Source organism: Thermogymnomonas acidicola (genome assembly GCF_014646795.1).
GTDB classification, from domain to species: Archaea; Thermoplasmatota; Thermoplasmata; order Thermoplasmatales; family Thermoplasmataceae; genus Thermogymnomonas; species Thermogymnomonas acidicola.
Window position 1 is genome coordinate 352,648 of the sequence record NZ_BMNY01000001.1, and the last position, 115,343, is coordinate 467,990.

The following is a 115,343-nucleotide window of genomic DNA, read 5'->3' on the forward strand; positions in this document are numbered from 1 at the left end:
AATCTCTGGGGAACGAACCCGGAGGTCATGATCGATTACGAGGATTACCGGGGGCGTGACACCTACCCTGACATAGGTGGGTGCTACTACGCGGCGAGGCTCGCTGTGGCCGAGTACCTCGACGCTGTGAGGAGGCAGGCAGCGCCCATCCTGTGGAGGGAGATCTATCCCAGCTTCAACCTGCCCGTGGGGGTGTGGTACGTCAGGGAGAACCTGAGGGAGATGTTCAGATCCAAGCCGGAGAGGTTCTCCTCACTGGCAGAGGCGCTCCGGCACGCAAGCATCGGGATGAGGGTACCGCTTGAGAAGTGGGTCTCCAGGTCACATGTGGTCAAGGCCCTGCGTTCGGTGACGCTTGACCACTTCATGGGTGACATGCATGATGGTGATCGAGGCTGAGGCCAGGAGGGCACTCTCACGCTCCGGGATGCCCGAGAACGACTATGCGCTGAACCCGTACCTTGGCTGCCAGCACGCCTGCGCCTACTGCTACGCCATGGATATGACGCGCTTCCCGGATGGTGCGGCATGGGGGGACTTCGTGATAGTCAGGAAGAACATCGTGAGCCTACTGGAGGCGGAGATAAAGGGGAAGAGGAGAGGGATAGTGGCCCTGGGCACCATAACAGATCCTTACCAGGCTGTGGAGGCCAAGTTCAGGCTTTCCAGGGGGTGCGAGGAGGTACTGCTCAGGAACGGGTTCTACACAACCATACAGACCAAGTCACCTCTCGTGCTCAGAGACCTGGACCTCCTGAAGGCACACAGGGACATGGTCGATGTTGGCCTGACCATAACGACCCTGGATATGGAGGCGGCCCTCAGGGTGGAGAGGAAGACCCCGTCCCCTGAGGCCAGGGCCCGGGCGCTCAGGGAACTGGCCAGGAACGGGATACGGACATGGATATTCTACGGGCCAATAATAAGGGGATACAACGACAGCAGGGAGGAGGCGGAGAGGATCATAGGGCTGGCAGCAGAGACCAACTCCGAGATCTTCTTCGATAGATACAACAGGCACAGGCTCTCGGACATGGAGATGAGCAGGGTCTTCGGTGGATTGAGCGTGGAGCCCGGCGGTAAGTGGTACAGTGAGATTTCATCATGGATAGTGGAGAGGTGCAGGCGCGAGGGGGTGAGGGTGAGGGTGCAGTGGAAGGAGAGCAGGCACACCCTCAGGTCGACGAGCCTCGACGACTTCTCCGGGCAGTGAACGCCCCCGGTGCAGGGTGGGCCCTTTTCCCCTCAGGGCCAGTCCATGGCACACTTTCCTGTTCTTGGGACAGAAATGCTGGTGGCAAGCCACATGGTATCCTGTATCGCCTCCACAGGCCTCGCATGTGCTCAAGGCCTGAAACTGGGAAGCGTACAAATGGAGGGCAGGAAAGAATATTTATCTAAACTCTCAATGAAGATAGTGGCCAGTACCTGACCATACCTGGCCACGGTGATCACTGCATGACAGTTGTGACTAGCCCCACTCTCCTCTTCATACCGGAGTCTGAACTCATAGTGGACTATGTGCTCTCATTCGCGGCCCTCGCCTTTGTCCTCGTATCGTGGTACCTGATCTACAGGAGGGCAGGGATAACCCTGGGCATGGCGCTTTCATACTTCAGGTCAGACTGGAGGGGTTTCCTCTCCAGGGTCTTCGTTTACGGCTTCTTCCACAGGAAAAACGTGAAGAACCGTTACGCCGGCACCATGCACGTACTGATATCCTACGGTATCCTGATACTGTTCATAGCGACCGCCCTCATCTTCCTGTCCCACGACATTGTGAAGCCGGTCGCGCACCACGGCATACTGAACGGTGGCTTTTACCTGAACTTTGAGTTCTGGGCCAACCTCGGGGGCGTCATGCTGCTGGCCGGCACCCTCATGGGCCTGGTAAGGAGGGGCAGGGGTAAGGTGATGCTCGAGACAACGGAGCAAGACTACATAATCCTCCTGGCACTCCTGGCCCTTGACCTGGAGGGCTTCTTCCTGGGGGCCCTGAAGATATACGCCTTCAGGGAGGGCTTCGATGTGTTCAGGTTCGTTGAGTACCCGCTCAGCTACGTCTATTCCGGCCTTCCATACACCACTGCAATCGTCCTCTACAGGTCTCTCTGGATGGCCCATGTGCTAACAGCCTTCGCACTGGCTGTGTACCTGCCCTTCTCGAAGCTGTCGCACATGGTCATGTCACTAATACTCATAGGCGCGAAGAGGCCCAGGGTGAGGGGCGCCATGACCACGCCTTTCCTTCTCACTGAACTCATGGCCTCCGGAAACTTCGACATATCCATAGGCGTGAAGAAGATAAGCGAGCTCCCGAAACTCAAGAAGGCGGAGGCCCTTGCATGCACCAACTGCGGGCGGTGCGAGAGGGCCTGCCCGGCCGTGATGTCAGGTACCGACCTCACTCCCAGGCTCGTTGTCCAGAATATAAAGGCGAACTACACCTCAGACGGTGAAATGACACAAGTTGTGCTCTCCGAGAACGCCACCTGGTCCTGCACGACGTGCCAGGCCTGTGTGGAGGAGTGCCCTGTGCTCATAGACCCACACTCCTTCATCATGGAGACCAGGAGGAACCTTGTCATGGAGAACAGGACAGGCAAGGACATGCAGGCGTACTTCAACAATCTCACTAACACGCGCAACCCCTTCGGGAACCCGCCCTCGGACAGGGATGCTATGCTGCAGTTCGCACCGAAGTTTGACGGGTCGCAGGAGGTGCTCTACTGGGTAGGCTGCATGGGGGCATTCGATCCCAGGGACAACAAGACAGCAAGGGCGATCATAGAGCTCCTTAAAAAGGCAGGCGTTAGCTTCGGCATCCTCGGGTCGGAAGAGGCATGCACGGGCGAAACTGCAAGGAGGATGGGAGAGGAGGGTAGGTTCCAGGAGTTGGCCCTGCAGAACATCGACACATTCAACCGGTACGGGGTGAAGAAGATAGTGACAGCGTGCCCGCACTGCTACAACACCTTCAGGAACGAGTACCCGGAACTTGGCCTGAAGGCCGAGGTGTACCACCACTCACAGTTCCTCTCCTCACTCATAGAGAGCGGTAGGCTGAAGGTGAAGAACAGCGAGGTAGTCACGACTTACCACGACCCGTGCTACCTCGGGAGGATAAACAGGGAGTTCGAGAAGCCCAGGAACATAGTGCAGAGCACCTCAAGGCTGGTGGAGATGGAGAGGTCGCGGGAGAGGAGTATGTGCTGTGGTGCGGGTGGGGGCAACTACTGGTACAAGGTGCAGTCACAGAGGAAGATAAGCCAGATAAGGCTGGAGCAGGCCATGTCCACTGGTGCTAAGAGGCTCGCTGTTGCCTGTCCCTTCTGCATGCCCATGCTTGAGGACGCGGTCAGGACCTCCAACAGCGAGGGCAGGATAGAGGTGAAGGACATAGCAGAGCTCATTCTTGAGAACCTTGCCGATTAACCCTCCTCAGGGGGTTCCACTCCTTAACCGTAGAGAATATCGTTATTGTCTCCGTCTTCGCAATACCCTTTGTTTCCCTGAGCCTGTCGAGGACGAAGTTGCCTATGTCCTCCATGGACGGTGCCCTGACCTTGAGGAGGAGGTCCCACTCACCTGTGACTATATGCACCTCCTCCACCTCCGGCATCTGGGCAACCCTCTTTGCCAGCTCCCGCTGCGTGACCTTCTCGCTGGGGTCGAACTCTACGAATATGTATGCGGTCACCGGGAGCCCTATGAGCTTGTAGTTCGGTATGAATGTGAACCTCTGGATCACGCCCTCCCTGACCAGGTTCTGCATCCTCTCGTAAACTGTCACCCTTGGGATGCCTATGGCGTTCGATATGTCGGATATCTTTTCCCTGCCCCTCTCCGAGAGGTAGCTGAGTATCTTCCAGTCCTTGTCGTCCAGTTCCATCCCGCATGTATATGCCGATAGTATTTAGACATTACGTCTAAAAAATCCCGCCGTAGCATGGAATAATTGACGATTATTCTCATTCTGGAAACGAATGTTAATATTGGATGCTCCGATCTGACATTATGCAGACCTACGATGTAGTATCTTACACCAACGAGCATCTGTCCGACGAGAGGCTGGCCATAGCGCTTAGGGTACACACCACGGTGAGGCAGATCCTGGGGGACTTCTTCAGGTCCAGAGGCTTCATCGAGGTGCCGCCTGTTATTATCTCTCCCCTCACAGACCCCCTGAACCATCCCGTTTACGATCCCTACATAACGTACTATGACGAAAAATACGCCCTGACGAAGAGCATGATATTCCACAAGCACCTCCTCGTCTCGCACTTTGACAAGATATTCACCTTCTCCCCGAACATAAGGATAGAGACCCCCGACAAGGCAGAGACGGGGAGGCACCTGAGCGAGTTCACCCAGATCGATGTGGAGGCAAGGGGGGCCACAAGGGAGCAGATGATGTCCCTGGTCGAAGACCTCATGGTCGAGCTGGTCAGCAAGGTGAAGGAGAAGCACGCGGACGACCTGAGGAAACTGGGGAGGAAGCTCGAGGTACCCAGAAAGCCATTCAGGCGCTACCAGTACCTGGAGGCAGAGAAGGAGTACGGGAAGGACTTCGAGGCTGTGCTGTCAAGGAAGGAGAAGGACATGTTCTGGATAATAGACATACCACTGCAGGCCAGGGAGTTCTACGACAGGGAGGACCCCTCCAGGCCCGGGATACTGGTTGACATGGACCTTATCTATCCGGAGGGCTTCCAGGAAGCGCTGTCTGGTGGTGAGAGGGAATACCAGCTGGACAGGATACTTGAGAGGATAAAGAAGAAGGGGCAGACCGAGGAGCAGTTCAAGTGGTACATAGAGTTCGCCAGGCGTGGCCTTCCGCCCTCTGCGGGCTTCGGCATAGGCATAGAGAGGCTCGTGCGCTACATATGCGGCTTCAAGAGGATAGACGACGTGCACCCGTTCCCGAAGGTCCCGGGGAAGTTCTCACTGTAGGATGCCCATAAGATTGAGGGCTTCCAAAATAAATATTTTTTATTTCAATAAAATTGTTCCACACAGTTCCGCAGATGCCACGGTATCTTCACGGTGGCGCCAGGAGGTGCTGCGGCACTGCAAGTATTCCGGTTACAGCCGCGAGGACAGAAGCCACGACCAGTGCAAGCCAGAAGAGGACGAGGACGACGGTCCATCCCTTCGAGACGTTCTGCTTTCCCGGGAGGGAGTCGTATATGAGAGTGGTCGGGAATGTCAGGACACCTGCGATGCCGAATGCCAGGTAGAGGCCCAGCATGGCGATCGGGCTCGATGTCATGTGGTCAAGGTATGCGTTGTAGCCGTAGTATATGGCCATGAGGCCTGCGAACAGTGCTATTATGCCAACGTACTGCAGCTTTTGCTTCATGTATATCGCAATGGCCATGCCTATTATTATGAGGCCCAGGAGCGTGTAGGGGTCGTAGAAGAGTATGTTGTAACTGCCCGGCAGTGGCCATGTCATCTCGCCGTAGATACCCATTACGGTTATGAATAGGCCCAGCACGAGCAGCGGGAAGAAGCCTGGGTAGAGGGCGGACTCAACATCCGCGTTCCTGGAGCGCCTGTACTGAAGGTACGTCATGCCCGTCATGTATATGGCGAGCACGCCAACCAGAGCGAGGGTGAACAGCTCCAGGGCAAGGTCATCTATGAACGCCATTTCTTATCACCGAACAGATAAATATGTGCTTATAATATAATGTTTCCACCTAAGCGCTTAGTCCAGATGCGCATGGGACTAATTCCGTGGCGTTCAAAACCTGAGAGAGCGGAATCACTCTGGCTTCCGTGAGCGACCCGCTGGCCCCCCATCTCGCACGGTATTTCCAAAGGGTGCGAATTACTGCAGCCAAGATCTTTCCGGGCCCTGCAGAAAAGGTGAATGGGTTGAAGTGCACAAAAATGGTTTCTTAAAAAACTAAAAGGAGGGGTGGCTCACCTCTTCCTCCTCTCCACACCGAAGTATATTCCTAGGCCGAGTGCGACCAGAGAGGCAGATATGGCTGCCACGCCCACCCAGCCGTCCACAGATGTCAGGTAGCCTGGGTGCTGTGCCTGCTGGTACTGGCTGAGCTCAGACTGCAGCTGGGCGACCTGGCCCTCCAGCGACATGATCTGCTGCTCCTGCTTGGCGGTCAGGTTCTGGTAGTACGCGATCTGTGACTGCATCAGGGACACCTCTGACGCGTACTGCGAGTCCTCCTGCTGATATGCACTGAGCTGTACCTGGGCCTGCTTCAGGGACGCCACGCTCTGGTTGTATTCCGATTCGAGGGATGCCACCGATGCCCTCAGCTGCTCCACTGTTGAGTTTGCCTGCGAGAGAAGTGCTGAAAGCTTCTGGTTTGCCTGCTGGCTTGACTGCAGGGCTGCCTTCAGCATGTCTATGGTCTGGATCGCGCTGGCATACTGGGCCTCCACATTGTTCAGATCTGAGGTGAGCTTCGCCTGTTCGTTGTCTACGTAAAAGAGGTATGAAGAGGATGTGCTCAGGCCGGTGGGCGTTTCCACTGTGAAGGTGAGCGTGTAGAAGCCGTCCATGAGGGCAGAGGTGTTCCAGTCGAATGTTCCTGTGAGTTCATTTGTCCTCATCAGGACCTGGCTACCGGAGGCGCTGGACAGCGTCAGCACTCCGACCGCTCCGCTCCCGCTGGCCCAGGACCCACTATACGAGATGTTCACATCTCCAGTAACAAGGCCTACGTGCGATGGCACCATGCTGGCCTCTGGGTCCATTCCGGGATTCGGTATTGTTATCTGGTACTCCCACACGATGGGTTTCTGGTTGTCCACTATCTGGAAGGTGAAACCGAAGAAGGAGAACGATAGTGTGAGGTCATTGAAGCCCGACGCCACCATTGTGAGGTTAATGGGCTGGCCCGCAGGCGGAAGCTTGGTGAAATCTATTGGTATGACGCCGTTGGAAACGCCGCTGTAGTTCTCGCCCACCTGTGAGTTGTAGAAGAGCGGTGGGTATGTTACGTTCACATACTGGCCGCTCATGTTGCCTATGGAGACGTTCACGTAGTTCACGTACTTCATGCCTGCAAACGTAATGTCACCGACCAATGCTGTGTTGTTGGAGGCGAGGTGCACGGAGGGTATGAAGTCACCGGCCTGGGGTTCGATGTAAACGGTGACAACGTTAGATGTCAGGCCCCTGTATGTTGCAACGAGCTGAACCACCTGTGTGTAAAGCGGGCCGTTGTTCTCTGCGAGCAGCGCATCTATCCAGAAGTTGAAGTTGCCCCTGCCGTCTGTGAGGAAGTGGCCAACAGTCACTCCGGGAGCGTAGGAGGCGAGAGGCACGGTTGGGTCCTCGATCACGAACTCGCTGAGGTTCACAGAGATCTCGCTCACAACTGCGCTCGTCACCGGCTGGCCGTTAAGCATGACCTCACCGGGTCCGAGTCCGTATGTGTTGTAGAATCCTGTCTCGCCCGTTGTGAACATTGGCACCTCTACCGATGAGTTCTCGGCAATGCCCTCAGGGTTCGTTACGGTCAGTTCCAGCTGCCCAGTTGCATTGGGCAGCGCCACACCGAACTGCTGGAAGTACCACGCAGGTACCTGGGCAGGTGAGTGCGCCACTGTGATGTAGAAGTAGCCCATCTCGGTCAGGTTTGCGTTTATCTGTGGCTGTGTGAATGAGGGCGTGTATGTGAACGTCCCGTTCTGCGATGGGGTTATCATCTCGGTCTGACCGCCGCTGTACGCAATGACCCTGTAGTTGCTCCCAGCCACTCCGCCGTTCGCCAGCACTATCTGGAACGTGTATGTCTGACCGGCGGTCAGCATGTGGAAAGGCTCAAGGCCGGAAGGCGTCACCTGCATGAGGCCGAAAGACGGGTTCAGCATGGAGTAGCCCGCCTGCGATGTGCGGCCCAGGAGGTCCTGAGACATCAGCGCTGCGTTGAGCATGCCGAGGCCTCCAAGGAACGTCCAACCGCTGTCAACCGGGTTGAATATCGTGGCGTACCAGCCTGGCAGCGTGGGATCAGCGGGCTGGCTTATCGAGAGGTTGAACAGGTACCAGGAGTATGAGTTCACCGGCCCGTAGCTGAAGTTGTGCCCGATGTCCTGCATGGGCACGAACGGGTTTACTACGCCCATCACGTTCGCCTCGTATGCGTTGTGCACTGCGAACAGTAGGTAGTTTATGTTGCCCATGTATGGGTTCGTGCTGGGCAGCAGCATGGCCTGCTCCTCTATGAGGGCCCACTCAGCAGCAGAGATTGGCGTTGCGAAAGATGTGCCACCGTAGAACAGGTTCCATGTGCCGAACCCATATATTGTCATGTTGAACGATGCCGCACCAGATATTATGGGATCGAGGAGGGCACCGTCCTCATACACGTCTATGCCCGCCTCGTACCAAGGCTGCTGCTCCATCACCGACTGCCCGAAACCGCCTCCGACCTCACCCTTGAATGTCCCTCCGAGGCCTCCGCCGTAGGACCAGTAGGTGTAGGTTGCCAGGGATGTTGCCTGTGCAACGTACATCTGTACTGGCGGGAAGAAGGATGTGTCGTTCACTATGACGTTAGTCACAGGGTACTCCACACCATTATCCGCTGCTGTGGTCTGGCCACCGCCCACCGAGGTGGCTGCAGGTGACTGCGACGGCATGCTGGGCGATGCGGCCATGGAGTTTGACCCTTCGTCGCCTGCGGCGAAGAAGTTGGTCACGCCCACGGCGTTTAGTTCAGAGAGCAGGGTGTCCTCTATCGTCACATACATCGGTGAGCCTTCAAAGACTGCCTCCCACTCAGGTGCACCGTAGGAGTTGCTGTCTATGCTCACATTGGTTGCACCCTGGAGTGCACCGAATACGACGTTGCCAGGGGGTATCATGGAGATGTTGGCATCGTGCGTCAGGTACTGGGCTATGAAGGCGTAGGCCTGGTCGAAGCTCGTGAACTCAGGGTTGGGCACTGCGACCACATCAATGTGGGCAAGGGGTGCCATTGCTGCAATGTACTCCATGTCTAGCTCGGTCTCCAGTGTCCAGCCCCATATCAGGCCATCGATGTAGCCCTGGAGCGGAGAGCTTATCCCAACTCCTATATAGGTAACCCTGTCAGGCACCTGGTTGGGGTTCCCGAACACCTGCTGTGAGAACTGGGCTATATCTGGGAAGTACGGGAAGCCCACTTCGACCACCGCCACGGTAATGCCCTGTCCCATGTCAGGAACGCCGTTCAGAGTGTCCTGGCCGTTCCACAGGTACTCCGCTCCGGTGAGCATGTGCATTGTGCTCGGGTATATGATCTGGTAATTGCCAACATCCGATACGAACAGCACCTGCTGTGCCTCAGCTGCAGGCATCCACGTGTAGTTCGCGTATGTTATGTTCTGTATGTCGTTCAGCGATGGTATGTACTTCACATCCGACCCGGCGGGGGTGATATTGCCCTGGTAGTGCACCGCAGTCATGTTCGGCGATATGCCGTACGGGAGCGCGAGGTCTGGCTGTGCGATCATGCCATTGAGGCCACTTATGCCCGAAACATACTGGGTTATGAAGCTAGGCAGGGAGATGTCAGATGTGGATACATAGAACACAGGCGTGTACGTTGTGCTGCCCTTGACAGCACTCTCGTTGCCAAAGAGGGGGTTCCAGAGCCCCGTAGAGGTGTAACTGTACTTGAACGCCCCTATGTTGGTGTTCAGGGCCCTCTCCATCTGCTCCACTGTGCCCGAAACGGTCATTGTGAGCCTAGATGCGCTCGGGAACACGGTGAGGCCGTAACCCTCGAAGTATTCTGCCAGCTTAGAGTAGAGTTGCTGATTCAGGCCGAACATGTCACCTAGCTGGGCCGCAGTGACATACTGCCTGTATATGGGGCTCGATGGGTTATAGAGGTTGTTAAGGAAGCTCTGGAAGCCGCTCGCCGGCTTGAACGAGATAACGATGCTTACCTGCGCGTTCGGATTCATTGCAGCCTGGTCAGGCACAAGCGAGTACTGGCCAGTTATCTGGCTGGCCTGTGAGAAGCCATCGGTCCCAGGAACAGCAGCGAAGGACTGCCCAGAACTGTTGACTGCATTGCTGTGGACTGTTCCGTGTGAGCCTGCGAAAAGGAGGGAGGCTGCAGACACAACCATCAGCAACGCTATGGCTAGCACTACGATCTTGGTTAACTCCCGAGTCAAGGGATCACCAAAAATATATGGTGTTCTCTGTATTTATATATTATGAAAGTTTATTATATTTTTATATTACGCAAAATAATTTACACCTATGCTGCAATACTGACATCAGAGCATGAATTATGACATGAAGGTACAAAATTTACATGAACTTAGGGAAGGGACTCTCCACTGCAGTGGCCAGATGGACACAGCTTGCTGCACCTGCCACTCGCTTGAGTGAAAAGTGGTAACTATGTTGACCGGAAGGGCCCGGTATTGCTCCACACCACTGTACACTCCATGGACTGCGAAAGATATTTATTGGATACAAAAATCAGGTACTAAATTCTGTGATGATGGGTTCCTATGACTGATCTTCTTGAAGAGTTTGAACAGAAACGCGAGCACTTAAGGAAACTGGTTGAGGAACACATTAGCAAGAGGGACGAGGCTGCCCAGAAGAGCCACGAGTATGCGGAGAAGAGGGATGAGCTCAACGCAAAGGTACGTGAGATGCGTGAGGCAGTGAAGGCAAAGATGAACCAGAAGTCTGAGCTCATCGCACAGGTGCAGAAGCTGCGCGCGGAGAAGGAGGAGCACTACAAGGCGCTCTCGGAGCTCAGGAAGGAGTACAAGAAGATAAGGGAAGAGGCGAACCTGAAGAGCGTGGACATCAGGGAAATAAGGGCCAAGGAGAAGGAGCTCCAGAAACTCGAGACCAAGCAGCAGACAACGCCTCTTACAAAGGAGGACGAGCAGAAGGTCGTCGCGGCCATCAGGAGGCTGACCAACGAGATTAAGAAGATGAAGAAGGACCGCGAGGAGGAACTCGCGAACAACGAGAACGTCAGGGCCCTCCAGGAAAAGATTGAGAACGAGAGGAAGATGGGGGAGGCCCTGAAGAAGCAGATCGATGAGATATCGCAGAAGATCAACGCACTCAGTGAAGAGATAACGAACGACCTGGCGCAGCTGGACGAGACGAGGAAGCAGGCAGATCAGTTCCACGAGATGTTTGTGAAGTACAACCAGGAGTCGGAGAAGGAACACGAGGCCTTCATACAGGCGAAGAACGACCTCAGGGACCTTGAGAAGGTAATATCCACGCTGAAGACCAAGGCAAGGACGACAAAGAAGAAGGAGAAGGAGAGCGACCTCCAGAAGAAGGCCATGACACTCTTCGACAAGTTCAAGAACGGGGAACAGCTTACCACGGAGGACCTCCTTATCCTCCAGAAGGCCGGTTTCCTCTGATCAAATATAAATACCCTTTGTTAATTTATTGACGTATGAGGGCCACACTTGCAGCGGGATATGCCCTTATCGTTGCAGGAGTGGTGCTCTACTTCGTGATGGCCTTCCTTGGCCTGGCCCACTTTGCCCTTTTTGTTGTGTTCCCGGTAGTTTACAGCACACAGGCCATAGCCCTCATACCCTTTGCCCTGATATTCCTGGGCATAGTGCTCCTCATGCTTACCCCCTTCGTATACATGAGGAGGCCTGTGGAGTTCGAGCCGTACGGGTTCGAAGACCAGCTGGGCCAAGAGGCTCAGGAAGAGGGTGAGAGGGAGAGGAAGAGCTCCTTCGGTGGCCTGGTCATGATAGGGCCGGTGCCGATAATATTCAGCAATGACAGGAAGATCACATACGCTATGATAGCACTGGCCATAATACTAATCGCTGTTTTCCTCTTCCTCTACTTCCGATGAGAGCGATACGTTGTAAATCCTTGACCTGCTCTGGAGGTTCAGGTGCGGGGCGAGCACGCTGTCGGATATCTCGCACTCTTCCCCTATCGTCGTGTTCCTCATGATTACGGAGCCGCTCACCGTAGTCCTGTCAAGTACCCTGACATTGTCCATGAGGATCGAGTTCCTCACCTGCACACCTTCCCCGATCACAGTGCCGTCATAGATCGCTGATGCCTCTATCACGCTGTTCCTCCCGATCTTGACGCCCTCGCCTATGTATGCAGGGCCCTTTATCCTGGTGTTGGCGAGGAGGTGGAGGCCAGTCTTGATTATGACCCTGCCGGACACGGACTCGCCGGAGACCTCCGCACCGTACTTGCTGACCATCATCTGGTTCGCCTTGATCATATCGTGTGGCCTCCCCGTGTCCAGCCAGGTGCCGGGGCACTCGTATCCCATGACGCTGTAGCCCTCTTTTATGAGCCTGGGGAACAGCTGCTTGGCGAAGTCATAGGGCTCACCGTCGGGTATCTCATCGAGTATCTTCGGCTCTATCACGTACATGCCGGCGTTTATCGTGTTCGAGAAGGTCTCCTCCCTCGAGGGCTTCTCCAGGAACCTGACGATCCTCCCGTCCTCCGTCTCGACTATGCCGAACTGCGATGGGTCATCCACCTTTGTCAGGGCTATCGTCACGTCCGCCTTCCTCTCCCTGTGGAAGCGCAGGAGTTCTTCGATCCTGAAGTCGGACAGTATGTCCCCGCTGCCCACGATGAAGGTCTGGTCTAGGAACCTCGATACCAGCTTCACGCTTCCAGCCGTTCCGGCTGGCTCTGGCTCCACGGAGAAGAGGACGGATAGGTCGTTCTGCTTGTACTTCAGCACTCCCGTGATCAGGCTCTCGAACTTGTAGCCTGTGGTGATTATGGCATCCCGTATGCCTGCTGAATAGTATGAATCGAGGATGTACCCTATGCATGGCTTCCCTGCAATTGGCACGAGGGGCTTTGGGATCGAGTAGGTGATCGGTCTGAGCCTTGTGCCCTTGCCCCCTGCCATCACTACAGCCTTTATCCCGGGCATACTGAGATATTGGGCTTGCAGCTATATCGTTTTTTCTGAAACCCCCTGAGAAAGCATTATAGTGAGGCATTGCCTCATAAGTGCGTGAACTCTACAAGGGACCTGATACCTTACTGGTACCTCCTCTTCACCATAGGGTTCGGATGGTTCATGCTTGCGCCCCTGGTGCCGGAGGTGTCCAGGGCGTTTTCAGTGGGCACCTCCTCCGTGCTGCTCCTTGTTTCCCTATACGGATACACAATGGTGGTGCTGGGCCTCCTCTCTGGCTTCATTTCCGCCAGGTTCTCTGTAGTCAGGTCACTCTACATATCAGCGGCACTCTCCGTCATCGGCCTCGCCCTCAGGATAGTCGCGTACAACTACACCTTCCTGTTCATTGCCACCCTGATCGCTGCAGTGGCATACCCAATGGCCGTGGCCCCAGTCGGATCTGTGGCTGAATCCCTGACTCCTGGGAGGGCACACACAACTGTCGGGATAAGCGTGGGCATACTCTTCATGGGCATGGCCATAGGCTCGCTGGTATCGCCTTACCTCATTGCCGACGGCATAAGGGAGGCCTTTGGAGTTTCAGCCATACTGGCCCTGGTCGCCCTGGTGGTGCTCCCCATGAGGGCGAGGGACTACCCCCAGGACTACAGGGGCAGGAGCCTCAGGGGCTCGTTCAGGACAGGCATGCTGAAGAACTGGTACGTGGGCTTCCTTGTATCATCAATATCGGTCATGTTCGGCTCCATAGCCTCCTCTTCACTTATCGCAAGAGGTGTGCCGGAGGGCACTGCCCTCTCGGTCGGGGGGCTCCTCTCTGCACTCACATTCCTGGGCTCTGGCACAGGTGCAATAATAGTGCCGCCCGTGTTTGAGAGGCTTGGTAGGGTCAGGGCAGGAATGCTGCTCACGTCCGCCCTGAGCGCGGTATCTGCGTCCACCATATCATACCTCCTTGGCCTGAGACCGCTCCTGGCGCTACTCATAGCATTCTTCTTCCTATACGGGTTCTTCGGCAACTCCTACTGGTCCATGGCCATGACCTCAACAACCTATTACTCGGATGACCCCGCGAGGGCTGGCCTTGCCACATCCATGTACAGTGTGGCCACGAATGTTGGCGTTGCGCTCATACCTGTGTTCTTCGGGCCCCTGGTCATATCGGGCGGGGCCTTCCAGCTGGCCGTTCTGGCAGTGCTCTTCGCCGCAGGCGTTGCTGTCTCACCTTTCCTGAAGCTTGCAGGAAGCGGCGGAGGTGTGCCAGAAAAGGGTCCTGGGGAACCTGTGGGAGATTCCAGGTGATCTCTATATAGACACAAAAAAATGGTGCAGGGGTTACCGCTCCTCCCTGTCGTACACAGGGTACTTGAACTTGACCCCCCTCCTTATTATCTCCCTTGAGGCCTCGTAACCCGCATCGGCGTGCCTTATGACGCCCAGGCCAGGATCTGCGTTCAGCACCCTCTTGACCCTCTCCTCCGCGTCCTGGGTGCCATCAACTACGAGCACGAAACCAGCATGTATCGCATTGCCAATTCCCGTGCCTCCACCGTGGTGCACAGATACCCACGTGGCCCCGGAGACGGCGTTCAGCAGTGCGTTAAGTATGGGCCAGTCTGCTATGGCGTCGCTTCCGTCCTTCATCTTCTCGGTCTCCCTGTAGGGCGATGCCACAGAGCCCGTGTCATGGTGGTCCCTGCCTATGGCCACCGGGCATGAGACCTCCTTCTTCTTAACAAGTTCGTTGATGAGGAGGCCGATCTCCTCCCTCTGGCCGTACCCGGCATAGCAGATCCTGGCAGGAAGCCCCTGGAACTTCACCTTCTCCTTGGCGAGCTTGATCCACTTGACCAGGTGCTCGTCGTAGTAGAAGCGGTCGATTATGGCGTCATCGATCCTGTAGATGTCCTCCGGGTCCCCGGAGAGCGCGACCCACCTGAACGGGCCTGAACCCACTGCGAACAGGTCTCTTATGTATGCCGGGACGTAGCCCGGGATCTCGAACGCCTCCCTTAGACCGCCTTCGCTGGCCCTTGTCCTCAGGTTGTTGCCGTAGTCAAAGACCTTTGAGCCGTGTTCCTTGAACCAGAGTATCGCCTTTACCTCCTTCACTATGGACGCGTACACTGCCTTCTTGTAACCCTCGGGGTCCCCCTTCCTGAACTCCTCCGCTGACGAGACGTCGTAGCCCTCAGGAATGTAGCCTATGTTTATGTCGTGTGCCGCAGTCTGGTCCGTGACCACATCCGGCACTATCCCCCTGTCCTTCAGCTCTGTGTAAACCGTGGCGGCGTTGCCCAGGAGGCCTATTGAGAGTGGCTTCCCCTCCTCTATAGCCTCGTCCTTCATCCTCAGGGCCTCGTCGAGGCTCCCAGCCTGTGTGTCCAGGTACCTGCCCCTGATGCGCCTCTCTATCTTCCTCTCGTCCACCTCAACGATTATCCCAACACCCTCGTTCATGGTGATTGCCAGTGGCTGGGCCCCGCCCATCTCTCCCAGGCCTGATGAAAGCACCCACTTGCCCCTGAGCGAATCCTTTCCAAACTCCTTCCTGGCCAGTGCGGAGAGCGTCTCGTATGTCCCCTGTAATATCCCCTGTGTCCCGATGTATATCCATGAGCCTGCGGTCATCTGGCCGAACATCGTCAGGCCCCTTGCCTCCAGGTCCCAGAATATGTCGTCCGTCGCCCACCTCGGAACGATCTGCGCGTTCACGATCAGAACCCTGGGTGCGAACTTCGATGTCTTGAACGCCCCAACGGGTTTGCCGCTCTGTATTAGGAGAGTCTCGTCGCTGTAGAGCTCCTTCAGCATTGCTACGATCTCGTGGAAGTCCCTCCAGCTCCTGGCGGCCTTCCCCTTGCCACCGTAGACGATCAAGTTATCCGGGTCCTTGGCCACCTCAGGGTCAAGGTTGTTCATCAGGAGCCTGAGTGCAGCTTCCTGCCCCCAGCCCCTTGTGTTCAGCTGCGGGCCTCTCGGTGCCCTAATAACCTCGTTCACGTCTATCGATCATGATAGAGTAAAGTATACAATTAACCTTTGTCCGGAACACCGGGGCAGTGGCAGGTGGCCGGTTTCCGTGATATGGCACCTCTATTTCATCACGGCGTCCCCCGGGGCCTTCGCTGGTGCCACATCTCTCCCTGGCCCGTACCTGGACTTCGCCCTGCGTATGTATACCCTCAAGGAGAGTGCACCTATCACCGCAACCGTGGCCACGACGAGGAAGAAGCCGAGGCCCAGGGAGTGCAGGTTGTGCACCATTATGGGAGTGACGATGGCAAGGTCAAGTATGCCGGGCACGACCAGGACCAGGGCACCCGCAGACAGGAAGACAAGGCCGCCGTAGTAGAGAACACTTGAACTGACTCCCCTGGCCACATACTTTATGCCCTCCTCACCGATGCGGAGCCTCCTCATGTAGGCGCCGAACAGCGTGCCGAAGAGGACCTGCATGGTCATGGTACCAAGGCCAAAGAGTGCCCCAGGCACGAAGCCGAGGTAAGGAGATGGCATGGAAGGCGCCAGGGTCGTGTATATAATGAGTGCAAATGCCCCGAAGCCGAAGCCAGCTATCAGGCCGTGGACGAAGGTGAGCCTCAACGGCACTCCCCTGAAGCCCTCCGCCCCCACCGGGTTCTCCGTATGCTGCATCTCCCTCCTGGACTTCTCACCTCCGTGTATGTGTGCCAGGGATTCCAGGTACCTCTCCACAGCGTGGAAGTGCGGGTACCTGAGCCTGTTCCTTATGTAGAGGCCTGAGGCTGCCATGACACCGCCCACGACCATGTAGGTTATGCCGTCCACCATGTTGCTCATGAAGACCGAGGCCAGGGCAAAGTAGGCCACCTCAGAGAGAGCGGCCCTCTGTACCGTGAAGCCCAGGGAAAAGAGCATGCCTGCTTTCGCTCCACCGCGCGTGCTGTAGCTGCCCACGGAGTAGCTGAAGGTTATCGGCCATGTGTGCTCGTCCGGGGTTATGCCGTGGACAATGCCCAGGAGGTAGGAGAGGATAAGGGCTACCGAGAGCCCGGTCACCTCGGGGCTGTAGAGGTTAATCAATGCACCACCCCCCTGTGGGAGTGTCTTCCCTGGACCTGGGGCCCGGAACCCGGGGCGATGCAGTCAATGTGCCTCTGGAGGGCGTCTGGGTGCAGAGGATATCCATGGTGGACCACCTTTTAGGAATATGTTTACCGTTTTAGTATGGCACTAATATATTTAAAGTTATATTATAGCGTTCCCCTGCACCAAATGGGGAAAAATAAAGTTCATGCCTGGATCCATCACGCCTTTTCCTGCTTCCCCGAGAGGAATTGAATGAAACTGTCAACGAACTCCATCATGTCCATGACTATGCCGTAGTCGGAGTACCTGAATATGGGTGCGTTCCTGTCAGTGTTCACCGCTATTACCCTGTTGGCATACCTTATCCCGACCACGTGGTTGTCCTGGCCGGATATGCCCATGGCTATGTATACGTCCGGCGAGACTGCACTCCCCGTCAGGCCGACCTGCTGCTGCCTGGGCAGGAAGTTCATGTCAACTATGGGCCTGGAGCCGCCCACTGATGCGCCGAGTATCTCTGCGAGCTTGAGCACCTTCTGGATGTTCTCCCTCTTCCTTATCCCCCTTCCGATGGACAGTATGATCCTGGATGCGCCCAGGGGCCTGAAATCAGACGGCACAGGAGTGAAGCCCGTGTACTTGACGCTGCTAGCAGGCTCGAGCCTGATGCGCTCCACCTCAGGCTTTATGTCACACTTTACGACCCTGAACATGCCTGGCCTGGCTGTGGCCATCTCTGGCTTTGTCTTGGACACTATCCTGGCCACAACGCCACCTCCGAATGCTGGCTTGAACTGCACCAGCCTGCCGCCCTCATAGGATACGTCAATGCAGTCCGCAGTGAGGCCAAGGGAGAGCTTTGCCGCAACTATCGATGACACCTCACGCCCCCTGGTTGTGGAGGGGAAGAGCACGAACTCGGGCCTCAGTTCCCTTATCCTTGAGGATATGTAGTTGGCGATAGCGACGCTGTCGCCACCTTCAAGCACCTCCAGCCTGTGGGCAGGCGGCGCCTCTCCGCCCCTGAAATCGACGTTGCCGATCACCCTGACCCTCAGCCCCGATGCTGATGCGATCTCCGCTACCTTGGAGGCCACCTCCATGGAGACCCTGGCATCGTCCAGGGCTATGGCCCAGGCTTCCTTCTCCCCCTTTATGTTCGAGAGGCTCACAGTCCTGACCTCTTCCCTGGCCCTCGATCTCTCTATTATTTCCATCACCTTCTCGTAGAGGTGGCCATCTGGCTCAATGAACTGGACATTCCTTTGGCTCTCCACCTTCTGCGTCCCCACGACCACGGTTGGGGAGTCCCTGGCGCCGTTCACGTCTATCCCGAGCCAGGCTGCATCCACACTCCTTATCCTCTCGTACATCTGCGGCGTGTCTGGCTTTATTGCCCTTGCCCTGTTTATCTTCTCGCTTACAGATAGTACGCAGGGCACAGGCACTGTGCAGGTGTAGAGGCCGTCCTCCATTTCCTGCTCCACCGTCAGGCTTTCACCGATCTCAATCTTCGAGACTGAGGGGATGAAGGGCACGCCCAGCATGGTGGCGACCTCAGGGGGCACCTGCGATGTCTCTCCGTCCAGGGAGTACTTACCGGTGAGCACCAGGTCCGCCCCGTACTTCTCGGCGAACCTCGCCAGCACCCTCGCTGTGACCCATGTGTCCGACCCACCGAAGGCACGGTCAGTGATAAGGAAGGCCTCGTTTATGCCCATCCTCAGCGCTTCGTTCAGCATCTCAGCGGCCTGTGGCGGGCCCATGGTGGCAACGCAGGTCTGCCAGCCGTACCTCTCAGATATCCTTATTGCCTCCTCCACGGCCTTCTTGTCAAAAGAGTTCATCATCAGGGGGACGTTCTCCCTGATTATCCTGTTGGTCTGGGGGTCAAACCGGATCATATTGACGTCTGGGACCTGCTTGGCCAGAACGAGAACCTTCATAGGCCAGACCCCAGGCGTTCAGTCTACTTCCACAAGCACGTCTCCGTTCTCCACCTTTGTCCTGTAGGACTTCAGGGGCTCAATGTCGCCTGACCCTTCAGGCGGGCTCACCACTGAGCCGTCCTTGGGGTCGAAGGTCGCAAAGTGGTTGGGGCAGATGAGCTTGTGGTCGTCCATGAAGCCGTCTGACAGGTCGTACTGCTCGTGTGTGCAATAGAGCGAGGTTGCGTAGAACTTTCCCTCGTCCTTTATTATCAGGATCTCCTTCCCGTTCACCTTTGCCTTGAAGAGGTCTCCGTCGTTCATCTGGCTTTCCTTGAGAACCCTGTACCAGGTCATATATCCCTATCGCTTGATTCAATCTTAATTTTTTCTTCCTCTCTCCTTGACAAAACGAACGACGGGCCTCGCTCCTTCTAGGGACGGGGTAAAGCTTTCTAAACTCTCCTGAATACTTTAAAGCGAGGAATACAGATCCACTAGGCATACAAAGTACCTCTGCAACTACCCCTTCGCATGGATACCGAAATAACGCAGAGAAGTGTTGATAGGTGAAGTGGCTGAATACACCAAAGAGGTGCTAAAGTCCATTGCTGAGGAGCTTGACTGTGAAGTATCAGCCCTGGAAGCGATGCAAGACCGTATCCACCTCTTCGTCAACTGCCCACCGAGATACGCACCATCATACCTAGCAAACTACTTCAAGGGAGAACCAGCAAGGTTAATACTCAAAAAGTTTCCAGAATTGAGGGAGTACTCCAACGGGAAGTTGTGGACTGGGAGCCACTTCGTATCAACTGCCGGCAACGTGTCGAGCGAGACGATAAAGAAGTACATAGAAGGACAATGGGTGAAGGAGAGTGAAGAGGACTAACGCGGTAAAGCTGGTGGTGGGTAAAGAAACGCATCAAAAGTTGAAGGAACTGGCAATTGCTACCGCCAGGTGCTGGAACGTGGTAAACTGGTTAAGGATGCAACAGTTCAAGGCGGGGAAGCGTGTGGATTCCAGTGAAACCGAGAAGACAGTGTAAGCTAGGTACAAATCAATACTCAAGGTAAGTGCACAACAAGTTATGAGGAAGAATGCAGAGGGTTGCAGGATCTTCTTCACGCTAATAGAGATGAAGAAAGAGGACAAACTACCGAGGTGGTTTAAGCCGTGACCTCCAGGGTACTGGAAGGGAGGCGGCAGGTAAAGGCCCATGGTCATTAGCAGGAACGACAGGTACGTGATAAACGAAGAAAGGATGGATATCTACCTGAAGCAATTTCACCTCACCCTCAAGTTTAAGGGTAAGCTTAAGTGGAATGGAAAACAGGGGAGGTCAGAGATAATATACGACGAGGCTGGGAAATGGTGGTATGCCCATATACCAGCAGAGTTTGAGCACGAAGCGGAGAAGGGTAAGCTGACGGCTTCAGTAGACTGGGGATAGTTAACCTGGCTAAGGTATACGCCGGGGATGGGTCGTGGTATTTATTCAAAGGTGGCTCAGTCCTATCTCAGTACGAGTATTATATCAGGAAGACACAAATCACACAAGAGGCCTTGGCTAGGCATAAGCAGAGGGGGAGCGGGAAGCTGAAACTCTTATTTGAGAAGAGGAAGATGTTCCTCAGGCACGCTTTGAACAGCATGGTGAGGGAGACAATGGAGACCTTGAAGGAGAGAGGAGCAGGTAAGCTCGTTGTGGGACATCCTAGGGGAATTGCCAGGCAACGCGGCAACAAGCTCACGGTCAACTTCTGCAACTATGGCTATACTATGAGGAGGCTTAAGGAGGTTGGGGAGGGGTTGGGGATAGACGTGGTCGAGGTCGGTGAAGCATATACTTCAAAAACTTGTTACCTGTGCGGGGAGGCCCATGAGAATGGGCGTATTAAGAGAGGCCTCTTTGGGTGTCCCCGCACGGGGAAGGTCATAAATGCGGACTCAAACGGTGCAATAAATATCCCACATATCTCCGAGTCCCGGGGAGCTGGGGGAGGGCAACCCCCAGCTAGGGATGGGGGTAACAGGCTGAAGGTCCAGCCCATGGTCTACCGCTGGACGAACGGAGCGGGGTGGGTAAACCCCACTAGCGATGAAGTGATGAAAATGAAGGCGGTGAACCACAAACCTGTGAACCGCCCCAGGGGAACCCTCGCGCTTCAGGGCGGGGAGGAGGTCAGATTGATAAAAACAAGGGGTGTGGGAGGGTCAGAGGGCCTTGGACACCTCCTCCACGAACTTGTAGAGATCCCCAACGACGCCGTAATCGGCTTCCTCGAATATAGGTGCGGACTTGTCCTTGTTCACCGCTATGACGGTCTTGGCACCCCTCATGCCCGCTATGTGCTGGATCTGCCCTGATATGCCAAGTGCGATGTACAGCTTAGGCTTCACCTTCTTGCCTGAGAGGCCCACCTGCCTGTCCTCTGTGAGCCACTGGTAGTCTAGGCAGACCGGCCTGGAACCAGCGACCACGCCGTTGATCTTCTGCGCGAACGGCTCTATCTGCTGCAGGCCCTCCTTCTTTCCGAGGCCGCGGCCCACCGCCACTATGATCTGGGCCTTCTCTATATCCACAGTTCCGGCCTTCTTGGGCTGTACCTCCACCAGCGAGAGGGCGCTGGCCTCCTCCTGAACCTCCTGCTCCTTGGACGCGCTTCCGGCCTCCTGTGGGTCGGTTATCCCTGGCATGACGGTGAAGACCTTTGCCTGGCTCTCCTCCTCCAGCACGGTCTTGCCCCCGAGGAAGAACCTCTTCGTGACCGCTCTGTTGCCCTCGAACCTGAGATCGACTATCTCAGTGACCGAGGTGAGGCCCATGTCCTCTGATACGAAACCAGCCACCTCACGGCCCAGGACGGTTGAGCCGAAGAACATGGCGTCGTAGTTCTCCTTCCTGACTAGGCCAGCCACTGTCCTGGCAACACTGTCTGGCATGTGGTTGCCCTTGAGCCTGTACAGGACGGATGCGCCGAACTTCCCTATGTCCGCATCGCCCGAGGTCGTTGCTGCCGTTATCTCTCCCTTCTCTCTCAGATAGGTGAGCATCTGCTTCATGATGTCAGGGCTGTCGGAGAAGACGAAGAGCTTCATCTCATCGCCTCCTTTATGACCTTCACTATCTCTGGCACGGCCTTACCCATGTCCTCGTATATGATCCTCTTCCTCTCGCTCTTGGGCGCCCTGTTAGATATCACGCGGACATCAGGATAGGAGAGGTTCTGCGCTGCCTCTGTCCTGATGGGCTTCCTCCCCGCAGCCATGATCTGGAGCACTGCCGGGAGCCTTGGCGTATTTATCTCCTGGGCCACGGATATTATGAGAGGTACCTTTCCCTGCACGACCATGTTACCCTCCTCCGTGGCCCTTGTGACCTTGACCTGGTCAGATGAACACTCGATCTTCACCGCATTACCTACCAAGGGTATGCCGAGTATCCTTGAAAGCCTCCCTGGCAGCATGCCTGTGTAGGAATCAGCGGACTGGTTCCCGAGTATTATGAGATCATGGGGCACCTGCTTTATCTTTTCGGCCAGCACCCTGGCGGTCACCGATGGCTCGCTCCTCTGGTAGCCTGTGACGATGATTCCATCGTCGACGCCCATTGCGTATGCCTCCTTCATGGAGGCTGTGCTCTGCTCCCTGCCGAAAATGATGCCCGTGACCTTTCCGCCGTACTTCTCCTTGATCTGCACGGCAGCCTCTATGGCGTTCTTGCTGAGGTTCTCCGTCCTGAGCGGGAGGTTCTGCATCTGTGGCTCGCCAGTGTTTGGGTCTGTCCTCAGCTGGTCTATGTCGGGGATCTGCTTGATCAAGACCACAATACTGTATGGCATATGATCAACCCACTGGAAAATGTGTTATGCACCATATACTTTTCCGGTGCCAGCGGGCGTGGAAGACCTTTGTATACCGATCTTTCTCGCTTCTGGAAAAGATATATATCTAAATTCACTTTTAGATAATATGGCCGAAGCTAATGGCGATGTGTACATAGTGGACTTCAGGCGCACTGCCTTCTCAAGGTCCAGGCCAAAGGAGCCTGAGAGGGATGTATTCAACTCAATAAGGATGGACGAGGCGCTTGGGCTTCTTATAAAGAGGAGCGTTGAGAGGCTCTCGATAAACCCCTCAGAGGTCAACGATGTCATAGTCGGATGCGCGCTCCAGGCTGACGAGAACTGGCTGTACGGAGGCAGGCACCCCGTCTTCATGGCAGGCATGCCCTTTGACGTGCCCTCCATGGCCATAGACAGGGCGTGTTCCTCTTCCATGAACGCTGTGACGATCGGTGCCATGGAGATAATGACAGGGAACGCAGACGTTGTCATGGCGGGCGGAATGGAGCACATGACCCATGTCCCCCTTGCCGACAACCCGCACATAAAGCCGAACCTCAAGCTCCTGCTGAGGCCCGAGTACAGGAAGTACGACATGAACACCTCCTATTCCATGGGCCTAACCGCAGAGAAGCTCGCCAGCCTCAAGAAAATAGGCAGGGACGAGATGGACGAGTTCTCTTACAACAGCCACGTCAAGGCGGCAAAGGCCCAGGACGAGGGCTTCTTCAAGGGCGAGATCGAGCCTGTGCAGGTGGAGGTCGGCAACGAGATGGTCACCGTGGACACGGACCAGAGCGTGAGGAGGAACGCCTCGCTTGAGGAGATGAAGAAGCTCAGGCCCGCCTTCAAGCAGGAAGGTGTGATAACAGCAGGCAACTCATCACCACTGAACGCAGGGGCCTCGCTGGTGACCCTGATGTCAGGAAAAAAGGCTGAGGAGCATTCTATCAGGCCTCTGGCCAGGATACGCTCGTTTGCCTGGGCAGCGGTCGACCCGACCATAATGGGCCACGGGCCGGTCCCTGCCAGCCAGAAGGCCCTGAAAAAGGCAGGGCTCAGCGTTGATGACGTGGACTTCTGGGAGATAAACGAGGCCTTTGCAGTTGTCGTGCTGAACGCCATAAAGGAGCTGAACATAGACCCCAGCAGGGTCAACGTGCACGGTGGCGCCATAGCCATAGGCCACCCACTAGGGGCGACCGGCGCAAGGATAGTGGGCACACTGGCCAGGATACTCCAGGAGAAGAAGAAGGACATTGGTGTTGCCACGCTCTGCGTTGGCGGTGGGCAGGGCTACACTGTTGTTATCGAGAGGTATTCATGAGGTGGTGCATGTGAACTTTGATCTGCCTGATGATGTGAAGGAGGCACAGAGGAAGGCCAGGGACTTCGCTTCCAGGTACCTGACTTCGGAGAAGGCTGCATACTATGATGAGCGGGAGGAGTACCCGCACGAGATAAGGAAGAAGGCGCTGGAGGAGAAGATCGTGGATTTCTCTAACCCCTGGCACATGCTGGTGACCATAGAGGAGCTGTGCAGGGCAGACCCTGGGCTTGGCATATCCGCCACCACGCCCTTCTTCGGCGTTGAGATCCTCATGCTGTTCGGAAACGAGCAGCAGAAGGCCAGGTACATGGAGAGGGTGATGAGGGGAGAGGCGATAATGGGCGTGGCAGTTACAGAGCCGGGCGGCGGCAGTGACGTGGCCGGCATAAAGACATCTGCAGTGAAGAGGGGGAACAAGTGGTACATATCAGGGTCAAAGATGTTCATCACCAACGGCGCCATAGCGGACTTCGTTGCCATGCTCGTGAGGACTTCCCGCCCGGACGAGAAGAGGCACCATGGCCTGAGCGTTTTCCTTGTGGATACGAAGAGCAAGGGTTTCACGGCCAACAAGCTCCACGGAAAGCTGGGCGTGCGGGCCACCAACACGGCGGAGCTAATACTGAACGAGGTCGAGGTGCCCGAGGAGAACCTCGTAGGTGAGGAGGGCAGGGGCTTCTACTACATCATGACGTTCTTCGACATCAGCAGGATCTACGTGGCTGCGCAGGCTATTGGCATAGCCCAGGGTGCCCTGGACAGGATACTCAGGTCCCTTGACCTGAAGTCGCTGTCAGAGAGCCAGCAGTTCACGGTGGCCGAGGTTGCAACACGTGTGGAGGCGGCCAGGATGCTGACCTACCAGGCCGCATCATACCTGTTCAACTTCAACCCTGTCCCGAAGCTGACCAGCATGGCCAAGGGATACTCCTCTGAGGTCGCCACATTCGCGACACAGAAGGCAATAGAGCTGCTTGGCCCGGCCGGCCTCACAGGCGATGTGGAGAGGTTCTACAGGGACGCGAAGATAATGGAGATATGGGAGGGCACCAGTGAGGTGGAGAAACTGATCATCTACAGAAGCATGCTGAGGGAGGTGGAGAAGGTTGCCCAGTGAGGAGTTACAGCTGCTACGCAACACCGCAGATTCTTTCGCGCAGCAGGCCATATCGCCCCGTGTGAACGAGATAGAGGAGGGCGGGATCCCGGATGACCTCCTCGGGCAGCTGAGGGCGCAGGGCTTCTACGCAGCCCTTATACCGCAGGAGGCCGGGGGCTCCGGACTGGACATGCAGTCTTACCTTGCGCTCCTGCACTCCATTTCCAGGGTGAGCCCCACCGTCGGTGCGACGATGCTCTACGTGAACTCCGTCCTCGGGAACGCCCTCAAGAAGAGGGTGGAACTCCTCAGTGGCATAGTGCAGGGGAGCGTTAAGGTCTCAGCCTCTCCATCGATCTTCTACGGGACCAGCGACCTCAGTGGGCCTGGTGGTGTGCTGCAGGTCAGCAACGTGCTGTGCCCCGGTGGGGACTATGTCATCCTGAACGATGGCGGCTCCCTCAGGCTCCTCTCCGGAAGATTCACATGGGAGCACAGGAAGGCGCTCGGAATGAGGTCAATAGGGCTTGCCTCCCTCAGGGCAGAGGCCTTCAGGACCGAGGACCTGGGCACCAGTGCGCAGGAGGTCATTGAGGCGACGGACCTGCCGGTGGCCGCTGTATCTCTCGGCATAACCGAGGGCGCTGTGCAGAAGGCCATGGATTACTCGCGGGTCAGGACAACGTTCAATGTGCCGCTCAAGGACTATGAGCCAGTCGCCCAACCGCTGGCCAGGATCGTCGCCACCAAGGACATACTCCTGCAGGCCCTCATGTCCGCAGACAACCCCAGGGAGGCGCTCGCAGTGAAGGTGAATGCCCTGGAACTCATGAAGGAGGCCGTGAGGGTGGCGCTGCAGGTCCACGGGGGCTACGGATACTTCAGGGACTTCGGCGTGGAGAAATTCTACAGGGATTCTGCAGCCCTCACAGCCATGTTCTCGGACACGAGGAACGATATGAGGCGCCTGGCTTCCGAGGTGTACGGAGAACGGGCGGGGTTCATATGACCCCGGTGCCTTGAAAACAGTAATAACCATCCCACAATTTCATGCTTATATGGATGTGGATGAGTTTGTATACAATCCCTCACAGGACTACGTTGAGGAGACTAACATCTTCAGGTTCGCCTCTAAGAACGGTTTCGGGAACCTGAAGGAGCTCTACATCAGGGCGGATAACGATCCTGAATGGTTCTGGCCCAGGGTCATAGAGGACTGCGGCATCCAGTTCACCAGGCCTTACGATGCCGTTTTCGACCAGTCCGGTGGCAAGCCCTGGACGAGATGGTTCATAAACGGCAAGCTCAACATAGCATACAACTGCGTGCAGAGGCACTCCATGGACAGCAGGACAGCCATCGTCTTTGAAAACGAGCAGGGCATATCAGTAAGGGTCACGTTCTCCGAGATGGACCTGACATCGGGCAAGCTGGCAGGTGCGCTGCAGTCCATGGGCGTACAGAAGGGCGATAGGGTGGGCATATTCATGCCCATATCACCAGAGGCCATCTTTGTCATGTATGCTGCGATGAGGATAGGCGCCATTGCTGTGCCAATATTCTCCGGCTACGGTGAGGAAGCACTTAGAACAAGGGTGGAGGACGCAGGCGTCAAAGTCCTCTTCGTCACGAACTCCTTTCAGAGGAGGGGGAAGGAGGTGAACCTCGCCGAGATCGCGAGAAGAGTCAGGGGGCCGGTGAGGGTCATACACGGGGTCAGGGACAAGATGCCAGAGGAATACGACTACTACGACCTTGTGGATTCAGGCACCTATGTGGCCTGCATGGAGACTGATGCGGAGGACCCTGCACTGATCCTCTACACCTCCGGCACGACCGGTAAGCCCAAGGGCACTGTGCACGTGCATGCGGCCCTGGCCAACATAGTCAAGGAAGTCAAGTACTATGTGGATGTCAGGAGGGATGACACCCTTTTCTGGATAACTGACCTGGGGTGGATGATGGGGCCATGGGCTGTGATTGGCGCCCATGCACTGGGCGCCTCTGTGATGGTCTACGATGGGGCCATGGACTATCCGGCCCCGGACAGGCTCTGGTCCCTTGTGGAGGGCAACGGCGTCTCCATCCTTGGCCTGTCCCCAACGGTCGCCAGGTCGCTGATGGCATCAGGCCAGGGCCGCAGGTTCAGCGGTGTCAGGGTCTTTGGCTCCACAGGCGAACCCTGGGACACCAGGAGCTGGATGTACCTCTTCAGAAACCTTGGGGGCTCTGAGGTGCCCATATGCAACATATCCGGTGGGACTGACATAATCGGGTGCTTCCTTGCATCAACGCCTGCGATACCGATGAAGCCCAGGAGCCTTTACATGGGGCTTGGCATGGGGGCATCGGTGTACGATGAGGACGGGAACCAGGTGTACGGGAGGATAGGGTACCTGGTGGCCAAGAACCATACCCCGTCCATGACCAGGGGCCTCTGGAACAACACGCAGAAGTACCTTGAGACATACTGGAGCAGGTTCAGCGACGTGTGGTTCCACGGGGACTGGGCAATTATGGACATAGACGGTTATTTCTTCCTCTTCGGGAGGGCGGACGATGTCATAAAGGTCGCGGGAAAGCGCGTTGGGCCCAGCGAGGTGGAGGACATAGTGATGTCGGTCCCCGGGGTGAGGGAGTGCGCGGCGGTGGGCTACCCGCACCAGCTCAAGGGTGAGGTCCTCGCAGTGGTGTACACAGGAGAGGAGGGTGTAGATAAGGCCATAAGGGAGGCGGTGAGGGAGAGGCTAGGCAAACCCTTCGAGCCTTACCTGGTGATAAGGGCGACATCCCTGCCCAAGACCAGGAACGGAAAGATCGTCAGGAGGGCCATCAGGCAGGCCCTTGCAGGGGGCGAACAGGGGGACATGAGCGGCGTTGAGAACCCGGAGGCTGTGGAAGAGATCGTGAGGGCCATGGGTGGTGCAAGGTGAGCGTCCTGGTTCTGAGTGATGCCACCTTTGTCCTTGACCCCGGTGCGTACTTCGGCATAGTGCCCAGAGAGATATGGAGCAGGCAGTTCCAGGCAGATGAAAGGGGAAAGGTGAGGCTCTCCACGAACCTCCTGCTGGTCGAGAGCGGTGGCGTCCACACCCTGATCGATACAGGGATAGGCCCCTGGATGGGGGAGAAGATGCTCGGCATTTACGGTGTGCAGGGCCTCGGCACCCTCACCGGACGCCTAAGGTCGATGGGTGTTAGGATAGATAGGGTCCTGCTGTCCCACATGCACTTCGACCATGCGGGCAACATATACTCCGAGGAGCTAATTCACTCCACCGTGGTGGTGCAGAGGAGGGAAAGATACGCCTTCTCCAGGACAAACGAGCTGACAAGGGGCAGTTACCTCAGCCACCTGGCATCAGTGAGGAGGGTCTCAGTTATAGAGGGATCATCAAACCTTGGCGGCGGGATAAGGGCTGTCCATACCGGGGGCCACACTGTGGGCCACCAGGCCTTCTTCATTGAGTCCGGTGGCAGGGAGATCATATATGCAGGCGACCTCTTCCCCAGCTCCTTCCACGTCCGGCCAGGGTACATCACAGCCATAGATGTGGAGCCCCTGGTATCTCTGACCGTGAAGAAGAAGATCATAAGGCATGCAATAAGGAGAGGGAGCATAATGGTCTTCAACCATGACCCGAGCACGCCCACGGCAGTGCTGACGGGGGATGAGGAGAGGCCTAAGGTTGAGGCTGTATCGATCGAATGAGGCTAGAGGCTTATCTCGTCCCTTGAGGACATTATCATGTCCATGGCAAGCTCCGCTATGTCGGTGGAGTAGAGGCCGATCCTTGCTATATCCTCTGATACTGAGATTGCCTGTATCAGCGCGTCTCCATTGCCTGCCCTCTCGATTATCCTGACCTTCTCAGCCACCACGCTGCCCTTCTTCGAGACTATTGCGTTGAGCCTCTGCAGGTCCGTGGAATAGAAAGCCTCCAGGGCCTCTTTCAGGAGCGAGTGGGAGGACCTGAGGCCGTTTATGACCTCATCCCTCACGGATGAGACGTCGGCCGGGCTCTGCCACGTCCTGCATATGTTCACCGCATGGTCTGCGATCCTTTCGAGGATCCTGGATATTATGAGGAAGAACGGGACACGGCTGTCCTCGCAGCTCCTGCTCCTCACCTCCCTGTAAACGTACCACTGGTACCTGTCTACCTCGTCGTCCCTCTGGATAACGTTGCCCAGGAGAGAGGTGTCGGAATCCTCTATTCCCTTTATGGTGTCCTGGATCATGACGTCCACGTTGAGGGCCATCCTGTTTATCGCCTTGTTCAGGGGAAAGGTGGAGGAATCCAGGACGTTCTGGAGGACTATTGAGTTCGCACCCTCTTCGAATATCTCCACCCCCATGACCACCTTCGCGAACCTCTTGATGTCCTCCCTCATCTCCTGGCTGATGTACTGGTTGCTCCTCACAACCAAGGTGTCAAACCCGGCAATATAGGCTGCTGTGAGCACCCTCTGCAGGAGGTCCCTGTCCATGGCCTTAGTGATGTTTATCCTCCTGTTCCTCTCCCTCGTCTTCTGCCCCCTCGCAGAAACGACGAGGTTTCCGTTGACCTCCTCGACCGATACCTCACTTCCCCTGTCGAGGCCGTTCTCCTTGACCCATTTCCCCGGTATCGATATTATGTACGTGGATCCGCCGGTGAGCTGTATCCTGCGGGTTACCGCTGCCACTCTTCATAATTTATATAACAGATTTAAGTTTTATGTAGTCTATTTAGGTTTCTCCCCGTTCGAGCCCCCTGCTGCCCTCCTCTGGCTGTTGCCAATGCTCCTGGCCACGAACAAGCCGATGACGAATATCGCCGCCATGGGCAGGAAGTAGAATATGAAGTACTCCGTAAGGACGACACCGAACATGCCGGAGTAGTGTTCCACGTATGGCCCCGGGATCTGGCCTGTGTAGTCCGTCCTTGTCGTCATGTTGAAGGTGAAGTTGTAAGAGTATATGCCAGCAGGGAGGTTGTCCGTTACGTAATAGATGAGGGCCGAACCATTCGGGTACTCTACAGCATGCATTTCAGAGAATGTGATGGTAACATTGTACACGGACGGGCTCCTTATGTTCAGGGTCGTCTTGGAGAGGTTGATTGTCCCGTTGGGGACTATGAACAGGGAGAAGTTGAAGCTCTGGTCGTAGCCAGCGTATGGGGTCACGCTGGTTGTCACCCTTGTCGTGTCGTTCAGCACGCCTGAAAAGACTGGTTTTGTCTGGTATATGTCGTGCGTGTACACTCCTGAAATTGATAGGACCACGGCAAGCAAGACTATGAGCCCGGCATATATCCTTGTACTCAGCCTGAATATCCTCAGGTAACGCAGGACGAGGAAAATCTCGAGCGGTATTATTATATACATGGCGATGAGGGCATATGTGTTCCTGATGGCCTCAAGGAGAAGCACAAACGATATCAGGAACGCTATGATGGGCGCGGCTATCAGCCTCGTTCTGTAGGAGATCTCCCTCTTTTCGGACACTTCCGATCCTAATGCAAATCACTTATAAAGAGGTTGGCGGCATGGATGAGTTGGTTCCGGGATGCGTGTGTTAGCATGTCATGGAAACCTGCAGTAATAAAAAGAACAGTTAATATAACCTTTGATAATAAGAGGGTGAGATGCTCCCCACCATAGAGGAACTCAGGAAGATGAGGAAGAACCTCGGCATCAGCCAGAAGGAGCTCGCGAGGGCCAGCGGAGTGAGCCAGTCCTACATTGCAAGGCTGGAGAAGGGGACCATAAACCCGACATACGACAAGGTTAGGAAGATCTTCGAATACCTCAACAGGGCTGGCCAGAGGGCCGGAAACATGGAGATAACTGCCGAAAAGATAATGACGAGGTCTGTTGTAACATGCTATCCGACAGATTCCATAATAACTGCACTCAACAAGATGAGGGAGAAGGGCTATTCCCAGCTCCCGGTTGTCACCCACGACGGCAAGGTGATAGGGACCATCACGGAATCCGACATAAACGACCTCCTGATAAAGGGGGCGACGCTGGACAGCCTGAAGAACCTGCTCGTCAGGAAGGTCATGGGCGTCACCCTGCCCCAGCTGGACAAGAGCAGCCCCATATCCATGATATACCCTGTTCTGAAGTTCTCGAATGCCGTCCTCATAGTTGACGGGGGTGAGCTGAAGGGTATTATAACTAAGGCCGATATACTCAAGGCAGTAGAGGAGTATGGCTGACTACCTTTCCATAGGCCTGAGCGCGTTCATACTTTTCATACCGGCCTTTGCAGCGAACCCTGCGGCCGTGATCACCGGGGGCCGGTACCCGATAGACTTAGGGAGGAAGTTCATCGACGGGCGGAGGATACTGGGGGATGGCAAGACCATATCCGGCTACTTCGGCGGGGCCATACTTGGTGGCCTGATCGGCCTGGTGCTGTACGGTATCCTGGTGCCTGCCAGGGGGACTGTGCTTATGGACTACACCCAGGGCATAGTTGGGGCTGCCGTGTCCTCCTTCTCGCTCTCTTTCGGCTCACTCACCGGAGATGTGATCGGTTCGTTCATAAAGAGGAGGATAGGCATAGAGAGGGGAGGAAAGGGGTTCCTGCTGGACCAGTGGCCCTTCGTGCTTGTGGCCCTTCTACTACTCTTCGTATTCTCGAGGCACTTTTTCAGCATCGTTTACATGAACTTCCTGGCGATACCTGAGCTCCTGATAGTCACGCCGCCGCTGCACAGGGCAGTGAACATAATAGGCTACAAGATGAAGAAGAAGGATGTGCCATGGTAGGAGAACTTAAGATGGTCTTCGCGGTGCGGAGGGATCTGGACCTGGGAAAGGGAAAGATAGCTGCGCAGGTTGCCCACGCCGCTGTGAGCTGCGCGCTCAGGTCCATGGAGAGGCAGAGGGATAAGTTCGATGAGTGGATGAGGCAGGGGCAGAAGAAGATCGTTGTCAAGGTGCCTGGGATTGAAGACATAATCCGGATCAGGGAGAAGGCGGCCTCCATGGGTATAATCTTTGAGGTCGTCACGGACGCTGGCCTGACCCAGACGGAACCCGGCACGGTCACATGCATAGGCCTGGGCCCGGACAGCTCGGAGAGGCTTGACACCATAACGGGGATGTACCACCTCCTCTAGACCGCATCGAGCGCCTGCTGGAGGTCCTCTATTATATCCTCAGCGTCCTCCAGGCCCACGGAGAACCTGATCAGCCCCTCCGGTATCCCCATCCTGGCCCTCTCTTCTGGCGTGAACTGCGCGTGGCTGGTGTCCACTGGAAGGGTGATGAGGCTCTCTGCCCCGCCCAAGCTCGGTGCGACCATGGGAAGTTTCAGGGCCCTCAGCAGCCTCCTTGCACCCTGGAGGCCAGACTTCAGCTCGAAGGATACCATGCCGCCATATCCCCTTAGCACTCTGTCCGCAATGCCCTTGTATGGAGAAGAGTCCAGGCCAGGGTAGAAGACCCTCTTGACCTTTCCGGAGGCCTCTAGGAAGGAGGCCACCTTCATGGCGTTGCTGTTATGCCTCTCCACCCTCACGCCCAGGGTCTTCAGGCTCCTGAGTGCAAGGAATGCCTGGATCGGGTCTGGCGTCCCTCCCACACTCTTCCTCATGTCAGATACCCGGGAGTAGAGTCCCTGGCCCATGCCCGCAAGCCCTAGTATTATGTCACTGTGGCCTCCTATATACTTCGTTGCACTGTGGACTGTTATGTCTGCACCCATGCTGCAGGGGTTCTGGTTGTATGGTGAGGCGAAGGTCGCGTCCACGACTGTCAGGGCACCGGCCTCCCTGGCCTTTCTTGAGACCTCAGGTATGTCCGTGACACCGAGCACCGGGTTGCTTATGGACTCTACATATACCAGAGAGTAACCGCTGAACTCCCTGTCTGGCCTGTTCATCTCCTCTACGCTCACAAACTCTGCCTGGATGCCGTACCTGGGCAGCACTCTTTCGAGCAGGTACCTGGTCTGGCCGTATAGTTCTGACTGGGCCAGGATCCTGGTGCCCTTGCTGGCCACAGAGAGGAGGCACGTGAATATGGCGTTCATGCCTGAGGAGAAGGAGAGGCCGCGGTCTGTGCCCTCGAGGGAGGCGTATTTCCTCTCCAGGGCCTGGAGGGTGGGGTTCCCGATCCTAGTGTAGAGGAAAGGCTTTCCTGTGGTGTCATCTATCACGGCACTGCTGTCTTCGTTGGGGTAGAGGAAGGTGGAGACCTCAAATATCGGTGTGCCGACATTGCCGTACCTCGTATCCACGATCTCCCCCTCATGCACAGCCCTTGTGTTGAAGCGCCTGCCACCTTCCATGGTGGTGGATCTGAAACCCTTTTAAAAGATCTGTGGGCGAGGGATAAAGAACTATATAACCACTGTTCAACTGCACCGTTCACATATGTTCATTGCAGTTGAGGGCATAGACGGCAGCGGAAAGACGACGCTTGCCAAGGGTCTCGAGAGGGAACTCGGCAGGACGCACAGGGTGTTCCTGACCAAGGAGCCAACAAACAGCAGCATCCTGGACAGGGAATCGGTGAACACACCTGCTGATGCCCTCTCCCTCTTCTTCCTTTTCGTCCATGACAGGTTCATGCACCAGGATATAATCGAGAGGAAGATCGGGGAGGGATACGTGGTCATATCCGACCGCTACGACCTCTCATCCTTCTGCTACCAAGGGCCGCCCATGGAGGTCCTGTTCGGGAGCATGGAGGCCACACTGGACTGGATGGTCTCGGTCTCCAGGGTCATAAGGGTCATACCGGACATCACTTTCCTGATAGATGTGGATGTGGACACTGCACTTGAGAGGCTCAGTATCAGGAGGACAAGATCCGCGTTCGAGAGCAGGGCCCTACTGGAGAGGGTGAGATCCTACTACCTCCACATGGCAGGCATGAGGCGTGACTGCGTTGTCCTGGACGGGAAGGTGGGCAAGGGGGAGCTGCTCAGGAAAGCGGTCGACGAGGTCTCAAGGCGCATGTCACCTGGTAGTGACGATCACCTCGTCGGATAGGACAAGGAGCGTGTGTTCTGCCTGCGATATTCTTGCCTTTCCATGTTCAAGGAGCACCGGGAACTGTGAGACCTGGCTCTTGGCCATGAGCCTCTTCAGGTATGTTACATGGTCGTCCACGAGTTTTGAGACCCACCTCTCCGCGAATGGCAGGGTCCTGAAGTTTGAGTAGAGGGGCTCCACAGTATCGGGCCGGGTGCCGCTCAGGATGTATATGTGGCCCGGGGGGCCGTCGTGGATGGAGCCTATGCCCGTTGACGCGAATGGCTCTATTGCGATCACGCACTCCGGCTGTATGGGCTTGCCGTTGCCGTCATCGTAGTTGGGTATGAAGACCCCGGAGTGAAGGTCATACCTGTTGATGCCGTGGCCCCCCAGGTTCCTGACGGGCTTGAACCCGTACGAGGATATGACTTCGCCGATGGCCTGGCCTATGCTCCTCACTGCCACCATGGGTCTGACCTTCCTTATGGCTGCGTTGAGCGCCTCCCTTGTTGCATCTATAAGGTCGGAATAGTCCCCCCTGCCGCCAACCTCAACGGTGGCAGCGTTGTCAGATGGGTAACCGTCCACCTGGGCCCCCACGTCCACCTTCACCAGGTCACCTGTCCTGAAGGCCTTCTTGTCATTGACGAAGGGGGTGTAATGGGCCGCCTCGTTGTTGATGGAGAGGTTCACTGGGAATGAGGGCTGCCCACCCATCTCCCTTATGAAGTTCTCAGTCTTCTCTGCCACGTCGTAGAGGAGTGCGCCTGGTTCTATCAGAGAGATGGCGTATTCAAGGGCCTTCCTCCCTATATCGCCGGCCCTGAGTATTGCGTTCTTAACGCTCGGGTCCAAGGTACACCTCCGGCAGGAGACATGAGGGCAACATCCTATTAAAATATAGGAGGGGGCGGCCGGGTTTCCTGCCCCTGGGCTTACCTGGCCTCTATCTCCTTCGGCCTCTTGTACTTAAGCGCCTGCAGCACAAGGTGCCTGTGCAGGGGTGACGGGCGCATAGGCCTGGAGAGGAACTCCGCATGGTACTGTGCGGCTATGAAGTTCTCCCTTCCCTTGAGCTCGAGGATCTCCATCCTGATGCCCTCTTCATCCGTGCCGGAGAAGACCAGGCCGGCGTCCTCCATCTCCTGAATGAACTCAGGGTTCACCTCGTACCTGTGCCTGTGCCTCTCCATGATCTCCGGAGACGAGTATATGCGCCGGGCCAGGGTACCGTCCTTAACCCTTACGAGCTTCATTCCCAGCCTCATGGTCCCGCCCAGGTCCTGTATGCCCTTCTGCTCGGGCAGTATGTCTATGACCGGGTGTCTCGTGTTCCTGTCGAACTCAGTGCTGTTCGCATCCGTGTAACCGAGCACATCCCTTGCGAACTCGACCACCGCGACCTGGAAGCCCAGGCATATGCCCAGGAATGGCACCCCTCTTTCCCTGGCGTACCTCGCGGCAACGACCTTGCCCTCGACCCCGCGGTAGCCGAACCCCCCGGGTATGAGGATGCCGTGGACCTCGTCTAGAGGCTCAGTGCTCCTGAGCAGGGAATCTGAATCGATCCACTTGATCTCCACGCCCACGCCTGTGTTCCCCGTGATGTGTGTGAATGTCTCCCTGTGGCTCATGTATGCGTCCTGGAGCTCAGTGTACTTACCGACGACAGCGATCTTCACCCACTCCCTGGGCTGCAGCAGGTTCTTCCTGAAGTCCGCCCAGGTATCCCTGTAAGTCCCCACAGGTATGCTGAGCCTGCTGCATATGTGCTGCACTATGCCCTGCCTCTCCAGGATGTCCGGGAGGAGGTAAACATTCTCAACGTTGTGAACGCTCACTATGCCAGATTCCGGGACGTCAGTGAAGAGGGATATCTTTCTCCTTGTCTCCGGTGTTATTGGCCTCTGGGACCTGCAGAATATCATATCCGGCTGTATCCCTATCTCCCTGAGTTCCTTGACGCTGTGCTGGGTAGGCTTTGTCTTCTGCTCCAGGTTCGCACCTATCTCCGGGACCAGTGTGACGTGGGCGAAGAGGACGTTGCCATCGCCCTCCTCCCTGCGGATCTGGCGCATGGCCTCCAGAAAGGGCATGCTCTCTATGTCCCCAACTGTGCCACCCACCTCTATCAGGACTATGTCGTACCCCCTGGATGCCACAGCCCTGACACGCCTCTTTATCTCGTTGGTTATGTGCGGTATTATCTGTACCGTGCTTCCCAAAAAGTCCCCGCGCCTCTCCTTCCTTATGACCTCGCTGTACACCTTTCCTGTCGTTATGTTGTTCTCTCCGGTCATGTCCTCGTCCAGGAAGCGCTCGTAGTTGCCTAAGTCCAGGTCTACCTCGCTTCCGTCGTTGAGGACGAAGACCTCGCCGTGCTGGTAAGGGTTCATCGTGCCGGCGTCATAGTTCAGGTACGGGTCTATCTTGAGCGCAGTGACCCTAAGGCCATGCTCCTTGAGGAGGTGGCCAAGGCTTGATGTGATGGTGCCCTTTCCCAGTCCAGATATAACTCCTCCAGTTATGACCAGGAAACGCATTGCCCATAAGCGATAAAAGGTTAATTAATCTTACCCGGGTGTGGATGGTGCCAGGCTCTTCTACGTGGATCTGCACCAGGACGACCCCAGGAAATCGACCGCCAGGAAGCTGGAGAGGGCAGGCCTCATTGAGAAGGTGCATATGGGGAGGTGCATGGGAATGGTTGTTCTGCAGGCCAGTTCTGTGAGAGTCCTTGGCCCGTACGACAGGGATCTGGTCATGGAGAGGGGACTGTGCGCAATAGACGGTTCCTGGAACCTGCAGCACACCTACAGCGGCCTCTCCTTCCCGTACGGGAGGAGGCTCCCCGGCCTTGTGCCCGTGAACCCTGTGAACTACGGGAAGGTGGGGAGGCTCTCCACATCGGAGGCGATGGCGGGTGCACTCCTCATAATTGGGCTGGAGCGCCAGGCAATGGAGTTGCTCTCTAGGTTGAAGTGGGGGCCGTACTTCTACGAGATGAACTCCCCGATCCTGGAGGTCTACAGAAGGTGCAGGGACGAGGCCGAGATCCTGAGGGCTGAGGCGGAGCTCTTCAGCTGACCCTCTCCCATGACTGGCCGCTGAGCCTGTAAACGCCGTCTGTATACTGCTTCACTATACGGTAGATGCTTTCCCTGTATGCACTGTCAACATATGAGAATGGCTCTTCCTCACCATCCAGGAGGTGTATGCCGTCCACGTGCGACAGGCCCTCTTCCCTCCTGCCATGGAACACGGAGGACACTGCGTACTCGAGCTCGTCCGGGTCTAGCCTCATCCTTGTGCTCCTTACCCTGCTCTCCAGATCGCCTATGTCCTCATCCCCGTAGCCTATCTCCCTTGGATCGCCTCCTGAGGAGAGTATGAAGAGCATCACGCCGAGGCACTTAGAGCACCTGCCACACGGCACGTAGTCTCCGTTCTCATAGTGGCAGGAGTGGCACGAGCGCTGCAGCCTGTAGAGATCGTGGTACCTGTGTATCAGTATCTTCTCCACCACGGAACCGGATATGGGGTGCAGTGCCGACCAAATGGATACCCCTATGCCCTTTGACCTCAGGTAAGATGTGAACATGTCGTTGAAGAACTTTGTCTGGTCAAATATCTCGTGGAAGTGGCTTATGCCACGGTACGGTTCCATGCCCCTGGGGTCGTCGAACTCGTCACCTATCAGGATTGAGGAGGCCGAGTTCGCCATGACCACTGGGAGGAAGGCCATTATGTATACCGGGAAGGTGAAGAGCTGTATGGGATAGCTGTCAGCCCAGCTGAATGCCACCTTTTCGTCCAGTATCCTGAGCCTGCGGAGGAACCACCAGTAGAACCTGTCCACGTTGGACCATACCCTGTGGACGTCCTGGAAGTTCCTCTGGTAGAACCTGTACGCAGGGAGGGCAGTGCGCCAGTGACCGCCAGACTCGTTGAAGAAGAGCGCGTGCGTCCTAAGGCCTAGCTCCTTCATGATGCCGTAGGTGAGGAGGCTCTCCTTTCCCCCTGAGGAGAGCACCGATACTGTGTCCTTCTTTCCGGCGTAATCGAACCTCTCCTCCCTGGTAACATCCGCGACGACCTCCGTCATGCCGTCTGCGTTCTCCTCCGTTATATCGGCATCCCCTGGAAGGAAATCCTTCTTTATGAACTCGTAGCGCCTTATGCAGAGCCTGTTCACGAAGACTTCCCTGTTGTTTATCCTCACCAGGTTGCCGATGGCCTCACGGTCAGAGGGTGATATCGGAGCGTTTACTGTGAGCCTCTTCGTGAAGTAGGTGAAGTTTATGAGTGGCATGGTGAGGATGAGGGGGGCCAGCCTCTCGTCCACCCTCTCGCCCCCTGGATAGTAGAACTCGATGGTGAAGTTATGGCTCTCGCCTGGAGACGAGAGCGTTACCCTGCCCTTCAACCTGTTCCTCTCTATGGCTATGTCCGAGAGGGAGAGGTCGTCAAAGACCTGGAGCCTCTGGGCGTAATACACGCTGCACCACTACGATGTGGACGCTTCGATTTCCTTTGCAACTGAGCTGCACTCGTTCAGTGGGTCGAAGACCGGCAGGCCAAACCTGGCCTCCAGCTTCTCCTTCTCCTCCTCAAGCTGCTCCTTCGTCAGGTTCTCCGAGTTAAGGGATATGGCTATGACTTTCCTGTCAGAGAGGAGCTCCAAGATCCTTATGTACTTTGAGAGGTCAGGTATCGGATAATCGGGGAAGCCATCGAAGAACTTCCTTGCGGGTGCGTGCTGGAGTATGATGGCGTCTGGTCTGAGGGCGCCTATGATCTCGAAGCTCCCCGGGTATGCGGGGTGCAGGACAGAACCCTGGCCCTCTATGAACATGAAGTCCGGCTGCTCCGCCTCCCAGGCCCTCAGCGCCGCCCACTCTAGCCCTCCGGGGATGAAGTCGTTGATCATTGAATCTATTACCACCGTGTAGTCGAAGCCCTGCATCCAGGCAGTCTGGCCCGTGCCTATCATCGTGCTCCTCAGGCCGAGGTTCTGGAAAGCGTTGTTCATGAACACGGCCGTCGTCCTCTTACCTATGGCACTGTCCGTGCCCAGGACAGCTATCTTCCTTGACTTCACGTTCCTTATTTCGCCAGAAAATGGCCTCTTGAAGTCCCTGAACATCTTCCTCACATCGGTTATCTTGGAACCTGAGGACCTCGCTATCGCCGCGAACTCAGGGTCATCGCCCACGAACTCGTGCAGGCCACTTACGACGTTGAGTGAGTTCCTGAGGGCATCCCTTATGTAAGACCTGTAATTTTCAGGGATGTAGCCACCGTCCGTGGCCACGCCGACGATGAATGTGTTCACGTTCAGGTCAAGGGCCTCTTCCACCGTGCTCACGACCTTTATGCCCTTGTAGCGGCCCTCAAGTACCTCGCCTGCGTCCTGGCCGTGGAACCTTGAGTCGATGACCGCATTGATCCTGTACCTCTTGCTGAACCTAACCAGCCCGTTTGCGGTCTTCCCGTACGTGCTCGTGAACACGCCTTCAGCCAGCACTACTGCACTGTCCACCTACCACCCCTCCCAGTTATGACCACCACCAGATCCCTCTCCCTCCTGCTTGAACCGAACAGGTTGTATATGGCAGCCAGGGAAGATGCGGATGCCGGAAGGACAGGAATCCCCTCAAACCTCTCCATGTACTTCGAGAACCTTATCATGTCCAGGTCGCTCACGTACACAGCCGCGCCCCTTGTACTGTATATGGCATCCAGGGCCTTCTGACCGTCGTAGGAGTGGTATGAGACCAGTGGCTCGTTGATGCCGGTCTCCCTGATCGTGGAGGGGTCGAGGTCCTGCACCGTCCTGAAACCCCTGGACCAGGAATCGACAATAGGATTGCCTCCTGGTGTGCTCGACCCTATGAACCTCGGGATCCTCTCGATCTCACCACGTTTGTAGAGCTGGACAAAGCCGTGGTGTATCCCGGCAAGTGTTGTCCCGTTTCCAACTGGCACAGCAATGCAGTAAGGCGCGTGGCCGAGCTGCTGCACTATCTCGTAAGCTATGTTTGCGTAACCGGCGAAGTCCAGCCATGAGTTCACAGAGCCAGGGTTCGAATCGTACCAACCCTCCTGGGCTGAAAGTTCCTTCATTCTTTCCACGAGGTCCTCATACTTGCCAGGCATTCTCAGGACCTGCGACCCCATTCTCTCCATCTCAGGCACCCTGTGTCCAGTGTACGATTCTGGCACCGCGACAACAGAGCCTATCCCTGCCTCCCTGGCAAAATAAGATATTGAGGCGCCATAGTTTCCACAGGAAGCCACAGCAACCGCGTTGTATCCAAGCTCCTTGGCTCTACTCACGTGAAGCCTGGAGATCCTGTCCTTCTGCGTCCCTGTTATGCTTGCACCCTCAAACTTCACAAAAATCCTCTTTAGCCTGAGGGCCTTTTCTAGGTTGAACGCCCTGAAGAAGGGCGTTTTACCTGGTGGTTCCTCTTCTTCGTGTATTTCCTCCATCTCTTTCACTCGGATCTTTTATCCGGCAGGTGTGTCAGTCCATTTTACTATATAAACATTTGTGACTGCTGAACCGTACATCATGCAGTCTGCCGGTGCGGTTATTTCCGCATGTTTTAAATATTTATGACAATTTATTAAATAAAATTCATATTTTGTATAAATATAATATGAGTCAAATCCAGTACACCCGCTGGCTTCATGTGGGTCCTCTCACCCTGGAATCACAGGTATCAGGAAAACGACTCTTCATCTTCATAGGAGGCTGGACCACACACAAAATGAGGTCCCTTCCTGTGGAGATGTGTGGTGCTTCCAGTCCGGTACCAACACGGAGGTGCCCAATGGCATTTCTTCCATCTGGAATACAGATAAATATACTTTGATGATATGTTGCAGTATGATAAGGTGCCCAGCTTGCTTTTCCCCATCCGGAGAGGATCTCAGTGATGTGGCCAGGCACTTGTATGCAATGCTTGAGAGGAGTGACCCTGTGCATGTCATGTGGGTCAACAGGGAATTAGGGAAGGAGAGGGTCGGTGTTGGGGATTTCACTGAGAGGGTGTTCAGGCTGTTCGAAGTTGGTGGCGATATCAGGGACTGGATCCTCAGGAGGTTTGTGCATATGTTCCTCTCAGAGAGCCCACACCCATTCATACTCGCGATGCAGAGGCCGGAGCCGTGGGTACTGAAGGGCTATGCTGTGGAACACCACCACTTCCTGAGGCAGTGGGTCGTTTCCTGCGCTAACATAATATCGAGGTGTGAGAGGGATGATGTGAGGATGTACGAGGTGGACAACATATACACCGAGTACCACGGCAGCAGGGAGAGCCCGGCCCACCACGAGCTCCTCATAAAGATGGGTATATCCTATGGGCTTAAGAGGGAGGAGATAGTAGGCTCCAGGCCACTGAGGGCGACTAAGGTTGCGATTGGGGAATGGGACAGGATCACGAGGGTCAGCAGCTGGAACGCATCCATGGCAGCAGTGCACGGCATGGAACTCCTGGCTAACAGAGAGATGGTGAAGTACGGCGCCAGGTACAGTTATTTCGATCCCGCAATACTGAGTGACGGGAGCATAACAGAGGACGCCAGGAAATTCCTGATGGAAGGTTACAGTGCGGATATAGGCCATTCAATGGAGGCACTCAAACTGATACAGGATGGTGTGGAGGAGATGGACAACGGGATGGAGGTGATGATAGCGTTTACGTATTCCATGGGCCACCTCTACGAGTACCTGAACGCGAGGCTTGAGAGGGGGAGGATGTATGGAAACTAACAACAAGAATGGTTGCCAGCTGTGCGACGCGACGTGGGGAGAGTACTGGAGGGAGATAGAAGGGCAGAACATGTACTTCTGCTGCAACCTGTGTGCAGATGCATTTGAGAATATAGTTAATGAGGTGAAAAGGCGCACAGGATGGAGTACAATAGAGTATCTGGAACTCCACGGGAACTACATTAAGGGGAGAGAATGTGTAGCACGTAACATGGGCCAGATCTTCAGATTCTACGTCCGTACCTACTCCGACGGAAGGTTGATGGAGTTCATAGAGAGGTAGGGGGAGAGGGAGGGGTGTATTTCCTATGGAACAATTTTTGGACGGGATACCCTTGCCTCAGCCATCTTCCCCCTGACATCTATAGTCACACGGGTGCCAGGCTTTGACAACTCCCTCTTTATAAACCCGAGGGCGATTCCCTTTCCAAGGATTGGAGATATTGAGCCGCTGGTCACAATTCCAACCTCGGCGCCATCGTGGTAAACCTTCTGCCCGTCCCTCGGTATCTCCCTCCCCTCGCAGACGAAGCCCCTGAAGATCTCTGTATCCGCAGACTTCCTCTTCATCAGTGCGTCCTTTCCAATGAAATCACCATCGTTGTTGACTATGAATGATATGGAACATTCATATGGGTCCCTGTTGTCGTCAAAGTCGGTACCAGACAGGAGCATCCCCTTTTCCATCCTCAGCGTGTTCCTTGCCCCTAGGCCACACGGCCTGCCACCAACTTCCCTCACGGCATCAAGGAGGCTTCTCCAGACAGTAACAGCGTCATCACTGTGCCCCAGTACTTCCACTCCACGCTCCCCTGTGTACCCTGTACCTGAAATGATGAGATCCCTCTCGCCTGTGAGCGGGTTCACGTGCCCGTCGAAGGGGACAGATGAGAAAGTGAATGGCTTCACTTGGGGGAGAGAGATCTCCTTCAGTACATGCTCTGATTCAGGACCTTGTAATGCAATACAAAATACATTTTCAGAAAAGTTATATATATTTACGTTAAATTTATAAGAGGTTTGAGTTAAATGGTTTCTTATCTTTTCTGTGGTTGCGGCATTAGGTACGAAGAATACCTTTTCTTCATTCATCCTGTAAACTATTGTATCATCTATCATTGTACCTCTCTCTGAGAGGAATGCAGAGTATGCAGCTTCACCGTCCTTCATTGAGGAGACCTTTGTCGGCAGAATGTAGTCCATGAACCTGAGGGCATCACTGCCTTCAACAACTATGTCTCCCATATGCGACACATCAAATATGCCAGCATGTGTCCTCACTGCCATGTGTTCCTCTATTATACTTGTGTACTGTAGTGGCATTTCCCATCCATGGAAATCTGTCATTTTTGCATTAAGTCTCTTGTGTTCACCGTTCAGTGGTGTCACCTTCACTCCCCCTCACCTCCATGCGTTCCAGTGGAAATATACCCCTCCCCCTCTATCATATTTAAGAATTTCTCATGGACCCTCGTATCCCCCGTCAGCTCCGGGTGAAAGGTCATCCCCAAGACATTCTTCTGGAGCACCATTACAGGCCTTCCGCCTTCACTCGCAAGCACCTTCGCAGACCCGGCGTCCTCGATGATGGGTGCCCTTATGAACACGCCCATGAAATTTCCTATGGAATCTATCTCTATCTCCCTTATGAAGGAGTCCACCTGCCTCCCGTATGCATTCCTTCTCGTCTTCACGTCAAGTAGGCCCATGCCCCTCACCCTCTCATCAAACGTCTCCTTCGATATCAATATGAGGCCAGCGCATGTTCCCATGACAGGCGTGCCAGATTCAGCCATCTCAACTATCCTCCTATACATTCCACTCTCCACCGTGAGCCTGTATATGGTGGTGCTCTCCCCTCCAGGTATGATGATGCCGTTGCAGCCATCCAGGTCAGAGAGCCGCCTTGCCCTGACCGCAACCACATCCCTCCTCCTCAGGGACCTGAGGGTCTGGATGTGCTCCTCAACGTCTCCCTGGTAACCGACAACGCAGACCTTCATCCGGGAGGCAATGGCTAATACCCCTATAATCCATTTCATGTGGCCAGTGAGGTGCGGTACGATTCAGGACTTTCTCTAACTGACATTAGTGTCCCATCAAGTTAAAGTATCTGTAGCGATGGCATGTGAGGTCGCATGTCATACGAGAGAGACCTTGCAGAGATGAAGGGCCAGATCGACAGATCACTGTCAGAGTTCTTCCAGGAGAAGCTTTCCAGTGTGCACGACGCCCTCACCGCAAGGGTCGTGGGAATGATAAGGGACTTCACCCTCAACGGGGGAAAAAGGCTGAGGCCGATAATATCAATACTTGGGCACAACATATTCGAGCATGAGGACGGGAGGATGCTGAAGGCGTCCCTGGCCCTTGAGCTGGCACAGAGCTATCTGCTCATCCATGACGATATAATGGACGAGAGCGACATGAGGAGGGGGAGGCCCACAGTCCACGTTGAGGCAGGTAACATATATGCCAGCAACCCGAGGAGGCAGAAGCTGGGGGAAAACATAGGCATAGTGGCCGGTGACCTAGCGGAGTGCTACGCCCATGAGGTACTGATGGGAAGCGGGTTCCCGCCGGAGAGGCTTGTGAGGGCAGGTGCCGAGCTCTCCTCCATCATAGAGACCACCGGCTATGGCCAGGTGCTCGACATACACTCCTCACACATGGAGGAGTTCTGCCAGTCAGACCTGATGCGCCTGCACCTCTGGAAGACATCCAGGTACACTGTTCAAGGCCCCCTTTCTTTCGGTTCACTCCTGGCTGGCAGGGACATGGACAGGAACCTGAGCTACTACGGTTACCTGGCCGGCGTAGCTTTCCAGCTGCACGACGACATACTTGGCCTCTTCGGCAACCAGGAGGTCACCGGCAAGCCTGTCAGGAGCGATGTGGTTGAGGGGAAGAAGACACTGCTGATCCTCAAGGCCATGGAGATGTCCGGCGAGAGTGAGAGAAAATTCATACAGTCAGTGCTGGGCAACCCTGGCGTGACAGACGATGACCTCATGAGGCTGAGGGACATAGTCGTTGATAGCGGGTCCTACCAGTACTCCCTCGACATGATGGAGAGGCTGGTGTCCAGGGCCAAAGAATACCTGTCAAGGGTGCCTGGGGACGAGAGTGCAAAGGACTTCCTCTCGTGGCTGGCCGACTTCATGGTCAGGCGCTCCAGGTGAGACCTTCACCGTTGACCGGCGCACGACTGTAAACGTTTAATTAAGATATGGAGATATGAATTTATGGCAGAGACCGTCGCTGAAGTCATAGTGAGGACCCTGTACTCATTGGGTGTGAGGAGGTTCTACGGCATCCCCGGCGATTCCCTGAACCCTCTGATGGACGCCCTGAGGCGCAACAGGGAGATGCAGTTCGTCCAGGTGAGGCACGAGGAGGGTGCCGCCATAGAGGCCTCTTTCGAAGCAAAGTACACTGGCAGGCCAGCCGTCTGCATAGGTACCTCGGGGCCAGGCTCCATCCACCTCCTCAATGGCCTGTACGATGCCAAAATGGACCACGCCCCAGTCATAGCATTCACAGGTCAGATTGAGACCGATCTCCTCGGCACCGATTACTTCCAGGAGGTCAGGACAGTCAAGCTCTTCGATGACGTCTCTGTCTTCAACACCGAAATTGTGGATCCGGAGAATGTCCAGAAGATAGTTGTGAGGGCCTACAGGGAGGCCCTGTACCACAGGGGAGTATCCCACATTAGCCTGCCCGTGAACGTGCTGAGGGAGCAGGCCAGGGAAGAGAAGGTGTACATGTCGCCTTACCTTCCAGAGGTACACTACAGCGCAGACTTCTCCGCAGCGGTTGAGATGATCGACAGGTCAGAAAAGCCGGTGATATTCATAGGCCGCGGCGCATCCGGCCAGACACAGGCTATAATGGATCTGTCGGAGAGGATAGGCGCTCCCGTGATATACGCGGTTAACGGGAAGGGCATAGTGGATGACAGCGACCCGCGCGTCATGGGTTCACTCGGCCTCCTGGGCACAAGGCCCTCAGTGGAGGCCATGAAGAGGTGCGACCTCATGATACTCCTGGGCACATCCTTCCCATATGTCTCATTCTATCCAGATGGTGTGGACTCCATACAGGTGGACACCGATCCGTCGAATATAGGCAAGAGGGTTGTGCCGAAGGTGAGCTACGTTGCAAGCGTTGAGGACTTCCTCGGCATCAGGAATAAGGTAAGGGAGAAGAAGGACAAGTTCTACAGGGAGCTACAGGACTCGAAGAGGGACTGGATCTCCTACCTTGAGAAGATGGAGGGCGACGGTTCTAAGCCCATCAGGCCAGAGAGGCTTGCGGCCACGGTGAACAGGTATGCCCCCAGGGATGCTGTGGTGGTCGTGGACACCGGGAACGTAACTGTATGGTCGGTTCGCAACATGAGGACTCCGCCAGGCAGGACATTCTTCTTCTCTGCATGGCTGGGGAGCATGGGCGTAGGCATACCCGGATCGATAGGGATATCCTTCGCCACCGACAGGCCCATCGTTGCCATGATCGGCGACGGCTCCTTCGCCATGACCATGATGGAGCTGATAACGGCCAAGAAGTATGAGAGGCCTGTGAAGCTTGTGGTGTTCAACAACTCAAAGCTCGGCATGATAAAGTTCGAGGAACAGGTAATGGGGTACCCTGAGTTCGGTGTAGATCTCTACAACCCAGACTTCTCGCAGGTGGCCAGGGCAGTGGGCATAGAGTCCAGGAGGGTGGAGGAGCCAGGCGACCTAGATGGGGCCGTGAAGGACATGTTCGCATCCAGGGGCCCGTTCGTGCTCGATGTCATTGTCGATCCGGACGAGAGGCCTATGCCGCCAAAGCTGACATTCGCCCAGGTGAAGGGCTACATAACATCCATACTCCGCGAGAAGCTGGAGCCAGAGTGACGTTATCTATCAGGACACTTTTATTAATGATACAGGCATGTTTTCATCCATGTCCCAGTACGATTCGCTGAAAGTATGGCTGGACGGAAAGATGGTGGGATACAGTGAGGCCACCGTCCCCATACTCACTCACTCCATGCAGTACGGCAGCGGCATATTTGAGGGCATCAGGGCATACCCACTCCCAGACGGCTCTGCCGGCATATTCAGGCTCAGCGACCACATGGAGAGGTTCGTGAACACCGCCAGGATCTACGGCATGAACCTCAGGTACACCAAGGAGGAGCTTGAGGATGCCGTAATGGAGGTTGTGGCTGCGAACGGCCTCTCATCTTGCTATATAAGGCCCTTCGCCTTCTACAACGACGACAGGATCGGCCTCTCAGTCAAGGACAAGAAGGTCAGCGTCTACATCGCAGCGGTTCCACTGGGCAACTACTTCTCAGACAAGAACTCAGGCATAAGGTGCAGGACATCTTCCTGGCACCGCATCTCTTCCTCTGTCCTCCCTGTACAGGCAAAGGCGAGCGGTAACTACCTCAACTCTATAATAGCCAACTCCGAGGCAAGGAGGAGTGGCTTTGACGAGGCCATACTCACCTCCCCGGAAGGATACCTGGCGGAGGGCCCAGGTGAGAACATATTCCTCGTGAAAAAGGGCAAGGTACTCACGCCAGGTGACGAATCCGACATACTGATAGGGATAACCAGGGACACCGTAATGACCATTGCAAGGGACCTGGGATACGAGGTAGTGGCGAGGCAGATCCACAGGGAGGAACTATACATAGCGGACGAAGCCTTCTTCTGCGGCACTGCTGCAGAGATCACCCCGATAGTGGAGGTGGACGGCATACGCATAGGCCAGGGCAGGCCCGGTAACGTCACATCCAGGATAACAGAGGCCCTCTACAGGGCCGTGAGGGGCGATACAGTGCACAGGGAGTGGATAACAAGCGTCTCCATTGCAGAAAAGGTCAGCGGGTCTCAGAGATCGTGAGGAGCACCTTGGCAGCGCCTCCTTTGCTGGAGAGCATGTGCCTGGTGTTCTCCTCAACGACCTCCGTCTCTCCCTCCCTGAGGAGCTTTCCCTCTCCGTCTATAACGGCATAAATGCTGCCTTCCAGCACGGTTATGACCTCCCTCTTCCCCACGTGCCTGTGCATGGGGTAGTGGCCATCCCCGGAGAACCTCAGCATCTTCACAGTGACCCTCTCGCTCCTGAAGATTATCGCCTGGTCTATGCCAAGCTGCCCATCGCTCACCGGTTCGTACACAACGGAGCCCTGCTCCATCTCAGGATCATATCTAAATAATTCAATCATATATAAGAATAGTGAAATGTGTAATTCCTGAATGTCAAGTCTATGGTTAATAATATTAAGAATAAAATGAGTGTTAAAAATAGAGTTGTCTCAATCACTCCTGTGGAACCAGTTCCCTGTTGTCTATGTTGCCCTGTGGCTTTGCCTGCCCCATGGCGAACGCTATTGCCTGGCCCAGGCCCACAACACCAAGGTTGACAACCAGCGCAAATATGCCTATGTATATATCACCCAGCGGCCCGTAGAGGGACGTCACGAGGTGCACCTGGAAGAGCATGACAACAGTCAGCACCATGCCGGCTGCCCAACCCAAGCCCACCGCATACTTGTTGAGCTTGTCAGTGAAGAGCGCCATGTATACTGCAGGGAGTGTCTGGAGTATGAAAGCGCCGCCCATAGTCTGCAGGTATATTATGTCTCCGCTGGCTGCAGGAACCAGTGAGAACGCGAGCGCTGCCACTATGACGACAAACACCAATATCCTGGACAGGAAGGCCTGCCTCTGCTGTGGCGCCCCCTTGTTTATGTACTCCAGGTACAGGTTCCTGGTGAGCAGGTTGGCAGATGCCAGTGCCATTATCGATGCAGGCACTATGCTGCCCACAACCACCGCTGCGAACACGAAGGAGGTGAACGCTGGCGGGAACACCTTCAGCACGAGGTCTGGGAAGGCAAGGCTGCTTATGCTTTTCGGGTACAGAGATCCTCTCTCCACCACAGCGGCTATGCCAAGGATTGCCACAAGGAGCAGGAGGACGTTGTAAAGCGGCAGTAAGGATGCGTTTCTCTTTATGGTTTTGACGTCCTTTGAACCCAGGGTACCAGCCACGCCGTGCGGGTACAGGAAGAGGGCCAGGGCTGAACCAAGGGCGAGCGTCACGTACCCGAGTTCAAGCGAAGGGCTGAGCTTCACAGTGGCAAGGCTTATGGATGCTGCCTTGGAGAACATTGCGTGGAAACCGCCCAGCGTGATGGGCACGTATATGACCACAACCAGGACAGACGCCCAGACAATGGCGTCCTTTATTATTGCGGTCAGCGCCGGGCCCCTCAGGCCGCTGATGAAGGTGAAGCCTGCCACAAGTATGAACGCAATGATCAGTGCAGCGGTAACAGGTATGGAAAGCGCGCTGAGCACATACTTTATCCCAACTATCTGGAGCGCTATGTACGGGAGTTCAGCCACTACCCCGGTGAGCGCAATGAGGAGGGCCAGCAGCCTGCTGTTGAACCTGTCCTTGACGAAGTCGGCAGCAGTGATGTAGCCCCTCTTCTTCGATATGGTCCAGAGCCTGGGCATCGTTCCATAGACTATAGGGTATATCATTATGCCGTAGGTGATGGCGAACATACCCAGAGTACCGCTGCTAGCCGTGAGGCCAGGAACCGCGACCAGTGTATAGGCTGTGTATAGATCGCCACCGAGCAGGAACCAGACAACCACAGTACCGAACCTTCTCCCACCTAGGCCCCACTCGTCCATGCTGTTCATTGGGGCCCTTCTCCAAAGGTAGGCAAGGTAGCCTGCTATGAGCACCAGTACAACGATCACGAAGAATATGGCCTGATCCAATATGGTAATCAACTGGCAGCACCCCCGTTCTCCTTAGCGTTCCTCTCAGCTAGGTACACGGCGAATGTCAGCAGTGCGGCTATGAAGATCCAGAGCAGCTGGTACCAGTAAAAAAATGGCCAGCCTCCCAGTTCAGGGTTAACTCTGTTGTATATGCCGATCCCCAGCACCATGAAGAAGTAGGGGATGGCAAGTATCACCGTTTTCAGTATAGGGTTCATCAGAGAAATTATGTGCTCTGTAGTATATAAATTTTCATGGTGTATAAATTTTCAGGGTGATTAGATTATACTTTACTGTATCAGGGGAAGGATGGGACTGAAAATTCCACCAGCAACCCAGACCTCATAAATTATATCTGATCGTATGAGAAGATGTTTTTTCAGCGCAAGTATGCGGTCACGTGCCCTACAACAGGCATATGCAACCAACCCAGGGCCCAGCCCAGGTCGCATCTCATGCCACACAGCCAGGGCTGCGCAGTGGCCCCTGTCTTGAAGCTGTACATGGCATCCTGCACCCCAAGGGAGAATTTAGCCCCGGAGACGCCACATGGAGCAAGGCAGCCTCAGACGTAGTCCTCTCTCCTCACAACGTTCCTGGGGGCATTGCCCTGCATGAAGTCCCTGACGTTCTCGCACGCCCTCAGTATCGCCAGGCGGAAGACATCGCTCACAGTGTCGTCCCCGCCCGCCGACGGGTTCGGGCCCCCAGCGACGTGTGGTGTCAGCACGGCGTTGTCAGGGATCGGCACCTCTATCCTGGGCTCGTTCCACCAGACATCGCTGAGGTAATACTTCTCCCTATTCCTCTCAAGGAAAGAGAGCATTGAATCCCGGTCAACCACGTCAGCCCTGGCTATATTCACTATGATGGTGCCCCTGAAGGCACCAAGGACAGCACCGCCTATGCACCCCCTGGTCTCCTTGGTCAGGGGCAGGCATATGACCATTATGTCGCTCTGCCTGGCTGCATCCTCTATCGAGTCCACCTGGAGGTCGCAGTTCTTGTCCTCTATCTTCCTCCTGGAATACCCTATGACCTTCATGCCCAGGGCCTTGGCCACCCTTGCCACCTGGGCGCCTATGCCACCGTACCCTATCACAGAGATGGTCTTGCCATAAAGGAAGCCCACCGGCTCCTGCCTGAACTCACCGGCGTGCGTCCTGCTGTTGAAGTAGCACACCTTCCTGGTGATGTGGAATATGAGCGCAAATACCTGTTCGGCCACGGATTCGGAGTAGGCACCGGCGTTGCTGCACACAAGCACATTCTCCGGTATCCTCGTGAAGTCGATGTGGTTCACGCCTGCGTATACGCACTGTAACATCTTCGTGTTCCTGCCCAGTACGAATTCACGCCCGAATATCTGTACCTCTGCCTCGGGGTCAGGGCCCATCACCAGGCCATCCCCCACGATCCTGCGGCACTCCTCGAAGGTATTCCTGTCAACCCTGATGTTGAGGGAGACCTTCATCTTCAGTCCTCTGGGAACTCGTAAGGCAGGTCCTCGGCTATCCAGCGCTCCATGCCCCCGGCTATGGACACAGCCCTGATCCCGTTGTCGGCCAGGAAGAGTGCTGCTGAGAGGCTCCTGTTCCCGTGCTGGCAGACAACAGCGTATTTCTTGTTCCTGTCCAGCCTACCGAGAGCATCAGGCAGGTCGTTCATGGGTATCCTGAGCGCCTTTGGTATCACACCGTAGTTCCACTCGTACGGCTCCCTGACATCTATGACCTCCCACTCGTCCAAGTTCTCCATGATCCTTTCCGGCTCCACTTCCTGGACACCAGACACTGGCAGGCCGCTCCTCTTCCACTCCTCCACTCCCTCAATGACGGCAAGGACCTGGAATCCGTTCTCCTCAAGTTCCTTCCTGACCTTCTCACCCAGGCCCTTTCCTGCAACCACGAGGACATTCTTGGGGTAGTCCCTGAGGTACCTTGAAATGCTCCTTCCCCATGAATAGGGAGAATAGGGTGCACAGAGGGACCCGGGTATGTGCTCGTTCAGGAACTGCTCTGTCTCCCTGGCATCTATGAGGCCGACCTCCCCGCTCTGCAGCTTCTCCCACGCTTCCTTCAGTTCCACGTAACAGTATTCCCATATGCCGTTAAAACTTTATCAGGGTCTCCACAGGCGCACCCGGTCAGAAGATGTCGAGGCTGTGGGTGGACTTGAACTCCTGCAGCACGACCCTTGAGTCGGTCCTCTCGATATCCTCGTTCTCGGAGAGTCTCTCTATCCTCTGCAGGAAGTCCTCCCTGTTCCTGCTCACCGTGGTGAAAATGAAGTCTATGTCTCCAAGGATGAAGTATACGGAAGACACGCCGGGCATATCCCTGAGCCAGTTCCCGATCCTGTTGTTGTAGTCCTTCCCGTACCTCGCCCTCACGAACGTCACGGTCTTGAAGCTGAAGCCAAGCCTCTCGTAGTCTATGACTGCCCTGAAGCCCTTTATGTAGCCCTCCTCCTTGAGCCTCTTGATCCTCTTGCTTATGGCAGAGGCAGAGAAGAGGCCCACCCTCTTCGCTATTTCCGTAAGCGGCAGGTCAGCGTCTTCCTCCAGGACCCTGAGTATCCTGTAGTCGAACACGTCCATGGCTCAACATAGTCACCATGGTTTATAAATTGTGTGACACCACATGCCACCACTACCCTTCTCACGGGAAATTTATTTCCCAAAGAAACGATTCATGGAAATAAAATTCCAGTGGTGGGTACAATAATATAATCATAACAATATTATTATACAGATTGATGTTTGTTCATGTGGATGGAAGGCAATACAGGTGAAACGACCTCCCTGAGGAAGGGCGCCATAGGCACATGGCAGGGCGTATTCCAGAGCTTTTCGTTCGTTGGGCCAGCTGCGGACGTGGCCATACTCCTGATAGGCACCTTTGCCTTTGCAGGCGCCTCCTCAGCCCTCTCTGTCCTCCTCGCCTGGCTCATATACGGCCTCTGGATGATCACACCGTACCAGTTCTCCAAGTTCAAGGCCAACGCGGGCAGCTATTACTCATACGCAGCGGGCTCCACAAAGAAGGGAATGCTTGGGCCCCCGGCGCTGGTTTCATGGATGGGTGAAAACCTCACAGGCCAGAGCTTCGGCATACTGGGCTTCGCCTCCTTCATATACCTCCTCTCCTCCAGGATATCCTCCATACCTTACATATGGGTGGCGTTTTCAGTTGCCATAACCCTCTACATGTTCATACTGCCGTACCTGGGGATAAGGCCATCTCTTAACTACGTTGCAGTAACCGGGTTCGCGGAGGCCATGTTCCTGCTCCTTGGCTCCATCATCATAATCGTGAGGGTGGGGCACGCGAACACGCTGGTGCCCTTCACCATACCTGCGGGCGCACTCTCCGCAGTCCTCTTCGGCACGGTCTTCTCCATACTCGACTTCACAGGCCTGGGCACAGTAACCACCACGTCTGAGGAGATTAGGGACCCGAAGAAGCGCGTCAGGCGCTCACTCATAATAGCGTGGGCCCTCTCCGGCCTTGCGCTCATACCGGCTGCATATGCACTTACCGTGGGCTGGGGCATCGGGAACATATCCTCATACGCCAGCTCCCCCGACCCCGGCCTGCTGGTGTTCAGGAAGTACCTGGGCGTCGCTGGCTTCATACTCCTAATAATATTCACTGCTAACTCCTACTTCTCCTATGGTGTTGCGAAGACCAACGCCGTGAGCAGGATATGGTTCTCTGCTGCAAGGGACGGTGTGGTGTTTCCAAAGGGCCTCTCAAGGGTGCACAGGAGGTACCGGACGCCTTCAAACGCAATGCTCGTCTGGCTCACCGCATCCTTCGTAATAGACATGATACTGGGCTCGATATTCGGCCCGGAGAACGGTGCTTTGATACTCCTCACCACAGCCGGAATAGCGATCATATTCGTCCACATATACGCCAACACCGGCCTCTCGCTCTATTACCGCTCCCTGAGAAGGGAGGACAGAAGCCTGCTCTACCAGGTCGTGGCCCCAACCGTGTCCTCCGTGCTCGGCATAGTGGTGATATTCTACTCCGTGCAGTCCACTGTTCAGAGCTACACTTCATCGCCCAGCGCAATAAACCTGGCCTACCTGGTTGCAACTGTGGTCGCCCTTGTACTGGGCGCAGTCATTGGCCCCGCGGTTTCACTCTACTACTCAAGGAGCAAGCCGGCCGTGCTGGAGAGGGCCGGGGAGTATGATGCTGAATCTTCCTACACATGAGGTGGTCTGAATGGTTGAATCGATAAGCATGATGGAGGCCCCCAGGATCGTTACGGAGGTCCCGGGGCCGAGGTCCAGGGAGATGCTGGAGAAGCAGGACAAGTACGAGACGGCGTCGAGAACCTACACCAGGTTCTTCAGGATGGCCGTGGACAGGGCCTCCGGGTCCACGGTCATGGATGTGGACGGGAACATCTTCATAGACTGGTTCGCTGGCATCTGCGTCCTCAACCTCGGCCACAACCACCCTGTCGTGAGGGCTGCCATTGAAAGGCAGCTGGACAGGCTGGTGCACATAAACGAGGTCCCCACGGAGGCAAGGGTCAGGTTCATGGAGACCCTACTCTCAACCCTGCCGGGGTCGCTGAGGAACAGGGCCAAGGTGATGTTCACGGTGACAGGCGCGGACGCCTGCGAGGCTGCTGTCAGCCTTGCGAGGCATGTCTCAAAGGGCAGGACGATTGTGGCATTTGGCGGTGCCTACCACGGTGTGGCGGGGCACATCGTCGGCGCAACTGCGAACTGGCACTACAGGGAATATGCAGGCCTCAGCGCGCAGGACATCTACCACCTCCCATACCCTTACACTTATAGATTCCCTGTACGCATGGCAGAGGAAGATGTCTCGAAGGCTGTCGTCGACATGCTCAGATACCTGATAAGGGACCCGTACTCAGGGGCAGGGAAGATAGGCGGGGTGCTCGTGGAGCCCGTGCAGGGGGAGGGTGGTTACATAGTGCCACCGAAGGACTTCCTGCCCATGCTCAGGGAGGTAACAGAGGAGGAAGGGATACCGCTCATCGTCGACGAGGTGCAGAGCGGCGTCGGAAGGACAGGGAAAATATGGGCCTCGGAGCACAGCTCGGTCACACCGGACATAATGTGCATCTCGAAGAGCATAGGCGGAGGCATCCCCACGTCCATGATAGCCTACCGCCCGGAGTATGACGAGGGCCTGCCTCCGGGGTTCCACCTGGGCACATACAGGGGAAACCCGCTGGCCCTGGCCGCTGGCGAGGCAATACTCAGCTACCTGAAGTCCTCGGACCTGCTCCCGAGGGTCCAGAGGGATGGTAGGAAGATCCTGGAGATGTTCCAGGAGGCCACGGAGCGGAATCCGAAGCTCGGGGAAGTCAGGGGCCTGGGCTTCATGATTGGCGTTGAGTTCGCGGGCAAGGACAAGAGGCCAGAGGGCGAGTACGTGGAGAGACTGAAGCACGCACTCTTCCAGAACGGGCTTATGATGCACTCCTGTGGCCACTACGGGAACGTGATGCGCTTCATGGCGCCACTCACCATCGAGGACGAGCTTGTGGAGAAGGGTATGGAGGTATTCGAGAGGGAGAGCAGGAAACTGGCTGGTAAGTGATGCAGGGCCTCATATCCTTCAGGACAAGTGTCCTAGCAGGCATCGGCACAGTAGCGGAGACCGGGAAGAGGCTGTCTGAGATGGGCTGCAGGTCCTGCGCCATCGTCTCCGGCGAAAGGACGATGGGTATCGCAGGCTCCAAGGTGGCGCAGTCACTGGAAAGGGAAGGAGTAGCAACAGAGGTGATCTCAGGGGACATAAGGGCCACGCTGGGGGAAGCCAGGGAGCTTGAGGCCAGGGTCAGGAGCCTCATGCCTGACACCCTGGTGGCCGTTGGCGGCGGCAGGATATGTGACCTGGGCAAGTGGGTTGCCCACAGGCTGGGCACAAGGCTGGTGGCCGTGCCAACCACACTGTCCAGCGATGCCTTCTCCACAGGTTACTCCGTGCTCTGGGACGGCGAGAGGAACACGCCGGTGAGGACAAAGCCGCCAGACGTGATAGTGGGCGATTACGACATCCTTATCCATGAGCCGAAGAGGTTCGTCCTTGCCGGCCTCGGTGACATGATGTCCAAGGTGACCGCGCTCTTTGACTGGCGCCTGGCATTCTGGCTCGCGGGAGAAAGGTACAGCGATTACGGGGCGAACATAGCCAGGTCGACGGTTGACCTCCTCACCAGGAGGCTTGAGAACATCGCAAAGATGAACTACAACGGGATTGAGACACTCTTCCTCTCCGAGGTCACCGACGGATACCTGATGGAGATATCTGGCACAACAAGGGTGGCAGCAGGGAGCGAGCACCTCTTCGCCTTTGCGCTTGAGAACATGGGTGCGGAGGGAATGCACGGGGAGTTCTGCGCTCTCGGCACCGTCCTCATGTCTTACCTGCAGGACCCAGGAAGGGATGTGCGTTCCCTCTTCGAGAGGGCTGGCATGCAGGTCACCGCAGAGGCCCTGGGCATAAAGAAGGAGCAGGTGGTTGGTGCGCTGACAAGGGCCCACAGGATGCGCCCATGGTACACAATAATGGGCCGGGACGGCCTGTCCGAGGGGGCAGCAGAGAGGCTGGCGAGGTACACGAGGGTTATATAGGCACGCAGTCTGCTGCCACGTCCGCCATCGCTGATACCTACATGATGAACTGGCTGCCCTGCAGGGCCGGGATGGTCTACGGTACTGGCATGGCGGCGATCCATAAGTCACCGGAGCACGGTGAGAAGCACCGCTCAGCGCCTTGGACCCATGAGGCCCTTCAGGCCATCCTGCACGGGAGACCTCAGGAAAACGGGGTTGTCGCTGTGGCTCTCAACCCAGCGGCCACCTGAGAGCTCCCTCCCCGTGCCCACCTCGATCCATGTCCCATCGGGCAGGTAAACATCCCTGGAGGCCTTCCCCCCCTCCATTATGGGCGCATGCAGGAGGTGGGCCCCAAGGATCGCCTCGTCCTCGACCAGGTAGCACTCCCTGTCCCCCGGGTACTCGAGGAAGAGGGGCCGGAGCATCGGGAGGCCAGTGGACACACTCTCCTCCATGACGCCCCTCATGTATTCGAAAGCCTTGTACCTGGTCTCTATTGCAAGCCTCACCCTCTCCCTGTACGGTTCTGGCAGGTTGAAAGGCTCGTGGTCCCTCGAGTCCCTTACCTTGTGTATCCTCATGAAAGGGAAGAACGTAGCTGCCTGGTAGTACCTGACCAGGAGCTCCGCGGAGGTGTCGCCCATGAACCCACCTATGTCACAGCCGGAGTACGGTATCCCGGAGAGGCCAAGGCTCAGCACCAGGCGGAACTGAAGACGGAGGTCATCCCAGGAGGCCTCGTTGTCACCCGTCCATACGGCTGCGAACCTCTGGATCCCTGAGAACCCGGAGCGGGTCAGTATGAATGGCTCATCGCTCACCTTTCTGAGGCCCTCGTAGGTGGCCATGGCCTGGTAGTAAGCATAGTAATTGTGCACGTACCTGTGCTGAACGCGTTCCCCTCCGTACCTGTGGAAGGACTCGCTCATCTCCCTCTCCTTCTCCTCCCTCCTCTCCGGCTCAATGTGCACTGCTGGCTCGTTCATGTCAAGCCATATGCCCCCGTAACCGGAGGAGGCGAACTCGGACACGAGATGGGACCATATCCCCCTGGCCTCACTGTCAAGGAAGTCGGGGAACGCGCAGGTGCCGGGCCACACCTTCCCCGTGAATATGTCCCCGTTCTTCGCCTCCATGTAGTGCCCCAGTAGGGCCCTGAAGACCCTGAAGTTCTGGTCCACCTTAACGCCTGGGTCTATTATCGGCACAACCCTCACGCCCCTCTCCCTGAGGGCATTCACCATGCCTGGCATGTCCGGGAACCTGGTCTGATCGACGGTGAATACCCTGTAGCCTTCCATGTAGTCAATGTCCAGGTACACCGCCGAGACTGGCATGCCCGCCTCCGCGTACCTGTCGATCACCCTCATCACGCTCCTGTCCGGATAATATGACCACCTCGACACCTGGTGGCCCAGGGCCCAGGAGGGCAGCCTGAACGGCTTTCCAGTCACGGTGGTGTAGTCCTCGATCAGGGTCTTTGGATCCCTCTCTGAGAAAGTGTATATGTCGAAGTGCCCCTCATCCACATATATGGTGGCCATGTTGTAGACGGAACGCCCCAGGTCGAAGGTCATCCTGGAGCCAGAGTTGACAAAGAGCCCCTTCCATTGGCGTTCCCCACCTTCCACCGCGTGCATGCCGATGAAAGGCACCGCGGTGTACTGGATCCTCCCGCTCCTGTTGTAGCCCCAGGAATCGTATGTCCAGACGGTGTGTGCGCTCCTGAGCCTGTTGAGGTGCCCAAAGGACTCGCCGAGCCCGAATATCCAGTCTATGTCATCCATCGGGAACGAGATCTGCACTCCACCTTCCCCTGCGGGCACGACACTGAGGCCCCTGATCGGCTTATCCTCCTCAAGGGAAGAGTAGGGCAGGCCATCGCCGTACTGGAGGTACCTTGAGCCCTGGCCCACCCTGAACTTCCTCACATCGCCCTTGTACGAAACAGGCCGGCCTGAGCGGGAGACGCCCTTCTGCATGGCGGCAGTTAGGGATCATCCGGTTAAATGCTTTTGCACATGCACTCACTCCACCTTGAGCCACTTTCTGGCCGCCAGTGAACCCAGGCTCAGTGTCAGGGCAGCGAATATGGCCAGGTACGCCAGGTACATCAGGTTCGGGTCGGTCCCGGTCGTGACTATGCTGCGGCCAAGGGAGGCGGAGAAGGTCACCGGGTTCACCATAGAGATGTCCCTCATCCATACAGGGAAGCCCGTGGATGGAAATAGCGCCGTGCTCGAGAACATGAGTGGCATGGTGATGAAGTTCGAGATAACCCCGGGTGTCTGCCAGTCTGTGCTGGACACGGTCATGCCAAGGAAGAGGCCGGAAAACCCCAGGCCCAGGAGGAAGAGTGCCAGGATCCACTCAACCCACCCTGCAGGCGGTATGTGGAACCTCACACCGAAGGCTATGGATGCAGCCACCATTACAGGTATCTGCACCAGGCCCCTCATTGTGGCACCGAAGACCTTGGAGAGGAACACGGTCGACTTTGTTGTGGGCGTTATCAGGATCCTCTTCATGTAACCGAAGCGCTTGTCCTGCACTGAGCTCATGGATGCGAACATGCCTATGCTGAGCATGGAAGTGGACAGCACGCCAGGCAGCAGGAACTCTATGTATGACGTGGTGTGGAAGTACTCCTCCAGGAACTGGGATGGCGCAAGTGCCAGGCTGCTGCCGAAGAAGGCAAGCCAGATGAACGGCTGCGCTATTGTGGTAGCTATCACCAGCGGGTTCCTGTAGATCCTCTTCACCTCCCTCACGAAGAGGCCCTGGAACTGGCTGAAGCTCAAGCCATCACCTCCTTGCCCTCCTTATGTTTGCATAGAACTTCCTGATGTCCACACTCTCCTCTTCCTCAATGGTCTTGCCCGTTATCTTCAGGAAGGCGCTCTCCAGGCTCGGCTCGTGTATTGAGATCCTCCTTATGTTTGAGGCGCCTATGCTCTCTATCACCGCCGGCAGTATGTCAGATGAGCTTGGCACCGAGATCAGGATCTTGCTGCCCTCCCTCCTCACCTCCCTTATGCCCTCCAGGCCATCCAGGCCGTCCAGGGTGGCCTGGTTCCTCATCTCCACCTCGATCACCTCGCCCTCGACTGTTGCCTTCAGCTCAGCCGGCGTCCCAACGGCAGCGATCTTCCCGTGGTTGATGATTGCAATCCTGTCGCAGAGCTGGTCAGCCTCCTCTATGTAGTGTGTTGTGAGCAGTACGGTCACGCCGTACTCCCTGTTCGTGTTCCTGATGAAGTCCCATAGCATCCTCCTCGTGCCGGGGTCAAGGCCTATGGTGGGCTCGTCCATGAAGATCACCGCTGGCCTGTGCAGCAGCGCAAGCGCTATTTCGAGCTTCTTTCTCATGCCCGTGGAAAAGCCCTTCACCTTACTGTCCGCCCTGTCCCTGAGGCCGAAGAAGGTGAGCAGTTCCTCAGCGTACCCCCTCCAGTCACTCATGTTCTGCAGCTTCGCCTGGAGCCACAGGTTCTCCATGGCCGTGAGGTCGTCGTCCAGTATCACCTCCGCCGCCACCCAGCCCACCCGTCTCTTCACCTCGTAAGGCTGCCTGGTCACACTGTAACCGGCAACAAAGGCCTCTCCAGACGTCGGCGGCACAAGGGCTGTCAGTATCTTGATCAGCGTCGTCTTGCCGGCGCCGTTTGGTCCCAGGAGGCCGAATATCTCACCTGACCTGATCTCAAGGCTGACGCTGTCAAGAGCGCGAACATCCCCGTAGCTCTTGGAGACGGACCTGACAGATATGGTGCTTGTGCCCTCCTCAGGCTGGTTGACCGTGATCATTTGGATCGAAAACAGATATCTATTTTCGATATAAATACTTGATTGGAAACCGGGCACCGAAGGCCCTGGAAGAAGACTACGGGAGACCCAGGTTACCTGTAAAAAGTTTAATCCCTAAACTCTAATAAAAAAACAGGGTGGAAGTATCAGGAAGAGGCCTGTGTTATATCTCCTGGAGGTCTGACAGTAGGGCCTTCTTGAGGGCCTCTATGGGCACAGTCTGTCCCTTCTGGCTCACCTTTGGCGCACTCTGCTTCACCCAGCCGTACCTGGCCAGTTCCACCTCGAACTCTGCAGCGTGAGACCTCTTGAGGTGTGAGACCCTCTCCCTCTTCTTGACCGACATCCCGCAGTACTTGCACCTGTAGATCCCGGCGTTGTGGCGGCCTCCCACGTAAAATATAGTCCATCTCAAATGATATCTGACCATGTCAGACAAAATGAACAACAATGAATATATTAATTTTTCAAAGCACTTTTCACGACAATGTGAAGTTAAGTATTTAAGTGGTGAGACGTTGAGGAAATGAATGCCAAGCCTAGCAAGAGAGGTATCAAAGATCATTGTTTACGCAGTTATAGCAGTTGCACTCGTTTACGTGATTGACTTTGTACTTGCAGAGCTCTCCGCAGAGATACCGGTGATACACACCTACCATGTGTACATAAGGGACGCCACAGTAATCGCGATAGCGCTGATCGTGGCATACCTCGTGTCGTCAGTAATCAACAAGGGCATATCCAGCTACACCTCCAAGCGGAACGTGAGGAGGAGCCTGAGGGGCATACACATCTTCATCAGGACCATAATATTTGTGATCGCACTCATATGGGCACTATCAGCTATAGGCGTTAACATCTCGGCTGCAATACTCGGTGGCTCCATCGGCGGTATAGTGGTGGGCTTTGCACTCCAGACCGTGCTTGAGAACCTCCTCTCTGGGGTCATGGCCTCCTCGTCTGGCGTGATAGTCCCTGGTCAGTACATGATACTCTACTCCTGGCTCTTCGAGGGGCCCATAGTGGGGCAGGTACTTGAGGTCAGGACGCTCTGGAGCACACTTAAAACCATCTACGGGAACATAATAAGCGTGCCGAACAGTGCCCTGATCGGCAGCGCCACCTTCACTGACATAAATGTGGGTGGGGAGTTCATATACCAGCTGCAGGTGACAGTGAACGGGGACGTGAACAGCGAGACGGTACTGGAGAAGGTGAACCAGGAACTATCGGCGAGGAAGATAAACTCACTCAGCTCGCTCCAGATATACTTCTCATCAAAGAACGGCGGAAACAACACGTTCACCGTGGAGCTCCACATGACAGACTTCTCCAGCCTGCCGGGCGTTATAAGCGAGATAAACAGGGTTTTTGAGAGGGCCTACTGGGAAGTGAAGGCACCGCCGAAGCAGTAAGTCATTCGGGGCAGGTGAAGTTCCGGCCAGGGTATCTGGCTTGGGCCTTAGGTTCACAGTCCGCCACTGGCGGGACTCGAAAGTGGTGCATGCTATGGATCCCCGCGAATGCCCCTAAAGGACGGCTATGTCCCCTCAGGGCTCCAGTGATGCAGATCACGCTACACCGTTCTGCGTGGTGCCCATTGATAGCGGGATGGCAATACATTTAAGGAATCGAATGTGTCAATGCCAGATATCCGGATCCGTGTCGGAATGGGCCTCTCACTTGATGTGAACAAGTCCCATCATCCAGGCACCTGCCAGTTACAATGGCCCCTCTCGCCCTTGTGCCGGAAGAATGGGGCTGCCCGGATTCCATATGATTTGACTGAATCTTTGCGGGGGGTTTTTGCATGAGTCCCGGACCTAGCGAACGAAAAATACCTAAGGGGTTCTTCAGAAGCTGCAAGAGGTACCAAATTCCAGAGAGAGTAGCCAGGGAGATCGCAGAGGCATTTATGGCAGAGCGGGACCGTTACCCCAGAACATACGGCGAAGTGCTGGAGGTGGTGGAGTGATGGAAGATTTCCATATAGAGTCCATCAGGATTATTCATGAAATGTTCCACGAATCAAGTGTGCTTGGTGAACGGCCATTACATACCATTTTGGAATTTCGCTATATAGTGAAATTATTTTGGGGGTCGCTTAAAAACATCGTATTATTCTTTTCTAATTTAATTAAATATTTACCATATTTAATTCGCTCTCAGAAAAACCTCCCCCTCCATGTATCAGGAAGGAGGGGAGGGACATGAAGGGATCCGGAAGGGTGGGAAGGCCCAGGGCAGGTGAGAAAGGCGTCCCGAGGTCCGTGATAAGCGACCGAGAGATAGAGCAGTTCCTGAAAGAACACCCTGAAATAAATGCTAGTGAGATATTCAGGACAGGGGTTCGCGCAATAATGCCCTCACTGGGCCTCGATAGCAGGATAGAAAAGGTGCAGAAGGAGATTGACGACCTGAGAGCAGACCTGGCATCGAAGGAAGCTGTCCTAAACCAGCTCCTGAGGGAAAAGGAACAGAGAGAGGCAATGGCCTTCGAGCAGAGGCTGGAGGCTGACTGCCACGCGTTCTACCTTCATTCTCTCATCAAAGAAGGCCGGATAAAGACGATACTACCATTGAAACCTACCAGGGAGGGAATATTAGACCTCATGGTAAGGAACTATGGGAAGGACTCCGTGATCGTAAGCGGGGACTCCATACGGCTTAATCCGCTTGGGGAGCACGTGAGGTCTCACGTCATAGACGTAAGGGTGTTCCTTCGATCCCGCGGTATAGACGTGGACAGGGCATACAATATCGTGATCCGGGAGGACCACTTCAGTGAGCAGCTGGAGCTTTCGTCCCATGATGAGTTCTCCAGGGCATTCAAGGTGACCATAGGTGAATGGGAGCGGTTCAAGGCCGATTTCCTCGCCGGGCTGCTCCGGGATGCTCCCATGGAGGTTCTCAAGGACTACAAGCCGCAACTGTGGGCATCCATCAAGGAATCCGTCAAGGAGAAGCTTCGGGAGTTGTATGCGGGAGAACTAGGAGATCTCGCTGTTGGCATCGCTGGAAGTTCCCAGTTCGTTGGAGCAACAACCTATCCGGGATACAATTTCAGCTCCATCCAGGGAATAGTTGATTTTCTAGGCAACCTGGAGAATACCCAGTACGGGAGAGCTGTATATCTGATTGCGGGCATGCTGGCTATAGTGTTTTACATATCGGGTATCAGCAGAAGGAAGGCCAGGAGGAAATGAGCAGGAAGGAAAGAGAAAGAACAGAGCGGAGGATAGAGGACAGCAAAAGGGAGAGAATTCTGGCAGCGATCAGAATGGAATATGGGAGAAAATACAAGCTCACCCCGGGAGCCATGTGATTTTATTTTTAAATGAAGGCATTATAAAAATGATGGTGGACGCCTACTCACCTGTCTGTCACTAAAATTTGAATTTTAGTTTCATCACTAAATACGATACTTTAATAACAAATGTGCATTTGTTTTCTGATACAAAAATGACACTCGCCTTCGGGTATGTCAGGGCATCGACCCTTGAGGGGGTCAGGCAGGGATCCAACGAGAGGCAGAAGGAGATCTATTATGCCTGTAACGGTGAGACTGGACGGGAGGGCAACTGCCATTGGTATAAAAGATGCAAGCAACGTCGACCAGGACACCTCTCCATCATTACTCGCTGAACACTCTATTGAGTTGTTCACGTATCTACCAAGAGCAAATGCGATATATACCTTTCGACACAGAGACCGGGATATCAAAGGATGTTGTTCCAATCTCCACATCTGTATAAGATGTGAGCGGGAGGGCCGATAAGAACTATGTAAAAAGTCAAAGTGGTGGTCCTCTTTTGTTCTTAGAGAAGTTAGGGGTGCGGGGAGACCCCGATGCTTTAGCAGAGGAGTAGCTCACCGCTTTTCCAGCCAGCACCAGCATACCCTTTTCAAGTCCACGTCCGGCTCCTCCTCCCTCTCCCCTTCTTCCGAACCATCAACCAGTATTTCCCTCGCCTTCTCCAGAAGATTTCCCTCCCTTAGCGCATTATAAAGCGTATCCACAACGCTCTTCTTGGACCTCATCCTGTTGAACCTTCCTGAGAGTTCTATCCCCTCATCACCGGCCCTCCTCAGTGCATCCAAGACCTCACTTTCCCTCTTCGTCAATTTTCTGACAGTTCCGACAGTTAGTTTCTGTCTATGGCTCCTTCTTATTTCCTCAGCCACCTCACGCTTCATCCCAACAAACCATTTCATTAGTTTGGAATAATCTATGGTTTCCCCCTTGGTGTCGTGCTCCCCTGATAACAGTGTGTCTATAATCTCGTTGGGGTTTTCTACGGTCTCATTTTCCCCGTCAAAGAACTTCAGCCTCCAGTAAAAGTCGTCCCCGTTCCTGAAGAGTATGAATATTCCGTTCCGGCTGTGCCTCTTGTACGCCCCTATGCCGTAAGGGATCTTCTTGAGCCAGTCCTCTCCTCTCTCCTTTATTATCTTTGCAAGCTGGTCCATGGGATCCCTGGTGAACTGCTCCATCCTCTCCCTGAGCTCCTCAAGAACCCTACGGTCTCCTGCCGCTATCTTCTCAACATCGGCGAAGTTCTTAGGCGAGATCTCCTCCCCCAATACGGATGCGTCCAGGCCCACGGTGCGCTTTATTTCCCCTATTTTGTAATGCAGCTTCTCCATGACCTTGAGGAAGTAAGCAAGGCTCCTGGGGTCATCCCGGTCTCCGTTGGCGGGCAGCATGTTGATGATGTAGATCGCACGGTGAGGGGAGCCTATCCTGTCTATCCTGCCTGCTCTCTGTATCAAAACCACGGGGTTCCAAGGGAAGTCGTAGTTCACAAGGTACTGGGCGTTCTGCAGGTTCTGGCTCTCGCTGAGCACGTCCGTGGTTATCAGGTATCCCCCATTCTTCATGAACTCCTTTATCACATCCTTGCGGTTTCTGGTTTCTCGCCCGTTGGGGCCGATGCTTATGGAACCCGTAGTGAGCATGACTCTCTTGAACACCCTGGAGGTCTCCCTGTAGAGGTACGTTGCTGTGTCTGCAAACTCCGTGAATATGATCACCCCGTTGTTTCCGCTGAGGTCTATCTGCTTCAGCCTGTTAATCAGGCCAGAAAGCTTTGCATCCTTTACCTGTATCAGCCCCTTTATCTGCCCTATGGTCTCGAGGTCTCTGTCGCACCCTTCCCTGAATTTCTTCACTTCATCCTGTGACAGCCTGCACTTCTGGGCGATGGAAGAGTACTTCCCCGAGAATACCTCCTCGGGCACTGGGAACACCCATTCCCCGTCATCGCCCTCCGAATTCGTGATGTCCCCCTTCATCCTTGGCGGCACGAAGTACCCATGCTGGGCAGCGTAGTCCCTGGCGGCCCTGATGTAGTTCTCCAGGTTTCCAATGGTTTTCCTGAAGGCTTCCATGCTGCTCTCCAGCCTCTTGAAGAAGTTTATTATCACGACGGTCTTGACCAGCTCCAGCAGCTTCGCCTTCTTCTCCTCGGCAACGTAGTCTTTTATCTTCGTGCCGTCGGGGAGAGTGAGGTCTGAGGCAAGCTTCTCTATGGCGAATCCGTAGTAGATAAAAGAAAGCGAGTTAAGCAGGTTGGAAAGCCTCTCCAAGTCCACGGGCACATCGTACCTGTCCCCTGGATCATCATCCAGCTTCCTCTCGGGGAAATTAATCTTCCCGCCGCTCATGTAGCCCGCCAGGTCCCTCGAAACCCTCACAACGAACCTCCTGAGTATGTTGTCCATGTCCACTTCAATCCCTTGGAGCCACTTCTTCTGCTGCTCCGTGAAATAGCCCCTCAGGGTCACGTTCATGTCGGAGATTGCATCCTCTGGCAGGAAAAGGGAGAACAGGCTGTAGAGGTCCATTAGGCTGTTGTTAACGGGGGTGGCAGTGAGGAGAACCACTTCCCTCTTACCAGATGCCATGAATTCCTGAAGCGCTTTGTACCGGTTGGATGAAGGCGTCCTGAAGTCGTGCGCTTCATCTATTATTATAAAGTCCCTGTCCTGATAATCCCTCAGGGCCGTATCGGGGTTGCTGGAAATGAGTTCGGTGTTTATGCTGTCCATGTGGAAGTGGGTCTTGTTCATCTCATCGTGCCAGGTGGTGTCCAGGGCGGTCTTGGGGGCTATGAGAAGCGGGCTCTTCCCGTACTTCACCGCATCCATGGCAAGGCTTATGGCCACCCTCGTTTTCCCCAGGCCCGTTGAATCCGCTATCACCACTCCCCCGTAGTCCTGGAGGATGCTCCTTGCCCTTGTGTATGAAAGAACCTGGTGCGGATAGAGGGATTTCAGGTAGTCCTCCCTGCCCATCTGGCTGAGCTGGGGTGAGTACACCTCGTACAGTGCCTTGGCTACCACCTCGTAGGGGCTGTGGGTCGTGACGTAGTTCTTCAGCAGTTCCAGAAACTTATCCTTGAAGTTCCGTGAATTCCCGTCGTTCCATTGCTCCATGAACCATTCTGACAGTTCCTCCACCACCTCCCTGTCAGTGGTCAGCATGTTCAGTTCCTTGTTACCTGCGAGCCCTCCGCCGGTGAAGTTGCTCGAACCAACGGACGCGAACCCGCTTCTTATGTCAGAAAAGGAGGGTGATGCACCCAGGTACGCCTTCCCGTGGAAGAACCTCCCGTTGACTATCTTCACCTCCACCTTATTGCCGGAGAAGTAGTCCACCGCCTCCTTCAGCAATTGAAAGTATCCTATGTCGTCCTCGTTCTGCATGAGTTCAGAGCTCAGCATCCCCGACTGCTCCCTCTCCAGTTCCTCCTCGTACTTCTCCAAATTGCTTACCATCTCCTCCTCGAACTTCAGCCCCTCTGTTGGCTCCCTTCCCAGGAGAAGCTTCAGGGGTTTCCCCTTAAGGGCATCCTTTACCTGTCTATAGCCCTCGAGGTTGAAGTACGCGGACGCTACCGCCACTTCCCTGGCATCCCTTATCTCTGCTGACAGGAGATGACCGAACTTCTCCTTCTGGTTATCTATTATCTTAGTCATCTTCCTCGCTCTCCTCTTCGCTTTCCTCCTCTTTACCTTCGTTTGCTTCCTCCCTCTTCAGGGGCCTGTCCGCTTTAACAAGGCGGTCATCAACCAGCTCCACGAATTCCTTGTAGAGTTGATCAACTGGAAAGTCATCTATGGACAACATATGTAATATTGCGAGGTCTATCCTTCTTCTGTCTTCCAACGTCACTTCCTCGAAATATCTTCCAACGTTTCTGGACAGAGGCACATGAAACGACGTCAAATCCATATTTTCTAAATTAGGTACAGATATCTGTTCATAATCGGCTACCATTATTTCACCAACACCTCCACCTCCACCCAATCTTCGCAAAAACAATTCCATGGTCACGTAAAACAATGTGGAATTAAGGTAAAGTTCAATGTTTTTAACCTTTGACTGTAAGGTATAAAGGGTATGATCGCATATAACCGGCTCATCTGAGAATGGAACAAAGAACCGGTCCATCACATACATCGGTAATATTATATTAGATGGTTTCAGGTCGTTTAGCTGATACCATTTCTTTCTGCCAGAAATAGATGGAACGTTATTGTACCCAATAACGGGCTTATCTTTCCCTCTAATTATTACAGGTTGATTCTCCCCCCATTTTATGTATTTAGAAGTGAAGGTGCCCGGGTCATCTGTGTAAAGACATAATTTAGATAAACCGGTTATATGGAAGCTGTTGAGTTCTTTTGTGCTCCTTATTAAGGGCTTTACGTCCTTTGCATCTATCACGAATCTCTCTCCACCTTCATTCTCAATATAAATCAGCCCCTGCTCCCTCAGCTCCTTCTCGTTTCTGGCCTTCACGCCCCACTCCTCGAACTTCTTCGGGTTTGCAAGGTAATCCGCCTCGTATAAGTGCGACACGTCCTTCATGTAGAAGAAGTCGTTGGCGCCCGTTGTGAAACCACGTTTTATCTCTGCGAAGTCCCCGAGCTTGTGCGTGAGCTTTGGATATATCTTCTCCATGAACATCTTCGGTGCCCTCAGGTAGAACCACTTCCCCGGCTTCAGGTCGCTCCTCTTCATGGAAACTGCATTCCGCACAACGTTCCCAGAATAGCTTTCAAGGTAGATGAACTCCACAGGTTCCTCCAGCATCTCGTTTGTGAAGACAGATACCACCGTATTCACGTCAGCGCCGAACGACCTCTCCCTCTGCCCGTAGACTGCTATGAGCCGTTTACTGAGATATTTCTGCAGCGACTCCCCGTACCCCGTTTCGAGCCACTTGTCGGATGAGATCACGGAAACAACTCCCCTCGGTGCCAGCAGGTCCACGGCACGCACGAAGAAATAGGCATACACATCCGACTTTCTGTCAAGGTTGTACGTCTTAGCATATTGCTCCTTCCTGTCTTTTGGTATGGATTCCTGCCTCACATAGGGAGGGTTCATTATGACTATATTCGCCTTCCTCCCAATCAGGTAAACCTCCAGGGACGATGCGGTGGGCCCGAATACTTGCTTCCCAAGCTCAAAGAACTTCTGTTTTAGTTCCATCTTTTCTGCTGGCGTGTGTGCGCCGGTGTATCTGTCCTTTACACTTCTCATCTTATCCAGGAGGTCAAAGTTCTCAAGCGTTTCAGTACCCTTCATCAGGGAGTCCTGGACCACCATAATGTTCAGGTCAAGGTTGGGGAGAGGAACGGGTTTCTCCTTGTTTATCACGTACGACAGCCAGACCCTGAGCCTCGCTATCTCCACCGCCTCGGTCTCAATGTCGAACCCGTAGAGATTGGCCATTATCTTGTATTTCAGTTCATCTGGCTGCGAAGGCTGGAGCCCAACGGCAGCCTCAGCTTCCTGTATTATCCTCACGGCCTCGTCCATGTAGTAGACTATGAACCCTCCCGACCCAACTGCCGGGTCCACTACGACGGCGTCTAGGATCGCATCCTTGAACTGGGTCATCTCCATCATGTTTCCGGTTTCCTTCAATCTCCCGATATACGCATCGATCCCGTCCATGAACTTCCCGTCCTGTACCTTGTCCCCCGTCTCAAATCCCCCGACCTTGAGCTTGAGGTAGTTTGCCAGGGCCCTCCTGATTATGAACCTTATTTCCGAGGGTGGAGTGTAGAAGGTCCCCTTGCTCCCCCTCTCGTTCTCTGGAAGCATATTCTCGAAAACGGTACCAAGCAGGTACGGGTCTATACCCACCTCCCGTTCCAGCGGAGTGAATTCGTCAACGGTGAAGTTATACCTATTGAAGAATTCCCTTGCTTCCCTGAAGAACTCTGTGATCTCCGCTTCCATCTTCTTCTCGAGTTCGCCAACGTACTCTTCTTTATCGAAGAGTGAGCCGTTCAGGAATGGGAGGTTCATGGTGTTCCTGGGGTTGTTTAAACCTTCATAGAACACCCTGTTCAGTCCCTTGTAGTCTTCTATCCCACTGATGAAATCCCTGTCACCGGCGAGCCATCCCTTCTTCTGCAGGAAGTACAAGAACATCAACCTCCCAAGGAACCTCTGTGCGTACTCGTTGGCCCTCCTCTCCCCCAGGAGCCCCTTTAGCATCCCGGAAAGTTTGAGGAACTTTGACCTGTACTCCTGGAAAAATTCATACCTAACCTTCCCGTATGGGAGAAACTCCTCGTTGTATTCCCTGTACAGCTCAGCCTTGGTGCTCAGGTATCTCATTGAGCTGAGCGCCTCCATATCTGTGTGGTAGAGCCTGTGTGACAGGTACAGCATCTTCACCAGACTTTCTGACCCCTCACCCTCCGGTGCAATGGCCAGGTAGGAGTCCTTGCCGTCAGTGTGTACCATGATGGGCCTCCGCCCTGTCCCAACCCATTTCCTTGCCATCTGGACGCACCTGCCCCTGCTCAGGCCGGAACTGACTTTCACTACCACTATCTCCAGCAGCCCGTTCTCGAAGAGTGACCATATCCCTTCAACAGAAAGCCCCCGTGGAATGAACCCTCGCTCTTTTATACTCTCCACGTCATATTCCCGAGGATTTATCCCGTAACCCAACTCCCTGAATTTCTCCTTCCAGAATGCAAGGTCAAATTTCATTCCCCTGGAATCCTGCATGAAAGTTAAACGTGCGAGGGAGATAAAAGCATTTGCCCAGGCCGTAGGCGTTCACGGCCGCCTCCATCCCGGAGAAACCAACAACCTCGCTGATTGAAAGTCGTGAGCGATCTAGGCGGCAGTCGGACTTAAGTCGTATGAATTGAAGTAGAAGACGCACGGTCCGTGCTTTTCGCTTATGAGGGTTAGAAAAGAGGTTTCGTGGTTCACCGGAAGCGCGACGCTGGCAGCCGAAAGCAGTTGGAGTCCTGGGTGCGGAAGTTCAAGGTGTGAGCTCTCCTACATCCCTTTCCAGGGCTTTCATGGGGGAAGCTTGGGGAGGTGTTCTTTCGCCTAGGGGTAGCAGGGGGTCCATGTTGGGTTAGTCTCACGCATACGTTATCAAGGCAGAAGGTCCGCAATACATGACCTACGACCAGGTGAAATATGAGGAGGAGAAGTCCAACACCTCGGCGGCGCAGAAAAGGATAGATATGCTGTATCCCCATGTTCTTCACTACCAGAGAATTCGCACATGGCAGGTCTGGAAGTCCTGGGTGTCATCCCCCAGGAGGCACAAGGAGTACGATTTCAGGGTATGGGAAAGGACAGGATCCACGTGGATAGAGATCACAGAAGAGATGAAGGGTGAACTGAACGAATTTCCCCAGGAGAAGAACAGTCTGCGGGAGGCCGGAATGGAGGTTGAGTGATATGGACAAACAAATGAACGGGGACCTAGAGAGCAAGCTGCAGGAATACAGGCTGTGGGCCCTGACCATGGGGAGGTATTCTCCATCGACAGTCCAGAGAGCCATGAGAAGGATCCGGGAACTCTCCAGGGTACTGGATATATTCAACCCCTCCCAGGCCAAAATAATGGACTTTTTTGCCAAAGAAATTGAAAAGGGCGTCAAGCCCCATACACTGAACAACCAGAGGAAGGACCTTGCTTCCTGGTTCAGGTTCCTAGGTATAAAGATGGATCTTCCGAAGTTCAAGGAGCCTCCTCTTCCTGATCCCTGGATACCAGCGGATGAGGAGGTCAAAAGGATAATCTCCGCCGCCGGAAATTCAGGGGACATGGGCAGTTCGTCGAGAAACAAGGTGATAGTTGAGCTGCTGTTCTTCGGAGGTATAAGGATAGGGGAGCTGATCTCGATCAACCTGGAGGACATAAGGAGCACAGGGATAAGAATCAGGAGCGAGAAGGGTGAGGCCGAGAGGATAATAGGGCTTCCTACGGAAGTGATGAACGAGATAAGGGAGTACATAGAGTACTACAGGTACAACAGTGACCCGGCAGCACTGTTCACCACAAGGAGGGGGAGGATGAGCTACCACTATGTCAGAAACATACTGGGGCGAATCGGTGCAAGGGCAGGCGTTCCGAGGTTCCATGCTCACGCAGCAAGACACCGGTGCGCCACAGCGCTCCTGAGAGGGATTTTCGGCCAGAAACCCCTGGACATACGCATGGTGCAAATCCATCTCGGACACAGGTCACTTCGAACCACGGAGAGGTACACGCACATAACGCAGGAGGAGGTTGCGGAGCAGGTCAGGGAGAGGCTGACGCAGTTTTTTCAGTTCGATGAAAAGGTGATACAGATGCATGAATCCTTGCATGCACCACATGGGGCTGCCCGGATTTGAACCGGGGTCTCAGGCTCCCAAAGCCCGTAGGATACCAAGCTACCCCACAGCCCCTCCAACAGGTTCGGTTAACGCATATTACGATATAATCCCTGCGGCACAACGGCATCATCAATAATTCACAAAAATCCCTGCACACTGTGTGCTCGCAGCAATAACGACCGCCTTAGGGGCTCTGTAGCATGGAAAAATGGTATGTGGCAGGGTATTTCCCAGCCAGAACTAGAGTCTCGGCAGGTACCTCTCCAGCTCCCACTGTGTCACGTGCGAGCGGAAAGCGTCCCACTCCCTGGTCTTAACCTCTATGAAGTTCTCGAACACGTGCTGGCCCAGTATTTCCCTCATTAGCTTGCTGTTCTTCAGGTGGTGCAGAGCCTCGCCAAGGCTCTCCGGCATGGCCTGGATGCCAAGCTGCTGGCGCTCCTCAGGGGTCATGTGGAATATGTCCCTCTCCACGGGTTCCGGAGGCTCAAGTTTCCTCTGTATCCCATCGAGGCCCATGCCGAGTATCACAGCGAACTGAAGGTACGGGTTGCCTGCTGGGTCAGGGCACCTGAGCTCCATCCTCTTCTTCATGCCTGTGCCCGCCGGTATCCTCACGAGTGCGGTCCTGTTCTTGTTGGCCCATGATATGTAAACCGGGGCCTCAAAGCCTGGTATGAGCCTCTTGTACGAGTTGACCCAGGAGGCCAGCACAGCTGCTCCCTGGTTTATGTTGGCCAGTATGCCGGCAAGGTAGTGCATGCCCATCTCGCTTATCCCGTACTTGGCCCTCTCGTCCCAGAACATGTTCTGCTTCTCGTCCTCTGTCATGATACTCTGGTGCACGTGCATGCCCGAACCGTTCACCCCGTTGATGGGCTTCGGCATGAAGGTTGCGTAGAGGCCGTGGGCCCTGGCGGTGTTCTTGATTATGCTCTTCAGCATTGCAACCCTGTCTGCCATGACGACGGCCTCAGCGTACTTCAGGTCTATCTCGTGCTGCCCGTAGGCCACCTCGTGGTGTGCAGCCTCTGGCTGGTAGCCAAGCTTGTAGAGGCTGTCCAGTATCTCCTGCCTTATCTCGTTGGCCGCATCCAGCGGGGTGTTGTCGAAGTACCCCCCGTAGTCGCTGGGCTTGTTCGTTGGGCTCCCATTCTCATCCAGCTTGAAGATGAAGAACTCAAACTCTGGCCCCACAAAGAAGTCCAGCTTGTCCTTCTTCAGCCTCTGCACGGTCTTCTGGAGCACGTACCTCGGATCCCCTTCAAACCTCTTCCCCTCGGGCGTGTAGACGTCGCATATGAACCGTGCCACCTTTCCACCTGAATCTGGGAGGATCGTGTAGGTGGAGTAGTCAGGTATGGCCCTCATGTCGCTCTCTTCAATCTGGGCGTATCCCGCAACTGAACTGCCATCAAAGACCACACCTTCAGAGACAGTGGCCTCGAACCTGTTCTTGGGCACCGTTACAGTCTTTATCACGCCCAATATGTCCGTGAACTGAAACTGCAAAAACTCGATGCCGTCCTTCCTTATCCTCTCCAGTATGCTGCTGGGATCCTGCTGCATGACACCGTATGCAGGTTCCTATTTAAGTAGATTATCTTTAAATTTTTAACAAAACGTCGTAATTATTGCTCTGGTTTGCTAGATTTTGTTAGTTGCCAGGCTTAAAAACATTTTGCCGTGGGCTCGCACGAAAAATTTCGCACGTGCATACTGTATGTGCTGTAAAAATGGATCTACATCTTATCAAGAATTTCGACCTGGGCCGGATTATAAGGACCTGCTGAATGGGAAACTAGGAGGTGTCTTTGATGCCTGCAATCGGTGGTGGCTTCAGCAATGACTGAACTATCTGCTAAGTTCTGGAAACTGCTCGGTTAGATTCCTTATGAACTTCGACTGCAGTTCCAGAATCGTATTATCTTTATAATTGTAGATTGAGAGTGCCCTAGTTATATATGCGTAGGCGTCTCTTAGTATTGCTCCCATTCTTCTCTTTTCACATAGCCTCTCCAGAGATGATATATGTTCTTTCGCTAGGTCAAGGCGGTCTACTGATATCATGTACAGGGCGGACAGCTCCTCGTAGATAGCCATACCCTCAAAGTTAAGGTTCTTCCTGTAATACTCTCCTATCTCCCTGATCAGGTCCAGTGCCTTGCCCGGTTCGCCAGTGAATATGTATGAATGGGCCAGGTTAACTTTTGATAGGATTTCCCACCTAATATTCCCTATGTCCCTTGATATCCTTATTGCCTCAAGGCAAATACTCCTAGCTATCTCATAATCCCCCACGGATATCCTCACAGAGGCCTCGTTTATGATTGCCTGCAACCTCCTCTCCTCATTTCCTGTTTCTAGGAAATATTCCTCTGCCCTATTGTTGTACTCATAGAACTTATCAATTTTTCCTATGTAAGAATATAGATAAGCTATATTAAGATCAGCTGTGTGTGCACCTTCGGAGTCTCCTGCTCTTTCGAACTCGTCCCTGGCCCTCCTGAAGTATTCCAGCGCCGATGAGAAATCCTCCTGTGTGCTCCTGCATATTGCGATGCCCTGTAGTGCCCTGGCCATCAGGTCATGGTTTTCACTGCCCTCCGATATTTCTAGGGCCTTCCTGAAGTGTATCTCGGCAAAGCTGCACTCTGACCTGTACAGGTTGCAGTTGCCGTAAAGTATGTGGGCCTGGGCGATCCGCCTCCTGTCAGAACGCTGCTCGAGGGGCTTCATTATGGCTCCTATTATCTCCATGGCCCTGTTGTAGTTTCCGGATTTCACGTGGTAATTCGCAAGGTCCAGGTGCAGCTGGTAATACTCATCGTCATCCTCACCGAAGGTAAGGAGGGAGGTTATGATCCTGTAGATCTCCCCCTTCTCTTTGAGGAAGTCATCCGTCAGGCCCCTCTGGAATATGCGCAGGCCGGCATCTGTTGGCCTCACATGCACAATCTCGTCCATGCCGGCGCTCACCTCGATCCACCCCAGGTCCGCAAGCATCTGGAGTATCCTCAGGGCCTCCCTCTGGCCGAACGAATTGAAGCCCTGCCTCTCCAGGGCATCACCCTTAGCTTCCGGAAGAATCAGTCTTGCGATCCTGATTATGCCATCCGGTGCCGATATGTACATGTGTAGATAGGAAAAAATTGGGTCTTTCTATTAAGGTTTCCACGGTGCTCAGGATTTCGCTTCAGTGAGTATCTTTCTCATGACGAACTGCAGTATGCCTCCGTGCCTGTAGTACTCAACCTCTATGGGCGTGTCCAGCCTGACAGTGAGCACGACCTCGCCCGGCTTCCCTTCGGTGGTCGTGAAGCGCATCCTGGCCCTTCCGCCCGGCTTCAGGGCGCCCCTCAGGTCTATGGTGAACGGCTTCGATGTATCTGCCTTTATGCTGTTTATGTCCTGCCCGTCCGGGAACTGGAGAGGCAGGATGCCCATGCCGATGAGGTTGCTCCTGTGTATTCTCTCGAAGCTCCTGGCAACAACGGCCTTCACACCTATCAGCATGGGCCCCTTTGCTGCCCAGTCCCTGGAGCTTCCGGAACCGTACTCCTTACCTGCGAACACAACCAGGGGGACACCTTCCTTCATGTACTTGACAGCAGCATCGTATACGAACATCACCTCACCGGCAGGCAGGTACTTCGTGTACGGGCCCTCTCTGCCGGCCAGTGCGTTCTTTATCCTGTTGTTGCCGAAGGTGCCCCTCATCATGACCTCATGGTTCCCCCTCCTGGCACCGTAGGAGTTGAAGTCCTCTGGCCTCACGCCGTGCTCCATCAGGTACTTCCCTGCAGGGCTATCCCTGGCTATGGAGCCCGCCGGGGATATGTGGTCCGTGGTCACTGAATCGCCCAGGACGAGGAGGGGCCTCGCATCCCTGAGCTCCTCCGGCTCCTCGGGCACATCAACACTGAAGCCGTCAAAGAATGGTGGCCTCCTGATGTATGTGCTCTTCTCGTCCCAGGCGTAGAGCAGCCCGGACGGTGCATCCAGGGAGTTCCACCTCTCGTTGAAGGCGTTCACGTCCCTGTACTTCTCTATGAACATTTCCCTCTTAATCGTGTTAGCAATGACACCGTTCACCTCTTCATCGCTGGGCCATATGTCCTTAAGGTACACGTCCCTGCCATCACTGCCCTTTCCGATGGGCTCGTGCTCGAGATCCTTCACAACAGTGCCTGCTATGGCGAAGGCCACCACAAGGGGCGGGGACATCAGGTAGTTCGCCCTCACGTTCCTGTGTATCCTGGCCTCGAAGTTCCTGTTGCCGGACAGGACAGCGGCCGTTGCAAGCCCATCCTTCACTATGGCCTCCTCTATGGCAGGGTCCAGGGGCCCGCTGTTCCCAATGCATGTAGTGCAGCCGAAGCCAACCGTGTAGAAGCCAAGCCTGTCCAGGTAGGCCTGCAGCCCAGATTTCTCCAGGTAGTCAGAGACGACCCTTGAACCGGGAGCAAGGCTCGTCTTTACCTTGGGGCTCACTGCCAGGCCCCTCTCCACGGCCTTCTTGGCCAGGAGGCCTGCCGCCACCATTACCTTGGGGTTGCTGGTGTTGGTGCAGCTCGTTATTGCAGCTATGACCACATCGCCGTCCCTCAGTGTCTCTTCCCTGCCCCTGACCTTGATCTTTGAAGCCTTCAGGTACACCTGCCCGTTTGAAGACCTATCCTGGGACGAGGTCTCCAGGTACTTCAGGAAGCTGTCACCTATCCTGCCGAGGGGCACACGCTGCTGCGGGAGGCTTGGGCCGGCCACACTGCTCTCAACAGTGGAGAGGTCCAGGTCTATAACTTCGGAGTAGTCCACGTTCTTCTGTGCCCCGAAGAGCCCCTGGGCCTTCATGTACTTTTCGACGAGCTCCACCTGCTCCTCCGGCCTCCCGGCCATGCGGAGGTAACTTATCGTCTCCTCATCCACCGGGAACAGTGCCAGCGTGGCACCGTATTCCGGGCACATGTTCGAGAGCGTGGCCCTGTCAGGCAGCGATAGAGATGAGACTCCCGGGCCGTAGAACTCGACGAACTTGCCCACGACGTTGTGCTTCCTCAGGAGCTCCGTGAGCGTGAGGACCAGGTCAGTGGCGGTAACCCCGGGCCTGAGCCTGCCATGCAGGTTCACGCCCACAACCTCAGGCGTCTTGAACGTGACTGGCTGGTCCAGCATGGCGGCCTCGGCCTCTATGCCTCCAACACCCCAGCCAACAATGCCGAGGCCGTTGATCATGGTGGTGTGAGAATCTGTGCCGACGAGGGTGTCCGGGAAGGCGTAGGTCTTGCCCTCCTTCGTCGCGGTCATGACGACCTTGGCAAGGTACTCGAGGTTCACCTGGTGGATTATGCCAACCGATGGCGGTATGACCCTGAGGTTACTGAACGCGTTCTGGGCCCACTTCAGGAACCTGTACCTCTCCGTGTTCCTCTCAAACTCCTTCTCCCTGTTCAGCTCCAGTGCCTGGGGGACTCCATAGAAGTCCACCTGCACGGAGTGGTCTATGACCAGGTCCACAGGTACCTGCGGCTGTATGAGCGTTGGGTCGATTCCCATCTCCCTGACCTTGTCCCTCATGGCAGCAAGGTCCACGACCGCAGGCACGCCAGTGAAGTCCTGCATCACAACCCTTGCGACCTTGAAAGGGATCTCGGTATCGGGGACGTTGTGAGCATCCCACCTTATCAGGTTCTCAACGTCCTCCTGGGTAACGGCCCTTCCGTCCATGTTCCTTATGAGCGATTCGAGTATGATCCTTATGGACAGGGGGAGCCTGGAGACCTTGAAGCCCATCTTTTCAAGATCGGGCAGTGAGAAGTAGTGGTATTCCTTGCCGCTGACGGTGAGTGTCCTCTCGATCCTGTAGCTGCTTTCCATGTATACCGTATCCCCGCAATTTAGATATTCCTTTCTAATTCCAATCGCCAGCGACGGCTTCCAGTGACTCCGGCCTCTGACGGGATCAATTAATATGCTCCTGAGCGCTTCTCTGCACATGGACAGCAAAATATCCAGCGTTGAGATCCTGGAACTCGGTGAAAAGGGAAGGGAGATATCGTCACCGTGGAGCTCCACGATCCTCCTTGTCCGCCTGACAACATCCGACGGTACAGTAGGCTACGGAGAAGCCCCGACTACGCTCATGACGCTCCCTGTGAAGGAGAGCCTCAGAGAGGTCGAGAGGGTCTTCTCTGGGAAGAACGTGTTCAACGTCGAGAGGAACGTCAAGGAATTCTACAAGCACTCCTTCTACCTCTCAAAGTCCATGGAGGCAACCTCCGCGCTCAGTGCGTTCGAGATCGCCTCATGGGACATAATAGGCAAGAAGCTTGGCGCACCCATATACGACCTCATGGGCGGGCAGATAAACGACAGGATCCGGGCATACGCCAACGGCTGGTACTCGAACTGCGTCACCCCTGAGGACTTCCTCAACAAGGCAAAGCAGGTCGTGAAGATGGGCTTCACCGCCATGAAGTTCGACCCGTTCGGCAACAACTTCGACTCGATATCCAAGAAGGGCCTGAGGAATGCAGTGGCCATAGTGGAGAAGCTCAGGGACGGGCTGGGGGATGATGTAGACCTCCTGATAGAGACGCACGGGCGGTTCTCCACCAGGGCCGCCATAGAGGCCGGTCGGGCGCTGGAAGAGTTCAACCCGTTCTTCATGGAGGAGCCGGTCCACCCCGAGCTGGAGGTTGGCCTGGCAGAGTTCAAGAGGTACGTCTCCATACCTGTGGCGCTCGGAGAGAGGCTCCTGAACAAGACCGACTTTGCAAGGTACATCTCAGAGGGCCTCGTGGACGTCATACAGCCTGACCTGACAAACTCCCTTGGTATACTCGAGAACAAGAAGACAGCCGCGATAGCGGAGGCATTCGGTGTCCCGGTTGCATTCCACAACGCCTTCGGTCCCATACAGACCGCAGCGACCCTAAACGTCGATTACACAATCCCGAACTTCCTGATACAGGAGAGCTTTGAGGCCTTCTGGCCAGACTGGAAGAAGAACCTGGTCAAGTCAGGATACAAGCTGGAGAACGGCTACTTCACCCTATCAGGCAGGCCTGGCCTCGGCATAGAGGTGGACGAGAAGATCATAGAGAGCCACAAGGTCGATGGGATGGAGCCGTTTGACGAGAACGAGCCTCCATGGGTTGTCTCCGGGACCTACAAGGAATGAGCGCCTTCCACTCCCAAGTCCATGTTCCTGGAAAGCGCATTTTTACATTTCCTTCATGCCCGGAGGGAGTGGAGCAAAATCTTTCTACACCCTGAGGAATGCATAGGGCATGCCCCCTGGTGACCTCGCCTCAACCGGAAACGGAGACGTAGATGAGCTCCTGCTTGGCGGGCTCAGGAGGGGCACCAACGCCCTCGTCACGGGGGAGCCGTTCACCCCCAAGGACCTCCTCTGCTATGCCTTCGTGAATGCCAGTGTGGAGAGGGGTGAGAGCGTCATCGTTGTGCTTGTTGACAGGGGCATTCCAGAGGTGGCAGAGAACCTCAGGCTACTGGGGCTGGATCCGGAGAGGGCGGAGGAGAGCGCTTCCATAGTCTACATCGATGCCTATTCCAGGTCAATACAGGTTGAACCAGCTTCAAAGCTGGCCATTCAGATCGATTCGCCTGCCAACGTCTCCATGACCATAAAGGCCATCGACTCCGTGGCACAGAGGCTCAGGCTATCTGGCAGGAGGTACAACATGGTGCTCTGGTCACTCACATCATATCCCTACATGCTGGAACAGCACGTCCTCCTAAGGCTCCTACAGCAGGTGGCACAGAAGAGGAAGAATGAGGGCTGTGTCTCCCTATACGTCCTGGACGAGGGGATCTTCGAGGAGAGGTTCTACGAGGCCATAAACTACGTGGTCGATGGAAAGATAAGGTTCAGGCGGGAAGGCAGCAGGGATTACCTGAGGGCAGAGGGGTTCGACGGGGCAGCGACAAGGGAGTGGGTGGAGGTCGTGCGCTCAGGGGCCACATTCCATCTGGGCTCTTTCAACGTTGAGAGGATAAGGTAGGCACTCCACATGAATGGGCCCACTCAGGCTGCCCGTCACTCATCACCCGTCAGTCAAGGCTGATCTCATCACAGTGGGCCGCTGGCCGGAGAACATAACTTCTGCCGGTCTCTGCCTCTTCCAATGGCTGGGCATGTTATAAACCTGTTGCCCCTGCACCCCCTCCCTAGGGCATGCCCCACTGGCACCCACGTGACAGATACAGCCGCGTGATTCACCTGGCCCCAACCCTGGCCACTGTGCTCTGGGGGCAGAGCACGGGTATCGGCTCCGTGCAAATCGTGTGCTGCGGGCAGGGCATGGAAGCCATCATTTATCCATTCCTCCAGACTCTCTCAGCATGAACTCCATAGACTATGTGGGTTACGGAAGGCACCCTCCCGAGTTCAGGTGGCCCGGGAACAGCACCCTGGCTCTCTCGATTGTTGTGAACTTCGAGGAGGGCGGCGAGCACTCCATGAGCAAGGACGGCATGGTGGAGGGGATCGGCGAGTTCCCGCCTGTGGACATAGAGGCCGAGGACGTTGGCCTGGCATCTGCATATGCATATGCCCAGAGGGTAGGGATATGGAGGGTCCTTGACACCCTCTCAAGGCACAGGGTAAGGGCTACGTTCTTTGCCGTGGCCAGGGCACTGGAGCTGAATCCGGAGGCAACAGAGGCCATAGTGCAGGCCGGGCACGAGATATGCGACCACGGCTACACCTGGACGGAGCTGTTCAGGATGAGCGAGGAGCAGGAGCTGGAGGAGATAAGGAAGTCCATAGAGGCCATCGAGGGGCTAACGGGCCAGAGACCGGTAGGTTTCTATGCCAGGGAACCAAGTGAGAGGACACTCAAACTTCTTTCGAGGTTCGAGAACTTCATCTACGATTCGGATGCCTATGACGATGACATCCCATACCGGCCTGCCGGGAGTAGGCTCATCATAGTGCCGTACACGCCTGACGCCAACGACTTCCACTTCCTCTATCCCATGAACAGGTTCGATAACTCCGACGCGTTCCTCAGGTACCTCATCGATACCTTCGACACCCTGTACGAGGAATCAAAGGAGAGGCCAAAGATGATGAGTGCGGCCTTCCACGTGAGGATAACGGGCAGGCCCGGCAGGATAAAGGCCCTGTCCTCATTCCTGGACTACGTGAAGGGAAAGCAGGGCGTCTGGATCGCGAGGAGGGATGAAATAGCGAGGTTCTGGATCGAAAGGGTGCTGCCGCGCCTCTGAGAGCGCTGGCCGTTAGCCCTTCATGTGGACGGGGGCCCCTCAGCCCTTATGCCCTTCTTCGCCATGTATGCGTTGCCGCTGATGACGCCCACTGCGTAAAAGACCAGCACAACCGCTGTGAAAACTATTATATTGTAGGGGAATGGCACAACGTCTATGCCACCGAGGTTGGATGGTCCCGGGCTGATGCTGAGGAAGTACGAGAGGGCAAGGATCGCTGCCAGGTATACCGGGTACCATATGCCTCCCCTGATGTCCTCGGCGTCCACCTTTGTTTTCCTGGCATGGTATATGAAGAGGAGCGCACCCACAAGCACTGAGGGTATGGCTATTATCAGGTACTTGAAGCCAGTCCAGTAGAGGAGGTAGCTGCCCACGACGAACCCTATGGGGGCCAGCACCTGGGCGGCGGGCAGCCTGAAACTGTCCCCGGGCGCCTTCACGTGCCTCCTGAAGACCATGAGGCTCACAGCCGCCGGTCCGTAGGAAACAAGTGAAGCGTCCACGAACACCAGGGCCACACTTATGAACACAGGGACCAGGAAAGTGTAGAAGGCGCTTATCAGCAGCACGGCTATGACAGAGTAGTAAGGGACGCCCCTCTTCCCGAGCCTCGCGAAGAACGGTGGCAGGTACCTGTTCTCAGATATGTTGGCCAGGACCCTCGCAGCCCCTCCACTGTATATCAGCGAGGAGGATGCGGAGGAGTGTATGGACGTGAAGAATATGAAATATGCCATCACCGCCAGGCCCACACCGAACGCCATGGCTGGCAGCGGGAATGTCAGGCTGGACAGCGAGGCCCAGTCGCCCGGGCTTATGCCAAGGTAGCTCCAGTTCACGGAGCCAATGAAATCAACGGAGAGGAGCGTGTAAAGGATGAACGACACTATTATTGACAGGCTTATTGCTATCGGTATCGTCCTCTTGTGGTCCTTGACCTCTTCAGCATAGTCAACGGGCTGCCTGAAGCCTGCATACGCATAGACGGTCGTCGCAACGGCGAAAAGGAGGCCGGAGCCCCCGTAGGGAGCGAAGCCCCCAGGGAGGGCAGTGAAGTTGGAGGGGTGGAAGTACAGGGCCAGGAAGAAAACCCCTATGAATGCCAGGGACAGGAGCTTCAGCCACGTGAGGAATGAATTGGCCTGGTTCAGGTACCTGACACCGAAGTAGTTGCCCAGGAAGAAGAGAAAGACTATGAGTATGGTCAAGAGCTCGCCGTATATTGTGAGCTGGCTGGTCTTCAGGTTGTAGAGGACGGGGAAGAAGAAGCTCAGGTATTCCACCATCGCAACGACCTCTGAGACGGGCGCGAGCACGTAGCCGAGGAAGGCGCCCCAGCCGTTGAATATGCCGGTAAGTGGGCCATTAGATACCTGCGGATATGTGCCTACGCCGCCTGTCCTGGGCATTATGGTGCCCAGCTCCGTGTATATGAGGCCTATGACGAGCATCATTACGGCGCCTATGACCCAGGCCACAATGCCCTCAGGGCCGGCTGCCGAAAGGACCGTGACGGGAATGAAGAGGATAGCGGACCCGAGTATGGCGCTTGCGCCGAAGAAAGTCGCACCGAATACGCCTATCTCTTTCCTGTACTCTCCCTGCCTGATCTCGCTGCGTGTTTCCACTTGAAGCACCCTGTTGTTATGCCTTTCCGGATCCATCAGGATAGATCTATATAAAACTTATCTGCGGAATGTCGAACAGGGTTCACACAGGAACGGAATATGGAAACAAATTATGTCTGATTTCCATTTCCTATGAAACATTTGGGGACTGGGACTCAGGCGATTACCTCCACGGCCACGTCCTGGCCCTCCTCCGTGACCATTTCACCTATCTTCATGGTCAGCCTTATTATCTCACCGAACCTGGAAACGGTCTCCGGGTCGGCCCTCACCCTGAGCCTGGGTATTGGGACAGACAGTGGCTGGTTGTTCTTTGAGCGAAGGGCCCTCACAGCGGCCATGATATCCACAGCCCTGTCGCCCATCCTCTCGTACTCCGCGTCCCTGTACTGCGAGTCCTCTGAGGGCCACCTCTCCAGGTGGATGCTCTTCTCCCCTCCCAGCCTGAACTCCTGGTAGACGCTCTCCGTTATGAACGGGAGGAAGGGAGCGTACATCTTCAGGAGCGTCAGGAGTGACAGGGAAGCAACAGCGGCCGTCTCGCTGGCACCCTGAGTGTCGCCGGTCTCCCTGCAGCGTGATGCCCTGGCCTTCGCCATCTCCAGGTAGTTGTCGCAGAAGGTGTTCCAGAAGAAGTTGTCCACACTGGCCCTTGCCTTAGACACCTGGTACTGGTCCATTTCACCGGTAGCCTCCACTATCAGCCCCTGGATCTTCGAGAGGATCCAGCGGCTCTCCGGGAGCCTCGGGACACCGTCCCAGTGCTGCCCTGCTCCATCGGAGAGCATGTGGACGAGCCTGGAGGCATTGTAAATCTTGATCACAGTCCTCCTGCCCCTCACGAAGTCCTGCTCCCTTATCTTTATGTCCTCCCCGGGCTGTGTTGTCGATGCCCAGTATCTCAGGGCATCGGCACCGTACTTCTCTATTACGCTTGACGGCTCCACTATGTTCCCCTTGCTCTTGCTCATCTTCTGCCCGTAAGGGTCGTAGACGTTGCCGCTGATGAACAGGTTCTTCCAAGGTATCTTGCCGTCGTGTATGTGTGACCTCGCTATTGTGGTGAAGGCCCAGAAGGATATTATGTCGTGTCCCTGGAAGCGTATGTCCATCGGGTAGAGGCTCTCGAAGGCGCCGTACCTGGTCAGGGCTATCCTTGGGGTTAGAGAGGAGGTCGCCCAGGTGTCCATGACGTCCCTCTCGGGCTCGAACTGGTCCGAGCCGCACTTCTCGCACCTGCCCTTCGGCGGCTGCACCCTCGGGTCCACCGGGAGTTCAGAAGGGTCGGCCAGCTTTACCTCGCCGCAGGACCTGCAGTACCACACGGGAAACGGGACGCCGAAGTACCTCTGCCTTGATATGCACCAGTCCCACCTCAGGCCGTTTATCCAGTTCTCGTACCTAGACCTCATGTGCTCCGGGATCCAGTTCACCTCACTCCCCCTTCTAAGGAATTCGTCCCTGAGGTCCAGGTACCTCACAAACCACTGCGTGCTTATTGTTATTTCAATGGGCGTGTTGCACCTCTCGTGCGTGTTCACGGAATGCTTGATCCTCTCAACCTTCTCCACCAGCCCGCTTGAGCTTAGGATCTCGATGGCCCTCTTCCTCGCGTCCTGGATGCTCATTCCGGCCAGGGGGCCAGCCATGGAGTTCATCTTGCCACTGTCATCTATTATGATCCTCGCATCCATCCTGAGCTCCCTCCATATCTGGAGGTCGTTCTGGTCCCCGAAGGTGCAGAGCATCTCCGCACCCGTGCCCTTTGCCGGGTCCACGTATGGGTGCGGGATTATCCTGACCCTCTGGCCGTATATGGGTACGGTCACCTCCTTTCCCTGTAGGGCCCTGTACCTTTCGTCCTCGGGGTTCACCAGGACAGCTATGCACGCACCGAGCATCTCCGGCCTGGTCGTTGCTATCGTTATTGACCCGCCACCGACAACTCCGAACTCGATGTACACAAAGTCTGTGCTCATCTCCTGGTCCTTCATCTCGATCTGCGATATTGCCGTCTTGCAAGTCGGGCACCTGATGCTCGGCGCTGCAGTCCTGTAAGCCCTGCCCTTCCTGTAGAGGTCTATGAACATCCTCTGCGATATCCTCTTGCTGTAGTTCGATGATGTGGTGTAGAAGTCGCTGAAGTCCGCGCTTATGCCTATGTCCTTCCATGTCCTGAGGAGCTCGCTCTCGGCCTTCCTTGCCACATCCTGGCATGCCCTGATGAACTCGCCCAGTTCCATGTTCTCCGCCTTCACCCCAAGCTCCTTCTCCGCGTACCTCTCCGTCGGCAAGCCGTTGTCATCGAAACCCCAGGGGTAGAACACGCGGTACCCCCTCATCCTCTTGTACCTTGCGATGAAGTCCTGGTGCGGGTAAGAAAAGGCATGGCCCATGTGCATCTTTCCAGATATGGTCGGCGGGGGCGTATCTATCGTGAAGTACTGTTCCCTGCTGCCTCCGTCGTATTTGAATGAGTACAGGTTCAGGTCATCCCATAGCCTTTTCACGCTCTCTTCCATGCCTCTGATGTCAAGTTCCATCTCCAGTTGTTATTTTCAACTTGTAGATAACCTTTTGATCCCGTATATGCCGGGATGGAAATGCTTACATATTTATCTCAAGCGGGAATACTTAAGGTATATGAGAGGGGAAGACCGTGGGGTGATAGACTCGATCATAAGGAACGAGGAGGGCATCCTGGGCCAGATGATGGAGCTGAGGGACAGGAGCAGCCTCTCCAACATCATCATGTTCCTGGACGCCTTCATTCAGAGCCGGGAGAACACCATAAGGTTCCTCAGGGGAATCGAGAGCGGTGAGGAGCACAGGGGAGAGATAAGGAGGGAGATAAAGGAGATAGGCTCTACAGAACACCTGGCCATGGGGGATGTGGACCCTAACAGCCTGAGGGACACTTTGCTCTTCATATCGAAGCTGGAGGAGGAATCACTCAGGGGCATCTCCGAAGCTGTGGGGAAGGTGAGCGACCCCGGCCTTAGGCGCCTGCTGGAAGGCATGCTATCTGACAGGAGGAAGGTAAAGGCCAAGGCCGAACACCTGTACCATGATTTAATAGAGACATCGTATTGAGTTCCGGAATGAGGCGCCTCATAGTGGGTTCCAAGGAGGATGACGCAAGCCTCACCATGTTCAGGCACTTCGTTGAGGCGAGGGGGCCTGAGGAGGTGGGCGATGGCCTTTACGCTGACAGTTCCTTTGTTTACATGCTGGTGGAAAGGCGGCACATATACTGCGACAACGTGGATAAGGACCCGAGGCTCTCGGGCGAGGCCTTCAAGGACGTGGTGTTCCTGTCCAGGCACAGCTCATCAGCACAGATAAAATCCCTCACCGTGCATCCCACGGGAAACTTTGGGCCGGCTGACCTTGGCGGGAGGGAGAGGACCGTGAGCGTGAGCGACCCCGGCTACATGCTGCCGACCCTGAAGGAGTTGAGGGAGGCTTACAGCGGTAACGGGTACGAGATAACGTTTGAGGCCACACACCATGGCCCTTACATGGAGACGCCGAACTTCTACATTGAGATAGGCACCACACCGGAGGACTGGCACAGGCCGGAGGTGCTCGATGCAGTCCTCAGGGCTGTGGAGAGCGCCCACCAGTGCTCCGGGCCAACCTTCATAGGGGTTGGCGGGGGCCACTACATGCCCAAGATAACGGAGTACGCGGTTGAGAACGGCATACCGGTGGGCCACATGGTATCGAAGCACAGCCTTGCGGTTACGGACAGGAGCGGCATACTGGAGGCCATAAGGAAGACACCCGGATGCAGGGGCATACTGGTGGACAGAAAGGGCGTGAAGTCCGAGGGCAAGGCCATCGTGAGCGCCGTTGCAGATGAACTGGGCATGGAGACGGTGATCATCTGACCTGCACACACCCGGCTCCGGTGGCTTCCCAGCCAGTCCAGCGCAACACGCACGAAACCAGGGAGGGCTGAACCGGTATGCCCAAGCATTTGGAAAAGTTATTACTTTCCCTGCAGATTGACACGTGCCTTCAGGCCATGGGGTAGCCCTCAGGGCATACAGGGGCTTCACCCCTGGGCACGCAGGGGGTATGGAATGTCGGAAGGGAAGTGCGCAGTTGTCACCGCTGCCAGTTCTGGTATCGGAAAGGGTATAGCCAGGGTACTCGTCTCATCCGGGTACAGGGTGCTCATAGCATCATCGAGCGATAGGATATACTCTGCCGCCAGGGAGATCGATCCATCGGGCAGGGACGTGATGCCGCTGAGGGCGGACCTAAGGAAGAGGGAGGACGTGAGGGGAATAGTTGCAAAGGCTGCCCAGTGGTCTGGGCATGTGGACGCCCTGGTGGTGAACTACGGGGACCCCAGGGTCGCACCCTTCATGGAACTGAGCGATGCGGACTGGGACGAGAGCATATCCATGTTCATCTCCGCCAGCGTGACCCTTTCGAGGGACTTTGCCAGGCTGAACTGGGGCCGCGGCGGCTCCATCGTCTACGTCACATCCATGACGGTGAAGCAGGCACTTGAGGGCTTCTCCATATCGTCATCCCTCAGGTCAGCCGTGGTGGCCCTCTCAAAGGTACAATCGCTTGAGTTCTCACGCGGGGGCATAAGGGTTAACAGCATTTCCCAGGGCTATATAGAGACGGAGAGGGTGAAAAGGATAGCGGAAGCCAGCGCCCTCAGGAACGGTACGAGCGAAGAGGAAGAGGTGAGGAAGATCGTGTCCCAGATCCCCGCCGGCAGGCTCGGCAGGCCAGAGGAGGTAGGGGAGCTCGTGGCCTTCCTTATCTCTGATAGGGCCTCCTACATAACCGGTGCAAACATTGTGATTGACGGAGGCATTGTCAGGTCAATGCCCTGAGTCGCCAAGATCGGCTATCTCGAAGTACCTGTAGGCCTCCAGCCTGCCGAAGCAGTACTTAACCTCCCTGTGTGCGTCCTTCAGCTCCCTTACTTCCTGTATTATCTTCTCCTTTTCCTCCCCCTTCACAACTGCCCTGTGTATAAGCCTGGCCACCTCCCTGCAGTCGTCCTCACTGAAGCCTATCCTCGTGACCTCCTGGCTCCCTATCCTGAGCCCGCTGGGGTTCTGGGACTTCCTGCTGTCGTCCCACGGGAGCATGTTCTTGTTGAGGATTATGTTCCTCTGTTCCAGCAGTTCAGCCACCTTGCGGCCACCGCCGTACTCCCTGACGTCCACCACCAGTGTGTGTGACCTCGTGTAGCCGTTCTTCTCGCCGAGCACCTTCATTCCAAGGGAAGCAAGCTCCTCTGCCATGGCCCTGGCATTCTTCACAACCTGCGCCGCGTACTTCTCCCCAAACTCCATGGCCTCCGCAAGCGTCACACCGAGGGCAGCCATGGCGTTCAGGTGGTGGTTGCTCAGCGTCCCGGGGAACACGCCCCTCTGCACCGCCTTCCACACCTCCTCATCCGCGTTTCCCAGGATTATTCCGTGCTGGGGGCCAGGGAGTGTTTTGTGGGTGCTCCCTGTCACTATATGCGCCCCCTCCCTCAGTGGGTCCTGGAACTGCTTGCCCGCTATCAGGCCCAGCACATGGGCACCGTCGTACCAGACGGTGCAGCCTATCTCCTCGAAGACGTCCCTCAGTTCCCTCAGGGGAGTGGGGAAGAGGAACACGGACTGCCCGAAGAGCACCAGCTTCGGCCTCGTCTCCCTGAGCAGCTTCGCCGTGCCGTCTATGTCGATGTTCATCTCCTCAACATCGAAGGGATAGTTGACAGGGTTGAGGCCCCTGAGGCCAACAGCGCCGAACCTGGCTGCGCTTATGTGCCCCCCTCCCTCAAGCGGGGGTGTGGTTATTGTATCTCCGGGCTGCGTGAGGCCGTAGAGCACAGACGTGTTCGCGTTCGTCCCAGATATGGGCCTCGGGTCAGCCTGCTTGGAACCGAACACCTTCTTCGCAAGCTCGGTCACCATGTCCTCAACCTGGTCCACGAAGAAGTTGCCCTGGTAGTACCTGTGGTGTGGCAAGCCCTCAGCGTACCTGAAACCGAAGTCCGTGAGGAGCATCTCCATGGCCAGTGGGCTCATGATGTTCTCGGACGCGATCAGGGGTATCGAATCCCTGAAGAGCGCGTTGTGCCTCCTGGCCAGGTCCCTGATGGCCAGCGCATAATCGATGGGCCTTTCCATAATCAAGCACCTACACTCCTAACCTCCCATGCCTGCCTGCCGGGAGTCCACCGGAGAAACCGGTTGCCATAGATATTGTTTGTGTTCACCTCTCCACAGGGCCAGCGGAACACAGTGATGAGAGTACATCTCTCCGGCAGTAGTGAGGCTTGACCGGCCAAACCTGAAGGGAGAGGTGCAAGTTCCCTGGTGCGTGTCGTGGTATCGACCGTGAACTACCGGGTCACTGTCCGGCAGGCCCTTCTCTGGCTGCAGGTGTGCCAAGTACCTTATCCTCCACGATCCTCCTGGCCTCCGCGTAGTCCCTTATTACCTTCCATATGTGTATGAAGATGACCTCCCCAACCTGGCGCCTTATCTCCTCCATGTGGATGTCCCTGTCGTCCACATAGACCACTCTCTCCGGAGGTATCACGAGGCCACCGCCGGCGAGGCCGTCCAGGACCCTGCGCAGCCTGCCTGCCTTGTCAGGGGTGTACTCCGTTGCGTGCAGGTCGAAGAGTTCCCATATGCCGAGCTTCTTCAGGGCCTCCTCCACATAGTCAAACCTGTTCCAGCTCAGTGTGCAAGTTATTGCACCATTGGACCTGCACCACCTGATGAACTCTATTGCATCTTGGTAAGGTCTTATCCTTGTGCCGTTTTCCGATACAAGCACGCCCCCCTCCACACGGTATGGTGGGTCAACGCCGGTTATGTTCAGGTGATCCCATACCGTGCCATCCAGGTCCATCATCAGCAACCATGGCCGCCTTCTATCCACGGCAGCCCCATCGCTGTGAGTATATTAATGAAACGCATTAACAGATGCCTGAGGGTAAGTACGCCCATGGGAAAGGTTAAGGAAGGGCAGGGGATTCGTTACCGATAGTTTTGCAGAGGATGGGTAGCACGGAATATGTTTCAAGGGCGACCAACGAGGATCTGGAAAGGATACTTGCCTATGCGGGCAGGCCAGGCATGATCAGCCTTGCAGGCGGCCTTCCTGACCCTTCAGTGTTCCCCAGGGAGGAGCTGTCCGAGATAGCGGGCATGGTAATTGGTGAGATGGGGCAGGACGCACTGCAGTACTCTGCCGCCATGGGTGTGCCAAAGCTCAGGGAGAGGATCTCAAGGTACATGGAAGAAGAGCTCGGCATCGGTGGCCAGGGCCCGGATTCTGTCCTTGTCACCACCGGTTCCCAGGAGTCCCTCTTCTCCATCTCCATGTCTCTCCTCAGGGAAGGCGACGCGGTCTTCACAGAGAACCCCACTTACTTCGTTGCCTACACGGTCTTCAGGGAGTTCGGTGCCAGGGTAAGGCCGTCGCCCATGGAGGAGGACGGGATTGACACACACTCGCTGGAGGCTGCGGTGAGGTCTGAGGAACCAGGCAGGAGGAAGTTCATTTATGTCATGCCGGTTGCCCAGAACCCAACAGGCGCAAGCATGGGCGAGGAGAAGAAGAGGCACATCCTGGAGATCGCCTCCCAGTATGACTTGATGGTAATAGAGGACGACCCATACGGCCTCATCAACTACTCAGGTGCAAGGCCAAGGCCACTCAAGTCCATGGACGGGGAGGGCAGGGTCATATACCTGTCAACTTTCTCAAAGGTGCTGGCGCCCGGCCTCAGGATAGGGTGGGCTGCCGGAGACCCGGGGCTGCTATCCAGCGTCTCGAGGGTCAAGCAGCTCATAGACCTGAACACGAACACGCTCTCCCAGTACATATGCTCCGAGGCCCTTGAGAGGCGCCTGATACAGAGGAACATAGGGAGGGTAGTCGAGGCCTACAGGAGGAAGAGGGACTGGATGGACCAGGCCCTGAGGTCCGAGTTTGGGGACAGGGTCTCATACGTCCTCCCTGACAGCGGGATGTTCATATTCGCCCGCTTTCAGGGCGTGGATACAAGGAAGATGGTCATGAGGGCCGTTGAGAGCGGCGTCCTCTACCTCCCGGGAGACAGCACATTCGTATCAGACCCGGACTACAGCACAGCCAGGCTGAACTTCTCATACCCAGGCAGGGAAGAAATCTCTGAGGGCATCAGGAGGCTCGGCCGTGTGTTCCGGCCTAGTTCTCCCTGAGGAGCCCCCTCCTGTAGTCCATGGCCATGATGGCACTCTTGAGCCTTATCACTCCTGCCGAGAAGACTATCCTCTTCTCCTCCCTCTTGGGCACAAGGCCAACGTAGCCACCCTCAACCCGTGCCAGGGTGCCGGTGGAGAACCTCGACCCGGAGATCTCCACAGTGTCATCCCAGCCATCGTTCCGGCCCAGGGCGGGTACAGCGCTCTCCCCCTCAAACACAACGGGTACCCTGGAAGCCATCCCCTGCTTCACGGAGCCGAGGCAGACAATGGCTGAGTAACCCCTGGCCTCAGCCAGGGACGCAACGGACTCGTCCACAACGTATGCATCCGGAAAACCACGGACTACCAGGATGTCCCCACTCTGCGACCTCAGGCACTCAACAACGGAGGAAATGGACGGTGAGACCGGAGCGCACACGGTGCACCTCCCGGAAACGTTCACATCAGGCACACTGGTGCGCATGGAGATGATCCTCACAGAGCTGTCAGCCATGAACAGGTCTGAGGGAGATACAAGGCGGAGGGTCCTGAGAAGGGGGTCTTCCATCGTGTATGTATCGCTGTAGGAGTAATTAGTATTGTGAATGATTTTTACTAAACACCCCTTATTAACGATGCCGGCATGCACATGCATGCAGTCTGGCAGCTGGAAGGAAGCGGAGAGGGTCGAGATGTTTCCCGGCGTGACCAGGAGGGTGTTCTACGGTGAAAGATCGATGCTGACCATGATAGACCTGAAGAAGGGAGCGGAGGTGCCAGCACACAGGCACGAGAGTGAGCAGATAACATGGGTCATGTCCGGGAGCCTGGAGATGACCGTTGGCGGGAAGACCAGGATCCTGTCGGCCGGTGACGTGATCGTGATACCTGGGTCAGTGGAGCACTCGGCCAGGGCGCTCGAGGACACTGTGGACATAGAGGTGTTCAGCCCGGTCAGGCAGGAATGGATAAAGAAGTGAGATGGCCGGCAGCGCAGGCGGTCAGTCCTGCCTGATCACGGTCTCTATGGGGTGGCTTATGGCGTAAACGGCCGGGCACCTACCCCTCGATATCTCTATCAGGTCACCCAGTTCCCTGTCTGCATGCACGTGGAGTTCCAGCCTCTTTATTATAGGTGCCTCTTCCCCGGACACCACCGGGGCAAGGTCGTAGAACAGCTTCCCGGTGACCCTGAGCTCCCCAAGCTTCAGGCCCCTGAGGGCGCACTGGATCGCAAGGGTGGAGGCGTAGCACGACATTACTCCGAAGAGGAGGTAGCTGAGGGGCGTTGTGTGGACTCCCCTGCCACCCAGGGCCGAAGGCTCATCTGCGGAGTAAGTGAAAGACGAGTAATCGGACTGAAGCGTGGCGGTGAACATCGGGCTGCCCCTGAGGTTGAAGGTGCCCTCTATCGTCTTCTCAACCGGGAAGTGCCCGCCGTTCTCCTGTGCCCTCTCGGCTGTCCTCCTCACCTTATCCAGGTCTATGTTGTTGACCTCGCTCACCACTCCACCTCCATGGCTATCACCCTGGCCATCGAACCGCTTGCTCCCCTGAGCTTGAGGGGCAGCGCCACCACCGTGTACTCCCTGCCGGCCTCCAGGGCATCGAGGTTGGCCATGTCCTCTATTATGACAACGCCCGCGGAGAGCAGCCTCTTGTGCACCTCAAAGCCATGGTGGCTGTAGGGCTCTATTCCCAGCGTGTCTATGCCAACCATTCCGACCTCCTGCGACAGCAGGAAGTCCGCAGCGTCCTCTGAGAGGCCTGGAAAACCGTACAGGAACTCCTTGGTGAAGGCCCTTCTCCTACTCCAGCCAGTGTCTATAAGGATAGCGCTTCCCCTGAACCTCCTGTCCCACACCCTTTCCAGGTCCGCCCTGCTTATCTCCTCTCCCCTCACACCAGGCCTTATGCAGAACCCTCTTGAGACAAGGCGCTCCACGGGAATCGCGTCCACCGTGGCCCCGCCGTCAATGAAGTGGTAGGGCGCGTCTATGTGTGTGCCTGTGTGCGTCATCGCGCTGATCCTCTCTATGGCATAGCCGTCCCTGCTTGTTATGCCCACCGGCTCAATGACAGGGAGAGGGTTGGTTGGCCACACGGGCATGTGTGTGCTTACCTCCGCAGTCAGGTCGTGGATCCTCACGCACAACCATGGAGAATGGCTTAAAAAACCCACGTATCTGCAACGGACACACCCCGCGCGGTTCCAGGTAAAGGTGTGGGGGCCTGGCGCTCCATGTGCGATGCCCTGTGAAAGCCCCCTGCACAAGCAGCCCATGGAGTCCATGTTCCGCACGGCGCTTCAGGGCACGGTCACCACGTGATCGCATCCTCTCCTCCCCTCTTCCAGGTCTCCTTGGACAGGGCAGTCCCTACCAGCATGACCGCGCCCGCTATCAGCAGCCACATAGTCCAGGCCGTGAAAAGGCTCTTCACCAGGACGGAGGTGTAGAGAACTATGGATATCGCGAACCCTGCCATCACACCACCCCCGTTGTAAGCGAACCCCACGCCCGTGGCCCTGTACTTCTTGCTGAACGTCTCTGACAGGAATGCGGGAAGGGTGGAGAACACCATGGCCTCGAAGAAGGCCTGGACGCTGAACATGGCAAGGTCAAGGGAAGGCGTGCCGTGGAAGGCGAAGAATGCCGTGGGGTAAACTGTAACAGTGAAGGTGAGGCCGTAGACAAGCATGGCCACCCTCCTACCTGGGACCATGAGGGCGATTAAGCCACCCAGCCAGACACCGAACAGAGAGACAAGGTTGATGTAAGCACTGTAGGTGCCGACCAGTGAGCCGCTGATCCCTGGGTGGAGTATGGAGAGGAGCGATGGGTAGAAGGTGAAGGTGGCAGCATTTATGAAGAGCAGTCCAGATGTTAGCACAAGGGAGAAGGCCAGTGGGGCCCAACCCCTGGTGAACAGTGCGGAAACTGGCTCCTTCTCGATCTCCTGCCTCTCCTTCATATCCGAGAATACTCCGCTCTCCCTAGCCGCGGCCCTGATCGCAAGCGTAAGGAGGCCCGGCACAGCGGTGGTGAAGAACAGGATCCTCCAGCCCATAGCGGTGAAGCCAGCTTGGCCATAGTGGGTGGAGAGTGCGGCATAGACAAACGACACTATGAAGAACCCGGTGCCGTACCCGCTCTGCACGAATGCGCCAACGGGCCCTCTGATCCTGGCGGGCACACTCTCCATGGACAGTGCCGTGCCACCCCCGTACTCGGCGCCAGCGAACAGTCCCTCAGCGAAGAGCAGGATGTAGAGGAGCAGGGGCGCCAGGAAGCCTGCTGTGGAGTATGTTGGGAGCAGGCCCTTTGCCGCGGAAAAGAGGGAGAAGCCAAGTATGGTGAGCGTCAGCATGCTCTTCCTGCCAACCCTGTCACCCAGGAAGTTGCCCAGGATAACGGCTCCCACGGGCCTTGCAACCTCCTCCGAGGCCAGGCCGCCGAAGGTGGCTATGAGCCCGAAGAAACCTATCCTGGAAGGAAAGAAGAGTGAGGAGAGGGTAACGGCTGCGAGTGCATAGGCGATCGTGGTGTACCCGTCCATCAGCCAGCCAGCATAGGCGGATATCACCTGCACCCAGCCCTCCCTGCTCGCGCCGGTTCCCTGCATGCTTGTCCGAAGGCTAGCCGGGTGCATCAATCTTCAGATCGCTGAAGTGCGACACAGCCCACTTGAAGGGTCCGGTACCAGGTATGGGCCCCGGGGGCCTGGAGACGGTATGCAGTCCGGTGCGCATGGTATCACGGGTGCAGCCGGAAAGGGTTCCTCAGGGAACGATCAGGAACACCATGTGACCTGGCGCTGTCATCAGCGGGTGGCGGCAAGGCGAGCGCCTTACCCAGGAAGGCGTGGCCCAGCAGCATGCACCCGGAAGCCAGATAGCGACCAGCCTCCACGTGCCAAACAATATCGAACTACAGTACAGGTGCACCCAGGCAGGACGGGCCGAAAACACATTTAGCCCCGGGGGTCATATCTTCCTCATCAGCACGGACCTGACCCTGTGGTCCTGGCCCTTCACCACTATGAGGTCCGCATGCCATTTCGTCTTCTCTATGTTCTCCCTGAGGTTGGGCCCGTTGATGGCATCCCAGACCTGCGAAGCGACCACCTCAGCCTCCTCCGGGGAAAGGGAGGCGTATTTCCTGAAATACGACTCAGGCCTCCTCAACGCAGTCTCCCTGAGTATCTGGAACCTCTCTATGTACCACCTGCGTATATGCTCCTCCCTGGCATCAAGGTATATTGAGAGGTCAAGGAAATCAGAGACATACAGGTTCTTCATGTTGGCGACCTGGCCATCCCCCTTGGTCTGGAGCACGTTCAGCCCCTCGAGGATCACGATGTCAGGCTCATCGATCACCTGCCTCTCCCCGGGCACTATGTCATACTTCAGGTGGGAGTATGTCGGTATCTCGAGGTGCCTTGCCCCAGACTTGAGTGAGTATAGGAATTTGATCAGTGCAGGCAGGTCATAGCTTTCAGGAAACCCCTTCCTATCCATCAGGCCCCTCTCCTCCAGGACGCTGTTGGGGTAGAGGAAGGCATCAGTGGACACGACATATACCCTGGGATAGTCGGACCAGGAGGACATGAGCGTCCTCAGCATCCTCGCCGTGGTGCTCTTGCCCACCGCCACGCTGCCGGCAAGGCCAATGATGTATGGCACCTCCAGGTCCCTGCGCCTGAGGAAGGTGTTCCTGGCCCTGAACAGCTCCACCGTTGCCCTCCTGTGCAGCCTTATGAGGCTGGCCAGTGGGAGGTAGACATCCCTCACCTCCTCGGGGTCAAGGGTCTCATTCAGTCCCCTGATTTCAGCAAGCTCTTCCTCTGTGACCTCCAGGTTGTTGTAGTCGCTGAGCTTCGCCCATTCCTCCCTCGTGAGCTCAAGGTACGGGCTCAGGCTGCCTAGCAGTGCCATTTGCATATCCAGCAGAACCTCGCATTAAAACATTCCCCTGCCATTGTACCCGGGCCCCCTTCAACAAAGGTGGCTGTGCATGGTATCGCATTGAGGGCCATTAGAGGGCCATGCCACCGCCAGATTGCTGGAGTATGGCCAATCCTTGCAGGGGCTAGAGGAAGAGCTTCTTTATGCCTGCGCCCTCCTCGTACACACCGATGCAGGGCCCCTCTGTCCTGGACAGTTCCACAACGTCATGCCTCTCCTCCAAATCCATGCTTGGTATGCCGTAGCTCTTCGCCACCCCGTGTATGTCTAGGTCGAACTTCAGGTATTCCTTCCCGGCGGCGTCCTCGTAGTAGCTGCTGGCGAAGCTACGCAGTATGCCATAGGAGTGGTTGTTCAGCACGACCACCTTGACGTCAGCGCCGTATTTCTTGGCCGTCCAGAGGGTCTGTACTGTGTACATGAGGGATCCGTCACCTATCACCAGGAGCGATGGCCTCCCGGCCAGGGCCATGCCTGTGGCTGCAGGCAGGCCCCACCCCAGCTGGCCTGACCTGGCCGTGAAGTACATGCCGGAGCGGTACCCGAAAGTGCTCCTGAGCACAGGGGACGAGGAGATCGCCTCATCAACCACAGGCCTGTCCCTAAATACTTCTGCGGCCAGGGAGAGGATGTACCCGCTCTCCCTCTTCCTCTTCATTATTGCAAGCCTGGTGTTGTCCCGTACCCTCTCCCTGTGCACCCTCTCTCCCTTCCTCTTCACCAGAGTGGAGAGGTAGAGGGCTGACGCGTCGGGGTTGCCGTACACCTGCAGGCTGTGCCTGCCGGTGGGTGAGTAGCCTATGTAGACGACCCTCTTGCCTGGTAGGAGGCCTATGGGGGTGTAGGGGTACAGGGTCAGGTCTGCGCCTACAAGTATCACAAGGTCATGGGGCAGCAGGCTCATGTTTATCAGTGCTGCCGCTGGCTGCAGGTCAGAGTCAACGCAGTCCCTGGACCTGCACGGTGACCTGGAGGCCAGTGGCTCTGCGAACACCGGGCACCCGATGGCATCTGCAAGCGCCTCAACCCCTCCAAAGTGGCCGTATATGTCGTTCTCGTACCCGGCCACAATGCACGGTGACCTCGCTCCGTCGATCATTTCAGCAACTTCCTGCAGGCCCTCCCTGTCCACGGCCATGTTTCCAGGGAGCACGAACGGCCCTGCAGGCTCCCCAGCATCCTTGTCCATGAAGTCCATGGGAACGGAGAGGAAAACCGGGCCGTAGTGCGGTGTGAAGGCCCTTGAAAGTGCAGTCCTCAGGGCGAGAGGTATGTCGTGCGGGTCCCTGAGCTCGTAGGCGTACTTGACTGATGAGTGCACCATGCCTGTAAGGTCATGGTAGAGGAGCGGCTCGAGCACTGTGTGCCTGGTGTCCTGCTGCCCTGCCATTATGACCAGGGGGGAACCGTTTGCCCTGGCCGTGTTTATGAAAGCCATGGAGTTGCCGAGGCCAGGCATCGTGTGGAGGCTGGCCACCCTGGGCCTGCCGTCGGCAAGGTACATGCCCTCGGCCACACCCACCGCTATGGAATCGTGGAGGCACAGGATGTAGTCATCTATGTCCCTGAGGGCAGGTATCTCTGTAGTCCCGGGGTTTCCTGCGATGGGGAGCAGGCCCAGGTTCTTCAGGCTCTCCGAGAGGTTCCTGTGTCCTATCATCTAGAGCACCCTGTAATGCGGCTCAAGCCCCTGGACGTAGCGCAGGACGTTTGCCACGGTCTCCTGGAGGAACCTCATCTGGCTCTCCACAGTCACTCCGGCGATGTGCGGTGAGAGTATGGCGTTCTCGAGCTCCGTCAGCCCGGAACCCGGAACTATGGGCTCGACGGAGAACACGTCAAGGCCAAGCCTCAAACCCTTCTCCCTGGCCACCCTCACGAGCGCACCCTCGTCCACAACCTCTCCCCTGGATGTGTTTATGAGGATGGCGCCGTCCTTCATCATTCTGAGGCGCCTCTCATCCAGGAGGCCCCTCGTCTTATCTGTCAGTGGCACGTGCAGGGAAACGATGTCGCTCTCCCTGAGCAGGTCGTCCAGTCCCACGTAGGTAACGCCGAGGCGCTCCTCCTCTTCCTCCGGGAGCCTTATCACGTCATAGTAGAGGATGCGCACCTCAAAAGCGATGAGCCTCTCGGCCAGCCTCCTGCCTATGGCTCCCATGCCCACTATGCCGAACGTCTTTCCCATGAGGTCCCTGGAGGACGTGAGCATTGGCCACCTGCCCGCATGCATCTCTGAATTCAGGAACACAAGGTCCTTGAGGTGCGCCAGTGCCATCGCGATCACGTGCTCTGCCACGCTCTCCTTGTTCGCAACCGGTATGTTGCACAGCATTATGCCCCTCTCCCTCACGCTTTCGAGATCGACGTTGTCGTAACCAGTGGATGCGACCTGTATGAACCTCAGCTCCGGCATCCTCGAGAGCAGCGACCTGTCAACCCTGGTGAATGTAGTTACGATCAGAACCTCTGCCCTGTCGCTATCGAAGTCGGCGTCAGTCCTTAAGTGGAAGTCCTGGAACACCTGCCTTGACTGTTCCTCCACCTGGTTAAGCGGTATGAAGGGCGGCAAGATAGCCAGAATCCGCATACACTGTAATGCATACTGTTCGATATAAGTTTACCACGGCCCCTCCTCCTGACTGGCCTGCATTACCTCTTTATCTACCCTGAAAATTAACCCACCATGCGTGCGTCAGAGCCTGGCTACATTGGCAGCGTCAGGATCAGGAACAGGATAGTCATGGCACCGATGATATCGAACCTGGCCACCCCGGAGGGCATAACCACGGAGGCCCACATGGCATACCTTGAGGCAAGGGCCAGGGGCGGGGCAGGCCTCATAATAACGGAGTACACTTACATAAACGATGCAAATGCCAGGGGCTCTCCAAACCAGCTTGCCGCGTACTCCTACGAGAGGGTCCCCAAGCTGAGGAGGCTGACCGAGAGGATACACAGGCACGGCGCCAAGGCCTTCATGCAGATTGTGCATGCTGGCGGCAAGGCCAATGCCGACATCAACAGGAAGGAGAACTTCGCACCCACCGCAATGGAGTACCTGGGCAGGCAGGTGAGGGAAATGACCACATCCGAGGTGGAGGAGGTTAGGGAGCAGTTCATCAGGGCGGCGAAGATAGCCCATGCGGCCAGGTTTGACGGCATAGAGCTCCACGGCGCCCACGGGTACCTGCTGCACGAGTTCATATCCCCTGCGACGAACAGGAGGACGGACAGGTACGGGGGTAGCTTCGAGAACAGGCTCAGGCTCCCGCAGGAAATCGTGGATGCGCTGAAGTCAGAGCTGGACATACCTGTGGGCATAAGGATAAGCGTCCTTGAGTATGAGGAGGACGGTTACAGCGCAGAGTACGGGGTGAAGGTGGCAGATTCGCTGAGGGGCATCGACTACGTGCACCTATCCTCCGGCAGGAACGCACCACCGGGCTCTTCCGCATCATTCTACAGTGACACGCTCCACATCCTCCGCATGATAGGCAGAAGGCCAAGGGTAACCACTGTGGCAGTCGGGTCAATAGTTGACGCGGCTGGCGTGGAGGAGGCGCTGAAGACCGTGGACTTCGTGGCAGTTGGCAGGGGACACCTTGCAGACCCGTACTTTGCCTACAAGGTGCTGAACGAACCACAGTCTCTGAGGCCATGCATAAGGTGCAACCAGGCATGCAGGGACCTATCCTTGGGTGAGGTCAGGTGCACCGTGAACCCCGAGACAGGATTCGAGGCATCTTATGAGCGCATGCCCAGGTACAGTGGGGACCTGGTGGTTGCCGGCGGCGGGGTTAAGGGCATGGAGGCAGCCCTATACGCATCCAAGCTCGGACTCAGGGTCACACTGTACGAGAGGGCAGGCCAGCTCGGTGGCCAGCTCCTCCACATATTTGACGAGCGCAAGAAGAGGGAGTTCTCAAGGCTCCTGGACTACTACAGGTATGCGCTGGAAAAGGCCGGGGTACAAGTTGTCCTGGGGGAGGAGTTCAGGGGAAAAGATGCCCTGCTGTGCACCCCGGAAGTGACATACAGCGAGGTCAAGCCCGTGGGTGGGGAGCTCAGAATCGACTCTAACATATACATGTACCACGACGCTGCCCTGAGGTATGCTGGGGAGGCAGAGGTAACGATGACAGAGCGCTCCCTGTCATCTCTGGACAGGGCAAGGGCTATGGGCTTCAGGAAGGCCGCAGAGGCCAGAGGGGTCAGGTTCGTTAGATCACTTGAGGACCCCACAGTTAGGCTCATCGTGAGGGAACAGTACGACCTTAGGGCCGCAATGGTGTCAGGGAGGAAGGCCGTGGACGACATGCTTGCCCTGGAGGGAAACCTATACCTCTGACCTGCGCAAAGGTAAAGTGGGCTGTGCCCCCCAGGGAAAAACCTGCCATTTTCCATCCAGCACAGCTCGGTTTTGAAAGACGTGATTGCCGCATGGATCACGGTGGAAAAAAAGAATTTAAGGCCACAGGTATACGTGGGGCCGATGTATCCACCGGCGGCCCACGGACCCGTCCCAGGGAGGGCCAGGCCCGTTGTGAAATGGGCCGGCGGCAAGAGGCAGATAATTGAGGACCTTGTTTCCCTGGTGCCCGGGAGATTTGAGACCTATTACGAGCCCTTTTTTGGCGGCGGGGCCTTGCTGATCGAACTGCACAACCGTGGAAAGCTCAAGAGAGCGGTCATATCCGACATAAACAGCGATCTAATGGACCTTTACAGGATCATCAAGCACAGGCCGGAGGAACTCATCCAAGAGCTGTCAGGGCTGAGGTTCAGTAACAGCAGGGAGGACTACTACCTCGCAAGGGAGAGGTACAACTCAATTGGGGGGAGCACTGCCGAAAAGGCCGCCCTCTTCATTTACCTGAACCGCCACTGTTACAACGGCCTGTACAGGGTCAACTCCAGGGGGGCGTTCAACGTGCCCTTCGGGAGGTACCGGAGTCCATCCATGCCCGGTGAGGATGAAATATACCTGCTCTCCGAGGTGCTCAGGTCCGCCGAAATCCTTAGCGTGGACTTCGAGGAGGCCTTGAAGGGTGCGCGAAATGGCGACTTCGTGTACCTCGATCCACCTTACATGCCTGTGAGCCCATCCTCCAGCTTCACAGACTACAGTTCTGCCGGATTCAGCATGGACGACCAGGTGAGGCTGTGCAAGGCGTTCAGGGACCTGGACAGGCGTGGCGTACTGGTGATGGAGAGCAACTCGGGAAGCGAGCTAATCGAGGCACTCTACTCCGGGTTCGAAATAACTAGGTTAAGGGCCAGGAGGAACATCAACTCTGTCCCATACAGAAGGGGGCCTGTGGAGGAGCTCGTCATCAGGAACTACAGGGCTGAATGAACACCCCCACGGGAACTGTGCAGGGGCAGGCCAGGCCCAGTTAAGAGCGGCCCGAGACATCCCGCAGAAATGGGGGTGCGGCAGGGTTAGATTTCCTTAAGTGTAGCGGAGGACACACTTGAGAGCAGCACTAAATGCAGGCATCCATATATCAACCCAGATGGTGCATGACTATGGGCGGTACAAAAAGAGCTTACTCACTGGCTGCTGTCCCTGTGCACCTTCCTCTCCCTCCTTGTCTTGACCTCCTCTATCTCCCTCATCTCCTCCTCCGTCAGCGAGACCTCTTCCCTCTCCACCTCAACAACGAACCGGGGCGAGATCTCACCGGTCAGGTAGACGTCGCTGGTCGCCCTCCTTATGTCCAGGCCAGCCTCCAGCATGGCGGCGGCGTCTATCCCGATCACCCTCGGGTTGTCCACATGGTAGAGGCCCGCAACGTACGCCTTCCTGTATGTGGAGGACAGGTGCACCCAGGTCTTGTCCGAAGGGCTTATGCCTGTCTCAGGTATGAACTCCATCTCCTCATCGGTCGTCTGGTAATACAGTATTCCCGGTATCCCGTCACTGGGAAAGTCATCTATCTTTATGGGTATTGTGTGCCCGTAGGTTGCCCTTATCTCCTTCCTGTCGTTTACCTGGTACCTCTCCTTCGGATCGGTCTTTGCCAGCGCTTCTATGTGGTAGGGCGATATCCACCCGAACTGCCTCTTCTGTGCCTTTATTGCAGGCACGATGGTGTATATGCGTGCCCAGCCATGTTCGTTTAGGCGTATGCCGTACCTGTCAGGGAAGTGCCGGAGCATCCCGGCGAGTATCCTCCCAACAGCCTCGATCTCCCTGTCGTTCATCAGCAGCTTTCCGGCCGACCCGCACTCCGGGCACGCATCTCCCCTGAAAGGGCCGTGCCTCTCACAGTTTCTCAGGTATGCGGCCATCCATGTACACCTCCATGGCGCTGGCCAGTTCAGGTGCGATATCTATCTTGCTGAAGATCCCCTCTATGGTGTTCGTCACAGCAACCTCGTCAACAACCTCCTGGATCTTGGATACGGAGTTGTTGGCAAAGACGCCGTGCACCGCTGTAACGTAAACTGAGGATGCCCCCATATCCCTTAGCAGGGAGGCGGCCTTTGCTATGGTGCCGCCGGTGGATATTATGTCGTCAACCAGCAGGACACGCTTGCCCTTGACATCGACATTGGGCACCTCCATGGATACGGTCCTCGAATCTATCCTCTTCTTGTTAATGGCGAAGAAATCGCATTCCAGGCCCTTCGCAAGCATCTCTGCCCTGTGGAGCCCGCCATCGTCAGGTGAAACAACCAGGTCCACACCCTTCCTGCTGTAGTAGGCGGACATGCTCTCGTAGACGCTGACGTTCATGAATGGCCTCTTCGAATACTTCAGTGTCATCTCATCGTGTATCTCCACAGTTATTATCCTGTCCGCGAACTCGCCTATGGTCAGCGTCATGACCTTCGAGGACACCGCCTCGCCCCTCTTGTATACCATGTGCTGCCTTGCGTATCCGAAGTAGGGCACGACCGCAATGACCCTAGATGCACCGTTCTCACGGCATGCATCCAGGGTGAGGAGCAGTTCGAGGTAGGCATCGTCCCTGTTCGTGTTTCCGAGCACGAAGGCCTCCCTGCCGGCAACATCGCTCAGAACCCTTACGTACATTTCACCGTCTGGAAACCGCTTCCTCTCCACTTCAGCGACCTGTGCGCCCAGGACGTCAGAAACAGACCTTGCCAGGGACGGCGAAGAGGAACACGGCACTACAATTTTTTCCACGCTTCTTAATTAAGAGGTATGTTAAATACCTTCCCACGCCCCGGCAACCAGCGCAGGGCGTGGAAATAATGCTCTCGGCGTGCATCCTCAGATCTCGGGTATGAGCACGGCACCCATGGACGCTGACGTGACCATGGACGCGTACTGCGCCAGCAGCCCGGTTGGGTGCTTGGGGGCAGGCCTCTTCCACTCCTTCCTCCTCCTCTCCATTTCACCCTCGTCCACAAGCATATCGATCCTGCCTTCCTCCGCATCTATGACGACCTCGTCACCGTCCCTGAGGAGCGCTATGGGGCCCCCGACGAACGCTTCAGGTGCCACATGGCCCACCATCATCCCCCTCGTTGCGCCTGAGAACCTGCCGTCAGTAACGAGCGCAACTGTGTCACCGAGGCCCTGGCCCACTATTGCCGCTGTGACGTCCAGCATCTCCCTCATCCCTGGCCCTCCCTTGGGGCCCTCGTACCTTATCACCACGACATCCCCGCTCTCTATCTTCCTCTCCATCACTGCCCTGAAGGCCTCGTCTTCAGAATCGAAGACCCTTGCCCTCCCCCTGTGCCTCGTTATGCTGGAGGCCGCCACCTTTACGACCGCACCCTCGGGTGCAAGTGTACCCTTGAGTATCTTTATGCCACCGCTCGGGTACCTGGGCCTGGAGAAGTCTACGATGATCCTTTCAACACCTGCCCTTGGCCTGACGTCTCTGAGGTTCTCTTTCACCGTCTTGCCTGTAACCGTGAGGGCATCGCCGTCGATGAATCCCCTGTCGAGGAGCTTCTTCATCAGCACCGGGACGCCACCCACCTGATCGAAGTCCGCCATTGCAAACTCCCCTCCAGGCTTCATGTTCACGATCTCCGGGACCTTTCTCCCGATCTCCTCGAAGTCGTCCAGTGTGAGGTTCACCCCGGCCTCGTACGCGATGGCTATCAGGTGCAGCACGGCGTTTGTGGACCCTCCCGACGCCATGAGCATGGCTATTGCGTTCCTGAAGGCTTCGTATTTCAGGATATCTCTGGCCCTGATCCCGTTCTCTATAAGGGGCATGATGGCCTTTCCCGTCTCATATGCGAAGCTGCCCTTGGCACCAACAACAGCCGGGGGCGATGCACTCCCTGGCAGTGCCAGGCCCAGTGACTCGGTCATCATGGCCATGGTGTTGGCCGTGTACAGGCCGCCACAGGAGCCGGCGGTGGGCACAGCCAGCATCTCCATCGCCTGCAGCTCCTCCTTGCTTATCTTTCCGGAACTGTAGGCGCCCACAGCCTCGTAGACGTCTCCTACAGCGATCTCCCTCCCGTTGTAGTAACCGGGCATCGTCGTGCCCGCGTACATTATTATGGATGGCAGGTTCAGGCGGCCCATGGCCATCATCATGCCGGGCCCAGTTTTGTCGCAGCCAGATATGCAGGCCACGGCATCGTAACCGTGTGCATTGACCGTCATCTCTACAGTGTCTGCGATGATCTCCCTGCTCACAAGCGAGTACTTCATGCCCTCATAGCCCATGGCTATGCCGTCTATCACCAGGGGTGTGGCGAACATCCTGGGTGTGCCGCCGGCCTCCTGGACACCCTGCTTCAGCCTGTTGCCCAGGCCGAGGGTGTGTATGTTGCACGGCCCGGCCTCATTCCAGGCCACAGCAACGCCCACAAAGGGGCTCTCTATATCCCTGTCTGTCAGGCCCATGGCCCTCAGGAATGCCCTGTTGGGCGACTTCTCAACGCCTCCGTAAACCTGCCTGGAGCGCAGCATGATCGTTGTAAGGTGTGCATCCGTGATAAATTTTGTCACTGCTCCCCCGGTACAGAGTGTGCATTACTGTATTAACTGGCCCGTAATCACCGTACAATGTCAGAGAGGATCATGGTCCTGGAGGGAGACGGCATAGGCCCGGAGGTCGTCGGCTGTGCGATCAGGGCCCTTGAGGCCCTAAATGACGCCTATGGCCTGGGCCTGGAATTTGTGAAGTACGATGTGGGTGCAAGGTCCATTTCCCAGGGGGAGTGGACAGTGGAAGGCGTGATCGAGGAGGCAAGGAAGTTCAGGGCCATACTGAAGGGCCCCATGGGAGACCCTGGCATAAGGAACAGGCAGGGGACAGAGGGTGGCCTGGACCTGATACTGGCCCTTCGCTTCTCCCTCGATCTGTACGCCAACGTCAGGCCAGTGAGGCTGCTCCCAGGCGTTTCCTCTCCCCTCAGGAACTTCAGCAGGCCAGACAGCATAGACTACACGCTCATAAGGGAGAACAGCGAGGGGCTCTACGCAAGCCACTTCGGGGGCATGGAGCTCAGGGACGAGGTGGCGGTGGATAATCAGATAATAACGAGGAAGGGTGTGGAGAGGGTCTCTAGGATGGCCTTTGAAATAGCGAGGAGGGGCAGAGGCTCTCCGTGGGACGGGAGGAAGAGGGTGCTCTGTGTGGAGAAGAGCAACGTCCTCAGGTCCTTCGCCTTCTTCAGGCGGGTGTTCGACGAGGTGTCAGCGGATTACGGGGACGTGGAGGCAGGGCACATGTACGCGGACGCCATGGCCCAGTACATGGTGCTGCACCCCGACAGGCTTAACGTCGTCGTCACAGAGAACATGTTCGGTGACATACTGTCGGACCTCGGCGCTGCCACGGTGGGCGGCCTTGGCGTCGCTTATTCCGCCAACCTTAACGAGAGGATGGGCATGTTCGAGCCCGTGCACGGTTCCGCGCCTGACATCGCAGGCAAGGGTATCGCTAACCCAGTGGCCATGCTCCTGTCCGCCTCAATGATGCTAGACTTCCTCTCGAAGCGCGACGCTGCTGTGGCTCTTGAGAGTGCAGTCATAAGGGCGATGTCATCGGGCGCACTCACCCAGGACCTAGGGGGGCACCTGGGTTCGGAGGGGTTCACGGATAAGGTCATAGAGAACATGGGGTAGTGGAACATCTATAATGGCCACATACATCACCAACCATGAAGATCTCACCATCCATCATTTCCTGTGACCTCTCCCACCTGGCCACCGAGATAATGAAGTGCGAGGACGCAGGTGTGGAGATGTTCCACCTGGACGTCATGGACGGGCACTTCGTGCCTAACCTGACCATGGGGCCAGACCTGGTCAGGGCGGTCAGGAGGGTCACGGACAGGACCTTGGAGGCGCACCTCATGCTCGAGAGGCCGGACAGGTACTTCAGACAGTTCCTCTCTGCCGGCGCAGACATACTGCTCCTCCACTACGAGAGCCCGGTGGACCTCAAGGGGACAATGGAGGCCATAAGGAACGAGGGCGGAAGGTGTGGCATCGTGGTGAACCCTGAGACTGACGTTTCCAAGGCTTTCCCGTTCCTGGAGCACTGCGAGATCCTCCTCGTGATGAGCGTGCACCCAGGCTTCTCTGGGCAGAGCTTCATCCCATCATCCCTGGAAAACGTGAAGAAGGCGAGGAGATACATAGATGAGCACGGCCTCGGCGTTGAGATAGAGATAGACGGCGGCATAAACGACAGGACTGCCAGGATGGCCATAGAGGCCGGCGCTGACATACTGGTCTCAGCGTCTTACATTTTCGGTGGGAACGTGAAGGAAAGGATAAGGGCACTGAGATCAGTCACTGCATCTCAATGAGTGCCCTGCCTTCCCTGTCAATCCCGAATTCCCTGAAGGCCTGTACGGCATCTCTGAGCTTGTATTTCCTGTGCACCCTCACCCTGAACCTGTGCTTTATTGCCATGTTTATGAGCTCCTGCATCTCCTTCCTTGTGCCACCGGTGCTGCCCACGATGGAGATCTCCTGCGGGTAGATCTGGCTTATGTTGACCTCTCCCTGTGCCCCTGTCTGCACGCCGAATGTCACAACGGAGCCCTTCGGTGCAACATGCTTCAGCGAATCCTGCCAGAACTGGGTGCCAAGCGGGTTAATCACCACGTCAGCCCTGAGGTCATCCGGCACTGATCCGGGCCTGAACACCCTCTCAGCACCGAACTCCGAAACCCAGTCCTTCCTCGAGACCGCATATACGTCCATGCCCATCGCCTTCGCTATCTGCAGCGCAAAGAGGCCTGTGTTTCCAGAGGCACCGTAGACGAGCACAGACTTGGTGGCGGACGCCCCGGCCCTCATGAGCGCATGGTAGGCGGTCAGGGCCGCAATTGGAATGCTCACGGCCACCTCGTCGGAAAGAGATCCCTGCCTGAACAGGGCCTCCTTGCTCACGACCACGTGCTCAGTGAAGCCGCCGTTGGTGACAACACCCCATATGCCACCGTTCCTGCATATGTGCTCGTTGCCGGAGAGGCACAGGTCGCAGGTGCCGTCGAAGACCCTGTCGTAAACGATAACTTTCTCTCCCTTCCTGAAGCCGTACTTGTCCTCCTCCACAACGCCTATTATCTCGGAGCCTACTATGTGGGGCAGGGGGTTCAGGTTGTAAAGCACCCTGCCGTTAACAACCGCATAGTCCAGAGGGTTTATGCCACCCATGGTGACCCTTATCCTCACGCCGTTCTCCATCTCACCCGGCTCCTTGACATCTGTCACTCTCAGGCTTTCGATACCAAAGGGTTTGTCGACCACAACCGCGAGCATGACCTCAAATTTTCTCTACCTATTTAACCTGATGGGGCCTGTAAAATGGCTCGCTGTGCGATTCCTTACAGCTGCTCCCCGGAGTTTTTACGATACCGAAACCGGTGCCTAAACAGACTGTCCTAGGGGCTGCAATGTTACACTGCCGGCTGCAGCGGCCTGAAACCCATCTGGCCAGTTAACCCTCTGGTCGTATGCGGGGAGCGATGCACTCCCTTCGGGGGCTGCACCGCCGCCTTTGTGTTCCCGTGCCCCATCCGCCAGCCAATTGTCAAGGTTTTATAGAAGGTAGGCCTATTTGGCTCCGTGGAGAGAGATGCCATAGATGCCTTCAAGACTTACCTCATAGGGGAGAGGAGGAGCAGGTACACGATCCGCTCCTACATCTCCATGGTCAGGGAGTTCCTGGAATTCCTGGGCAGGAAGGAAATCGCCGTGGATGAGGAGGATATAGAGAGGTACAAGGAGTTCCTTGCCGTGGAGAAGGGGTACTCAAAGGCTAGCCAGAGGCTGGCCCTGAATGCTGTGAAGGCTTTCCTGAAATCCCAAAGGAAGAGCGTGCCGGATAACCTTAGGCCACCCAGGGGCTCCCACAGGGTACCTAAATACCTGACGGCGGAGGAGGCCAAGGCACTCCTGGAGGCAGCATCAGGCGATGTGAAGGCCAGTGCAATGGTCTCTCTATTCCTTTACACCGGGCTGCGTGTCAGCGAACTTTGCAACCTCAACATATCCGATGTGAACCTGAGGGAGGGGATCATAACCGTCCGCTCGGGAAAGGGCGACAAGGACAGGATAGTCATAATGAACGAGAGGTGCGCCAGTGCAGTTTCCGATTACCTGAACATGAGGAAGGCAATCGAATCGAAGAGCAGGGCGCTCTTTCTGAGCAGGAAGAGGAGCAGGTACGACACCTCCAGCGTGGAGAGGATCATCCGGAACCTCGCAAGGAGGGCGGGGATAGAGAAAAAGGTGACACCGCATGTGCTCAGGCACACCTTCGCAACAACCATGCTGATGAACGGTGCTGACATAAGGTTCATCCAGCAGCTTCTTGGCCATTCCAGCATAGCCACAACGGAAATCTACACGCACATCAACGAGAGGGCCCTGAAGGAAATGTACATGAAATACGAGCCCAGGTACTGATTATAAGCCTATATCAATATATATTCCAAGAGGTAATATTGTCCACGTACATAGAAAACTCTATAAAGTGGTATCCGCATACATTGAGAATAACGTGTTGGAGATGGAAAAAAAGAATAATGCACTGTCCGGCAGGGACTTGGCGGAGGTCCAGAGGGATATACTCCGCAGGGCCATAAGGCTGAAGGAAAGGGTTATAGAACGCTACATGGGCATAGCAGAGGAGACGAACCTTGACCACGTGAGGTCGATACTGAAGGACATAATCGAGAGGGAGAGAGAGGACGTGAAGGTGCTCCAGAACGCCGTCAGGACTGGCAAGTTCCTCAGCTCTGGTGGTGCAGACATAAGGGATTACGAGCTCATGGACCACCTGATAGCGGACGAGATAGAGGAATTCGACAAGGACGACCTGGCCTCTGTACTCAAGATGGCCATAAAGGTGTCCAATGACCTGATGAGGCTATTCTCGCTCATGGCGACCGAGTACCAGGGCACATCGGTGGCCGATGCCCTCTCTGCCATGGCACAGAGGGAGATGGAGAACAAGAACAGGATGGTTGAGATCTACGACGAGGTAATAAACCAGGACTACTGGTAAAGCCCTCTGTTTTGTAAACCCTGCGGTAGAAAACCTATTAATCCAAATACCAATTTGTGAGCTATGGACGGAGCCAGGGATAATTACTGGTCTTCAAAGCTCCGTGAGATTGAGGGCAGGAGACCAGCCGACAACAGGAGGTACGCAAGGTGGGTTGACCAGACCCTGAGGCCCTGGAACTCGAAGACTGGCTACAGGGACAGGGAGTTCACCAATTCATCAGGCATCCATCTCAAGGAAGTCTACACGTCCGAGGACCTGCCGGAGGGCCATGAGGACAAGTACCTCGGCATGCCCGGTGAATACCCGTTCACAAGGGGCATCTACCCCAACATGTACAGGGGAAAGCTCTGGACAATGAGGATGTTCTCAGGCTTCGGCACGCCCGAGGACACCAACCAGAGACTAAAATACTTGATAAGTGAGGGGGAGACCGGCCTCAGCATAGCGTTCGACATGCCCACGCTCTACGGTATTGACTGTGATAACAAGAGGGCCGATGGCGAGATAGGTAAGTGCGGCGTGAATGTGACCACCCTCAAGGACATGGAAGTCATATTCTCCGGAATAGACCTGGGCTCGGTGAGCACATCCATGACGATAAACGCACCGGCTGCCATACTCACAGCAATGTACATAGCGGTGGCAAAGAAGCAGGGCGTGCCAATGGAAAAGCTGGCAGGGACGGTACAGGCGGACATACTGAAGGAGTACATTGCGCAGAAGGAGTGGATATACCCACCGGAGGCACACCTCAGGCTCATAAGGGACATGATGGTATTCTCAACCAGGAACATGCCCAAGTGGAACTTCATCAGCATATCCGGGTACCACATCAGGGAGGCAGGGGCAAGTGCTGTGCAGGAGCTGGCATTCACGCTTGCGGATGGCTTCTACTACGTTGACATGGGCATAAAGGCGGGCCTGAACGTAGACGACTTCGCCCCCAGGCTCTCATTCTTCTTCAACTCTTCCATAAACTTCTTCGAGGAGATAGCCAAGCTGAGGGCAGCCAGGAGGATATGGGCAACGGTGATGAAGGAGAGGTTCGGTGCAAAGAAGGAGAGGAGCCTGTGGCTAAAGTTCCACACCCAGACATCAGGCTACACGCTCACCTGGCAGCAGCCACTAAACAACATAGTGAGGACAACCATAGAGGCCATGGCAGCCGTGCTGGGTGGCACGCAGAGCCTGCACACAAACTCCTACGATGAGGCCTGGGCACTGCCATCCGAGGAGGCAGTGAAGGTTGCCCTGAGGACGCAGCAGATCATAGCGGAGGAGAGCGGGATAGCAGATGTGGTTGACCCGCTGGGCGGATCCTACTACGTGGAATGGCTGACCGACCGCATGGAGGAGGAGGCCTACAGGTACTTCGAGAAGATAGAGGAGATGGGCGGCATCTTGGAGGCTGTGAAGAAGGGCTACATACAGAGGGAGATAGCGAACACATCATACAGGAGGCAGATGAGGCTGGAGCGCGGCGAGGAGATAATGGTCGGCGTCAACAAGTATGTGGAAAAGGACGAGAAGCCATTAAAGATACTGAGGATATCAAAGAAGGCCCAGAGGGTGCAGATAGAGAGGCTCAGGGCGGTTAAGCAGAGCAGGGATCAGCAGGCGGTCTCCAGGGCCCTGGAGGAGCTGAGGAGGGCCATGGAGGACGAGGACGAGAACGTCATGCCGTACATCATAAATGCGGTGGAGAAATACGCCACCATTGAGGAGATAAGCAACGTCGGGAGGGAGGTCTTTGGAACATGGAGAGAACCCGTCATTATTTGAAGGCAGGCCCATAAAGGTCCTCCTTGCGAAACCCGGGATAGACGGCCATGACCGTGGCGTCCTGGTGCTGGCTAAGGCGTTCAGGGACGCCGGCATGGACGTCATCTACGCGGGACTCCTGCCAACCCCGGAAGAGGTGGTGGACACCGCGGTGAACGAGGACGTGGACGTCATTGCGCTCAGCCTGCTAAACGGTGCTCACATGACGGTATTCAAGAAGGTGGCAGACCTCATGAAGAAGAGGGGCATAGACGACATCGCCATCGTGGGAGGGGGCACAATACCGGACGAGGACAAACCGAAACTGGAGAAGATGGGCATAACGGGGAACTATGGCCCGGGCACACCCCTTTCCGTCATAGTGGAGCACATAAGGCAGAGGGCCACAGAGGCAAGGCTAAAGAAGCTGTCGAGGTAGGTGTTCCACCTGCAGATAGACGACCTGATAGAGGGCATAAGGAACGGTGACAGGAAGAAAATAGCCAGGGCCATAACGCTTGTGGAAGACCCCTCTCTCTCCCAGCAGTCCAGGGACCTCATGTCCAGGCTCTGGCCCCTGACGGGCAGGGCCAGGGTCATAGGGATAACCGGCCCTCCTGGAGTGGGTAAGAGCACACTCATAGGAGCAATGGCGGAGAGGCTCAGCCAGAGGGGAAGGGCTGTGGCCATCCTGGCCATAGACGCCTCGAGCCCCTTCAGCGGCGGTACGCTTCTCGGCAACAGGATCAGGATGCAGCCAGTCCTAGCAAAGTCAGGGGTGTACATGCGCAGCCTTGCGAACAGGGGGGTCAACGGTGGGATGGCCAGGTCGGCCTGGGCAGCCTCATCCATACTGGACGTGGCTGGAAACGATTACATCATAATCGAGACCGTCGGTGCCGGCCAGGCTGACCTTGACGTGGTGAACATTGCCGATACCGTGTGCGTTGTTCTGGCACCTGGGCTGGGGGATCAGATACAGGCCATAAAGTCCGGTATCATGGAAATTGGGGACATATTCGTGGTGAACAAGAAGGACAGGGAAGGCTCTTACATGGCCATCAAGGACATAGAGGATGCTCTGGCAATGACTCCGAGGAGCGGGTGGAACCCGCCGGTCGTTGCCACGGAGGCCCTCAGTGGGGATGGTATCGACGAGCTCCTGGAGCGCATCGAGGAGCACAGGAAGTACTTTTCATCATCGTCTGATGAGAAGGCTAGGAAGTTCAGGAACCAGGTGAGGGTGGCCATGGAGGATGAACTGAGGGCCATCGTGGGGGGAATACTCAGCTCGAAGGAGGAATACATAGAGCGCATGTACGGACAGAGCGACCCCTACAGCGTTGCAAGGGAACTTATAGAAGATGCCCTGAAGAACTCGGTGAAGGAGCTGCAGCGTTAGTCACTTTGAAGGTGCATAAGGTTAAATAGCCTCAAACAATTGTAAAACTATGGCGGACGTATACGGGCCTCTCAAGTACTTCACCGGCGAAATGGTCAAGAACTTAAACGAGAGGGCCAAGGAGATCATGACATTCCTCTACCCTCCCATAACGATGTACCAGGAGGCCGGTGAGCTTGTCATACACGCTGACATGCCGGGCTTTGACAAGAAGGACATACACGTCAGCGTGGAGAGGAACGCCGTGACGATAAGTGCGACCAGGAAGCTGGAGACAGGCGGAGTGGTGTTCATGGACCAGAGGCCGGAGAAGGTGACCAAGAGGGTCAGGCTGCCGGTCGAGGTGGACATGGAGGCGAGCTTCACCGCGTCTTACACCAACGGAGTCCTCACGATCAGGATACCTTCCAAGGGCGTGAGGAGCATAGAGATAGAGTGAAAACTACCTCCTCCTGACCACGATGTAGCCGAAGGAAGCGATATCGATCAGTATCACTGTAAGGGAGAGCAGCGGGAACCTGGTGTAGACAAAGACTGCAGAGAGCAGTACGAAGCCGAGGAATATGGATAGCGGTACCGATCTGTCCCTTTTTCTTGGCGGCTCCTCGGTCTCGCTCTCCAGTTTTCTCTTGAGGAGCGGGAGCACGTCCAGGCCCCTCTGCACAGAATCTATGGCCTTCCTCACGAACTCCTCCAACTGCTTCCTGTAGAGCTCGTCAAGGAGGCCCTCAGTGTAGAGGAGTGTCCTGAGGACCTTTATGAACTTGAAATCCGGGTCTAGGGTCTGGCAGATCCCCTCCAGGAGGGACGACATCCTCATGTAGAGGACGAGGGACCTGGGCAGCCTGAAGGGAAACTCGAAAATGACATCGTTCGCGATCTCGAGGAGCTCCCTGATCTCGAGTTCGTCGGGGCTCCGGCCGTAGAAGTTCATCATTGCCACTTCTATGCTCCTCCTGATGATGCCCCTGTTAGCCGCCGGAGAGAGGGCATTAAGAGCGAGGAGGGCATCTATTATTGCTTCAGGGTCTCTCCTCACCAGGCCGTCGTAGAGGGACAGGAGGTTGAACCTCGTCTTCTCGTCCAGGCTCCCGACCATCCCGAAGTCGTAGAGCACTATTGTGCCGTCCTCGAGCACCGATATGTTGCCTGGGTGCGGGTCAGCGTGGAATATGTCGTCCCTGAGTAGCATCCTCATGAAAAGGAGGTCAACCCTGAAGGCGAGGTCTTTGAGGTCTATCCCGCTCTTCCTTAGTGCCACCACATCCGTTACCTTGATCCCCCTGTAGAAGCGTGATACCATCACCTCTTTGCCAGAGACCTCTCTGAACACCTCCGGCACGATCACCCTCTCACGCCCAGAGGTGTTCTGCATGATCCTCCTGGCGTTCTCCGCCTCCTTCCTGTAGTCTATTTCGTCGAATATCCTGACCTTGAAGTCGTTTATCACATTCCTGAGCGACAGGTAAAGGAAGTTCTCTATCCTGCCCTCTGCAAGCTTCAGGAGCCTTTCTATAACCACCAGGTCCCTCTTTATTATGAACTCGACATCTGGGCGGTTGACCTTCACCGCCACTTCCACACCCCTGTACTTCGCCCTGTAGACCTGCCCAAGGGATGCTCCCGAGATAGCGTTGGTGTTGAACTCCTCAAAGACGTCCTCGATCCTGCCTATGTTCCTCTCTATAATTGGCTTCACCTTCTCGAACGGGGCCGGCGGGACGTCGTCCTGGAGCCTCTCGAAGGACTTCAGGTACTCCTTAGGGAGCAGGTCTGGCCTGGCGGAAAGGATCTGGCCCAGCTTTATGAAGGTGGGCCCAAGTTCTATGAATGTCTCAACAGCCTTCCTGCCATTCCTCTCCCTCAAATGGCTCCAGCTTTTCTCCCCGTCCTTCTTTGCGGATTCCCTGTCCTTGATGTAGTGCCTGAATATTGGATATATCTTCAGGAGGAGCGGAATCTCCCTCCTCCTTATGCCCTTCAGTATGTCCCTCTCTTCGGCGTCCATGCAAACCACACACGATAGCAAAGCATGGTTATAACGTTGTCCAGCCCGATTCAGCCCTCCATGCTTATCTTCCCCCCGGTCACCGAGGAGTATATGTAACCCATGGCGCCTGAGAAGGAGCGCAGCAGGTACCACGGGTTGGCCAGGTCAAGGCCGATGCGCAGAGGCGATGTGTGTGCCCATGCATCAGGATGCTTCCTCCTGAGCTGCCACCTGCCATAGCCGTTCCAGAAGGCCTGCCTGATGAAGCCTGAAATGTCGTCCCTCTCCTCATGGTATATTATGGCGTCGCCGCAATAGACGATGCTGTTGCCTGCCATCACCGACCTGATGTTCAGGTCTATGTCCTCCGCAGTCACGAACCCCTGGTCAAAGCCGCCCAGGGCCAGGAACAGGTCTTTCCTGTACCCAAGGTTAACTGAGGGGAGGGTGACCTCACTGCCATGGTAGAAGAGTTCCAGGCGGTTGAGCCTCCCGAACGGGGCCCTGGCGATCTTCTCTGTCCGGCCAGCAACAACAGAGGCACCGGACAAGAAGCACCTCCTCATGTTCCTGACCCAGTCTGGGTGCGCCCAGGCGTCACCGTCTGTGAACAGGATGTATTCGTACCTGGCCCTCTGCACCCCTATGTTCCTGCCCCCGCCCCTGGAGCACCTCTCCCTGAACAGCCTCACGTTGCCACTGGATGCGTAGTCTAGGAGAGCCTCCCAGGTACCGTCACTGCTCAGTGCATCCACAACCACTATCTCAAGCGGCCCCTCCTGAACCAGGAGGGATTGCATGAGCCTGCCTATCGTCC

Annotated in this window: 101 protein-coding genes, 1 tRNA gene and 2 pseudogenes (2 of these 104 only partly in view); 51 read left to right on the top strand and 53 right to left on the bottom strand. The window is 55.9% G+C overall.

Annotation, left to right across the window (positions count from 1 at the left end; all coding sequences use genetic code 11):
* From IEW66_RS01795 to IEW66_RS01805, 3 genes are all read left to right on the top strand, one after another.
* On the top strand, positions 1-399 hold the end of the coding sequence (locus IEW66_RS01795; protein WP_229657432.1) for an Nre family DNA repair protein. 873 nt of this gene lie to the left of the window's left edge; 399 of the gene's 1,272 nt are visible here — the last part of the coding sequence; the start codon falls outside the window, past its left edge; its stop codon occupies positions 397-399.
* Positions 380-1,213 (top strand): SPL family radical SAM protein, encoded by an 834-nt coding sequence (locus tag IEW66_RS01800; RefSeq protein ID WP_188679792.1) that lies wholly within the window; start codon positions 380-382, stop codon positions 1,211-1,213. Before IEW66_RS01795 ends, IEW66_RS01800 begins: the two co-directional genes overlap by 20 nt.
* 245 nt (positions 1,214-1,458) lie before the next feature.
* Entirely contained in the window at positions 1,459-3,435 is a 1,977-nt protein-coding gene (locus IEW66_RS01805) for a heterodisulfide reductase-related iron-sulfur binding cluster (protein ID WP_188679794.1), read from the top strand.
* Here IEW66_RS01805 and IEW66_RS01810 read toward each other — a convergent pair.
* Positions 3,410-3,892, bottom strand: a complete 483-nt coding sequence (locus IEW66_RS01810; protein ID WP_188679798.1) for an Lrp/AsnC family transcriptional regulator — start codon at positions 3,890-3,892, stop codon at positions 3,410-3,412. The two genes, IEW66_RS01805 and IEW66_RS01810, sit on opposite strands and share 26 nt — an antisense overlap.
* Before the next feature lie 125 nt (positions 3,893-4,017).
* On the opposite strand from IEW66_RS01810, the gene IEW66_RS01815 reads away from it, so the two are divergent.
* Positions 4,018-4,953, top strand: a complete 936-nt coding sequence (locus IEW66_RS01815) for an asparagine synthetase A (RefSeq protein WP_188679800.1) — start codon at positions 4,018-4,020, stop codon at positions 4,951-4,953.
* 88 nt (positions 4,954-5,041) lie between these two features.
* On the opposite strand, the gene IEW66_RS01820 is transcribed toward IEW66_RS01815, so the two are convergent.
* Entirely contained in the window at positions 5,042-5,656 is a 615-nt protein-coding gene (locus tag IEW66_RS01820) for a DUF981 family protein (RefSeq protein WP_188679802.1), read from the bottom strand.
* 275 nt (positions 5,657-5,931) lie between these two features.
* On the bottom strand, positions 5,932-10,152 hold the full coding sequence (locus IEW66_RS01825; protein WP_229657433.1) for a protease pro-enzyme activation domain-containing protein: 4,221 nt from the start codon (positions 10,150-10,152) through the stop codon (positions 5,932-5,934).
* A 345-nt stretch (positions 10,153-10,497) separates the two neighbouring features.
* Between IEW66_RS01825 and IEW66_RS01830 the strand changes: the two genes are divergently transcribed.
* Together IEW66_RS01830 and IEW66_RS01835 are read left to right on the top strand one after the other, a co-directional pair.
* Entirely contained in the window at positions 10,498-11,385 is an 888-nt protein-coding gene (locus IEW66_RS01830) for a coiled-coil protein (RefSeq protein WP_188679804.1), read from the top strand.
* 35 nt (positions 11,386-11,420) lie between these two features.
* Entirely contained in the window at positions 11,421-11,840 is a 420-nt protein-coding gene (locus IEW66_RS01835; protein ID WP_188679806.1) for a TIGR00304 family membrane protein, read from the top strand.
* Here IEW66_RS01835 and IEW66_RS01840 read toward each other — a convergent pair.
* Positions 11,805-12,905 carry a sugar phosphate nucleotidyltransferase gene (locus IEW66_RS01840; protein WP_188679808.1) on the bottom strand — a complete coding sequence of 367 codons (1,101 nt, stop codon included), beginning with the start codon at positions 12,903-12,905 and terminating at the stop codon, positions 11,805-11,807. The genes IEW66_RS01835 and IEW66_RS01840 overlap by 36 nt on opposite strands.
* An 84-nt stretch (positions 12,906-12,989) precedes the next feature.
* Here IEW66_RS01840 and IEW66_RS01845 point away from each other — a divergent pair, with 84 nt between their 5' ends.
* Complete coding sequence (locus IEW66_RS01845) at positions 12,990-14,195, top strand: MFS transporter (RefSeq protein WP_229657434.1); 1,206 nt, start codon at positions 12,990-12,992, stop codon at positions 14,193-14,195.
* A gap of 33 nt (positions 14,196-14,228) precedes the next feature.
* On the opposite strand, the gene hutU is transcribed toward IEW66_RS01845, so the two are convergent.
* The 4 genes from hutU to IEW66_RS01865 all read right to left on the bottom strand — a co-directional run bounded on the left by hutU (position 14,229) and on the right by IEW66_RS01865 (position 19,249).
* Positions 14,229-15,896, bottom strand: coding sequence for a urocanate hydratase (gene hutU / locus IEW66_RS01850; RefSeq protein WP_188679809.1), 1,668 nt, complete (start codon positions 15,894-15,896; stop codon positions 14,229-14,231).
* A 93-nt stretch (positions 15,897-15,989) separates the two neighbouring features.
* Positions 15,990-16,958 (bottom strand): hypothetical protein, encoded by a 969-nt coding sequence (locus IEW66_RS01855; protein WP_188679811.1) that lies wholly within the window; start codon positions 16,956-16,958, stop codon positions 15,990-15,992.
* 224 nt (positions 16,959-17,182) lie between these two features.
* Positions 17,183-18,910, bottom strand: coding sequence for an FAD-binding protein (locus IEW66_RS01860; protein ID WP_188679813.1), 1,728 nt, complete (start codon positions 18,908-18,910; stop codon positions 17,183-17,185).
* Between the two features lie 18 nt (positions 18,911-18,928).
* Positions 18,929-19,249, bottom strand: coding sequence for a Rieske (2Fe-2S) protein (locus IEW66_RS01865; protein WP_188679815.1), 321 nt, complete (start codon positions 19,247-19,249; stop codon positions 18,929-18,931).
* A 181-nt stretch (positions 19,250-19,430) separates the two neighbouring features.
* Between IEW66_RS01865 and tnpA the strand changes: the two are divergent.
* Positions 19,431-19,784 (top strand): annotated as a pseudogene (tnpA, locus tag IEW66_RS01870) (IS200/IS605 family transposase).
* Positions 19,771-21,086 (top strand): annotated as a pseudogene (locus tag IEW66_RS08755) (RNA-guided endonuclease InsQ/TnpB family protein); the annotation flags it as partial. The pseudogenes tnpA and IEW66_RS08755, both read left to right, overlap by 14 nt.
* Before the next feature lie 24 nt (positions 21,087-21,110).
* On the opposite strand, the gene IEW66_RS01880 reads toward IEW66_RS08755, so the two are convergent.
* Positions 21,111-21,995 (bottom strand): electron transfer flavoprotein subunit alpha/FixB family protein, encoded by an 885-nt coding sequence (locus IEW66_RS01880; RefSeq protein WP_188679816.1) that lies wholly within the window; start codon positions 21,993-21,995, stop codon positions 21,111-21,113.
* Positions 21,992-22,738, bottom strand: a complete 747-nt coding sequence (locus IEW66_RS01885; RefSeq protein WP_188679817.1) for an electron transfer flavoprotein subunit beta/FixA family protein — start codon at positions 22,736-22,738, stop codon at positions 21,992-21,994. The genes IEW66_RS01880 and IEW66_RS01885 overlap by 4 nt, the downstream gene beginning before the upstream one ends.
* A 130-nt stretch (positions 22,739-22,868) precedes the next feature.
* On the opposite strand from IEW66_RS01885, the gene IEW66_RS01890 reads away from it, so the two are divergent.
* The 5 genes from IEW66_RS01890 to IEW66_RS01910 are packed head-to-tail and all read left to right on the top strand — an operon-like array spanning position 22,869 to position 28,882.
* The gene (locus IEW66_RS01890) at positions 22,869-24,068 is read left to right on the top strand and encodes an acetyl-CoA C-acetyltransferase (protein WP_188679818.1); all 1,200 of its coding nucleotides are present in this window, start codon (positions 22,869-22,871) and stop codon (positions 24,066-24,068) included.
* Positions 24,069-24,078: 10 nt separating this feature from the next.
* Positions 24,079-25,188 (top strand): acyl-CoA dehydrogenase family protein, encoded by a 1,110-nt coding sequence (locus IEW66_RS01895; RefSeq protein WP_188679820.1) that lies wholly within the window; start codon positions 24,079-24,081, stop codon positions 25,186-25,188.
* Entirely contained in the window at positions 25,178-26,179 is a 1,002-nt protein-coding gene (locus IEW66_RS01900) for an acyl-CoA dehydrogenase family protein (protein WP_188679822.1), read from the top strand. The genes IEW66_RS01895 and IEW66_RS01900 overlap by 11 nt, the downstream gene beginning before the upstream one ends.
* A gap of 49 nt (positions 26,180-26,228) precedes the next feature.
* A complete protein-coding gene (locus IEW66_RS01905) occupies positions 26,229-28,103 on the top strand; it encodes an AMP-binding protein (RefSeq protein WP_188679823.1) in 1,875 nt (624 codons plus the stop codon).
* Positions 28,100-28,882: an MBL fold metallo-hydrolase gene (locus IEW66_RS01910; RefSeq protein ID WP_188679824.1), complete on the top strand. Its 783-nt coding sequence runs from the start codon at positions 28,100-28,102 to the stop codon at positions 28,880-28,882. Before IEW66_RS01905 ends, IEW66_RS01910 begins: the two co-directional genes overlap by 4 nt.
* A gap of 2 nt (positions 28,883-28,884) precedes the next feature.
* Here the strand turns inward: IEW66_RS01910 and IEW66_RS01915 are convergent, their stop codons facing one another.
* Both IEW66_RS01915 and IEW66_RS01920 read right to left on the bottom strand, forming a co-directional pair.
* Positions 28,885-29,859, bottom strand: a complete 975-nt coding sequence (locus IEW66_RS01915; RefSeq protein ID WP_188679825.1) for a phosphate uptake regulator PhoU — start codon at positions 29,857-29,859, stop codon at positions 28,885-28,887.
* Positions 29,860-29,898: 39 nt separating this feature from the next.
* Entirely contained in the window at positions 29,899-30,663 is a 765-nt protein-coding gene (locus tag IEW66_RS01920) for a hypothetical protein (RefSeq protein WP_188679826.1), read from the bottom strand.
* A 140-nt stretch (positions 30,664-30,803) separates the two neighbouring features.
* On the opposite strand from IEW66_RS01920, the gene IEW66_RS01925 reads away from it, so the two are divergent.
* Genes IEW66_RS01925 through pth2 form a run of 3 tightly spaced genes read left to right on the top strand, consistent with a single transcriptional unit; the run spans position 30,804 to position 32,291 of the window.
* Entirely contained in the window at positions 30,804-31,382 is a 579-nt protein-coding gene (locus tag IEW66_RS01925; RefSeq protein WP_188679827.1) for a CBS domain-containing protein, read from the top strand.
* Entirely contained in the window at positions 31,375-31,938 is a 564-nt protein-coding gene (locus IEW66_RS01930; RefSeq protein ID WP_188679829.1) for a CDP-2,3-bis-(O-geranylgeranyl)-sn-glycerol synthase, read from the top strand. Before IEW66_RS01925 ends, IEW66_RS01930 begins: the two co-directional genes overlap by 8 nt.
* On the top strand, positions 31,932-32,291 hold the full coding sequence (gene pth2 / locus IEW66_RS01935; RefSeq protein ID WP_075057082.1) for a peptidyl-tRNA hydrolase Pth2: 360 nt from the start codon (positions 31,932-31,934) through the stop codon (positions 32,289-32,291). Before IEW66_RS01930 ends, pth2 begins: the two co-directional genes overlap by 7 nt.
* On the opposite strand, the gene IEW66_RS01940 is transcribed toward pth2, so the two are convergent.
* Positions 32,288-33,463, bottom strand: coding sequence for a trans-sulfuration enzyme family protein (locus IEW66_RS01940; RefSeq protein ID WP_188679831.1), 1,176 nt, complete (start codon positions 33,461-33,463; stop codon positions 32,288-32,290). The two genes, pth2 and IEW66_RS01940, sit on opposite strands and share 4 nt — an antisense overlap.
* A gap of 85 nt (positions 33,464-33,548) precedes the next feature.
* On the opposite strand from IEW66_RS01940, the gene tmk reads away from it, so the two are divergent.
* Positions 33,549-34,169, top strand: coding sequence for a dTMP kinase (gene tmk, locus IEW66_RS01945; RefSeq protein ID WP_188679833.1), 621 nt, complete (start codon positions 33,549-33,551; stop codon positions 34,167-34,169).
* Here the strand turns inward: tmk and map are convergent.
* On the bottom strand, positions 34,137-35,009 hold the full coding sequence (gene map / locus IEW66_RS01950; protein ID WP_188679835.1) for a type II methionyl aminopeptidase: 873 nt from the start codon (positions 35,007-35,009) through the stop codon (positions 34,137-34,139). The two genes, tmk and map, sit on opposite strands and share 33 nt — an antisense overlap.
* A gap of 80 nt (positions 35,010-35,089) precedes the next feature.
* The gene (gene pyrG / locus IEW66_RS01955) at positions 35,090-36,697 is read right to left on the bottom strand and encodes a glutamine hydrolyzing CTP synthase (RefSeq protein WP_188679837.1); all 1,608 of its coding nucleotides are present in this window, start codon (positions 36,695-36,697) and stop codon (positions 35,090-35,092) included.
* Positions 36,698-36,737: 40 nt separating this feature from the next.
* On the opposite strand from pyrG, the gene IEW66_RS01960 reads away from it, so the two are divergent.
* Entirely contained in the window at positions 36,738-37,241 is a 504-nt protein-coding gene (locus IEW66_RS01960; RefSeq protein ID WP_188679840.1) for a DUF367 family protein, read from the top strand.
* Here IEW66_RS01960 and IEW66_RS01965 read toward each other — a convergent pair.
* The 3 genes from IEW66_RS01965 to IEW66_RS01975 are packed head-to-tail and all read right to left on the bottom strand — an operon-like array spanning position 37,234 to position 40,649.
* Entirely contained in the window at positions 37,234-38,652 is a 1,419-nt protein-coding gene (locus tag IEW66_RS01965; RefSeq protein ID WP_188679842.1) for a metal-binding protein, read from the bottom strand. The two genes, IEW66_RS01960 and IEW66_RS01965, sit on opposite strands and share 8 nt — an antisense overlap.
* A gap of 9 nt (positions 38,653-38,661) precedes the next feature.
* On the bottom strand, positions 38,662-39,696 hold the full coding sequence (locus IEW66_RS01970; protein WP_188679844.1) for a DUF1611 domain-containing protein: 1,035 nt from the start codon (positions 39,694-39,696) through the stop codon (positions 38,662-38,664).
* On the bottom strand, positions 39,681-40,649 hold the full coding sequence (locus tag IEW66_RS01975) for a pyridoxal-phosphate dependent enzyme (RefSeq protein WP_188679846.1): 969 nt from the start codon (positions 40,647-40,649) through the stop codon (positions 39,681-39,683). Before IEW66_RS01975 ends, IEW66_RS01970 begins: the two co-directional genes overlap by 16 nt.
* Before the next feature lie 400 nt (positions 40,650-41,049).
* On the opposite strand from IEW66_RS01975, the gene IEW66_RS01980 reads away from it, so the two are divergent.
* Positions 41,050-41,937 carry a thiaminase II/PqqC family protein gene (locus tag IEW66_RS01980; RefSeq protein ID WP_188679848.1) on the top strand — a complete coding sequence of 296 codons (888 nt, stop codon included), beginning with the start codon at positions 41,050-41,052 and terminating at the stop codon, positions 41,935-41,937.
* Complete coding sequence (locus IEW66_RS01985) at positions 41,927-42,220, top strand: TA0938 family protein (protein ID WP_188679851.1); 294 nt, start codon at positions 41,927-41,929, stop codon at positions 42,218-42,220. Before IEW66_RS01980 ends, IEW66_RS01985 begins: the two co-directional genes overlap by 11 nt.
* Positions 42,221-42,243: 23 nt before the next feature.
* On the opposite strand, the gene gcvT is transcribed toward IEW66_RS01985, so the two are convergent.
* Positions 42,244-43,332 (bottom strand): glycine cleavage system aminomethyltransferase GcvT, encoded by a 1,089-nt coding sequence (gene gcvT, locus IEW66_RS01990; protein WP_229657437.1) that lies wholly within the window; start codon positions 43,330-43,332, stop codon positions 42,244-42,246.
* Complete coding sequence (gene pdxT / locus IEW66_RS01995; RefSeq protein WP_188679852.1) at positions 43,329-43,940, bottom strand: pyridoxal 5'-phosphate synthase glutaminase subunit PdxT; 612 nt, start codon at positions 43,938-43,940, stop codon at positions 43,329-43,331. Before pdxT ends, gcvT begins: the two co-directional genes overlap by 4 nt.
* 135 nt (positions 43,941-44,075) lie before the next feature.
* Between pdxT and IEW66_RS02000 the strand changes: the two genes are divergently transcribed.
* The 3 genes from IEW66_RS02000 to IEW66_RS02010 all read left to right on the top strand — a co-directional run bounded on the left by IEW66_RS02000 (position 44,076) and on the right by IEW66_RS02010 (position 47,841).
* On the top strand, positions 44,076-45,119 hold the full coding sequence (locus IEW66_RS02000) for a polyprenyl synthetase family protein (protein ID WP_188679853.1): 1,044 nt from the start codon (positions 44,076-44,078) through the stop codon (positions 45,117-45,119).
* A 63-nt stretch (positions 45,120-45,182) separates the two neighbouring features.
* Positions 45,183-46,841, top strand: a complete 1,659-nt coding sequence (locus IEW66_RS02005; RefSeq protein ID WP_188679854.1) for a thiamine pyrophosphate-dependent enzyme — start codon at positions 45,183-45,185, stop codon at positions 46,839-46,841.
* Between the two features lie 49 nt (positions 46,842-46,890).
* Positions 46,891-47,841 carry a branched-chain amino acid transaminase gene (locus IEW66_RS02010; RefSeq protein WP_188679855.1) on the top strand — a complete coding sequence of 317 codons (951 nt, stop codon included), beginning with the start codon at positions 46,891-46,893 and terminating at the stop codon, positions 47,839-47,841.
* Here the strand turns inward: IEW66_RS02010 and IEW66_RS02015 are convergent.
* From IEW66_RS02015 to IEW66_RS02040, 6 genes are all read right to left on the bottom strand, one after another.
* Positions 47,819-48,136 carry a cupin domain-containing protein gene (locus tag IEW66_RS02015; protein WP_188679856.1) on the bottom strand — a complete coding sequence of 106 codons (318 nt, stop codon included), beginning with the start codon at positions 48,134-48,136 and terminating at the stop codon, positions 47,819-47,821. The two genes, IEW66_RS02010 and IEW66_RS02015, sit on opposite strands and share 23 nt — an antisense overlap.
* 124 nt (positions 48,137-48,260) lie before the next feature.
* Entirely contained in the window at positions 48,261-49,751 is a 1,491-nt protein-coding gene (locus IEW66_RS02020; protein WP_188679858.1) for a sodium:solute symporter family protein, read from the bottom strand.
* The gene (locus IEW66_RS02025; protein WP_188679860.1) at positions 49,748-49,960 is read right to left on the bottom strand and encodes a DUF3311 domain-containing protein; all 213 of its coding nucleotides are present in this window, start codon (positions 49,958-49,960) and stop codon (positions 49,748-49,750) included. The genes IEW66_RS02020 and IEW66_RS02025 overlap by 4 nt, the downstream gene beginning before the upstream one ends.
* A 347-nt stretch (positions 49,961-50,307) precedes the next feature.
* On the bottom strand, positions 50,308-51,216 hold the full coding sequence (locus IEW66_RS02030) for a 2-hydroxyacid dehydrogenase (RefSeq protein WP_188679862.1): 909 nt from the start codon (positions 51,214-51,216) through the stop codon (positions 50,308-50,310).
* Between the two features lie 2 nt (positions 51,217-51,218).
* Positions 51,219-51,830: a rhodanese-like domain-containing protein gene (locus tag IEW66_RS02035; protein WP_188679863.1), complete on the bottom strand. Its 612-nt coding sequence runs from the start codon at positions 51,828-51,830 to the stop codon at positions 51,219-51,221.
* A gap of 58 nt (positions 51,831-51,888) precedes the next feature.
* A complete protein-coding gene (locus IEW66_RS02040) occupies positions 51,889-52,341 on the bottom strand; it encodes an Lrp/AsnC family transcriptional regulator (protein ID WP_075057076.1) in 453 nt (150 codons plus the stop codon).
* 174 nt (positions 52,342-52,515) lie between these two features.
* On the opposite strand from IEW66_RS02040, the gene IEW66_RS02045 reads away from it, so the two are divergent.
* Genes IEW66_RS02045 through IEW66_RS02055 form a run of 3 tightly spaced genes read left to right on the top strand, consistent with a single transcriptional unit; the run spans position 52,516 to position 56,376 of the window.
* The gene (locus IEW66_RS02045; protein WP_188679865.1) at positions 52,516-53,970 is read left to right on the top strand and encodes an APC family permease; all 1,455 of its coding nucleotides are present in this window, start codon (positions 52,516-52,518) and stop codon (positions 53,968-53,970) included.
* Positions 53,971-53,980: 10 nt separating this feature from the next.
* Entirely contained in the window at positions 53,981-55,339 is a 1,359-nt protein-coding gene (locus IEW66_RS02050) for an aspartate aminotransferase family protein (protein WP_188679867.1), read from the top strand.
* Positions 55,339-56,376: an iron-containing alcohol dehydrogenase gene (locus IEW66_RS02055; protein WP_188679869.1), complete on the top strand. Its 1,038-nt coding sequence runs from the start codon at positions 55,339-55,341 to the stop codon at positions 56,374-56,376. Before IEW66_RS02050 ends, IEW66_RS02055 begins: the two co-directional genes overlap by 1 nt.
* Positions 56,377-56,510: 134 nt before the next feature.
* On the opposite strand, the gene IEW66_RS02060 is transcribed toward IEW66_RS02055, so the two are convergent.
* From IEW66_RS02060 to IEW66_RS02075, 4 genes are all read right to left on the bottom strand, one after another.
* A complete protein-coding gene (locus IEW66_RS02060) occupies positions 56,511-58,343 on the bottom strand; it encodes a glycoside hydrolase family 31 protein (RefSeq protein ID WP_188679872.1) in 1,833 nt (610 codons plus the stop codon).
* A 45-nt stretch (positions 58,344-58,388) separates the two neighbouring features.
* The gene (locus IEW66_RS02065; protein WP_188679874.1) at positions 58,389-59,162 is read right to left on the bottom strand and encodes an ABC transporter permease; all 774 of its coding nucleotides are present in this window, start codon (positions 59,160-59,162) and stop codon (positions 58,389-58,391) included.
* A gap of 4 nt (positions 59,163-59,166) precedes the next feature.
* A complete protein-coding gene (locus IEW66_RS02070; RefSeq protein WP_188679876.1) occupies positions 59,167-60,168 on the bottom strand; it encodes an ATP-binding cassette domain-containing protein in 1,002 nt (333 codons plus the stop codon).
* A gap of 163 nt (positions 60,169-60,331) precedes the next feature.
* Complete coding sequence (locus IEW66_RS02075; RefSeq protein WP_229657438.1) at positions 60,332-60,598, bottom strand: hypothetical protein; 267 nt, start codon at positions 60,596-60,598, stop codon at positions 60,332-60,334.
* A 100-nt stretch (positions 60,599-60,698) separates the two neighbouring features.
* Between IEW66_RS02075 and IEW66_RS02080 the strand changes: the two genes are divergently transcribed.
* The 4 genes from IEW66_RS02080 (at position 60,699) to IEW66_RS08725 (ending at position 63,493) form a co-directional block, all read left to right on the top strand.
* A complete protein-coding gene (locus tag IEW66_RS02080) occupies positions 60,699-61,583 on the top strand; it encodes a mechanosensitive ion channel family protein (protein WP_188679880.1) in 885 nt (294 codons plus the stop codon).
* A 395-nt stretch (positions 61,584-61,978) separates the two neighbouring features.
* Positions 61,979-62,143 carry a hypothetical protein gene (locus IEW66_RS02085; protein WP_188679882.1) on the top strand — a complete coding sequence of 55 codons (165 nt, stop codon included), beginning with the start codon at positions 61,979-61,981 and terminating at the stop codon, positions 62,141-62,143.
* A 235-nt stretch (positions 62,144-62,378) separates the two neighbouring features.
* Positions 62,379-63,374: a hypothetical protein gene (locus IEW66_RS02090; protein ID WP_188679884.1), complete on the top strand. Its 996-nt coding sequence runs from the start codon at positions 62,379-62,381 to the stop codon at positions 63,372-63,374.
* Positions 63,371-63,493 carry a hypothetical protein gene (locus IEW66_RS08725; protein WP_306789754.1) on the top strand — a complete coding sequence of 41 codons (123 nt, stop codon included), beginning with the start codon at positions 63,371-63,373 and terminating at the stop codon, positions 63,491-63,493. Before IEW66_RS02090 ends, IEW66_RS08725 begins: the two co-directional genes overlap by 4 nt.
* Before the next feature lie 545 nt (positions 63,494-64,038).
* Here IEW66_RS08725 and IEW66_RS02095 read toward each other — a convergent pair.
* Complete coding sequence (locus tag IEW66_RS02095; RefSeq protein ID WP_188679886.1) at positions 64,039-67,149, bottom strand: SNF2-related protein; 3,111 nt, start codon at positions 67,147-67,149, stop codon at positions 64,039-64,041.
* Positions 67,142-70,210, bottom strand: coding sequence for an Eco57I restriction-modification methylase domain-containing protein (locus IEW66_RS02100; RefSeq protein ID WP_188679888.1), 3,069 nt, complete (start codon positions 70,208-70,210; stop codon positions 67,142-67,144). Before IEW66_RS02100 ends, IEW66_RS02095 begins: the two co-directional genes overlap by 8 nt.
* A gap of 404 nt (positions 70,211-70,614) precedes the next feature.
* Between IEW66_RS02100 and IEW66_RS02105 the strand changes: the two genes are divergently transcribed.
* Positions 70,615-70,902 (top strand): hypothetical protein, encoded by a 288-nt coding sequence (locus IEW66_RS02105; protein WP_188679890.1) that lies wholly within the window; start codon positions 70,615-70,617, stop codon positions 70,900-70,902.
* Between the two features lies 1 nt (position 70,903).
* Entirely contained in the window at positions 70,904-71,845 is a 942-nt protein-coding gene (locus IEW66_RS02110; RefSeq protein ID WP_188679892.1) for a tyrosine-type recombinase/integrase, read from the top strand.
* On the opposite strand, the gene IEW66_RS02115 is transcribed toward IEW66_RS02110, so the two are convergent.
* From IEW66_RS02115 to acnA, 4 genes are all read right to left on the bottom strand, one after another.
* Positions 71,827-71,899: transfer RNA gene (locus tag IEW66_RS02115), tRNA-Pro, on the bottom strand. The two genes, IEW66_RS02110 and IEW66_RS02115, sit on opposite strands and share 19 nt — an antisense overlap.
* A 168-nt stretch (positions 71,900-72,067) precedes the next feature.
* The gene (gene glnA / locus IEW66_RS02120; protein ID WP_188679894.1) at positions 72,068-73,396 is read right to left on the bottom strand and encodes a type I glutamate--ammonia ligase; all 1,329 of its coding nucleotides are present in this window, start codon (positions 73,394-73,396) and stop codon (positions 72,068-72,070) included.
* Between the two features lie 285 nt (positions 73,397-73,681).
* Positions 73,682-74,962, bottom strand: a complete 1,281-nt coding sequence (locus IEW66_RS02125; protein WP_188679896.1) for a tetratricopeptide repeat protein — start codon at positions 74,960-74,962, stop codon at positions 73,682-73,684.
* 48 nt (positions 74,963-75,010) lie between these two features.
* Complete coding sequence (gene acnA, locus IEW66_RS02130; RefSeq protein WP_188679898.1) at positions 75,011-77,704, bottom strand: aconitate hydratase AcnA; 2,694 nt, start codon at positions 77,702-77,704, stop codon at positions 75,011-75,013.
* 118 nt (positions 77,705-77,822) lie between these two features.
* On the opposite strand from acnA, the gene IEW66_RS02135 reads away from it, so the two are divergent.
* The 3 genes from IEW66_RS02135 to IEW66_RS02145 all read left to right on the top strand — a co-directional run bounded on the left by IEW66_RS02135 (position 77,823) and on the right by IEW66_RS02145 (position 81,082).
* Positions 77,823-79,010 carry a mandelate racemase/muconate lactonizing enzyme family protein gene (locus IEW66_RS02135; protein WP_188679899.1) on the top strand — a complete coding sequence of 396 codons (1,188 nt, stop codon included), beginning with the start codon at positions 77,823-77,825 and terminating at the stop codon, positions 79,008-79,010.
* Between the two features lie 109 nt (positions 79,011-79,119).
* Complete coding sequence (locus IEW66_RS02140; RefSeq protein WP_188679901.1) at positions 79,120-79,854, top strand: RAD55 family ATPase; 735 nt, start codon at positions 79,120-79,122, stop codon at positions 79,852-79,854.
* A 340-nt stretch (positions 79,855-80,194) separates the two neighbouring features.
* Complete coding sequence (locus IEW66_RS02145; protein WP_188679904.1) at positions 80,195-81,082, top strand: polysaccharide deacetylase family protein; 888 nt, start codon at positions 80,195-80,197, stop codon at positions 81,080-81,082.
* 20 nt (positions 81,083-81,102) lie between these two features.
* Here IEW66_RS02145 and IEW66_RS02150 read toward each other — a convergent pair whose 3' ends face one another.
* Entirely contained in the window at positions 81,103-82,713 is a 1,611-nt protein-coding gene (locus IEW66_RS02150; protein ID WP_229657439.1) for an APC family permease, read from the bottom strand.
* Positions 82,714-82,868: 155 nt separating this feature from the next.
* Positions 82,869-85,256 (bottom strand): valine--tRNA ligase, encoded by a 2,388-nt coding sequence (locus IEW66_RS02155; protein WP_188679908.1) that lies wholly within the window; start codon positions 85,254-85,256, stop codon positions 82,869-82,871.
* A gap of 100 nt (positions 85,257-85,356) precedes the next feature.
* On the opposite strand from IEW66_RS02155, the gene IEW66_RS02160 reads away from it, so the two are divergent.
* From IEW66_RS02160 to IEW66_RS02170, 3 genes are all read left to right on the top strand, one after another.
* Positions 85,357-85,806 carry a hypothetical protein gene (locus IEW66_RS02160; protein ID WP_188679910.1) on the top strand — a complete coding sequence of 150 codons (450 nt, stop codon included), beginning with the start codon at positions 85,357-85,359 and terminating at the stop codon, positions 85,804-85,806.
* Between the two features lie 8 nt (positions 85,807-85,814).
* On the top strand, positions 85,815-86,606 hold the full coding sequence (locus IEW66_RS02165) for a D-aminoacyl-tRNA deacylase (protein ID WP_188679912.1): 792 nt from the start codon (positions 85,815-85,817) through the stop codon (positions 86,604-86,606).
* Between the two features lie 195 nt (positions 86,607-86,801).
* Positions 86,802-87,575: an SDR family oxidoreductase gene (locus IEW66_RS02170; RefSeq protein WP_188679914.1), complete on the top strand. Its 774-nt coding sequence runs from the start codon at positions 86,802-86,804 to the stop codon at positions 87,573-87,575.
* Here the strand turns inward: IEW66_RS02170 and IEW66_RS02175 are convergent.
* Together IEW66_RS02175 and IEW66_RS02180 are read right to left on the bottom strand one after the other, a co-directional pair.
* Positions 87,564-88,871 (bottom strand): serine hydroxymethyltransferase, encoded by a 1,308-nt coding sequence (locus IEW66_RS02175; RefSeq protein WP_188679916.1) that lies wholly within the window; start codon positions 88,869-88,871, stop codon positions 87,564-87,566. The two genes, IEW66_RS02170 and IEW66_RS02175, sit on opposite strands and share 12 nt — an antisense overlap.
* A gap of 223 nt (positions 88,872-89,094) precedes the next feature.
* Entirely contained in the window at positions 89,095-89,634 is a 540-nt protein-coding gene (locus IEW66_RS02180; protein WP_229657440.1) for a magnesium-dependent phosphatase-1, read from the bottom strand.
* 119 nt (positions 89,635-89,753) lie between these two features.
* Between IEW66_RS02180 and IEW66_RS02185 the strand changes: the two genes are divergently transcribed.
* Positions 89,754-90,941 (top strand): aminotransferase-like domain-containing protein, encoded by a 1,188-nt coding sequence (locus IEW66_RS02185; RefSeq protein ID WP_229657519.1) that lies wholly within the window; start codon positions 89,754-89,756, stop codon positions 90,939-90,941.
* On the opposite strand, the gene IEW66_RS02190 is transcribed toward IEW66_RS02185, so the two are convergent.
* A complete protein-coding gene (locus IEW66_RS02190) occupies positions 90,928-91,494 on the bottom strand; it encodes a hypothetical protein (protein ID WP_188679920.1) in 567 nt (188 codons plus the stop codon). The genes IEW66_RS02185 and IEW66_RS02190 overlap by 14 nt on opposite strands.
* An 85-nt stretch (positions 91,495-91,579) precedes the next feature.
* Here IEW66_RS02190 and IEW66_RS02195 point away from each other — a divergent pair, with 85 nt between their 5' ends.
* A complete protein-coding gene (locus IEW66_RS02195) occupies positions 91,580-91,906 on the top strand; it encodes a cupin domain-containing protein (RefSeq protein WP_075057662.1) in 327 nt (108 codons plus the stop codon).
* A gap of 21 nt (positions 91,907-91,927) precedes the next feature.
* On the opposite strand, the gene IEW66_RS02200 is transcribed toward IEW66_RS02195, so the two are convergent.
* The 6 genes from IEW66_RS02200 to IEW66_RS02225 all read right to left on the bottom strand — a co-directional run bounded on the left by IEW66_RS02200 (position 91,928) and on the right by IEW66_RS02225 (position 98,482).
* Positions 91,928-92,431, bottom strand: a complete 504-nt coding sequence (locus tag IEW66_RS02200; protein ID WP_229657441.1) for an OsmC family protein — start codon at positions 92,429-92,431, stop codon at positions 91,928-91,930.
* Positions 92,428-93,075 (bottom strand): cyclase family protein, encoded by a 648-nt coding sequence (locus IEW66_RS02205; protein WP_229657442.1) that lies wholly within the window; start codon positions 93,073-93,075, stop codon positions 92,428-92,430. The genes IEW66_RS02200 and IEW66_RS02205 overlap by 4 nt, the downstream gene beginning before the upstream one ends.
* Before the next feature lie 170 nt (positions 93,076-93,245).
* The gene (locus IEW66_RS02210) at positions 93,246-94,550 is read right to left on the bottom strand and encodes an MFS transporter (RefSeq protein ID WP_188679924.1); all 1,305 of its coding nucleotides are present in this window, start codon (positions 94,548-94,550) and stop codon (positions 93,246-93,248) included.
* A gap of 361 nt (positions 94,551-94,911) precedes the next feature.
* Positions 94,912-95,862 carry a type I pantothenate kinase gene (gene coaA, locus IEW66_RS02215; RefSeq protein ID WP_229657443.1) on the bottom strand — a complete coding sequence of 317 codons (951 nt, stop codon included), beginning with the start codon at positions 95,860-95,862 and terminating at the stop codon, positions 94,912-94,914.
* A 154-nt stretch (positions 95,863-96,016) separates the two neighbouring features.
* Entirely contained in the window at positions 96,017-97,552 is a 1,536-nt protein-coding gene (locus IEW66_RS02220; protein WP_188679928.1) for a thiamine pyrophosphate-binding protein, read from the bottom strand.
* Complete coding sequence (locus IEW66_RS02225; protein WP_188679930.1) at positions 97,553-98,482, bottom strand: 2-hydroxyacid dehydrogenase; 930 nt, start codon at positions 98,480-98,482, stop codon at positions 97,553-97,555.
* Between the two features lie 96 nt (positions 98,483-98,578).
* On the opposite strand from IEW66_RS02225, the gene IEW66_RS02230 reads away from it, so the two are divergent.
* Both IEW66_RS02230 and IEW66_RS02235 read left to right on the top strand, forming a co-directional pair.
* A complete protein-coding gene (locus IEW66_RS02230; protein WP_188679932.1) occupies positions 98,579-100,243 on the top strand; it encodes an oxidoreductase in 1,665 nt (554 codons plus the stop codon).
* A gap of 144 nt (positions 100,244-100,387) precedes the next feature.
* Positions 100,388-101,251, top strand: coding sequence for a DNA adenine methylase (locus IEW66_RS02235; protein ID WP_188679934.1), 864 nt, complete (start codon positions 100,388-100,390; stop codon positions 101,249-101,251).
* A gap of 197 nt (positions 101,252-101,448) precedes the next feature.
* On the opposite strand, the gene IEW66_RS02240 is transcribed toward IEW66_RS02235, so the two are convergent.
* The 3 genes from IEW66_RS02240 to ilvD form a co-directional block, all read right to left on the bottom strand.
* Complete coding sequence (locus IEW66_RS02240) at positions 101,449-102,189, bottom strand: RNA 2'-phosphotransferase (RefSeq protein WP_188679936.1); 741 nt, start codon at positions 102,187-102,189, stop codon at positions 101,449-101,451.
* On the bottom strand, positions 102,164-103,051 hold the full coding sequence (locus IEW66_RS02245; RefSeq protein ID WP_229657444.1) for a ribose-phosphate diphosphokinase: 888 nt from the start codon (positions 103,049-103,051) through the stop codon (positions 102,164-102,166). Before IEW66_RS02245 ends, IEW66_RS02240 begins: the two co-directional genes overlap by 26 nt.
* Positions 103,052-103,138: 87 nt before the next feature.
* Complete coding sequence (gene ilvD, locus IEW66_RS02250; RefSeq protein WP_188679938.1) at positions 103,139-104,809, bottom strand: dihydroxy-acid dehydratase; 1,671 nt, start codon at positions 104,807-104,809, stop codon at positions 103,139-103,141.
* Between the two features lie 96 nt (positions 104,810-104,905).
* On the opposite strand from ilvD, the gene IEW66_RS02255 reads away from it, so the two are divergent.
* Together IEW66_RS02255 and rpe are read left to right on the top strand one after the other, a co-directional pair.
* Positions 104,906-105,970, top strand: a complete 1,065-nt coding sequence (locus IEW66_RS02255; RefSeq protein ID WP_188679940.1) for an isocitrate/isopropylmalate dehydrogenase family protein — start codon at positions 104,906-104,908, stop codon at positions 105,968-105,970.
* A 35-nt stretch (positions 105,971-106,005) separates the two neighbouring features.
* Positions 106,006-106,659, top strand: a complete 654-nt coding sequence (rpe, locus tag IEW66_RS02260) for a ribulose-phosphate 3-epimerase (RefSeq protein WP_075057657.1) — start codon at positions 106,006-106,008, stop codon at positions 106,657-106,659.
* On the opposite strand, the gene IEW66_RS02265 is transcribed toward rpe, so the two are convergent.
* Positions 106,643-107,620, bottom strand: a complete 978-nt coding sequence (locus IEW66_RS02265) for a zinc-binding dehydrogenase (protein WP_188679942.1) — start codon at positions 107,618-107,620, stop codon at positions 106,643-106,645. The two genes, rpe and IEW66_RS02265, sit on opposite strands and share 17 nt — an antisense overlap.
* Positions 107,621-107,926: 306 nt before the next feature.
* Here IEW66_RS02265 and xerA point away from each other — a divergent pair, with 306 nt between their 5' ends.
* The 6 genes from xerA (at position 107,927) to hsp14 (ending at position 112,975) form a co-directional block, all read left to right on the top strand.
* Complete coding sequence (xerA, locus tag IEW66_RS02270; RefSeq protein WP_229657445.1) at positions 107,927-108,769, top strand: site-specific tyrosine recombinase/integron integrase; 843 nt, start codon at positions 107,927-107,929, stop codon at positions 108,767-108,769.
* 103 nt (positions 108,770-108,872) lie between these two features.
* Positions 108,873-109,370: a ferritin family protein gene (locus IEW66_RS02275; RefSeq protein ID WP_188679944.1), complete on the top strand. Its 498-nt coding sequence runs from the start codon at positions 108,873-108,875 to the stop codon at positions 109,368-109,370.
* 63 nt (positions 109,371-109,433) lie between these two features.
* A complete protein-coding gene (locus IEW66_RS02280; protein ID WP_188679946.1) occupies positions 109,434-111,155 on the top strand; it encodes an acyl-CoA mutase large subunit family protein in 1,722 nt (573 codons plus the stop codon).
* On the top strand, positions 111,124-111,573 hold the full coding sequence (locus IEW66_RS02285; RefSeq protein WP_188679948.1) for a cobalamin B12-binding domain-containing protein: 450 nt from the start codon (positions 111,124-111,126) through the stop codon (positions 111,571-111,573). The genes IEW66_RS02280 and IEW66_RS02285 overlap by 32 nt, the downstream gene beginning before the upstream one ends.
* The gene (gene meaB, locus IEW66_RS02290; protein WP_188679950.1) at positions 111,574-112,536 is read left to right on the top strand and encodes a methylmalonyl Co-A mutase-associated GTPase MeaB; all 963 of its coding nucleotides are present in this window, start codon (positions 111,574-111,576) and stop codon (positions 112,534-112,536) included.
* 49 nt (positions 112,537-112,585) lie between these two features.
* Positions 112,586-112,975 carry an archaeal heat shock protein Hsp14 gene (hsp14, locus tag IEW66_RS02295; protein ID WP_075057731.1) on the top strand — a complete coding sequence of 130 codons (390 nt, stop codon included), beginning with the start codon at positions 112,586-112,588 and terminating at the stop codon, positions 112,973-112,975.
* Positions 112,976-112,978: 3 nt separating this feature from the next.
* Here the strand turns inward: hsp14 and IEW66_RS02300 are convergent, their stop codons facing one another.
* A complete protein-coding gene (locus tag IEW66_RS02300; RefSeq protein ID WP_188679952.1) occupies positions 112,979-114,544 on the bottom strand; it encodes an ABC1 kinase family protein in 1,566 nt (521 codons plus the stop codon).
* A gap of 50 nt (positions 114,545-114,594) precedes the next feature.
* Positions 114,595-115,343, bottom strand: the 3' portion of a protein-coding gene (locus tag IEW66_RS02305; RefSeq protein WP_188679954.1) for a glycosyltransferase. Its footprint extends 52 nt past the window's final position; the window shows 749 of its 801 coding nt (coding positions 53-801); the start codon falls outside the window, past its right edge; it ends in the stop codon at positions 114,595-114,597.

Excerpts from the sequence above, each read along its gene's own strand:
- pyrG (WP_188679837.1), bottom strand. The coding sequence starts at position 36,697 with ATGCGTTTCCTGGTCATAACTGGAGGAGTTATATCTGGACTGGGAAAG.
- IEW66_RS02025 (WP_188679860.1), bottom strand. The coding sequence starts at position 49,960 with ATGAACCCTATACTGAAAACGGTGATACTTGCCATCCCCTACTTCTTC.
- acnA (WP_188679898.1), bottom strand. The coding sequence starts at position 77,704 with ATGGAAAGCAGCTACAGGATCGAGAGGACACTCACCGTCAGCGGCAAG.
- IEW66_RS02090 (WP_188679884.1), top strand. The coding sequence starts at position 62,379 with ATGAAGGGATCCGGAAGGGTGGGAAGGCCCAGGGCAGGTGAGAAAGGC.
- IEW66_RS02085 (WP_188679882.1), top strand. The coding sequence starts at position 61,979 with ATGAGTCCCGGACCTAGCGAACGAAAAATACCTAAGGGGTTCTTCAGA.
- IEW66_RS02010 (WP_188679855.1), top strand. The coding sequence starts at position 46,891 with ATGTCCCAGTACGATTCGCTGAAAGTATGGCTGGACGGAAAGATGGTG.
- IEW66_RS02060 (WP_188679872.1), bottom strand. The coding sequence starts at position 58,343 with ATGCAGAAGGGCGTCTCCCGCTCAGGCCGGCCTGTTTCGTACAAGGGC.
- IEW66_RS01840 (WP_188679808.1), bottom strand. The coding sequence starts at position 12,905 with ATGCCCGGGATAAAGGCTGTAGTGATGGCAGGGGGCAAGGGCACAAGG.
- IEW66_RS02095 (WP_188679886.1), bottom strand. The coding sequence starts at position 67,149 with ATGACTAAGATAATAGATAACCAGAAGGAGAAGTTCGGTCATCTCCTG.
- IEW66_RS02170 (WP_188679914.1), top strand. The coding sequence starts at position 86,802 with ATGTCGGAAGGGAAGTGCGCAGTTGTCACCGCTGCCAGTTCTGGTATC.
- IEW66_RS01810 (WP_188679798.1), bottom strand. The coding sequence starts at position 3,892 with ATGGAACTGGACGACAAGGACTGGAAGATACTCAGCTACCTCTCGGAG.
- IEW66_RS02220 (WP_188679928.1), bottom strand. The coding sequence starts at position 97,552 with ATGATAGGACACAGGAACCTCTCGGAGAGCCTGAAGAACCTGGGCCTG.
- IEW66_RS01930 (WP_188679829.1), top strand. The coding sequence starts at position 31,375 with ATGGCTGACTACCTTTCCATAGGCCTGAGCGCGTTCATACTTTTCATA.
- tmk (WP_188679833.1), top strand. The coding sequence starts at position 33,549 with ATGTTCATTGCAGTTGAGGGCATAGACGGCAGCGGAAAGACGACGCTT.
- IEW66_RS02300 (WP_188679952.1), bottom strand. The coding sequence starts at position 114,544 with ATGGACGCCGAAGAGAGGGACATACTGAAGGGCATAAGGAGGAGGGAG.
- IEW66_RS02080 (WP_188679880.1), top strand. The coding sequence starts at position 60,699 with ATGCCAAGCCTAGCAAGAGAGGTATCAAAGATCATTGTTTACGCAGTT.
- IEW66_RS02075 (WP_229657438.1), bottom strand. The coding sequence starts at position 60,598 with ATGGTCAGATATCATTTGAGATGGACTATATTTTACGTGGGAGGCCGC.
- IEW66_RS01975 (WP_188679846.1), bottom strand. The coding sequence starts at position 40,649 with ATGGAGGAAATACACGAAGAAGAGGAACCACCAGGTAAAACGCCCTTC.
- IEW66_RS02045 (WP_188679865.1), top strand. The coding sequence starts at position 52,516 with ATGGAAGGCAATACAGGTGAAACGACCTCCCTGAGGAAGGGCGCCATA.
- pth2 (WP_075057082.1), top strand. The coding sequence starts at position 31,932 with ATGGTAGGAGAACTTAAGATGGTCTTCGCGGTGCGGAGGGATCTGGAC.
- glnA (WP_188679894.1), bottom strand. The coding sequence starts at position 73,396 with ATGCAGCAGGATCCCAGCAGCATACTGGAGAGGATAAGGAAGGACGGC.
- IEW66_RS01925 (WP_188679827.1), top strand. The coding sequence starts at position 30,804 with ATGCTCCCCACCATAGAGGAACTCAGGAAGATGAGGAAGAACCTCGGC.
- IEW66_RS02160 (WP_188679910.1), top strand. The coding sequence starts at position 85,357 with ATGAGAGGGGAAGACCGTGGGGTGATAGACTCGATCATAAGGAACGAG.
- IEW66_RS02110 (WP_188679892.1), top strand. The coding sequence starts at position 70,904 with ATGGACAAACAAATGAACGGGGACCTAGAGAGCAAGCTGCAGGAATAC.
- IEW66_RS02100 (WP_188679888.1), bottom strand. The coding sequence starts at position 70,210 with ATGCAGGATTCCAGGGGAATGAAATTTGACCTTGCATTCTGGAAGGAG.
- IEW66_RS02195 (WP_075057662.1), top strand. The coding sequence starts at position 91,580 with ATGCAGTCTGGCAGCTGGAAGGAAGCGGAGAGGGTCGAGATGTTTCCC.
- rpe (WP_075057657.1), top strand. The coding sequence starts at position 106,006 with ATGAAGATCTCACCATCCATCATTTCCTGTGACCTCTCCCACCTGGCC.
- IEW66_RS01860 (WP_188679813.1), bottom strand. The coding sequence starts at position 18,910 with ATGAAGGTTCTCGTTCTGGCCAAGCAGGTCCCAGACGTCAATATGATC.
- IEW66_RS02240 (WP_188679936.1), bottom strand. The coding sequence starts at position 102,189 with ATGGCCGCATACCTGAGAAACTGTGAGAGGCACGGCCCTTTCAGGGGA.
- hsp14 (WP_075057731.1), top strand. The coding sequence starts at position 112,586 with ATGGCGGACGTATACGGGCCTCTCAAGTACTTCACCGGCGAAATGGTC.
- IEW66_RS01980 (WP_188679848.1), top strand. The coding sequence starts at position 41,050 with ATGATAAGGTGCCCAGCTTGCTTTTCCCCATCCGGAGAGGATCTCAGT.
- IEW66_RS02040 (WP_075057076.1), bottom strand. The coding sequence starts at position 52,341 with ATGGACGTGTTCGACTACAGGATACTCAGGGTCCTGGAGGAAGACGCT.
- IEW66_RS02105 (WP_188679890.1), top strand. The coding sequence starts at position 70,615 with ATGACCTACGACCAGGTGAAATATGAGGAGGAGAAGTCCAACACCTCG.
- ilvD (WP_188679938.1), bottom strand. The coding sequence starts at position 104,809 with ATGCTGCGCTCCAGGCAGGTTTACGGAGGCGTTGAGAAGTCGCCCAAC.
- IEW66_RS02185 (WP_229657519.1), top strand. The coding sequence starts at position 89,754 with ATGGGTAGCACGGAATATGTTTCAAGGGCGACCAACGAGGATCTGGAA.
- IEW66_RS02135 (WP_188679899.1), top strand. The coding sequence starts at position 77,823 with ATGGACAGCAAAATATCCAGCGTTGAGATCCTGGAACTCGGTGAAAAG.
- IEW66_RS02005 (WP_188679854.1), top strand. The coding sequence starts at position 45,183 with ATGGCAGAGACCGTCGCTGAAGTCATAGTGAGGACCCTGTACTCATTG.
- IEW66_RS01830 (WP_188679804.1), top strand. The coding sequence starts at position 10,498 with ATGACTGATCTTCTTGAAGAGTTTGAACAGAAACGCGAGCACTTAAGG.
- IEW66_RS02265 (WP_188679942.1), bottom strand. The coding sequence starts at position 107,620 with ATGCTCGCGGTTGTGGTCGACAAACCCTTTGGTATCGAAAGCCTGAGA.
- IEW66_RS01905 (WP_188679823.1), top strand. The coding sequence starts at position 26,229 with ATGGATGTGGATGAGTTTGTATACAATCCCTCACAGGACTACGTTGAG.
- IEW66_RS02175 (WP_188679916.1), bottom strand. The coding sequence starts at position 88,871 with ATGGAAAGGCCCATCGATTATGCGCTGGCCATCAGGGACCTGGCCAGG.
- IEW66_RS02275 (WP_188679944.1), top strand. The coding sequence starts at position 108,873 with ATGGAAAAAAAGAATAATGCACTGTCCGGCAGGGACTTGGCGGAGGTC.
- IEW66_RS02050 (WP_188679867.1), top strand. The coding sequence starts at position 53,981 with ATGGTTGAATCGATAAGCATGATGGAGGCCCCCAGGATCGTTACGGAG.
- IEW66_RS02165 (WP_188679912.1), top strand. The coding sequence starts at position 85,815 with ATGAGGCGCCTCATAGTGGGTTCCAAGGAGGATGACGCAAGCCTCACC.
- IEW66_RS02015 (WP_188679856.1), bottom strand. The coding sequence starts at position 48,136 with ATGGAGCAGGGCTCCGTTGTGTACGAACCGGTGAGCGATGGGCAGCTT.
- IEW66_RS02235 (WP_188679934.1), top strand. The coding sequence starts at position 100,388 with ATGTATCCACCGGCGGCCCACGGACCCGTCCCAGGGAGGGCCAGGCCC.
- IEW66_RS01815 (WP_188679800.1), top strand. The coding sequence starts at position 4,018 with ATGCAGACCTACGATGTAGTATCTTACACCAACGAGCATCTGTCCGAC.
- IEW66_RS02255 (WP_188679940.1), top strand. The coding sequence starts at position 104,906 with ATGTCAGAGAGGATCATGGTCCTGGAGGGAGACGGCATAGGCCCGGAG.
- IEW66_RS01805 (WP_188679794.1), top strand. The coding sequence starts at position 1,459 with ATGACAGTTGTGACTAGCCCCACTCTCCTCTTCATACCGGAGTCTGAA.
- IEW66_RS01880 (WP_188679816.1), bottom strand. The coding sequence starts at position 21,995 with ATGAAGCTCTTCGTCTTCTCCGACAGCCCTGACATCATGAAGCAGATG.
- coaA (WP_229657443.1), bottom strand. The coding sequence starts at position 95,862 with ATGGCACTGCTAGGCAGCCTGAGCCCGTACCTTGAGCTCACGAGGGAG.
- IEW66_RS01890 (WP_188679818.1), top strand. The coding sequence starts at position 22,869 with ATGGCCGAAGCTAATGGCGATGTGTACATAGTGGACTTCAGGCGCACT.
- IEW66_RS02190 (WP_188679920.1), bottom strand. The coding sequence starts at position 91,494 with ATGGAAGACCCCCTTCTCAGGACCCTCCGCCTTGTATCTCCCTCAGAC.
- IEW66_RS01835 (WP_188679806.1), top strand. The coding sequence starts at position 11,421 with ATGAGGGCCACACTTGCAGCGGGATATGCCCTTATCGTTGCAGGAGTG.
- IEW66_RS02070 (WP_188679876.1), bottom strand. The coding sequence starts at position 60,168 with ATGATCACGGTCAACCAGCCTGAGGAGGGCACAAGCACCATATCTGTC.
- IEW66_RS01820 (WP_188679802.1), bottom strand. The coding sequence starts at position 5,656 with ATGGCGTTCATAGATGACCTTGCCCTGGAGCTGTTCACCCTCGCTCTG.
- IEW66_RS02140 (WP_188679901.1), top strand. The coding sequence starts at position 79,120 with ATGCCCCCTGGTGACCTCGCCTCAACCGGAAACGGAGACGTAGATGAG.
- IEW66_RS02210 (WP_188679924.1), bottom strand. The coding sequence starts at position 94,550 with ATGCAGGGAACCGGCGCGAGCAGGGAGGGCTGGGTGCAGGTGATATCC.
- IEW66_RS01885 (WP_188679817.1), bottom strand. The coding sequence starts at position 22,738 with ATGCCATACAGTATTGTGGTCTTGATCAAGCAGATCCCCGACATAGAC.
- IEW66_RS02055 (WP_188679869.1), top strand. The coding sequence starts at position 55,339 with ATGCAGGGCCTCATATCCTTCAGGACAAGTGTCCTAGCAGGCATCGGC.
- IEW66_RS02225 (WP_188679930.1), bottom strand. The coding sequence starts at position 98,482 with ATGCGGATTCTGGCTATCTTGCCGCCCTTCATACCGCTTAACCAGGTG.
- IEW66_RS02280 (WP_188679946.1), top strand. The coding sequence starts at position 109,434 with ATGGACGGAGCCAGGGATAATTACTGGTCTTCAAAGCTCCGTGAGATT.
- pdxT (WP_188679852.1), bottom strand. The coding sequence starts at position 43,940 with ATGAAGGTCTGCGTTGTCGGTTACCAGGGAGACGTTGAGGAGCACATC.
- IEW66_RS02030 (WP_188679862.1), bottom strand. The coding sequence starts at position 51,216 with ATGAAGGTCTCCCTCAACATCAGGGTTGACAGGAATACCTTCGAGGAG.
- IEW66_RS02145 (WP_188679904.1), top strand. The coding sequence starts at position 80,195 with ATGAACTCCATAGACTATGTGGGTTACGGAAGGCACCCTCCCGAGTTC.
- IEW66_RS01985 (WP_188679851.1), top strand. The coding sequence starts at position 41,927 with ATGGAAACTAACAACAAGAATGGTTGCCAGCTGTGCGACGCGACGTGG.
- IEW66_RS01800 (WP_188679792.1), top strand. The coding sequence starts at position 380 with ATGATGGTGATCGAGGCTGAGGCCAGGAGGGCACTCTCACGCTCCGGG.
- IEW66_RS02155 (WP_188679908.1), bottom strand. The coding sequence starts at position 85,256 with ATGGAACTTGACATCAGAGGCATGGAAGAGAGCGTGAAAAGGCTATGG.
- IEW66_RS02125 (WP_188679896.1), bottom strand. The coding sequence starts at position 74,962 with ATGTACATATCGGCACCGGATGGCATAATCAGGATCGCAAGACTGATT.
- IEW66_RS01865 (WP_188679815.1), bottom strand. The coding sequence starts at position 19,249 with ATGACCTGGTACAGGGTTCTCAAGGAAAGCCAGATGAACGACGGAGAC.
- IEW66_RS02000 (WP_188679853.1), top strand. The coding sequence starts at position 44,076 with ATGTCATACGAGAGAGACCTTGCAGAGATGAAGGGCCAGATCGACAGA.
- IEW66_RS01940 (WP_188679831.1), bottom strand. The coding sequence starts at position 33,463 with ATGGAAGGTGGCAGGCGCTTCAACACAAGGGCTGTGCATGAGGGGGAG.
- IEW66_RS08725 (WP_306789754.1), top strand. The coding sequence starts at position 63,371 with ATGAGCAGGAAGGAAAGAGAAAGAACAGAGCGGAGGATAGAGGACAGC.
- IEW66_RS02230 (WP_188679932.1), top strand. The coding sequence starts at position 98,579 with ATGCGTGCGTCAGAGCCTGGCTACATTGGCAGCGTCAGGATCAGGAAC.